This window comes from Bradyrhizobium genosp. L, from assembly GCF_015624485.1.
In the GTDB taxonomy this organism is placed as follows: Bacteria; Pseudomonadota; Alphaproteobacteria; order Rhizobiales; family Xanthobacteraceae; genus Bradyrhizobium.
Map to the genome: position 1 here is coordinate 6,277,794 of NZ_CP061378.1, position 109,936 is coordinate 6,387,729.

124 protein-coding genes and 9 pseudogenes (2 of these 133 only partly in view) are annotated in these 109,936 nt (G+C 60.0%); 70 read left to right on the top strand and 63 right to left on the bottom strand.

Going from position 1 to position 109,936, the window contains the following annotated elements; all coding sequences use genetic code 11:
- The 3 genes in view from nrfD to IC762_RS29915 are tightly spaced (at most 38 nt apart) and all read right to left on the bottom strand, a layout consistent with a single transcriptional unit that may run on beyond the window.
- Positions 1–372 carry the 5' end (the start) of an NrfD/PsrC family molybdoenzyme membrane anchor subunit gene (gene nrfD / locus IC762_RS29905; protein WP_195785726.1) on the bottom strand. It extends 984 nt beyond the left edge of the window, so only the first 372 of its 1,356 coding nucleotides appear in the window; its start codon is at positions 370–372; its stop codon lies off the left edge, out of view.
- Entirely contained in the window at positions 369–3,212 is a 2,844-nt protein-coding gene (locus IC762_RS29910; protein ID WP_246801311.1) for a TAT-variant-translocated molybdopterin oxidoreductase, read from the bottom strand. Before IC762_RS29910 ends, nrfD begins: the two co-directional genes overlap by 4 nt.
- 38 nt (positions 3,213–3,250) lie before the next feature.
- The gene (locus tag IC762_RS29915; RefSeq protein ID WP_195785728.1) at positions 3,251–3,907 is read right to left on the bottom strand and encodes a cytochrome c3 family protein; all 657 of its coding nucleotides are present in this window, start codon (positions 3,905–3,907) and stop codon (positions 3,251–3,253) included.
- A gap of 122 nt (positions 3,908–4,029) precedes the next feature.
- Between IC762_RS29915 and IC762_RS29920 the strand changes: the two genes are divergently transcribed.
- The 5 genes from IC762_RS29920 to IC762_RS29940 all read left to right on the top strand — a co-directional run bounded on the left by IC762_RS29920 (position 4,030) and on the right by IC762_RS29940 (position 7,864).
- Entirely contained in the window at positions 4,030–4,383 is a 354-nt protein-coding gene (locus IC762_RS29920; RefSeq protein WP_195785729.1) for a hypothetical protein, read from the top strand.
- 26 nt (positions 4,384–4,409) lie between these two features.
- The gene (gene coxB, locus IC762_RS29925; protein ID WP_195785730.1) at positions 4,410–5,351 is read left to right on the top strand and encodes a cytochrome c oxidase subunit II; all 942 of its coding nucleotides are present in this window, start codon (positions 4,410–4,412) and stop codon (positions 5,349–5,351) included.
- Positions 5,348–6,955, top strand: coding sequence for a cytochrome c oxidase subunit I (gene ctaD / locus IC762_RS29930; RefSeq protein ID WP_195785731.1), 1,608 nt, complete (start codon positions 5,348–5,350; stop codon positions 6,953–6,955). The genes coxB and ctaD overlap by 4 nt, the downstream gene beginning before the upstream one ends.
- 64 nt (positions 6,956–7,019) lie before the next feature.
- Entirely contained in the window at positions 7,020–7,592 is a 573-nt protein-coding gene (locus IC762_RS29935) for a cytochrome c oxidase subunit 3 (RefSeq protein ID WP_195785732.1), read from the top strand.
- On the top strand, positions 7,589–7,864 hold the full coding sequence (locus IC762_RS29940) for a cytochrome C oxidase subunit IV family protein (RefSeq protein WP_195785733.1): 276 nt from the start codon (positions 7,589–7,591) through the stop codon (positions 7,862–7,864). The genes IC762_RS29935 and IC762_RS29940 overlap by 4 nt, the downstream gene beginning before the upstream one ends.
- 15 nt (positions 7,865–7,879) lie before the next feature.
- Here IC762_RS29940 and IC762_RS29945 read toward each other — a convergent pair whose 3' ends face one another.
- The 5 genes from IC762_RS29945 to IC762_RS29965 all read right to left on the bottom strand — a co-directional run bounded on the left by IC762_RS29945 (position 7,880) and on the right by IC762_RS29965 (position 14,489).
- Positions 7,880–9,109, bottom strand: a complete 1,230-nt coding sequence (locus tag IC762_RS29945) for a c-type cytochrome (protein ID WP_195785734.1) — start codon at positions 9,107–9,109, stop codon at positions 7,880–7,882.
- A complete protein-coding gene (locus IC762_RS29950; RefSeq protein WP_195785735.1) occupies positions 9,102–10,880 on the bottom strand; it encodes a GMC family oxidoreductase in 1,779 nt (592 codons plus the stop codon). Before IC762_RS29950 ends, IC762_RS29945 begins: the two co-directional genes overlap by 8 nt.
- A gap of 9 nt (positions 10,881–10,889) precedes the next feature.
- The gene (locus IC762_RS29955) at positions 10,890–11,615 is read right to left on the bottom strand and encodes a gluconate 2-dehydrogenase subunit 3 family protein (RefSeq protein WP_195785736.1); all 726 of its coding nucleotides are present in this window, start codon (positions 11,613–11,615) and stop codon (positions 10,890–10,892) included.
- Positions 11,616–11,705: 90 nt separating this feature from the next.
- Positions 11,706–12,104 (bottom strand): PPC domain-containing DNA-binding protein, encoded by a 399-nt coding sequence (locus tag IC762_RS29960; protein WP_349629732.1) that lies wholly within the window; start codon positions 12,102–12,104, stop codon positions 11,706–11,708.
- A gap of 63 nt (positions 12,105–12,167) precedes the next feature.
- Positions 12,168–14,489: an FdhF/YdeP family oxidoreductase gene (locus tag IC762_RS29965; protein ID WP_195785737.1), complete on the bottom strand. Its 2,322-nt coding sequence runs from the start codon at positions 14,487–14,489 to the stop codon at positions 12,168–12,170.
- 117 nt (positions 14,490–14,606) lie between these two features.
- Between IC762_RS29965 and fdhD the strand changes: the two genes are divergently transcribed.
- Positions 14,607–15,434: a formate dehydrogenase accessory sulfurtransferase FdhD gene (gene fdhD, locus IC762_RS29970; protein WP_246801312.1), complete on the top strand. Its 828-nt coding sequence runs from the start codon at positions 14,607–14,609 to the stop codon at positions 15,432–15,434.
- Between the two features lie 484 nt (positions 15,435–15,918).
- Here fdhD and eda read toward each other — a convergent pair whose 3' ends face one another.
- Entirely contained in the window at positions 15,919–16,557 is a 639-nt protein-coding gene (gene eda / locus IC762_RS29975; protein WP_195785738.1) for a bifunctional 4-hydroxy-2-oxoglutarate aldolase/2-dehydro-3-deoxy-phosphogluconate aldolase, read from the bottom strand.
- A 399-nt stretch (positions 16,558–16,956) separates the two neighbouring features.
- On the opposite strand from eda, the gene ligD (IC762_RS29980) reads away from it, so the two are divergent.
- A complete protein-coding gene (gene ligD / locus IC762_RS29980; RefSeq protein ID WP_195785739.1) occupies positions 16,957–17,877 on the top strand; it encodes a non-homologous end-joining DNA ligase in 921 nt (306 codons plus the stop codon).
- Positions 17,878–18,247: 370 nt separating this feature from the next.
- Positions 18,248–18,610 (top strand): PRC-barrel domain-containing protein, encoded by a 363-nt coding sequence (locus IC762_RS29985; protein ID WP_195785740.1) that lies wholly within the window; start codon positions 18,248–18,250, stop codon positions 18,608–18,610.
- 554 nt (positions 18,611–19,164) lie between these two features.
- Here the strand turns inward: IC762_RS29985 and IC762_RS29990 are convergent.
- The 3 genes from IC762_RS29990 to IC762_RS30000 form a co-directional block, all read right to left on the bottom strand.
- Positions 19,165–19,884: an outer membrane protein gene (locus tag IC762_RS29990; RefSeq protein WP_195785741.1), complete on the bottom strand. Its 720-nt coding sequence runs from the start codon at positions 19,882–19,884 to the stop codon at positions 19,165–19,167.
- A gap of 926 nt (positions 19,885–20,810) precedes the next feature.
- Entirely contained in the window at positions 20,811–20,975 is a 165-nt protein-coding gene (locus IC762_RS29995) for a hypothetical protein (RefSeq protein WP_195785742.1), read from the bottom strand.
- Between the two features lie 41 nt (positions 20,976–21,016).
- A complete protein-coding gene (locus IC762_RS30000; protein WP_195785743.1) occupies positions 21,017–21,241 on the bottom strand; it encodes a hypothetical protein in 225 nt (74 codons plus the stop codon).
- Positions 21,242–21,569: 328 nt separating this feature from the next.
- Here IC762_RS30000 and hspD point away from each other — a divergent pair, with 328 nt between their 5' ends.
- Entirely contained in the window at positions 21,570–22,028 is a 459-nt protein-coding gene (hspD, locus tag IC762_RS30005) for a small heat shock protein HspD (RefSeq protein ID WP_195790350.1), read from the top strand.
- A gap of 74 nt (positions 22,029–22,102) precedes the next feature.
- The gene (locus IC762_RS30010; RefSeq protein WP_195785744.1) at positions 22,103–22,426 is read left to right on the top strand and encodes a hypothetical protein; all 324 of its coding nucleotides are present in this window, start codon (positions 22,103–22,105) and stop codon (positions 22,424–22,426) included.
- Between the two features lie 286 nt (positions 22,427–22,712).
- Here IC762_RS30010 and IC762_RS30015 read toward each other — a convergent pair whose 3' ends face one another.
- Both IC762_RS30015 and IC762_RS35450 read right to left on the bottom strand, forming a co-directional pair.
- On the bottom strand, positions 22,713–23,036 hold the full coding sequence (locus IC762_RS30015) for an HAD hydrolase-like protein (protein WP_246801313.1): 324 nt from the start codon (positions 23,034–23,036) through the stop codon (positions 22,713–22,715).
- Between the two features lie 726 nt (positions 23,037–23,762).
- Positions 23,763–24,137, bottom strand: a complete 375-nt coding sequence (locus tag IC762_RS35450) for a hypothetical protein (protein ID WP_246801314.1) — start codon at positions 24,135–24,137, stop codon at positions 23,763–23,765.
- 398 nt (positions 24,138–24,535) lie between these two features.
- Here IC762_RS35450 and IC762_RS35845 point away from each other — a divergent pair.
- Both IC762_RS35845 and IC762_RS35460 read left to right on the top strand, forming a co-directional pair.
- Positions 24,536–25,104: pseudogene (locus tag IC762_RS35845) on the top strand (alpha/beta fold hydrolase); the annotation flags it as partial.
- A 31-nt stretch (positions 25,105–25,135) separates the two neighbouring features.
- Complete coding sequence (locus tag IC762_RS35460; RefSeq protein WP_246801315.1) at positions 25,136–25,603, top strand: hypothetical protein; 468 nt, start codon at positions 25,136–25,138, stop codon at positions 25,601–25,603.
- 12 nt (positions 25,604–25,615) lie between these two features.
- On the opposite strand, the gene IC762_RS30035 is transcribed toward IC762_RS35460, so the two are convergent.
- Together IC762_RS30035 and IC762_RS30040 are read right to left on the bottom strand one after the other, a co-directional pair.
- Positions 25,616–25,849: a hypothetical protein gene (locus IC762_RS30035; protein ID WP_195785746.1), complete on the bottom strand. Its 234-nt coding sequence runs from the start codon at positions 25,847–25,849 to the stop codon at positions 25,616–25,618.
- A 42-nt stretch (positions 25,850–25,891) separates the two neighbouring features.
- Entirely contained in the window at positions 25,892–26,095 is a 204-nt protein-coding gene (locus tag IC762_RS30040; RefSeq protein ID WP_195785747.1) for a hypothetical protein, read from the bottom strand.
- 1,019 nt (positions 26,096–27,114) lie between these two features.
- Between IC762_RS30040 and IC762_RS30045 the strand changes: the two genes are divergently transcribed.
- From IC762_RS30045 to IC762_RS30055, 3 genes are all read left to right on the top strand, one after another.
- Positions 27,115–27,570 (top strand): Hsp20 family protein, encoded by a 456-nt coding sequence (locus tag IC762_RS30045; protein WP_195785748.1) that lies wholly within the window; start codon positions 27,115–27,117, stop codon positions 27,568–27,570.
- Positions 27,571–27,983: 413 nt separating this feature from the next.
- Positions 27,984–28,301, top strand: coding sequence for a hypothetical protein (locus IC762_RS30050; RefSeq protein ID WP_349629733.1), 318 nt, complete (start codon positions 27,984–27,986; stop codon positions 28,299–28,301).
- Positions 28,298–28,471: a hypothetical protein gene (locus IC762_RS30055; protein ID WP_195785749.1), complete on the top strand. Its 174-nt coding sequence runs from the start codon at positions 28,298–28,300 to the stop codon at positions 28,469–28,471. Before IC762_RS30050 ends, IC762_RS30055 begins: the two co-directional genes overlap by 4 nt.
- A gap of 854 nt (positions 28,472–29,325) precedes the next feature.
- Here IC762_RS30055 and IC762_RS30060 read toward each other — a convergent pair.
- From IC762_RS30060 to IC762_RS30070, 3 genes and pseudogenes are all read right to left on the bottom strand, one after another.
- Positions 29,326–30,246, bottom strand: a pseudogene (locus tag IC762_RS30060) (DUF892 family protein); the annotation flags it as partial.
- A gap of 180 nt (positions 30,247–30,426) precedes the next feature.
- Positions 30,427–30,921 carry a ferritin-like domain-containing protein gene (locus IC762_RS30065; RefSeq protein WP_195785750.1) on the bottom strand — a complete coding sequence of 165 codons (495 nt, stop codon included), beginning with the start codon at positions 30,919–30,921 and terminating at the stop codon, positions 30,427–30,429.
- 692 nt (positions 30,922–31,613) lie between these two features.
- A complete protein-coding gene (locus tag IC762_RS30070; protein WP_195785751.1) occupies positions 31,614–32,330 on the bottom strand; it encodes a Crp/Fnr family transcriptional regulator in 717 nt (238 codons plus the stop codon).
- Between the two features lie 85 nt (positions 32,331–32,415).
- On the opposite strand from IC762_RS30070, the gene IC762_RS30075 reads away from it, so the two are divergent.
- From IC762_RS30075 to IC762_RS30085, 5 genes are all read left to right on the top strand, one after another.
- On the top strand, positions 32,416–32,667 hold the full coding sequence (locus tag IC762_RS30075; RefSeq protein WP_246801317.1) for a DUF6894 family protein: 252 nt from the start codon (positions 32,416–32,418) through the stop codon (positions 32,665–32,667).
- Between the two features lie 440 nt (positions 32,668–33,107).
- Positions 33,108–33,371 (top strand): hypothetical protein, encoded by a 264-nt coding sequence (locus tag IC762_RS35720; protein ID WP_349629759.1) that lies wholly within the window; start codon positions 33,108–33,110, stop codon positions 33,369–33,371.
- A complete protein-coding gene (locus IC762_RS35725) occupies positions 33,268–33,555 on the top strand; it encodes a hypothetical protein (protein ID WP_349629734.1) in 288 nt (95 codons plus the stop codon). The genes IC762_RS35720 and IC762_RS35725 overlap by 104 nt, the downstream gene beginning before the upstream one ends.
- Positions 33,556–33,582: 27 nt before the next feature.
- Positions 33,583–33,909, top strand: a complete 327-nt coding sequence (locus tag IC762_RS35730) for a hypothetical protein (protein ID WP_349629735.1) — start codon at positions 33,583–33,585, stop codon at positions 33,907–33,909.
- Between the two features lie 260 nt (positions 33,910–34,169).
- Positions 34,170–34,325, top strand: coding sequence for a hypothetical protein (locus IC762_RS30085; RefSeq protein ID WP_195785752.1), 156 nt, complete (start codon positions 34,170–34,172; stop codon positions 34,323–34,325).
- A 199-nt stretch (positions 34,326–34,524) separates the two neighbouring features.
- Here the strand turns inward: IC762_RS30085 and IC762_RS30090 are convergent, their stop codons facing one another.
- The 4 genes from IC762_RS30090 to IC762_RS30110 all read right to left on the bottom strand — a co-directional run bounded on the left by IC762_RS30090 (position 34,525) and on the right by IC762_RS30110 (position 37,081).
- Entirely contained in the window at positions 34,525–34,944 is a 420-nt protein-coding gene (locus tag IC762_RS30090; protein ID WP_246801318.1) for a hypothetical protein, read from the bottom strand.
- A 353-nt stretch (positions 34,945–35,297) separates the two neighbouring features.
- The gene (locus tag IC762_RS30100) at positions 35,298–35,519 is read right to left on the bottom strand and encodes a DUF6894 family protein (protein ID WP_195785754.1); all 222 of its coding nucleotides are present in this window, start codon (positions 35,517–35,519) and stop codon (positions 35,298–35,300) included.
- Between the two features lie 115 nt (positions 35,520–35,634).
- Positions 35,635–36,294 (bottom strand): hypothetical protein, encoded by a 660-nt coding sequence (locus tag IC762_RS30105; RefSeq protein WP_195785755.1) that lies wholly within the window; start codon positions 36,292–36,294, stop codon positions 35,635–35,637.
- A 133-nt stretch (positions 36,295–36,427) separates the two neighbouring features.
- Complete coding sequence (locus tag IC762_RS30110; protein ID WP_195785756.1) at positions 36,428–37,081, bottom strand: hypothetical protein; 654 nt, start codon at positions 37,079–37,081, stop codon at positions 36,428–36,430.
- A gap of 166 nt (positions 37,082–37,247) precedes the next feature.
- Here IC762_RS30110 and IC762_RS30115 point away from each other — a divergent pair, with 166 nt between their 5' ends.
- Positions 37,248–37,418, top strand: a complete 171-nt coding sequence (locus IC762_RS30115; RefSeq protein ID WP_195785757.1) for a hypothetical protein — start codon at positions 37,248–37,250, stop codon at positions 37,416–37,418.
- 163 nt (positions 37,419–37,581) lie between these two features.
- Here the strand turns inward: IC762_RS30115 and IC762_RS30120 are convergent, their stop codons facing one another.
- Positions 37,582–37,743 (bottom strand): DUF2934 domain-containing protein, encoded by a 162-nt coding sequence (locus IC762_RS30120; RefSeq protein WP_195785758.1) that lies wholly within the window; start codon positions 37,741–37,743, stop codon positions 37,582–37,584.
- A gap of 214 nt (positions 37,744–37,957) precedes the next feature.
- Here IC762_RS30120 and IC762_RS30125 point away from each other — a divergent pair, with 214 nt between their 5' ends.
- The 3 genes from IC762_RS30125 (at position 37,958) to IC762_RS35735 (ending at position 41,235) form a co-directional block, all read left to right on the top strand.
- Positions 37,958–38,155, top strand: coding sequence for a hypothetical protein (locus IC762_RS30125; protein ID WP_195785759.1), 198 nt, complete (start codon positions 37,958–37,960; stop codon positions 38,153–38,155).
- 1,993 nt (positions 38,156–40,148) lie between these two features.
- Positions 40,149–40,343 (top strand): hypothetical protein, encoded by a 195-nt coding sequence (locus tag IC762_RS30130; protein WP_195785760.1) that lies wholly within the window; start codon positions 40,149–40,151, stop codon positions 40,341–40,343.
- A 727-nt stretch (positions 40,344–41,070) separates the two neighbouring features.
- The gene (locus IC762_RS35735) at positions 41,071–41,235 is read left to right on the top strand and encodes a hypothetical protein (protein ID WP_349629736.1); all 165 of its coding nucleotides are present in this window, start codon (positions 41,071–41,073) and stop codon (positions 41,233–41,235) included.
- A 682-nt stretch (positions 41,236–41,917) separates the two neighbouring features.
- Here the strand turns inward: IC762_RS35735 and IC762_RS30140 are convergent.
- Positions 41,918–42,778: an SDR family oxidoreductase gene (locus IC762_RS30140; RefSeq protein ID WP_195785761.1), complete on the bottom strand. Its 861-nt coding sequence runs from the start codon at positions 42,776–42,778 to the stop codon at positions 41,918–41,920.
- Between the two features lie 231 nt (positions 42,779–43,009).
- Between IC762_RS30140 and IC762_RS30145 the strand changes: the two genes are divergently transcribed.
- Positions 43,010–43,525 carry a ferritin-like domain-containing protein gene (locus tag IC762_RS30145; RefSeq protein WP_195785762.1) on the top strand — a complete coding sequence of 172 codons (516 nt, stop codon included), beginning with the start codon at positions 43,010–43,012 and terminating at the stop codon, positions 43,523–43,525.
- Here IC762_RS30145 and IC762_RS35475 read toward each other — a convergent pair.
- The 4 genes and pseudogenes from IC762_RS35475 to IC762_RS30160 all read right to left on the bottom strand — a co-directional run bounded on the left by IC762_RS35475 (position 43,497) and on the right by IC762_RS30160 (position 45,399).
- Positions 43,497–44,020 (bottom strand): annotated as a pseudogene (locus IC762_RS35475) (DUF3147 family protein). The gene IC762_RS30145 and the pseudogene IC762_RS35475 sit on opposite strands and share 29 nt — an antisense overlap.
- Complete coding sequence (locus IC762_RS30150; protein WP_195785763.1) at positions 44,017–44,364, bottom strand: DUF3147 family protein; 348 nt, start codon at positions 44,362–44,364, stop codon at positions 44,017–44,019. The pseudogene IC762_RS35475 and the gene IC762_RS30150 overlap by 4 nt, the downstream one beginning before the upstream one ends.
- On the bottom strand, positions 44,361–44,966 hold the full coding sequence (locus tag IC762_RS30155) for a cupin domain-containing protein (RefSeq protein ID WP_195785764.1): 606 nt from the start codon (positions 44,964–44,966) through the stop codon (positions 44,361–44,363). The genes IC762_RS30150 and IC762_RS30155 overlap by 4 nt, the downstream gene beginning before the upstream one ends.
- Positions 44,953–45,399 carry a phosphatase PAP2 family protein gene (locus tag IC762_RS30160; RefSeq protein ID WP_433995858.1) on the bottom strand — a complete coding sequence of 149 codons (447 nt, stop codon included), beginning with the start codon at positions 45,397–45,399 and terminating at the stop codon, positions 44,953–44,955. Before IC762_RS30160 ends, IC762_RS30155 begins: the two co-directional genes overlap by 14 nt.
- A 357-nt stretch (positions 45,400–45,756) precedes the next feature.
- Here IC762_RS30160 and IC762_RS30165 point away from each other — a divergent pair, with 357 nt between their 5' ends.
- On the top strand, positions 45,757–45,981 hold the full coding sequence (locus IC762_RS30165; protein ID WP_195785766.1) for a hypothetical protein: 225 nt from the start codon (positions 45,757–45,759) through the stop codon (positions 45,979–45,981).
- Positions 45,982–46,007: 26 nt separating this feature from the next.
- Positions 46,008–46,553: an MOSC domain-containing protein gene (locus IC762_RS30170; protein ID WP_195785767.1), complete on the top strand. Its 546-nt coding sequence runs from the start codon at positions 46,008–46,010 to the stop codon at positions 46,551–46,553.
- Between the two features lie 14 nt (positions 46,554–46,567).
- On the opposite strand, the pseudogene ligD (IC762_RS30175) reads toward IC762_RS30170, so the two are convergent.
- From ligD (IC762_RS30175) to IC762_RS30185, 3 genes and pseudogenes are all read right to left on the bottom strand, one after another.
- Positions 46,568–47,514: pseudogene (gene ligD / locus IC762_RS30175) on the bottom strand (non-homologous end-joining DNA ligase).
- Between the two features lie 272 nt (positions 47,515–47,786).
- A complete protein-coding gene (locus IC762_RS35480) occupies positions 47,787–48,080 on the bottom strand; it encodes a hypothetical protein (RefSeq protein WP_246801320.1) in 294 nt (97 codons plus the stop codon).
- Positions 48,081–48,470: 390 nt separating this feature from the next.
- The gene (locus tag IC762_RS30185) at positions 48,471–48,923 is read right to left on the bottom strand and encodes a hypothetical protein (protein WP_195785768.1); all 453 of its coding nucleotides are present in this window, start codon (positions 48,921–48,923) and stop codon (positions 48,471–48,473) included.
- A gap of 492 nt (positions 48,924–49,415) precedes the next feature.
- On the opposite strand from IC762_RS30185, the gene IC762_RS30190 reads away from it, so the two are divergent.
- Positions 49,416–49,574, top strand: a complete 159-nt coding sequence (locus IC762_RS30190; protein ID WP_195785769.1) for a hypothetical protein — start codon at positions 49,416–49,418, stop codon at positions 49,572–49,574.
- A 12-nt stretch (positions 49,575–49,586) separates the two neighbouring features.
- On the opposite strand, the gene IC762_RS30195 is transcribed toward IC762_RS30190, so the two are convergent.
- Together IC762_RS30195 and IC762_RS30200 are read right to left on the bottom strand one after the other, a co-directional pair.
- A complete protein-coding gene (locus tag IC762_RS30195) occupies positions 49,587–49,808 on the bottom strand; it encodes a hypothetical protein (RefSeq protein ID WP_195785770.1) in 222 nt (73 codons plus the stop codon).
- 77 nt (positions 49,809–49,885) lie between these two features.
- On the bottom strand, positions 49,886–50,077 hold the full coding sequence (locus IC762_RS30200; protein ID WP_195785771.1) for a hypothetical protein: 192 nt from the start codon (positions 50,075–50,077) through the stop codon (positions 49,886–49,888).
- Positions 50,078–50,885: 808 nt separating this feature from the next.
- Between IC762_RS30200 and IC762_RS30205 the strand changes: the two are divergent.
- The 9 genes and pseudogenes from IC762_RS30205 to IC762_RS30245 form a co-directional block, all read left to right on the top strand.
- A pseudogene (locus tag IC762_RS30205) lies at positions 50,886–51,448 on the top strand (hypothetical protein); the annotation flags it as partial.
- A gap of 17 nt (positions 51,449–51,465) precedes the next feature.
- On the top strand, positions 51,466–51,684 hold the full coding sequence (locus tag IC762_RS30210; RefSeq protein WP_195785772.1) for a hypothetical protein: 219 nt from the start codon (positions 51,466–51,468) through the stop codon (positions 51,682–51,684).
- A 149-nt stretch (positions 51,685–51,833) separates the two neighbouring features.
- Positions 51,834–51,923, top strand: coding sequence for an AAA family ATPase (locus IC762_RS30215; protein WP_433995859.1), 90 nt, complete (start codon positions 51,834–51,836; stop codon positions 51,921–51,923).
- A gap of 789 nt (positions 51,924–52,712) precedes the next feature.
- On the top strand, positions 52,713–53,384 hold the full coding sequence (locus IC762_RS30220) for a helix-turn-helix transcriptional regulator (RefSeq protein WP_195785773.1): 672 nt from the start codon (positions 52,713–52,715) through the stop codon (positions 53,382–53,384).
- A 168-nt stretch (positions 53,385–53,552) separates the two neighbouring features.
- Positions 53,553–53,843: a circadian clock KaiB family protein gene (locus tag IC762_RS30225; protein WP_210338399.1), complete on the top strand. Its 291-nt coding sequence runs from the start codon at positions 53,553–53,555 to the stop codon at positions 53,841–53,843.
- Positions 53,840–55,321, top strand: a complete 1,482-nt coding sequence (kaiC, locus tag IC762_RS30230; protein ID WP_195785775.1) for a circadian clock protein KaiC — start codon at positions 53,840–53,842, stop codon at positions 55,319–55,321. The genes IC762_RS30225 and kaiC overlap by 4 nt, the downstream gene beginning before the upstream one ends.
- Before the next feature lie 28 nt (positions 55,322–55,349).
- Positions 55,350–57,254 carry a response regulator gene (locus IC762_RS30235; RefSeq protein WP_195785776.1) on the top strand — a complete coding sequence of 635 codons (1,905 nt, stop codon included), beginning with the start codon at positions 55,350–55,352 and terminating at the stop codon, positions 57,252–57,254.
- Positions 57,255–57,319: 65 nt separating this feature from the next.
- A complete protein-coding gene (locus IC762_RS30240; protein WP_195785777.1) occupies positions 57,320–57,844 on the top strand; it encodes a hypothetical protein in 525 nt (174 codons plus the stop codon).
- 311 nt (positions 57,845–58,155) lie between these two features.
- Positions 58,156–59,367: a sensor histidine kinase gene (locus IC762_RS30245; protein WP_195785778.1), complete on the top strand. Its 1,212-nt coding sequence runs from the start codon at positions 58,156–58,158 to the stop codon at positions 59,365–59,367.
- A gap of 681 nt (positions 59,368–60,048) precedes the next feature.
- On the opposite strand, the gene IC762_RS30250 is transcribed toward IC762_RS30245, so the two are convergent.
- Positions 60,049–60,780: a transporter substrate-binding domain-containing protein gene (locus IC762_RS30250; protein WP_195785779.1), complete on the bottom strand. Its 732-nt coding sequence runs from the start codon at positions 60,778–60,780 to the stop codon at positions 60,049–60,051.
- Between the two features lie 37 nt (positions 60,781–60,817).
- A complete protein-coding gene (locus IC762_RS30255) occupies positions 60,818–62,008 on the bottom strand; it encodes a pyridoxal phosphate-dependent aminotransferase (RefSeq protein ID WP_195785780.1) in 1,191 nt (396 codons plus the stop codon).
- 125 nt (positions 62,009–62,133) lie between these two features.
- Here IC762_RS30255 and IC762_RS30260 point away from each other — a divergent pair, with 125 nt between their 5' ends.
- The 5 genes and pseudogenes from IC762_RS30260 to IC762_RS30285 all read left to right on the top strand — a co-directional run bounded on the left by IC762_RS30260 (position 62,134) and on the right by IC762_RS30285 (position 66,817).
- Positions 62,134–63,567: a PLP-dependent aminotransferase family protein gene (locus IC762_RS30260; RefSeq protein ID WP_195785781.1), complete on the top strand. Its 1,434-nt coding sequence runs from the start codon at positions 62,134–62,136 to the stop codon at positions 63,565–63,567.
- 710 nt (positions 63,568–64,277) lie between these two features.
- Positions 64,278–64,613 carry a helix-turn-helix domain-containing protein gene (locus IC762_RS30265; RefSeq protein ID WP_195785782.1) on the top strand — a complete coding sequence of 112 codons (336 nt, stop codon included), beginning with the start codon at positions 64,278–64,280 and terminating at the stop codon, positions 64,611–64,613.
- The gene (locus IC762_RS30270; RefSeq protein WP_195785783.1) at positions 64,606–65,853 is read left to right on the top strand and encodes a type II toxin-antitoxin system HipA family toxin; all 1,248 of its coding nucleotides are present in this window, start codon (positions 64,606–64,608) and stop codon (positions 65,851–65,853) included. The genes IC762_RS30265 and IC762_RS30270 overlap by 8 nt, the downstream gene beginning before the upstream one ends.
- Positions 65,854–66,084: 231 nt before the next feature.
- Positions 66,085–66,494, top strand: a pseudogene (locus IC762_RS30280) (sigma factor); the annotation flags it as partial.
- Positions 66,485–66,817, top strand: a complete 333-nt coding sequence (locus IC762_RS30285) for a Crp/Fnr family transcriptional regulator (protein ID WP_195790356.1) — start codon at positions 66,485–66,487, stop codon at positions 66,815–66,817. The pseudogene IC762_RS30280 and the gene IC762_RS30285, both read left to right, overlap by 10 nt.
- Here IC762_RS30285 and IC762_RS30290 read toward each other — a convergent pair.
- From IC762_RS30290 to IC762_RS30310, 5 genes are all read right to left on the bottom strand, one after another.
- A complete protein-coding gene (locus tag IC762_RS30290) occupies positions 66,786–67,013 on the bottom strand; it encodes a DUF6894 family protein (RefSeq protein ID WP_195785784.1) in 228 nt (75 codons plus the stop codon). The two genes, IC762_RS30285 and IC762_RS30290, sit on opposite strands and share 32 nt — an antisense overlap.
- A 488-nt stretch (positions 67,014–67,501) precedes the next feature.
- Positions 67,502–67,726 carry a DUF3606 domain-containing protein gene (locus IC762_RS30295; protein ID WP_195785785.1) on the bottom strand — a complete coding sequence of 75 codons (225 nt, stop codon included), beginning with the start codon at positions 67,724–67,726 and terminating at the stop codon, positions 67,502–67,504.
- 343 nt (positions 67,727–68,069) lie between these two features.
- The gene (locus IC762_RS30300) at positions 68,070–68,378 is read right to left on the bottom strand and encodes a hypothetical protein (RefSeq protein WP_195785786.1); all 309 of its coding nucleotides are present in this window, start codon (positions 68,376–68,378) and stop codon (positions 68,070–68,072) included.
- Between the two features lie 693 nt (positions 68,379–69,071).
- Positions 69,072–69,641, bottom strand: a complete 570-nt coding sequence (locus IC762_RS30305; protein WP_195785787.1) for a peptidase S14 — start codon at positions 69,639–69,641, stop codon at positions 69,072–69,074.
- A 57-nt stretch (positions 69,642–69,698) separates the two neighbouring features.
- Positions 69,699–70,061, bottom strand: coding sequence for a hypothetical protein (locus IC762_RS30310; protein ID WP_195785788.1), 363 nt, complete (start codon positions 70,059–70,061; stop codon positions 69,699–69,701).
- Between the two features lie 239 nt (positions 70,062–70,300).
- Here IC762_RS30310 and IC762_RS30315 point away from each other — a divergent pair, with 239 nt between their 5' ends.
- Genes IC762_RS30315 through IC762_RS30325 form a run of 3 tightly spaced genes read left to right on the top strand, consistent with a single transcriptional unit; the run spans position 70,301 to position 71,881 of the window.
- Positions 70,301–70,714 carry a hypothetical protein gene (locus IC762_RS30315; RefSeq protein WP_195785789.1) on the top strand — a complete coding sequence of 138 codons (414 nt, stop codon included), beginning with the start codon at positions 70,301–70,303 and terminating at the stop codon, positions 70,712–70,714.
- Positions 70,715–70,731: 17 nt separating this feature from the next.
- Positions 70,732–71,211 carry a hypothetical protein gene (locus IC762_RS30320; protein ID WP_195785790.1) on the top strand — a complete coding sequence of 160 codons (480 nt, stop codon included), beginning with the start codon at positions 70,732–70,734 and terminating at the stop codon, positions 71,209–71,211.
- Between the two features lie 7 nt (positions 71,212–71,218).
- Complete coding sequence (locus tag IC762_RS30325) at positions 71,219–71,881, top strand: SOS response-associated peptidase (protein ID WP_195785791.1); 663 nt, start codon at positions 71,219–71,221, stop codon at positions 71,879–71,881.
- 1,382 nt (positions 71,882–73,263) lie between these two features.
- Here IC762_RS30325 and IC762_RS30330 read toward each other — a convergent pair.
- Together IC762_RS30330 and IC762_RS30335 are read right to left on the bottom strand one after the other, a co-directional pair.
- Positions 73,264–73,479: a hypothetical protein gene (locus tag IC762_RS30330; RefSeq protein ID WP_246801323.1), complete on the bottom strand. Its 216-nt coding sequence runs from the start codon at positions 73,477–73,479 to the stop codon at positions 73,264–73,266.
- A gap of 227 nt (positions 73,480–73,706) precedes the next feature.
- Complete coding sequence (locus IC762_RS30335; protein ID WP_195785792.1) at positions 73,707–73,862, bottom strand: hypothetical protein; 156 nt, start codon at positions 73,860–73,862, stop codon at positions 73,707–73,709.
- A 120-nt stretch (positions 73,863–73,982) separates the two neighbouring features.
- Here IC762_RS30335 and IC762_RS30340 point away from each other — a divergent pair, with 120 nt between their 5' ends.
- The 8 genes from IC762_RS30340 to IC762_RS30375 all read left to right on the top strand — a co-directional run bounded on the left by IC762_RS30340 (position 73,983) and on the right by IC762_RS30375 (position 81,129).
- Positions 73,983–74,303 carry a hypothetical protein gene (locus IC762_RS30340; RefSeq protein ID WP_195785793.1) on the top strand — a complete coding sequence of 107 codons (321 nt, stop codon included), beginning with the start codon at positions 73,983–73,985 and terminating at the stop codon, positions 74,301–74,303.
- A 19-nt stretch (positions 74,304–74,322) separates the two neighbouring features.
- Entirely contained in the window at positions 74,323–75,315 is a 993-nt protein-coding gene (gene ligD, locus IC762_RS30345; RefSeq protein ID WP_195785794.1) for a non-homologous end-joining DNA ligase, read from the top strand.
- An 876-nt stretch (positions 75,316–76,191) separates the two neighbouring features.
- A complete protein-coding gene (locus IC762_RS30350; RefSeq protein ID WP_195785795.1) occupies positions 76,192–76,842 on the top strand; it encodes a hypothetical protein in 651 nt (216 codons plus the stop codon).
- Between the two features lie 38 nt (positions 76,843–76,880).
- Positions 76,881–77,417, top strand: a complete 537-nt coding sequence (locus tag IC762_RS30355) for a hypothetical protein (RefSeq protein ID WP_195785796.1) — start codon at positions 76,881–76,883, stop codon at positions 77,415–77,417.
- A 440-nt stretch (positions 77,418–77,857) separates the two neighbouring features.
- Positions 77,858–78,490, top strand: a complete 633-nt coding sequence (locus tag IC762_RS30360) for an SGNH/GDSL hydrolase family protein (RefSeq protein WP_195785797.1) — start codon at positions 77,858–77,860, stop codon at positions 78,488–78,490.
- Positions 78,491–78,632: 142 nt separating this feature from the next.
- Positions 78,633–80,390, top strand: coding sequence for a recombinase family protein (locus IC762_RS30365; protein WP_195785798.1), 1,758 nt, complete (start codon positions 78,633–78,635; stop codon positions 80,388–80,390).
- A 174-nt stretch (positions 80,391–80,564) separates the two neighbouring features.
- Positions 80,565–80,780 (top strand): hypothetical protein, encoded by a 216-nt coding sequence (locus IC762_RS30370; protein WP_195785799.1) that lies wholly within the window; start codon positions 80,565–80,567, stop codon positions 80,778–80,780.
- A gap of 178 nt (positions 80,781–80,958) precedes the next feature.
- Positions 80,959–81,129, top strand: a complete 171-nt coding sequence (locus IC762_RS30375) for a hypothetical protein (protein WP_195785800.1) — start codon at positions 80,959–80,961, stop codon at positions 81,127–81,129.
- A 47-nt stretch (positions 81,130–81,176) separates the two neighbouring features.
- Here the strand turns inward: IC762_RS30375 and IC762_RS30380 are convergent, their stop codons facing one another.
- On the bottom strand, positions 81,177–81,371 hold the full coding sequence (locus tag IC762_RS30380; protein WP_195785801.1) for a hypothetical protein: 195 nt from the start codon (positions 81,369–81,371) through the stop codon (positions 81,177–81,179).
- Between the two features lie 222 nt (positions 81,372–81,593).
- Entirely contained in the window at positions 81,594–81,899 is a 306-nt protein-coding gene (locus IC762_RS35495) for a hypothetical protein (RefSeq protein ID WP_246801325.1), read from the bottom strand.
- A gap of 115 nt (positions 81,900–82,014) precedes the next feature.
- On the opposite strand from IC762_RS35495, the gene IC762_RS30390 reads away from it, so the two are divergent.
- Entirely contained in the window at positions 82,015–82,395 is a 381-nt protein-coding gene (locus IC762_RS30390) for a hypothetical protein (RefSeq protein WP_195785802.1), read from the top strand.
- Positions 82,392–83,339, top strand: coding sequence for a non-homologous end-joining DNA ligase (gene ligD / locus IC762_RS30395; RefSeq protein WP_195785803.1), 948 nt, complete (start codon positions 82,392–82,394; stop codon positions 83,337–83,339). Before IC762_RS30390 ends, ligD (IC762_RS30395) begins: the two co-directional genes overlap by 4 nt.
- Positions 83,340–83,363: 24 nt before the next feature.
- Here the strand turns inward: ligD (IC762_RS30395) and IC762_RS30400 are convergent, their stop codons facing one another.
- Entirely contained in the window at positions 83,364–84,191 is an 828-nt protein-coding gene (locus tag IC762_RS30400) for a ribonuclease HII (RefSeq protein WP_195790357.1), read from the bottom strand.
- Positions 84,192–84,270: 79 nt separating this feature from the next.
- A complete protein-coding gene (locus IC762_RS30405) occupies positions 84,271–85,326 on the bottom strand; it encodes an ATP-dependent DNA ligase (RefSeq protein WP_195790358.1) in 1,056 nt (351 codons plus the stop codon).
- 218 nt (positions 85,327–85,544) lie between these two features.
- Here IC762_RS30405 and IC762_RS30410 point away from each other — a divergent pair, with 218 nt between their 5' ends.
- Together IC762_RS30410 and IC762_RS30415 are read left to right on the top strand one after the other, a co-directional pair.
- Complete coding sequence (locus tag IC762_RS30410) at positions 85,545–86,294, top strand: DNA polymerase ligase N-terminal domain-containing protein (protein WP_195785804.1); 750 nt, start codon at positions 85,545–85,547, stop codon at positions 86,292–86,294.
- Positions 86,295–86,296: 2 nt separating this feature from the next.
- A complete protein-coding gene (locus tag IC762_RS30415; RefSeq protein WP_195785805.1) occupies positions 86,297–87,397 on the top strand; it encodes a DNA topoisomerase IB in 1,101 nt (366 codons plus the stop codon).
- 24 nt (positions 87,398–87,421) lie between these two features.
- On the opposite strand, the pseudogene IC762_RS35850 reads toward IC762_RS30415, so the two are convergent.
- Positions 87,422–87,745 (bottom strand): annotated as a pseudogene (locus tag IC762_RS35850) (hypothetical protein).
- 17 nt (positions 87,746–87,762) lie between these two features.
- Here IC762_RS35850 and IC762_RS30420 point away from each other — a divergent pair.
- On the top strand, positions 87,763–88,110 hold the full coding sequence (locus IC762_RS30420; RefSeq protein WP_195785806.1) for a hypothetical protein: 348 nt from the start codon (positions 87,763–87,765) through the stop codon (positions 88,108–88,110).
- 17 nt (positions 88,111–88,127) lie between these two features.
- Positions 88,128–89,399 (top strand): DUF892 family protein, encoded by a 1,272-nt coding sequence (locus IC762_RS30425; protein WP_195785807.1) that lies wholly within the window; start codon positions 88,128–88,130, stop codon positions 89,397–89,399.
- Between the two features lie 850 nt (positions 89,400–90,249).
- On the opposite strand, the gene IC762_RS30430 is transcribed toward IC762_RS30425, so the two are convergent.
- The gene (locus tag IC762_RS30430) at positions 90,250–90,444 is read right to left on the bottom strand and encodes a hypothetical protein (protein WP_195785808.1); all 195 of its coding nucleotides are present in this window, start codon (positions 90,442–90,444) and stop codon (positions 90,250–90,252) included.
- Positions 90,445–90,507: 63 nt separating this feature from the next.
- On the bottom strand, positions 90,508–90,759 hold the full coding sequence (locus tag IC762_RS30435) for a helix-turn-helix domain-containing protein (protein ID WP_195785809.1): 252 nt from the start codon (positions 90,757–90,759) through the stop codon (positions 90,508–90,510).
- A gap of 78 nt (positions 90,760–90,837) precedes the next feature.
- Between IC762_RS30435 and IC762_RS30440 the strand changes: the two genes are divergently transcribed.
- Entirely contained in the window at positions 90,838–91,095 is a 258-nt protein-coding gene (locus IC762_RS30440; RefSeq protein WP_195785810.1) for a hypothetical protein, read from the top strand.
- Positions 91,096–91,155: 60 nt separating this feature from the next.
- Positions 91,156–91,749: a hypothetical protein gene (locus tag IC762_RS30445; protein ID WP_195785811.1), complete on the top strand. Its 594-nt coding sequence runs from the start codon at positions 91,156–91,158 to the stop codon at positions 91,747–91,749.
- Between the two features lie 659 nt (positions 91,750–92,408).
- On the opposite strand, the gene IC762_RS30450 is transcribed toward IC762_RS30445, so the two are convergent.
- Positions 92,409–93,320 carry a nucleoid-associated protein gene (locus tag IC762_RS30450; RefSeq protein WP_195785812.1) on the bottom strand — a complete coding sequence of 304 codons (912 nt, stop codon included), beginning with the start codon at positions 93,318–93,320 and terminating at the stop codon, positions 92,409–92,411.
- A gap of 37 nt (positions 93,321–93,357) precedes the next feature.
- A complete protein-coding gene (locus IC762_RS35740) occupies positions 93,358–93,504 on the bottom strand; it encodes a hypothetical protein (protein ID WP_195790359.1) in 147 nt (48 codons plus the stop codon).
- Between the two features lie 592 nt (positions 93,505–94,096).
- Here IC762_RS35740 and IC762_RS30460 point away from each other — a divergent pair.
- Together IC762_RS30460 and IC762_RS30465 are read left to right on the top strand one after the other, a co-directional pair.
- A complete protein-coding gene (locus IC762_RS30460) occupies positions 94,097–94,303 on the top strand; it encodes a hypothetical protein (protein ID WP_349629737.1) in 207 nt (68 codons plus the stop codon).
- 43 nt (positions 94,304–94,346) lie between these two features.
- Complete coding sequence (locus IC762_RS30465) at positions 94,347–94,580, top strand: hypothetical protein (RefSeq protein ID WP_195785813.1); 234 nt, start codon at positions 94,347–94,349, stop codon at positions 94,578–94,580.
- Positions 94,581–94,717: 137 nt separating this feature from the next.
- Here the strand turns inward: IC762_RS30465 and IC762_RS30470 are convergent, their stop codons facing one another.
- A complete protein-coding gene (locus tag IC762_RS30470) occupies positions 94,718–94,966 on the bottom strand; it encodes a hypothetical protein (protein ID WP_195785814.1) in 249 nt (82 codons plus the stop codon).
- Between the two features lie 271 nt (positions 94,967–95,237).
- Positions 95,238–95,543 (bottom strand): sigma factor-like helix-turn-helix DNA-binding protein, encoded by a 306-nt coding sequence (locus tag IC762_RS30475; RefSeq protein WP_195790442.1) that lies wholly within the window; start codon positions 95,541–95,543, stop codon positions 95,238–95,240.
- A gap of 41 nt (positions 95,544–95,584) precedes the next feature.
- On the opposite strand from IC762_RS30475, the gene IC762_RS30480 reads away from it, so the two are divergent.
- From IC762_RS30480 to IC762_RS30490, 3 genes are all read left to right on the top strand, one after another.
- Complete coding sequence (locus tag IC762_RS30480) at positions 95,585–95,893, top strand: helix-turn-helix domain-containing protein (RefSeq protein WP_433995860.1); 309 nt, start codon at positions 95,585–95,587, stop codon at positions 95,891–95,893.
- A gap of 989 nt (positions 95,894–96,882) precedes the next feature.
- Positions 96,883–97,137, top strand: a complete 255-nt coding sequence (locus tag IC762_RS30485) for a hypothetical protein (protein ID WP_195785815.1) — start codon at positions 96,883–96,885, stop codon at positions 97,135–97,137.
- A 352-nt stretch (positions 97,138–97,489) separates the two neighbouring features.
- Positions 97,490–97,981 carry a hypothetical protein gene (locus IC762_RS30490; protein ID WP_195785816.1) on the top strand — a complete coding sequence of 164 codons (492 nt, stop codon included), beginning with the start codon at positions 97,490–97,492 and terminating at the stop codon, positions 97,979–97,981.
- 407 nt (positions 97,982–98,388) lie between these two features.
- On the opposite strand, the gene IC762_RS30495 is transcribed toward IC762_RS30490, so the two are convergent.
- Both IC762_RS30495 and IC762_RS30500 read right to left on the bottom strand, forming a co-directional pair.
- A complete protein-coding gene (locus IC762_RS30495) occupies positions 98,389–99,492 on the bottom strand; it encodes a hypothetical protein (RefSeq protein ID WP_195785817.1) in 1,104 nt (367 codons plus the stop codon).
- Positions 99,489–100,568 (bottom strand): hypothetical protein, encoded by a 1,080-nt coding sequence (locus IC762_RS30500; protein WP_195785818.1) that lies wholly within the window; start codon positions 100,566–100,568, stop codon positions 99,489–99,491. The genes IC762_RS30495 and IC762_RS30500 overlap by 4 nt, the downstream gene beginning before the upstream one ends.
- A gap of 97 nt (positions 100,569–100,665) precedes the next feature.
- Between IC762_RS30500 and IC762_RS30505 the strand changes: the two genes are divergently transcribed.
- Positions 100,666–100,842, top strand: a complete 177-nt coding sequence (locus IC762_RS30505) for a hypothetical protein (RefSeq protein WP_195785819.1) — start codon at positions 100,666–100,668, stop codon at positions 100,840–100,842.
- A gap of 117 nt (positions 100,843–100,959) precedes the next feature.
- Here the strand turns inward: IC762_RS30505 and IC762_RS30510 are convergent, their stop codons facing one another.
- The 3 genes from IC762_RS30510 to IC762_RS35855 form a co-directional block, all read right to left on the bottom strand.
- Entirely contained in the window at positions 100,960–101,403 is a 444-nt protein-coding gene (locus IC762_RS30510) for a hypothetical protein (protein ID WP_195785820.1), read from the bottom strand.
- Between the two features lie 119 nt (positions 101,404–101,522).
- Entirely contained in the window at positions 101,523–101,870 is a 348-nt protein-coding gene (locus IC762_RS30515) for a hypothetical protein (RefSeq protein ID WP_246801326.1), read from the bottom strand.
- 120 nt (positions 101,871–101,990) lie between these two features.
- A complete protein-coding gene (locus tag IC762_RS35855) occupies positions 101,991–102,485 on the bottom strand; it encodes an HK97 family phage prohead protease (protein WP_433995861.1) in 495 nt (164 codons plus the stop codon).
- 6 nt (positions 102,486–102,491) lie between these two features.
- On the opposite strand from IC762_RS35855, the gene IC762_RS30525 reads away from it, so the two are divergent.
- Complete coding sequence (locus IC762_RS30525) at positions 102,492–102,887, top strand: hypothetical protein (protein WP_195785823.1); 396 nt, start codon at positions 102,492–102,494, stop codon at positions 102,885–102,887.
- 251 nt (positions 102,888–103,138) lie between these two features.
- Here the strand turns inward: IC762_RS30525 and IC762_RS35750 are convergent.
- The 4 genes and pseudogenes from IC762_RS35750 to IC762_RS30545 all read right to left on the bottom strand — a co-directional run bounded on the left by IC762_RS35750 (position 103,139) and on the right by IC762_RS30545 (position 108,008).
- Positions 103,139–104,691, bottom strand: a pseudogene (locus IC762_RS35750) (amidohydrolase).
- 245 nt (positions 104,692–104,936) lie between these two features.
- Positions 104,937–105,654 (bottom strand): annotated as a pseudogene (locus tag IC762_RS30535) (SDR family oxidoreductase).
- 35 nt (positions 105,655–105,689) lie between these two features.
- Positions 105,690–107,414, bottom strand: coding sequence for a DUF6537 domain-containing protein (locus IC762_RS30540; RefSeq protein WP_195785824.1), 1,725 nt, complete (start codon positions 107,412–107,414; stop codon positions 105,690–105,692).
- The gene (locus IC762_RS30545) at positions 107,415–108,008 is read right to left on the bottom strand and encodes a thiamine pyrophosphate-dependent enzyme (protein ID WP_195785825.1); all 594 of its coding nucleotides are present in this window, start codon (positions 108,006–108,008) and stop codon (positions 107,415–107,417) included.
- Positions 108,009–108,665: 657 nt separating this feature from the next.
- Between IC762_RS30545 and IC762_RS35505 the strand changes: the two genes are divergently transcribed.
- Both IC762_RS35505 and IC762_RS35510 read left to right on the top strand, forming a co-directional pair.
- Positions 108,666–109,418: a hypothetical protein gene (locus IC762_RS35505; RefSeq protein ID WP_246801327.1), complete on the top strand. Its 753-nt coding sequence runs from the start codon at positions 108,666–108,668 to the stop codon at positions 109,416–109,418.
- A gap of 8 nt (positions 109,419–109,426) precedes the next feature.
- Positions 109,427–109,936: the 5' portion of a hypothetical protein gene (locus tag IC762_RS35510; RefSeq protein WP_246801328.1), read on the top strand. 156 nt of this gene lie beyond the right edge of the window; only the first 510 of its 666 coding nucleotides appear in the window; its start codon is at positions 109,427–109,429; its stop codon lies beyond the right edge, outside the window.

Sequence of the window (109,936 nt, forward strand, 5' to 3'; positions counted from 1 at the left end):
ATAGATGCCGGCGCACACCACGGCGAACAGCGTCATGGTCTCGGCGAAGCGATTGAGCGAGTTGCGCCACTCGCTGCCGGTGAGCAGCAGCAACGCCGAGATCAGCGTGCCGGCATGACCGATGCCGAGCCACCAGACGTAATTGTGGATCGCGAACGCCCAGTTGACGGGGATGTTGATGCCCCAGATGCCGACGCCGCGGGTAAACAGCTCGGCCACCGAGACCATCAGCAGGAGCAGCAGCGCGCTCGCAACCGACATCGCGATCACCCAGCGCCGGTCCGCCGGAAAATGCAGGGGGATGCCGGTGAGCTGGTCCGCGATGCCGCCCATGCTCTGGCGCGTCGGCAGGACGTCCGATTGCTCGCTCATCCCTGCCTCGATTCCCCATCATCCTCGCGCCAGCGCGCCAGATAGGTTGTGCGCGGCCGCGTCCCCAGCTCCTCGAGCAGGACGTAGTGGCGGCCGTCGCGCTTTAGACGCGACACCTCCGAGTTCGGATCGTTGACGTCGCCGAACACGATCGCCTTGGTCGGACAGACCTGCTGACACGCCGTCACCACCTCGCCATCGCGTATCGGACGGTTCTCCTTGTCTGCTGCGACATGCGCCGCCTCGATTCGCTGGGTGCAATAGGTGCACTTCTCCATGACGCCGCGCGAGCGCACCGTCACGTCGGGGTTATGGGCAGCGTGCTCAGGTGAATCCGCGGGCGCCCGATAGTCGTAAAAGTTGAAACGCCGCACCTTATAGGGACAATAGCTGGAGCAGGTCCGCGTCCCGATGCAGCGATTGTACACCATCTGGTTTATGCCTTCGGGGCTGTGCGTCGTCGCATGCACCGGGCAACCCATCTCGCACGGCGCGTCCTCGCAATGCATGCAGGGCACCGGCTCGAAGAAGCTGCGTGGATCAGTGATGTCGCCGGTGTAGTAGCGCGCGATCCGCAGCCAGTGCATCTCGCGGCCGGCCCTGACCTGATCCGCGCCGACCACCGGCACGTTGTTCTCGGCCGTGCAGGCGGTCACGCAGGCATTGCAGCCGATGCAGCTGTCGAGATCGATCACCATGCCCCAGGCGTTCTTCGCCGACGGCCAGGAGGCATAAAGACTGGCCTGCTCAGGCTTTGCCTTCTCGACCTGCCCCGGGCTGAACTCGCGGGCGAGATCGAATCCGTCGAGGCGATGATGCAGCTGCGTCACCGCCAGATCTTCACTTGTGTCGAGCTTACGCAAGCTTCCCTGCGTTAGCCACGGCTCGGCTGAAGGCCGCAGCTGATAGGCATCGTAGCCGAGATTGTCGCCCACCTGCCCGGCCCGGGTCCGGCCATAGCCGAGATAGAGCGCGACCGTGTTGTCGGCCTGGCCCGGCATGATCCAGAGCGGCCCCTTGACGTGACGCTCACCGACCGTCACCTCGACATGATCGCTGTTGGTGGCGCTGAAGCGCTTCGCCAGGGCCGGGCTGACCGCGATCACATTGCTCCAGGTCACGGTCGTCAGCGTCTTCGGAAGCTCCTGAAGCCAGCCGATATTGGCAAACTGGCCGTCCCAGACCGTCGGGTCCGGCTGGAACACGATGTCGAGACCGCCGGCCGAGTTTGGCGGCGCCATCGTATTGCTCACAGGCGACGCGGTGACGAACGGCGCCGCCCCCGCGATGAAGCCATCATGCAGCGCCTGCTTCCATCGCGCGTCGAACGCGTCGCCGAAGCTCGCCTGCCAGGTCTCGCGGATTGCGGCATCGGGTGTCGGATCGACCTCGCCCAGCAGCTTCGCGAGGACATAATGCACCGATCTGACGTCGTAGAACGGCGAGATCACCGGCTGAAGGATGGTCACGGTGCCGTCGACCGCGCGCGCATCGCTCCAGCTCTCCAGAGGATGCGCAAGGGGAAGCTGCCATTCGCAGAGCGCGCCGGTCTCGTCGCGGTGCAGGCCGAGATGAATTGAGGCGTGAACACGCTTGATGGCGTCGCCGACATTGAGCTCAGCGGCTGCGCTGTAGACGGGATTACAATCGATCACGAGCAGCGAGGTGACGCACTCCGCGTTGATATCTGACACCAGATCGGCCAGCGCGGCTGCATCAGCCGGCCCAGAGATCGGGACCGTCAGCTTCAGCGTTTGGCCGGCATTGCCGAACTGCTGGTTGATCCGCGCAATCCAGATCGCCGCGGCGGCGCCGCCGCTCAGTCCCGAGACGAACAGCGAGCGTCCTGCCCGATCCTTGCAAGCCGCAACCACGTGCGCAATCCAAGCTGCTTCAGCGTCCGTCACATCAGGCTTCGATGCGTCGGCGACACCAAGCGCGTTTGCCAGTGCCTCCGCGAGCACGGGCATCCGCCTCGCATCGGCAATCAGCCGGTGCGCCGCCAGGGCGCCCGTTGCCGTCGGCACGCTCTCGGCCATCAACAGCCGGTTGCCGGGCCGATCATGCGACCGCCGACGCGCTTGCGCCCAACCCAATGCGTTGCGCACCTGATCGGGGCCAGGTCCTAGAAAATCATCGTCGAGGCCGACCACGACGTCGCAGTCCGCGAGCACATAATGAAGATCGACGGGCTGGCCGTAGACCGCGGTAGTGATCTGCCGCCTCGCGCCATGTCCCGCGGCGGCATGGACATGAACGCGCGCTTTAGCAAACTGCTTCCGAAAGGCGTCGATCTGCCGCAACAATGTCGGCGACGTCGTCGGCCCGAGCAGCAGCCGCACGCCCTCGCCCTGATCGGCGCGCCAGTTCTCGCGCATGGTACCGATTGCCGATTCCACATCGGCCCAGCTCACGGCCTCGCCGTGGCGGCTCGGCGCGGCTGCACGATCGGGATCATAGAGCTGCAGCACCGCGCTCTGCATGAAGATGTCGCTGCGGCCTTGCGTGACCGGATGGCCCGGATTGCCATCGAGCTTGGTCGGTCGACCCGCATGCGCCGTAGCGATCACCGGTTGGGCGTAGCCGTCGAGCAGCACCGCGGTCGCATAATAGCGCGGCAATCCTATCGTCTCGCTCGGCGGCTGGTCGACATAGGGCAACGCGGTGATGAACGAGCTTTTCTCACAGCCCGTCAGCCCCGCCAGCGCAAAGGACGCGCCCATCAGCTTCAGAAAATCGCGGCGCGCTGTCTTGGAGAATTCGTGGACAACAGGATATTCCGCGTCAATGAAGGCCTGAAACCGCGGATCGTCAGACAGCTCCTCGATGCCTGCCCACATGCGCGGTCCGTCCGCTGGCTGATGGTCGGTACGGCGCTTCATCGGTGGCACACATAGCAATGCGTGAGCTCGCCGAAGCGGATGCCCTCATGGGCGGCGATCGTCTCACCCTCCTTACGCGCGTCCGCCGGCGGCGTCCACGCCATGTCCGTGATGTGATCCTCGGGGCGCAGATGCGGTGCGGGATCACGGTGGCAATCGATGCAGAACTGCATCGTGAACGCCTTGGCACGATAGGTCAGCGCCATCTGATCGATACGGCCGTGGCAGCTTTCGCAGCCGACGCCCTTGGCGATATGGATGTCGTGACGGAAGAACACGTAGTCAGGCAGCTTTGCGACACGCGTCCATGGGATCGGCGTGTTGTCTGCAAAGCTCTTCCGCACCGGTTCCAGCATCGATGCATTGGTCCATATCTGCGAGTGACACGTCATGCAGGTCTCGGTCGGTGGGAGGCCGGCCTGCGGCCCTGCCTCGACATTGCCGTGGCAATAGCGGCAGTCGATGCCGAGTTCCCCTGCATGATGGCGGTGACTGAACGGCACCGGCTGATGCGGGCGGATGTCGGTCTCGGTCATGTAGGCCGAATGCGCCAACCCGACAGCGGCCACGATGCTGCCGCCGGCAAGCGACAGGCCGCCGATCAGAAACAGGCGAATCCAGGTGTCCGCCACGGGTGAGAATATTTGCACCATTCTCGCTGCGAGCCGATGGCGAGCTGTCCGGTCGACAATCTGGCCCCCGGACATTGGTTCCTAATGTAGGAACACAATCCCCGAACATGCATTGTCCCGCCGCGATCGAGGACAGCACACTCATGACGGGCACCACCCACGTCGACTACGAGCGGTCGGACGTCGGACTCCGCCTTGTCGGCTGGCTGGCAGCGGGCCTTGCGACTTTCGTCGTCATCACACCGCTCGTGCTGCCCTTCCTGTTCCCGCTTTCCACCAAGCACATCACGCCCGCGAGCCGCCCGGCGATGAGCTTCAATGCGCCACCGCTCGAGGTCATTCCACAAGCCACGTTGCAGGCAACACGACAGGGGGAAGCGCAGATCGAGCACGGTTACGGCTGGGCCGATCGCAGCCGAGGACAAGTCCGCATCCCGATCGATCGCGCAGTCGAAATCCTCCTGCGCAAGGGATTGCCGGGATGGCCGTCTCCATGAGCTCCTTCCGACCAGGGTTTTCCTAGATGTGGCGACAGTGGATTCCGTTCTGGCATCCCGGGCTCTCGCCGCACAGCGGCGACGTCGATCTGCTGTTCGCGGGTCTTCTGATCGCAAGTGCACTGGTGCTCGCATTGCTGTTCTTTCTGCTGGCGCTGTTTTGCGCGCGCTACCGCGCAGGCAATCAGACCGACCGAAACCATCGCATCGAGAAGAGTTGGCATTGGGAGGTGAGCTGGACAGCCGCCTCGTTCGTCTGCTTCCTCGGCCTGTTCGTCTGGGGCGCAAGCGTCTATTTCCAGATCTATCGCACTTCTGCGGACGAGCACGACATCTTCGTCGTGGCCAAGCAATGGATGTGGAAGACGCAGCATCCCGGCGGCCAGTCGGAGATCGACGCGCTGCACATTCCGGTCAAACGTCCTGTCCGCCTGGTGATGGCCTCGCAGGATGTCATTCACAGCTTCTTCATCCCGGCGCTCCGCCTCAAACACGATGTGGTTCCGGGTCGCTACCAGGACCTCGACATCGAAGTCGACAGGCCCGGTCACTATCACCTGTTCTGTGCTGAATATTGCGGTACCGACCATTCCGGCATGATCGGCGAGATCGTTGCGATGGAACCGGCCGACTTCTCCAACTGGCTCACGCAGCAGGCGCCATCGAGCCCGCTCGCGCGCGAAGGCAGCCAGCTGTTCCGTGAGCTGGGTTGCAGCGGCTGCCACGGCGGTGGCGGAACGATCCGTGCGCCGCCGCTCGAAGGCGTCTACGGCAAGCCGGTGCCGCTCGCAGACGGCACCACCGTGATCGCCGACGACAAGTACATCCGCGACTCCATCCTGCTGCCACGTAGCCAGGTGGTTGCAAGCTATCAGCCGTTGATGCCTTCGTTCGAGGGCAAGGTCAGCGAGGACCAGCTGTTGCGGCTCGTGATCTACATCAAATCGCTCGCGAGGCACCCATCATGAGCGAGAGAAGCTATCTCACCACTGACTACACGCTGCGATCATGGTTCCTGACGACGGACCACAAGCGGATCGCGATCCTGTATTTCGCGAGCCTGATCTTCTTTTTCTTCATCGGCGGCGCGGCCGCCACCGCGATCCGGATCGAGCTGGCGACGCCGCAGGCCGATCTTGTCAGCTCGGACGTCTATAATCGCCTGTTCACCATGCATGGCATTATCATGGTGTGGTTCTTCCTGATCCCATCGATTCCCAACACGCTCGGCAACTTCATTGTGCCGCTGATGATCGGTGCGCGCGATCTCGCCTTCCCCCGGCTGAACCTGATGAGCTGGTACATCTTCATGCTGGGCGGTTGCACCACGCTGTTTGCGATTCTGGCGGGCGGCGTCGATACCGGCTGGACGTTCTACACACCATTCTCGACGCTCTATTCCAACAGCTATGTGATCGTCGCGGCTGCCGGCGTCTTCATCGCCGGCTTCTCGTCGATCCTGACCGGGCTCAATTTCATCGTCACCATCCACCGCCTCCGTGCCCCGGGATTGACTTGGTATCGGCTGCCGCTTTTCCTGTGGTCGCTCTACGCGACCTCAGTCATCCTGGTCCTGGCAACACCGGTGCTCGCGATCACGCTGCTGCTGATGGCGACCGAACGCTTCTTCGGCGTCGGCATCTTCGATCCCAGGATCGGTGGCGATCCGCTGCTGTTCCAGCATCTGTTCTGGTTCTACTCGCATCCCGCGGTCTACATCATGATCCTGCCGGGCATGGGAGTGATCAACGAGCTGATTTCCTGCTTCTCGCGCAAGCAGGTGTTCGGCTACAAGTTCGTGGCGTGGTGCAGCCTCGCCATCGCCGCGGTCGGCTTCCTGGTCTGGGGCCACCACATGTTCGTCAGCGGCCAGTCGCTGGTTGCAAGCCTCGTGTTCTCCTTCATGAGCTTCATCGTCGCGGTGCCCTCAGCGATAAAGGTGTTCAACTGGACCGCGACGCTACATAAGGGCTCGATCCATTTCGACGCGCCCATGCTCTATGCGCTGGCCTTCATCGGCCTGTTCACGATCGGAGGTCTCACTGGCCTGTTCCTCGCCTGCCTCGCCTTCGACGTGCACGCGACCGACACCTATTTTGTCGTCGCGCATTTCCACTACATCATGGTCGGCGGCATGGTGACGGCCTATTTCGGCGGCCTGCATTATTGGTGGCCGAAGATCACCGGGCGGCTCTATTCGGAATATTGGGCGCGCACGGCGGCGGTGCTGATCTTCTTCGGCTTCAATCTGACCTTCTTTCCGCAATTCATTCTCGGGGCAGAGGGCATGCCGCGGCGCTATCACGTCTATCCCCCGGAATTTCAAGTCTGGAACGTGCTGTCCTCCGGGGGCGCCACCATCCTCGCCGTCGCCTATCTGATGCCGCTGTTCTACCTCGGCTATTCCGCATTCTTCGGCAAACGCGCGCCGGCGAATCCCTGGAACGCGCCCGGCCTCGAATGGCAGACGTCCTCGCCGCCGCCGGAGTTCAACTTTGAGACACAGCCGGTGGTGACGCGCGAGCCGTATCAATACAACGAGCGTTTCGAGGCGGAGCCGCAAAATGCCTGAGAGCTCCGCCTTCGCCCCGCAATATGCATCGATCCCACACCGCGACCACACCGCGGAACTCGGCATGTGGGTGTTCATCGCAACGGAAGTGCTGCTGTTCGGCGGCCTGATCCTCGCCTATTTCGTCTACCGGCACGCTTTCCCACAAGGCTTCGCCGCAGGCAGCCGGCACACCGAGATCGTGATCGGCACCACTAACACGGCCGTCCTGTTGACGTCGAGCTTTCTGGTGGCGTGGGCCGTCGAGATCTTTTCGCCGGCCACCACTGGGATCGTCACATGGCTGCTGATCGGTGCGGCGTGTCTCGGCCTTGTCTTCATCGTGCTCAAAGGCATCGAGTACCGCGGGGAATATGACGAACATCTGGTGCCCGGGATCGACTTCCAGTTCGCTGGCTCAAAAGCCAATGGGGCCCAGCTGTTCTTTGTCTTCTACTTCATCGCCACCGCAATCCACGCCCTGCACATGCTGATCGGGATCTGCCTGCTGGTCACGCTCACGATCATCTGCCGGAAGGCGCCGACGACGCGCCATCGCGCGGCCCTGCACAGCGCGGCGCTGTACTGGCATTTCGTCGACGTAGTCTGGATCTTCCTGTTCGCGCTGATCTACCTGCCCGGAAGGTCTGCGTCATGACGGACTGGCGACCACCGATTGCTCTTGTTGGAGCCTGGCTCGCCCTGCTGGCCTTGCTGGCGCTGACGGTGACTCTGGCTTACGTGCCGCTCGGAGCCGGCAATGGCGTCGTGGCCCTGACCATCGGCACGATCAAGGCAGGCCTTGTCGCGGCCATCTTCATGGAGCTGCGACATCGCGGCGGTCTCACGCTCGTCTTCGCCGGCGCGGGACTGTTCTGGTTTGGAATCCTGCTATGGCTTGGATCAATGGATTTCCTGACGCGGACGTGAGGTTCAGTTCGTCCTTCAGTTCGTCCTGGCGTCGAGCGCCGCGCGCTCTTTCCTGGCCTCGTCCTCACTGACCGGTGGGGCCTTGCCCCAGTGGTTGCGGACGTAAGTCGCAACCGCCGCAACCTGCGCATCGTTCAATTGCCAGCCGAACGCGGGCATGGCGGGGCCAGTCGGCTCCTTGTCGGTCGCGACGCTCTGCGCGCCCTGGAAGATCACGCGCAGCACCGTCGTAGGGTCGCCCGTGTTAACGGTCGCCGCGTGTGCGAGGTTCGGGATGAGATCGGGAACGCCTGATCCATCCGACTTGTGACAGGCCGAGCAGAGGTCCTGATAGATCGCACCGCCCGCGGCCATCACATGCGCGTCCGCCGAGCTGTCCGCTGCGGGCTTCGGCCCCGAAACGTCTTTCAGATAGGTCGCCATCGCCTTGATGTCGTCCTCGCTGAGCTTCGACGTCGAGAGCTCGACAACTTCGCCCATCAGGCCAGCCGCTGCCGCAAACCGGTTGTGGCCGGTCTTGAGATATTGCGCGAGATCGTCGGCCGACCAGTCCGCAAGCGGTCCCTGCCCGCTGGTGATATCAGGCGCGACCCATCCCTGGAGCGTGTAGCCCTGCAGCTTTTTGTCGGACTTGTCGCCGCCCAACACCGTCTTCGGCGTATGGCAGGCGCCGCAGTGACCGGGGCCTTCGACGAGATAGGCGCCGCGATTCCACTGCTTCGACTTGTCCTGCTGCTCCAAGAACTGGCCCGGTCTGAAATAGAGCCTGTCCCAGACCGTCATCGCCATGCGCTGGTTCAGCGGGAACGGCAGCCTGTTAGCGGCCACCGGATTATGAACCGGTTCGACCGTCGACAGATAAGCGCGAATGTCCTTGATGTCCTCTTGCGTCATACGCGCGAAGTAAGGAAACGGCATGGCCGGATAGAGCCGCTTGCCGTCGCGGCGCATACCTTTCCGCACGGCCGCGTCAAACTCCTCGTCGCTCCAGGCGCCGATCCCGGTCTCCTGATCCGGCGTGATGTTGGGCGCGACCAGCACGCCGAACGGCGTTTCAATGGGGCGGCCGCCGCTAAGGGGATGATCGCTACCCGGGACCGTATGGCAGCTGCCGCAATCGGCCGCAACAGCCAGATAGCGTCCGCGCTCGACGGCGGCGAAATCCTGCACGCCCGCCCCCATAGCGCCGCAAATTCCGGAAGCGAGCGCGAGCGCAGCGAGAGCGAGTTGTGCAACTCTACGCATTGATCAGCTGCCCAGGTTTCTTGAGATATTGGGCGCGGATCGCATCGGCCGCCCAATAGGCGAGCGCAGCGACAGTACCGGTCGGGTTGTAGCCGGCGTTCTGCGGAAACGCGCTGGCGCCAAGTACGAACAGGTTTGGCACGTCCCAACTCTGGAGGTAGCGGTTCAGCGCGCTCGTGTTGGGATCCACTCCCATGATCGCGCCGCCGCACAGATGCGTGGTCTGGTATTTGGTGATGTCGTAGGGCGCCTTGCGATACTCCTTGTGGACCTGCTTTGCGCCCATCGCCTGAAATATCTCGGCGAGCTTGTCGGTCAGGAATGTGTTCTGCTTGATCTCGTTGTCGTGGAAATCCATGGTGATCCGCACCAGCGGCCGGTTGAAGCGGTCCTTGTAGGTGGGGTCAAGATCGACATAAACGTCGCGGTAGCTGTACATGCTGCCGTGGACGCCGGTCCCGGGCTTGATGGCGCTCTGATAGTTCTCCTTGACGGCCTTCTTCCACGCCGCGCCCCAAAGCGGCGTGCCCGGCGGCACCGGCGTGGTTTCGATCGGCCGGCCATTGGTTTGCACATTCCCCATGTAACCGCCGCCGACGAAGCCGTGCGGACCGTGATCGAAATTGTCGCCGTTGAATTCGTCGATGCACATTCCGATCGCGCCTGACGCGATGAAGGGATTGAAGACAAATTTCACCGGATCGAAGAAGCTGACGACGTCGGAGATGGTCTGGTGGGTGAAGTTGCGGCCGATCACGCCGGTATTGGCCGCCGGGTCATAGGCCTTGCCGATACCCGACAGCAGGAGGAGCTGGACGTTGAAGATCGTGTAGGCCGAGAGCACGACGAGGTCGGCCGGCTGCTCCCATTCGTCGCCCGCGCTGTCGACAAAGGTCACGCCGGCGGCGCGCTTGCCGGAGCCGTCGACATTAATCCGCGTGACCTCGCTGTTGTCACGGGCCATGAAGTTGGGCTTGCGGATCAGTGCCGGCAGGATCGTGGTCTGCGGCGAGGCCTTTGAATAGTTGCCGCAGCCGAACCACTCGCAGAAGCCGCAATAGGTGCAGGGCCCGAGGCGAACACCGAGGGGATTTTGGTACGGTCGCGACATGTTGCCGGAGGGCTGCGGGAACGGCTTGTAGCCGAGCTCGCGCGCCGCCTTGCCGAACAGCGTGTGACCGAACGGCTGCTCCTGCGGCGGATTGGGATAGGCGCGCGAACGCGGTCCCTCGAACTGGTTGCCGCCGTCCATGATTTTGCCCTTGATGTTGCCGGCCTGGCCGGACGTGCCGCAGAGATATTCGAACCGGTCGTAATGCGGCTCGAGCTCGTCATAGGTCACGCCCCAATCCTGGATGGTCATGTCGTCGGGCAGAAAACCGGCGCCATAGCGCTCGGTCAGATGCGTCTTCAAGACGAAGTCCGAGGGCAGGAAGCGCCAGGTCTCGGCATTCCAGTGCACCCCTCCTCCGCCGACGCCGTTCGGCGGCATGAAGGCGCCCCAGCTTCGGATCGGTAGCGCTGCCTCGCTCATCTTGTTGCGGAAAGTGAAAGTGGTCTGGCCCGGCCTCAGGAACAGCTCGTGCCTGATGCGGTAGCGCAATTCGTCAGCCGCATAGCCCGGCGGGTAGTCGGTTGCGGTATTGCGCCACGGGCCACGCTCAATTGCGATGACGTCGAGCCCGGCGTCGGCGAGCTCATGGGCCATGATCGAGCCGGTCCAGCCGAGCCCGATGATGATGACGTCCTTCCGCGGGAGCTTACGGGCCATGTGTGACGCTCACGATTTTGCCGGGGTCCAGTCCGCGCGCCCCGCGATGCTGACGGGCGGATGCGGATAACGTTCGTTGTGACGACCGACCCAATCGCGATAATCGTAGCGAATGCCCGGAAAGCCGATCATCTTCCAGCCGACCATGTCGATATTGCCGCCGTGAATGGGATCGGCAAAGAAGCCTTCGGGTACGTCCTTCAGCAGCGCCGAGAAGAATCCGAGGGCATCGACCCCATCGAACTTGACCTCGCCTGACTCAATTTTCCGCAACACATCATCCTGCGCGGTAGCATCGAGCTCCGCGAAGGATTTTCCGCCCTGGGTCGATTTGCAGTGCTTGTCGAGCGCGGCCAGCGCCTTGCGATAAAGCTCGGCATGGGTCATCGCCGATTGCGGCCCCTGCTCTTTGCTCCCTCTGGTGTATGGCCCTAGCATGTAGAGGCCCTGGTTCGAGCCGTAGGGCCCTTTGAGCTGACGATCGATGAAGACCGCGCAGCCGGCGATCTTGCCGCCGGGCGTCTCCGGATCGGGCGGGATGATGCGATCGACGATCGCTTCCAACGCGCGGGCTTCATCGAGGGTGAAGAACTGCCAGGGACCTGGGCGCACCATCTCTGGCGGCGAGTTCGGATGGGGCGCCCACGGCACGTGATTGCGGATCACCGTCGCGCGCGTGAGGGATGTCGTCCCGACAAACCAGGCCGCGAGTGTCAAAAAGGTTCTGCGCTGCATGGAACATCCATCAGGCCCGTGTCGCCAACGTGAGCCGAATTTGGAGGTTCCTATGCGCAGGTTAGCCTTTGGTAGGAGCGCATCTCCACGCTAGATGCTGAGCAGCGCGATACCGAGCTCCAGCCGCTTCTTGCGGCGCAGATGAACCACGGTCTCCGTGATCGTCACTTCCAGCGTCGGCTGGACCGATCCCGACAACAGATGGCCGCCGCGCAGCGTGCCGTCCTGCAAGCCGAGCACGGCGTGAAGATGCAGGTTGGCGTTGCCTTCGTCGCCTTGCGCAACATCGCCGAGCAGGCTCAGCACCTCGCATTGCTCGTTCACCTCGATCGGCTTGTAGGTCTTGGCCGCGAAGTCGAACCAACCGAAATTCGCATGCGCGAAGGCGCCGATCGCCGCGACCGAGGCGCCCGTGATGTTCTCCCGATTGGCAAATTCGGTGATGGATTTGAGGGCCTCCTCGCCCTGTTCCAAAATCAGGACAAACACGCGCTCGGCGCCGTCATTGATCGTCTACGATTTCATCCGACATTCCTACTGCTATGAGGTCTGTTACGCCGCCGAGATCGGCACCTCGCCGCCCTCGATGATCTCGGGCGGGACGTCCTTGAACAGCCGCACCGGCACCGACTTCGCCGCCGGCACCTTGCTGCCTTCGGCATAGTGCCAGAGGGGGATCAGCCCGTTGCATTCGGGGTAGTAGCCGGCGATGCTCCGGCGCGGGATATCATAGGGCACGACCTGAAGCTCGCTCAAGCTGCGCTCGACACCATCATTGGCCTCGGTCACCAGCGTGACCGTGTCTCCCGACTTCAGCCCGTCCGCCTCCATGTCAACCGGATTCATCAGCACGACGTAGCGGCTGCCCTGGATGCCGCGGAAGCGATCATCCTCGGTGTAGATCGTGGTGTTGAACTGCCCGTCGGCGCGCATGGTCATCAGCTCATACACGCCGTCACTCTCCTGCGGCGGAGCGAAGGCCGCCTCGGGCACGGTGAAATTGGCCTTGCCGTTCGGCGTCTTCCATTTGCGCTCGCGCGCCGCCAGCGGCCGCGGAAAGCCGCCGGGCTCGAACATGCGCTTGTTGAAGTCCTTGAACTGATCGGGATAGGTCTGCTCAATGGCATCCCTGACGCGCGAATAGTCCGCGATCCAGCCGTCCCAATCGACCTTGGAGTTCGCCTTGAGGGTAGCCTTGGCGAGACCGGCGATGATCGCGGGCTCAGACAAGGCATGTTCAGCGACCGGCTTGCGCTGACCGCGCGAGCCATGAATGCAAGCGGTGGAATCCTCCATCGATACGGCCTGCGAGCCGCTGGCCTGCTCGTCGATCTCGATGCGGCCGAGACATGGCAGGAGGTAGGTGACTTCGCCCGGAACGATGTGGCTGCGATTGAGTTTCGTTGCGATCTGCACCGACAGACGCAGGCCCGACCAGGCCGGCTCCATCAGCGAGCGCTCGGGGATTGCGCGCACGAAATTGCCGCCGAGACTGACGAAGCCGCGAACGTCGCCCTTCAAAATGCCTTGGCAGGCGTCCACGGTGGAGAGACCGTCCCACCGCGGCGGCTCGAATCCGTAGAGGTCAGCAAGCTTGTCGAGCGGCACCAGCTTCGTCTTCTCGGAGATGCCGACCGTGCGCTGACCTTGGACGTTGGAATGCCCGCGGATCGGCGAGATGCCGGCGCCCGGCTTGCCGATATTGCCGCGCAGCAGCAGCAGATTGACAATCATCTTGGCGGTCTCGACGCCGTGCTTGTGCTGGGTGACGCCCATCCCATAATTGGCGATCACGGCGTTGGCAGCCATATAGACGTTGGCGGCATCGATCGTCGCGGCGCGCGTGAGACCGGAGGCTCGCTCGATTGCGTCCCAGTCTTGCGCGCGGCAGAACGCGGCAAACTCGTCGAAGCCCGACGTATGCTGCGCGATAAAGTCGACGTCCACGATGCGCGGCGATCCGTTCGCTCGTGCCAGATCATCCGATTCGATCACACATTTGCAGATGCCGACAATCGCCGCAGCGTCGCCGCCGACGCGGACCTGATGATATTGCGTGCTGATGCGCGTGCCGCCCGCGATCATCTGCAGCGGGTTTTGCGGATTGACGAAGCGCTCGAGGCCCCGCTCCCGGAGCGGATTGAAGGTCACGATGGGCACGCCGCGCTGGGCTGCCTCCTGGAGCGGATGCAGCATCCGCGGTGCATTGGTCGTGGTGTTATGACCGAAGAAGAAAATGCAGTCGGTGTCGGCGAAATCCTTCAGCTGCACCGTGCCGACGGGAACTCCGATGACCTGAGGCAACGCCACGGAGGTCGTCTCGTGGCACATGTTGGAGCTGTCGGGGAAATTGTTCGTTCCATACATCCGGCCGAACAGCTGGTACATGTAGCTGGCCTCGAGCGAGGCGCGGCCGGACGTGTACATGATGACCGAACGGGGATCGAGCCTATTGAGTTCGCTGCCGATCTCGCGGAACGTCTCGCTCCAGTCGACCGCCACGTATTTGTCACTGACCGGATCATAGCGCATTGGATGGGTCAACCGGCCCTGCTCCTCCAATTGATGATCGGACCAGCACCGCAGCTCGGTGAGCGTATGCTGAGCGAAAAACTCCGGCGTGACCGTCTTGCCGGTTATCTCCCAGGCGGTCGCCTTGGCGCCGTTCTCGCAGAATTCGAACGGATGCGGATTTGCCGGCTTGGCCCAGGAGCAGCTCACGCACATGTAACCGCCGGGCTTGTTCTGCTTCAGCAGAATTTCGCTACCGAGGATCGCGACCTCTTCCTGCGTGAGAATGTGAACGACGGCGTTGAGCGAGCCCCAACCACCGGCGGGAGCATCATAATTTTCGACTTTGGCTTTCTGCCGCATGGCGGGCCCTTCAGCTACAAGCCCCGATCGGAAAACGGAAGGCGGCATCGCTGGTTCCTACGCATTCGGAACATTGCGCGCGCTGGCGCGTCGATATTTCGTCGCAGGACGAACATCATGCACGGCTTCCGCTCCACCAGACACGATCGCATTCCGACGCCGACAGCGTCGATCAGGATGCCTCGGCTGACCTCGCACGGGACGCAGGACCAGCGCGTCGTGGCCGAGGAGTGTCCCGTGGCGCTCGTGTTCGACGGCACGACGATGGCTGTTCTCATGGCCACCCCGTCCGATCTCACCGACCTCGCTCTCGGCTTCTGCCTGACCGAAGGATTGGTCGAGGACGCCGGCGAGATCGAGGAAGTGTCGGTCGTTCCTGGTGCCGACGGCATCGAGCTACGAACCTGGCTGCGGCCACGCGCCGGACGCCTGCTGAAGGATCGGCGCCGGCGACTGGTTGGTCCGACCGGCTGCGGCTTGTGCGGCATCGAGAGCCTCGCCGAAGCCAATCGGATGAAGCGCACCGTTGTGCGGCGGATCAGTCTCACCCCGGATCAGATCCGCATCTCGATCGAGCGCCTCGGCGCGGCGCAAATCCTCAACCATGCGACGCGCGCGACGCACGCCGCCGGCTTCTTTCGGCCCGGCCAGGATGACATGATCCTGCGTGAGGATGTCGGACGCCACAATGCGCTCGACAAGCTCGCCGGCGCGCTGGCCTCGCAAGGAGTGTTGGGCCACACCGGCGCCGTCGCCCTCACGAGCAGAATCTCGGTCGAGCTGGTGCAGAAGGCGGCCGCGATCGGCGTCGGCATCGTCGTCGCCGTCTCCGCGCCGACCGCGCTCGCGATTCGCACCGCCGAGGCCAGCGGACTGACGTTGATCGGCATCGCACGCGGCAGCGACTTCGAGATCTTCAGTCATCCCGCCGGCGTTTGCCGTTGAGCGAAGGAGACGGCCTCAGCAAAAGGCGGACTTACGCCACGACCATCCCAAGCATGCGACGGCTGCTATCGGGTGTTTGCCTTTATGTCACTGATAGTCGCACTAGGGATTGGCCGAGCTCGGTTCCAGGTCGGATCGTGAGGCGCCGCAGCCCATTCATCCTGCCTCTCGCAAGATTTTCCTTGATCTCTCCGTGCACACGTCGCACACACGGCGCTACCTAACTAACTGAAAAACCTGAACTCTCGCTCCAATCCATCATGGGCAAGTTTGAGCTATTTTCAGCAATCAACGTCCAACGAGATCATGTTGGGCACGAGTGCCCCCCTGTGTGAATAGCGCGGCTCGACCGGCCCCCGTCATCGAGGGAATTTGCAACGGGCGACCGCCAGCGATGAGGGTCCTCGGCTATCCCCGACGTGCACAGCTCTCGCATTGGTCGAACCAAATGCTCAGTCTTGCCGCTTTGAAAGCGCCGCAGCTCTCACCGCTTCAGCACTCGCGATCCTAATCTCGTTCCAATTTCGCTCGGCGACGAGCGCGCGGGGAGCCATATACATGGCTCCCACCGCAAATACATTTGGCTGGCTGAGATATCGTTGGAGTTCGTATCCGAGATGCCGCCGGTTGGGCAGAAGCTCACATCCGGGAAAAGTGGGAATAAGTGCTGGAGCCAACGAATGCCACCATTGAGGTCGCTGGGAATGAACTTCAACTCTTGAAATCCAGACTGGCGCGCTTGGAGCACTTCAGTCGGGGTCGTCGCTCCGGGAAGGAATGGCAAGCGCACGCGCTCCGCCGCCTCGGCTAAGTGGTGAGAAAGCGCAGGGCTCACCAAGAACTGGGCACCCGCCTCTCTCGCCTCCGGAAACTGGCTCGGCTTCGTGAGAGTCCCCGCTCCGACGAGCGCCTTCTTTGCCTTGCGGCTCATCGTCTCTATGACTTTAAGGGCGGCCGGCGTACGTAAGGTCACCTCGATCAAACCGATACCGCCAGCCTCGAGAGCTTCGAGAAGAGGCACCGCATCATCGGAATTCTCGACGTACAAAATAGAGATCATCCGAGAGCGACCGCCGAAACGGTCGTTCAGCGTTGATGAAGCATCGCCGCGATCAAGCTGCATGAGACAGTCCCTGCTATGTAGAAGGCCCTCTTCTCTCCGCCGAACTGAATCCACTTGGCGCCGTCGGCAAAGCGGATCGTCAATCCAAGCCCTTCATAGAATCTGGCTAACGATTCCCGGCTCCAGGGCGGTAAGATAGACGTGCTTGAGCTTCATCTCTGGCTTCCAATTTCCGGGCACAGAATCTGTCGTGTCTCTTCTCGCGCCACGATTGTTCCATGATACTTGCGCAGTCCGCTCGGCATTAACGTTCGAAGTCTTCAACGCGCGCATTGCCATCGCATGTGAAATTCAGCGCCGTTGTGACCTTCAGCTCACCGACGTTCCTTCTCATTTGCAGGCCTTCAATCGGCACGTTGGCCGCGGTCGCCGCCAGCTGAGCTTACGATTGGTCAAGCGATGCCTTTCCAGCGCAAGAAGCCGCTCGCGATCGGCAACAAGGCGCTGTTCTCCGGCTTCATTGCTCCGGCATTGGCTTCGCCGATCGAGAAAGTGCCGGGTGAAACGCGTTGGCTGCACGAAATCAAGTTCGACGGATATCGCGTCCAGGTTCATCTCGCCAACGAGACCGTTTCCGTTTTCACGCGGCGCGGCAACGACTGGACCAAGCGCTTCAAAAAGATCGCCGACGATGCCTGGCAGATCTCGGCGGCATCCGCGATCATCGACGGTGAAATCGTTGTGCCCGGCCCTGACGGTACGACCGACTTTTCTATCCTGCAAAACGAATTGAAAGGCACGTCAAAGCGCATTGTGCTCGTCGCGTTCGACCTGCTTTATCTCAACGGCCGCGACGTTCGTAAGCTGCCGCTTTTCGACCGCAAGGCTGCGTTGAAGAAGATGGTCGACGGCACAAATATTCAGTTCAGCGAGAGCTTCGAAGCAGACGGACCGGACACGTTCGCGCATGCGTGCAAAATTGGCTTGGAAGGCGTTGTGTCAAAGGTGCGCGACAGCGCCTATCCAGCTGGGCGCAGCCGGGACTGGGTCAAGAAGACCTGTGCGCAACGAGAGACGTTAGCCATCGCGGGCTTCGCACTGAAAGACGGCAAGTGGGACGGCATCTATGTGGGCCGGCGCAAAGGCGCCGACTTGATCTATGCGGGCAAGGTCGACCATGGATTTGAGAAGGCTTCCGCCGCGCATCTTCAAACACTGCTGAAGCCGTTGATCCGGAGAACGCAGCCCTACACAGAGCGCATCGCCCATAAGGCGATTTGGGTCGAACCAGAAGTGTTGGCCGAAATCGAGTACCGCGCGAAATCTGGCGATGGTAAAGTCCGCCACCCGTTTTCCCGTGGCGTGCGAGACGACCTATGACGGCGCCGCGAACCGTTCGCCGGCGTTAAAAAAGGGACGGCGCCGACCATCAATCAAAAGCGAACTGGAATGAACGGAATATTCGTTGTGTCATCTCGCCTTCGATCCCTTTGGCATGATCGTGCCAATCCGCGGTCGTCGTTGTTTCGCACGGCGGCGGATCACCCCTTTTCACCGCGTCGGCATCAGCCGCTATCGCCCGATGAACGGCGTCGCGTATTATCTGCAGGGCTTTGTCAATCGTGTCCGGAGCTGACGACAACTTCCCAGCGCTTTTCTACGCTTGATTGTGCGACATTGAAGCCCATCGGTCATAGGAACGTTCCATCGTCACGACGATTGCTTCTAAAATAACCAAGGGAGGACCACCATGGCTTTAGAGGCAAACGAGGCCGGCAACCTGATCGGTAGCGACAAGGTTGAAGGCACCGCCGTCTACGGAGCGGACAGCAAGAAAATCGGCAGTATTGAACGAGTGATGATCGACAAGACAAGCGGCAAGGTGTCCTACGCCGTGCTCAGTTTTGGCGGCTTCCTCGGCATCGGCGACGATCACTATCCGCTGCCGTGGCAATCGCTGAAGTATGACACCAACCTTGGCGGCTACGTCGCAGGCATCACGGAGAGCCAGCTTCAAGGCGCCCCGAAATATCGCGACGACGCCGGTTGGAATTGGAATGACCCGGCGGCCGGCCGATCGGTCAACGACTACTACGGCATTCCTTACGGTTAAGCGGCGGCGACGACGATCGCCGATTATCGTCAGCTCGATCATTGGCCATGCCGGCCACCGCCCGGCGTGGCCGTGGTCTGTATTTCCGCCCAAAATGTCAGTTCCGATTTGCGTATACTTTGCATGTCCCAGCTGTGGAATGGTCTATGTCGCGACTCAAGATCGCGGCATTGCGCCGCTCCGCCGCACTGGCCTTTTTAAATGCGAAGGCTGCGGGAAGACGGTCCATCACTGGGCTGGGCTTTATGATTTCTCTGATTGGATGGCTGTAAACTTGAGAGCCGATTGAAGTTCATTGGTTTCCCCTTAACTGCTGTCCAAATGCCGTCGCGATCGCCATCCGGACGCGACCCGGGCTGCTTGACCACCTGCCCGCTGCGAGGATGCATCGTTTGATGGGCCACGCGTAGAACAGAGGCCAGGCGTGCGGTGAACTCGGATTGGTACGATAGCTCTGTGGGCGGCGACAGAAACAAAGGGGTTTTTGTCGATAAGCGTCCCAAAGTTAGCCCCGACAAGCGGGACTAAAGTTGCTGGAACGGTAACGCGATGGATCAATATCTTGCGACCACCGGACCGCCGAAGTGATAGTTGATGCCACCCTTAATGGTGTGGATGCTTGCGCCAATGTCGACGCCAGGCGGAATGACACCAGCTCCGTAATTCTCCTTGCCGAAGTCGGCGTACATGTACTCGGCCTTCGCCGACCAGTTCGGGGCGAACATCCACTCAACGCCCCCGCCAACCGTCCAGCCCGAATGAATGTGGCTTTCGGAAGCAGTAATTCCGAAAGCAGTTGCCGAGAGTTTGTTGTCGGCCCATGCATAGCCGCCCTTGGCGTACAGCAGCGTGGCACCAGCCGCGTAGCCGAGGCGACCGGTGACGCTACCAAACGCGTCGATCTTGTCGGTGCCGGTCACGCCGAGGACAGTGGTCGAATACTTGATGTCTGAGCCGGCTGCATCGACTTCAATGCCGAAAACGAACGGGCTTCCGCCACTCTGCCAGTTGTAGCCGATCGTAGCGCCGCCGAAGCCGCCGTTCAGATCGCTGGTGCTGATCGAGGCCGACCCGAAGCCCGCAACGCTCGCGCGAACACGATCAGACCAACCGTAGCCACCAAACCCGCCGATGTAGAAACCCGACCAATTGGTACCCGGATCGATGACCGGCGGCGGTGCCTTGGTGTAGGGGCGAGCGGCCAAATCCGCGGCATCCGCATTAGCGAAGCCAAAGACAGCCAGAGCGGTCGTCGCAAAGAATAATTTCTTCATCGCCAGAATCCTCTTCATCGCAGAAAATAAAACTATGCCATCGGATTCGCGAGGCAGCTGTAGCATGCAAGCAACAGTTGACCGGGATAGGCGCAGGATGAAAAGGCGGGCCGAGCACCATGCGCGTTGCGCGGCATAGACGTGCAGGGCATGGACGAGATTCGAGGCGGTAGGGGCTAAGCGTGGGCGCCGCATCGACAGCCCGTCACCGACGGTGACTGCTGAGAAGAGAAGGCGGTTTCTCGCTGCTAGCCCGCCTGGCGCGATTGCGCGATTGGTTGCGGCGCCTGCAGGTTGGGTGCCTTCAACCACTGGCTCATCTGCGCGGCGGTCTCAGCTGCCGAGCCCATTTTAACAGCATTTCTTTCTCGGTACCGGGCGGCATTGCCTTTGCTCGGCCACGAAACTCTTTAGCCCGCTCTTCGAGTCGCTCTTCGAGCGTCTTGACCTGCTTAACTCGCCGTCGTCTTTGGACCATGCGAACCTCCCTCGCTGTCCTGCCAAAGCGACGATTTCAAATCGAAAAGAAGGAAAAAGTTCCGATTCTGAGGAGGCATTTTTCGTCACCCGCTCGGCCAGAACCGAGTCAATGCGGGCCGGAACATTTTGGCTTGCGTGCAGTTCAAAGGCGGTGCCGCGGTCTATTGCCCTCGAGGCATACGGTTTCCAATGCGGCCTCAGGTCCCCTCGGAACCGGGTCGCTGGGGCGACTCCGGATCTCCACCCCAAGGCCCCGGAGTCGCCCTTTACGCTTATTGGTCGCTTCGAGTGACGAAGATCTGACCGCATTCACACTGGAATGTCAGAAGATATCCGCTTGATCCGGTCTTGACCCTTCTCTTTGCCTACAAGCTTCATGTTTCGCGAACAGGATGGACACGCAAGCGCGCTCATCTCCCACTGCCGATCTTCCTGGTCGCGCGCGGTCAACGTGCATTGCCCATCGATTCGGGGTGCAGCTCGCGTTTTTTAGCCTGAAGGTCGGCCGGGAAATTTGTGATGGCGTTCAACGCGCGCTGATCCGCAATCCCCCCCGGAAGCTGCGTGTAGTGAGCAATCTTCTTATCCAGTTCAGTGCACAGCTCGCACATGCTACCCGCTCCAGCCCGCCCGCAGAAGCAATTAACACATGTTACTCCTTGTTCCTGTCGTCTTCCTGAAGCAGGGAGCTGGATCGATCCTTCAACAGGCGGTTGATAAGCATTTCAGCGCGGCGCTTCGCGAGCTCTGGCAATCTAGTCCGCACCGTAGCATGTCGAATCTCGCCATCGATCGAGATGGTGATTTCGAACTTGTCGTCATAGCCGGCGCGGGTCACGGTGAACGTGACGCCCCGGTAACCATAGGTTTCTGGCATGCGCGCGCAGTAGCAACCTGCGCACGCCCGTTGTACCGGGCTGATACGGGCTACGGTCCTATTCTAGGAGCACGTCCATGCGTGGGGCGTAGATCGCGTCTTACAACGAGAGCAGCGGATCTCATCGGGACGCTGCGAGACATGACCGGGATGGTATGAGGCCCGGTCGAAATTTTTTGCGTCCCCCCTTGAAACCAAAACCGGTTTTGCTAATTTTTTTGGCGTCACCTGAGGGTGACGACCGAGGCGCCCTCCGGGGCCTCGGATTGAGACGGGCACCGGTCGTGTCCGGTGCCTCATACCATCTTGCTCTTTGGAGGATTTGGCTATGCGCACTTATGACTTCTCGCCCCTGTTCCGGTCGACGATCGGCTTTGATCGTCTGTTCGACCTCGCCGAGACGGCTCAACGGGCTGCCGAGGAAAGCTATCCCCCCTACAACATCGAACGGCTGGCCGAAGATCGTTACCAGATCACGCTGGCTGTGGCGGGCTTCTCGCCCGACGAGGTTTCGATCACGGCCGAGCAGAACGTCGTCACGATCGAAGGCGGCAAGACCGAGAAGACCGAGCGGGAATTCCTGTATCGGGGCATCTCGACCCGACATTTCAAGCGTCAGTTCAACTTGGCGGACTACGTCCAGGTCAAGGGCGCGGCCTTCGACAACGGGCTGCTGAAGATCGAACTGGTCCGAGAAATCCCGGAGGCCATGAAGCCGCGGCGCATCGCCATCGCCGGCGCATCGGCTTCTGGCAACGTCCACCAGATCGAGGCCAAGGCGGCCTGATCCATTGCTCTCCGACAATGCCGCGCGTCTTCCGACGCGCGGCTACTGGCTTCGTCTAAAGAATGGAGGACACTATGCGGCCGACGACCGCTTCCAAAGACAACGTGATCGACTTCAACGCGCTCCTGCATCCCGGGACGGTGTTCGAACATCCCAGGGACGTGCTGGCGCACCCTTCGCTCTCGACCTCCGAGAAACGCGCTATCCTGGCATCTTGGGCGTCCGACGCATCGGCCATCGCCTCCTGCCCGTCATTGAGGGCGCCAGTGGGGCTAAAGGCGCCGGTCACCATCGACGAGATCCTGGAAGCGCTGTGCGAGCTTGATGGTGGTCCACGCAATCCCCCAGGTGGCCGACCGAACCGTCTCTGCTCGACATCTCGGGTCCTGGCTGCCTGAGGAGGAGAGTTCGATGACGCAGATGGGATTGCCCCAAGACGTGCTGAACCGCATCGAACGTCGATGGATGGCCAAGTTCGCGCAAACTCCCCAAGCCCGGCCTCGCGCAACCCGTTGCGACGATCCACTGCGGTCGCCGCAAGTCCGTCGACTTCTGGATGGATCTTTAAAGCCTCCGAAGTGTGATAGAGCCATCGAGTCCGACTGCGCCTGAAGGTCGGGCGCCTGCCGATCACCAGCACCTCCGGATAGCCCCGCGTTCCGGAGGTCGCACCCTAGTGTCGGTCTACTTGGTGAGCCGAGAGTCGTGATATCGAGCAAAAAGCGTTGCCGGCCCGGGATAGACTCGGAAGCATCCAGGATACCGCAGTGAGTTTTCCGTGAATCCACCACAACGCACGCCGATTGTCGCGATTTTCGCCTTTCCAGCCGCGATGGCATCGTAAGGCGTGTCGCCGATCGCGACCGCGTCTGAAGCTTCGATCCCGAGCCTTTTCAGCGCAACATCGAAGACGTTCGGCGCGAGCTTGGATTTTTCCACGTCGTCGAGCCGGAAGGTACAAATCAAGACCGCAGACGCCGCCACCGACGCCCACGTGGTGCGCTGCAATTTTTGCAGCTTTTTAGGAAACTAGCTCCGACAAGGGTGTTGTGCGCTTGCGACTACCTCAAGGAGGCGCTCATGAAAACATACGTTCTAGTGCTCGCGGCGACCGTCATTACATCGGCTCCAGCGGTGGTTCAGTCAGCAATCGCTCAAAACCAGCAAAGTGAAGCCGATAAGGGCCTCGGGTCCGATAACCATAATCAAAGCGTCCAACAACAGGATCCTTCGAACGTTCAAGGCATGCCGGGAAATAAAAGTGGGCCACCTGTAAAGCGCCGATGATTGTAGCGGGTGTCTGTACCGGCCAGAAGTTGGACTGGAATCGTCGACCAGCCGTAAGAACTAGGCGGCCCGGCCGCGTCCCCGACGTCGCGAAGGCGAGATTTTGTTTGAACCATTCACTCACCGATCAGACCGACGTGAGCTGGGGGATTTCAGGGCCCCGTAGTTAAGCCAGCGTCGCGCGACGAACATACTCCGTCTCCGCGACGCTGTTGCTTTTTAAATGTTCAACCATAAGGTTGATTACAAGCAGTTGGCGGCTAGCCCTGATCCCCGGCCCGCCGACTGGGGAGACCCCGCTCAGGCGGGGCTTTCTACTCTGTTCGCCTGGCGACTGTGGCGTGCTCTTGGCAGTGTCCTCGCCAACTTTTGCGCACACTCTCTCGTCGGCCGCTCCCGCCCTCTTTTGCCGTGCCGATGATTCGCAATATGGGACAAAGCCGCAGATTAGGATCGTTTCTCGGGCGCTGCAATTGAGGGGGCCAACTTTCTCTTAAGCAAGTTTCTGCGATGGAATCCAGCCGCGCTGATGTCATCACGTATCCGATCACTGACAGAACGCACCGAGCGTTTCTTCCGCCACGCACCGCGTTCCTTTTCTGGAACTGGCCCACCTCGCGCGACGATCAGAAGATTGTTCCGGTCATCGATATACACGTCGAACATCATCAAGAGCCTCCCCGACCGAACATAGTGGGAGCCGAAAGGTGGATGGTGATGCAAACGCAACAACTGCAGGAATAGCAAAGTCAGGCCGGTTAATAGCGCCCGATCTTTCGTATGGCCTACTGCGCCGCGCTCCGCGGCACCCAGATGGTTCATCAATTCTCGTTTGGCGGATCCCGCCGGCCTCGAGCCCACCGGCTTGCAAGCGCGCCACCCAACCCGCCAAAATGATAGCCCGCGTACAAGCCGGACAAGGCCGTGACATGAGAGTCCTGATAGCGGTCGCAACGACCGAACAACGCCGTAGCTGCCAAGCGCGACCCGTTGGCTTTCCCTACGCACCGCTCTCGATAGTCCGCGCCCTGCCTGATGCCGTTCAACGCATTGTCCGGTCACCTACGCGCCAACATCACACCGATTAAGAATCGCGACCATCAGAGATTGGGTTGGAGCTTCGCGCGGGTGGCCCTGGAGAGGTGGTCGAGCCAAGTCGGCATTGTGTCATTGTCGACGAGTTCGCCCGATAAGGCCCCAAGCGTTACAGCGGCTTCCGATTGTGGCGGCTTCGCCACGACATCGTCGGTCGTCATCCCAACTACTACCGAGAGGCCGGTCCGGCAAACGCGCCCGTGATCCTGCCGCTGCATGGCTTCCCGAGTTCGGGCCACATGCATCGCGACCTGATCCCCTTGCTCGCCGACCGTTACCGTGTGATCGCACCTGATCTGCCGGCTTCAGGGAAACCAAGGCACCGTCGCAGGGCAGTTCAATTACAGCCTCGACGCGCTCGCGAACGCCGCCGAGGGCGTTGTCGACGCGATCAGGCTAACGCGCTACGCCATATATATCTTCGACTACGGGGCGCCAACCGGATTGCGTCTGGCGCTGGCCCGCCCCGAACGCATTACCGCGATCATCTCGCAGAACGGGAATGCGTATGTCGAGGGTCTGCGAGGGCTGGAACTACTGGAAGGACCCGTCGCACGCCAACCGCGATGCGTTGCGGGACTTCCTCAAGCCCGAGGCGGTGCGCGACCAGTATGTCCATGGTGCGCCCAATCCGACACTCGTCTCGCTCGACGGGTCGAACCTCGATTCCTTCTTCCTCGCCGTCCCGAGAGCGCGGCCGGGTTCGATACGTTGATGATGAAGGTATGTTTCTGGCTCATCGTGAGGTTAAGAGCAACATTGACACCAGGACGGCCGAAAAAGCGAACAGCCCAAATATGGCGATCTGCAACAATCGCTCGGCCTTCATTGCGCCCCCTCCGCAAATCGATCCGGCCCCAAAACGCGCAAGGGGCTCAGACAGTTCCAATCTATCAGGAGGCGCTTCCACAATTGATATCAGGATGACTCCGGATCAGCAGGGAAAGACTATGAGCTCGAAGGCGCGAGAATTTATCGACTTCTGGATTGAAAACAGCGTGCACTCCGTCGAACAGTATCGGACTGTCGGCGCGTTGCAGGATGTAGCTGAGCTCAGTCGGCGCCTCGTTGGGGCTGCCAAGGGGCTGGGTATTGCGGAAGCCGACTTGCGGGCCGAGATTGGGGAAATCTCCGGACTACACCGGCTTAAGGCAGCGAACAACGCTGAGCGCGAGCGGCGCAAGCCAGCCTAGGCGCTACGGCGTCTACTTATCCAACCGACGAACATCCCCCGGCTCTAGGCGGAGCTCCTCGAACATTTTTTGTTGCTTGGCCGTCAACGCGATATCCAACACTTCCGCAGTCCAACCTTCCGGCGCGGCGGCGAGGACCAGCGTCAGTGCTTGGCTCGGTTTGGCCAGCGCAATCCAGAGCTGGGTTTGGCTACCGTCCCCCGTCACTTCAACGACGGTGAATCTATTGCCGTAGGACTCTCCCATGATAGCCAATTCGACATCGAAATTTCGGTCTCTATCGGTCGATCAATCCGGTGGCTTGAGGCCGGGGGACCGTAGCCACTCACTCATGTGCGCAGCGGTATCGTTCTGCCGGGCCTTCTTTAGCAGGCTCTCTGTCTCTATGCCCGGGCGAAGATTCTTCGCTTCCTCGCGCAAGCTCTTTGCCTCTTCGGCCAGACGCTCTTCAAGTGTCTGAGTTTGCTTAAAGCGCCGTCCTTTAATTGCCATGCTGCGGGTTCCCTCATCGGTCTCTGCCCAGATGGGAGAATCAAGCGAGAGGGCTTGTTTAGTTCCTAGGCCGATTAAGCCCAGCGGGCCATTTGCTTCCCGGCCGCAGCGAGCCGGCCAATCAGCTACCGGAGCGCCCGCCTCAAGCGGAAACACGCGACCGCCGTCGGCTGGTGGGGGCCGGTCCATAAGAGCGGGACATTCACCCGGATGGCACAGGCTGGAAAAGACCTGTTCGCCTACCCGCCTTGGCGCTCTCGCTCGATTTACGCATCGTAATGATGACCGATCGAGCGTTTACCGCAGCCTCAGATCGGCCGCGCGCTGCTTTTTGCTCGATCCCGCCGCGAGCGCTCAGCGCCACAAATCTTGATCTTCGAGCAGAAATGCCCCCGCGAGCTCCCAAAAGAAGCGGCCCCAGCACCCTTGGAGGTTGATGCTGAGGCCGTCTTCCCGCGCCGCTGAGTCGAAAGGGGCCACCTCACGCAAGTGGCCCCTCACCGGGAAATTGTCCAAAAACGCGTTACGGCATGAAATGCTCGGGCCCCGGCAAGAGTTTGTTTACACTTATCCACAGATCTTGGGGATTCCGTAAGAGCACGGTGTTCCGCAGCGGAACCGACCCACGCGCCGGCTCGCCAACGTCGATGAGTTCAACTTCGTCCCGATCTGCTTCTCCCTCTATCGCCGCGCTGAGCTACAGATCTGGCAGCCTTCTTCCGAACCGGCGTCACCACACAGATAAGGTAGGCTACTAGCCGACCTCAATCTCTGCATCGCCACAATCTAAGGGCGCAGGCCTCCAGTAGGGTCGCGCGGGCTCGCGTTGGGACACAACGACGGAAGGCGGCAATTTTTCGCTCCGGACCCTCTTGACACCAGGATCACGTTTTCTAATTTTTTCTCGTCGCCTCGGCTGTGCCAAGGCGACGTCGGGGCGCCAATCGGGCCCAGGCAAAACGGGCACCGGTCGTGTCCGGTGCCGTTCGTAACCATCTTGCTCCACGGAGGATTTGGCTATGCGCACTTATGACTTCTCACCTCTCTTCCGGTCGACCATCGGCTTCGACCGCCTGTTTGACCTCGCCGAAACGGCTCAGCGAGGCGGTGAAGATAACTACCCGCCCTACAACATCGAGCGTCTTGCCGAAGACCGCTACCAGATTTCGCTGGCGGTCGCGGGATTTGCGCCGGACGAGATTTCGGTGACGGCCGAGCAGAACGTCCTCACCGTCGAGGGCAACAAGGTCGAAAAGGCCGAGCGAGAGTACCTCTACCAGGGCATCTCTACCCGGCGATTCAAACGGCAATTCAGCCTAGCCGATTACGTCCAAGTGAAGGGCGCCGCTTTCGATAATGGTCTTCTCAGCGTCGAGCTCGCCCGTGAGATCCCCGAGGCCATGAAGCCCCGGCGGATCGCGATCAACGCAGCGCCTGCGCGGACGACGCGGCAGCTTGAAAGTGCTGCGGCCTGATCTGCCCACTGGGAGCCGCGTGCGGGACGTCTGTGCGCGGCTCGACAACCATCACGTTCGTCTTTTGAACGGAGGCAACCATGCGGCCGACGACCGCGCATTCCAAAAACGTCTTTGCGTTGCGCCCGACGATGAGGCGCGGAGACGCATTCGAGCATCCCCTTGACGTTCTCAGGGACAACTTTCTCACGACGGCGGAAAAGCGAGCGATCCTAGCCTCCTGGGCGTCGGACGCCGCAGCCGTCACCTCAAACCCCGCTCTGCGTGCTCCGGCGGGTCTGAAACCCCCGGCCACCGTCGACGAAATCCGGGCTGCGTTGCGCGTCCTCGATGAAGGGCCAAAGCATCCACCTGGCGGCAAACCAGCGCGGCTTCGCTCAACCGTTCGTCCTCTTGCGGCATAGGAGGTATCGATGAGTGATTTCAGGCTTCCCAAGCATGTCATGGACAAGGCCGACGCCCGGTGGTGGTCCAAATACAGCGCTGAGGGAAGACAGCTTTCCATCGCTGTTGATCAGCGACTTGAGCAGCTTCGCGCCCATCGCAACAATATCCAGCGCTACCGCCGGCTGCTGACGAACAAACTCTCTGAGCTAGAGCGGCAATTTATCGAGAGACGCCTCGCCGAGGAGACGGATGCTGCGCGGCTTTTGGCTGACAACATTCTGCCGATCAGTCGCCAAACGCCTCAGGTGGTCAACAATATCAGCAGCTCGGGACGGGTACTGTGACGCTGCAGTTCCTCATTCAGGGCAGCGAGAAAGTTATTGGCCATTATCAGCGTCTGCTTGATACGGCAGCGTCGGAAGAGGAACGGGCCCGTTATCGAGATCGCATTGAGGAAGAACAGCACCGGCTGGGTCGACTGCAGCGATCGTCGCAGGCACGACATGCAGCGTGATGCTACTCGCCATCATCGCCTTGCGTGCGGGTTGTATAACCAGCCCGAGCATTGCTACTCGCTTCGGCCCGCCCGCGACTGTTGCCGACCTTCGCCGCCTTCCTGGATGAACGACTTGCCGATCCAAATGATGCAATCCTAGCGGGGAGCAACATGGCTATAGACTCACTATCTCAGACCAAAATGGGCACGGAGGGTTTAGCTCTTTGTATCGCGGGAGTCTTGTGTGAACGCGATCCTTCGCTTCTCCCTGCGTTCCAAGAAAGTATAGACGCGCTTTGTCGTGTCCTTAATGACCGGGGAGATCATGAAGCTGCCGCGATGGTGGGGGCGTTCGGGAGAGCCCTTGTCAATCCGCAATCAAACGTTCCCCTCATGAGCTGAGTGCGCACCCGGGACGAAAAAGATATAGATGCTCGTGTGCTGTTTGATCTCGGCGTTCACGACGCTCGCGAAGCCGCCTCGCCCGCTCAGCGGGCTGCGGCAGCGGGGGCACCAGCGCATCGACCTTTTCGGCCGGCACTGTCTCCATCGCCTGATCAGCCCCGGAGCGCGCTTCCATGGATTCCAGGATGAGGGCCCCTTGGGTGTGATCTGCCAACCCCCTCTTGGCGCTCGACGAGCCCCTCCGAAAAGATGTGAAGGTCCGGCGCGCGCAGCCAACCGCATGGTGTGGTCGCACATAAGACAGGGCCCGAGGCGGCACGACAGTCTTCGAGATAAATGTCTTTCGTTGTGCTGAGGGACGATTGACGCCATCAGCAACTCCTCCGATACGCAGCAAGCCACGGCGACTGACGCAGAAGCAAAGCTGCGGCAGTTACCGTGGCATGGCCGGGATCACCCTCATCTGCTCACTGCCCGGTCTGTTCGATGGCGGCGGGCATCTTGGCGACTGACATCAGGGACCGTGCGACCTGGTTGAGCAATTGGTCGGCGTTTTCTTCTTCCGCCAGCGATTTCGACAGGAGGCTGACGATGGCGCTATGGCGTAGCTGCTGGGCGAGGTTGCGCGCCGTCGTATAGCCGGCAATCTCGTAATGCCCGACCCGCTGCGCCGCACCGATCAGGGCGAGGTCGGCCGCGGCATCTTCCTTCTCTTCGCCTTCGGCCATGACTTCCTGACCCTCTTCGACAAGACCCATCATGCCCTTGCAGGGCTTGGCGCGTGCGGACTTGCCGAGCAGTTCAAAGCATCCATTGATGCGTTCGATCTGGGTTTCGGTCTCGCCGAGATGCTGTTCGAACAGCTTGCGCAACTGGTCGAAACGCGCGGCTTCCGCCATCTTGGGAAGCGCTTTCGTCAACTGTTTCTCGGCGTGCAGAATATCGCGGAGCTCGTCGATGAGCAGATCGCCAAGACCCGCCTCGTCGACCGGCGGTGAGCTCCCGGTGACGATAGTCGACGCGGGACCGGGTTCCCGGGCCTGGAGTGCCGGCGATTCCGTGAAGACCCATTCGCCGCCCTCGTTCCAGGGCCCGCGGGCGTCGATCTCACCATGATCGCCGGTGCCCGTGGAGTCGTTGAAGAACTGATCAACGAGGCCCGGCGTCGGCGCAAGGCGGCCAATGCTGAAGGCCGGCTTGCTCATACTCTCGAGGGCCAGCGAGAATGCCTTCATGTGGGTGATTTCGCGGGTCATGAGGAACTGCAAGGCGTCCTTGGTGCCGGCGTCGTCCGTAAAATTGATCAGGCGTTCGTAGACGATCTTGGCCCGCGCCTCGGCTGCAATGTTGCTTCGCAGGTCAACATCGAGTTCACCATGAACTAGCAGCATTCGCCGTTTTTTGGAGGATAGGTAATGGCCGCGCAGCAGTCAGCGATCCGCGCATATTCGCGGCTTAAGCTTACCTCCGGCGGTGATCGCGTAGAGTTAAAGCGGCTTCGCGAGGATCGCACAAAGCAAAAGGCCCCCGGCTAGCCGGGGACCTCGCCAAGAGAGGTACATTCGTCCTTAGCCGCTCGCGGTCTGATTGACCGCCGGCGCGAGCTTGGAAAGCGCAGCGTCAGTTTTCTTTTCCTCCTCGAGCGTCTGGCTCAAAAGAGCGGCGGCGTCCTTCATTCCCAGCTGGGTTGCCCAGGCGATCAGAGTGCCGTACCGCGCCATCTCGTAATGCTCGACGGCTTGGGCGCCTGCCAGCAGGCCCGCGTCGAGCGCCGACGAGTCCTCGAAGTCTTCCATGACCTCGTCCGCCTCTTCGGTCAGACCGAGGATGGCGGGACAGGTTTTGCCCTTTGCGGGCTTCTTGAGCATCTTGAACACCTGCTGAATGCGGTCCAGCTGACCTTCGGTTTCGGCCAGGTGCTTCTCGAAGGCAGCCTTCAACTCCTCGGAGTTCGCGGCCTTCGCCATCTTCGGCAGTGCGACGAGTATTTTACGCTCCGCGTAATAGATGTCCTTGAGGTTCTCTTCAAACAGGTCTTCCAGGGTCTTTGATTGGCCAGCCATCCTTTGCTCCTTTACAAGGAATAAGCCAAATAACGAGGAGCGATCGTGATGGTTTCTAACGAGGAACCGGCTGAGGCCCTCATCCCGTTACGAATAAACCAGGCCATCATGGCAGTCGATCGGTCGGTGGCAAACGCTAAGAGGTGATATCTGCAGCAACAACAGCTCAACCCACGTGGTCTTGGGTTTTGAGTGACTTACCCAAATTCCTCTTTGGCGAAGTGACGGTGTCGAGCGCCTCCCTAACCTTGCTCGACGTCGTGCGGGTCGAGAAGAAGGTGGCAAAAAGAAGAAGCGAAAAAGCGAGCACGGTAGGAACGGCCTTACCGAGATCCGCATTTGATCCCCGTGGTAGTCATGCGACCACAATGCAGAGGGCCTTAGCACCCCCACTACCCTCTAGGGGAGCTAAGGCCTCGCGTTGCTGAGCGGCGGCTAGCATTTTTCGGCGCGAGATCTAGACATAGTAAAGGTCAAAAATCCCGGCGAACCGGTTTCGGACGGGGAAGTTGCGCAACAAACGCTTAGGAATGAAGACGCGGAGCGCCGCTGACTCGCCTGGAAAACGGTCTGCGAAACAGTCCGACAGCAATTGAGCCACACGGAAGGCTACCGAACACGTCAGCCACAGCGCTCCCCATTTGCCCGCTGAAAATGCGCACTTCGGTGTGGGCGGTCTGTTCGACGAAACTCTATGCTGCGCTGGTATCGTCCTCGAGGTCGTCAAACCCGCCGAGCTCGACGATTTTCTCAATATCCTTTAGCGTGACGACCCTCCGCTTCAGGTCGAGAATCTCTTGCGTTCGGAACGACTGGAGGACCCGATTGACATGGACGACGCTTAGCCCGAGTGCATCGGCCAGCTTTGATTGAGTAATCGGAAAGTCAAACTGCTCGTTGATGACCAATCCCATGGCGGCCAATCGTTGCCGCAATTCCCCAATCAGATACGCCATGCGGCCGGAGGCCGATCGCGTTCCGAGATTCACAATCCATTGGCGGAACAAGGCGGCGTCAACCAGTGTCTCGCGCCAGAGTGCTCGTGCCAGCGCCGGCCGCGTTTCAAGGATGCGTTCAAGCGCATCGTGATTTATGAAACCAACCCGCGCTTCCGAAAGCGTTGTCAGGTCATGATCCATGCGCTTTAGCGGCAGGCCCTGGAGGTCGGGTATGTCGCCAGCGATGTGGAACGACAAGATCTGTCGTTTGCCGTTTTCCGAGACTTTGGAGCGGTAGGCGAAGCCACTCAGCATTACGCAGCACTGGGTGCTGAGGTCTCCTTCGCGAACGATAATGAAATCTTCCGGCAAATCCTTTACGGGAGCCATGATCGACCGCAGAGCCTCGACGTTCTCATCGGGCAGCTCAGAGTGCAGCCGCAGCTTGCGGATCATCATGTCGATAGGCATCTGAGGGTTCCTTGAGAAGGCTCCGGACCGCTACGACCATACGCTTGGAACGAGGGCGGATGTAACCCATTATTCCGCCTGTGCAATGATCCTGGTCAGGCTGCCTGAAATGCCCCGGTATTTTTTTCACATCCAGCATGGGGAACGTCATGCCGACGAGACCGGGGTGGAGCTCCCCGGCAAAGACGCCGCCTGGAAGGAGGCCACCTTCACGGCCGGGCAACTCCTTCGGGACCTCGATGGAGCGTTGAAGCCCGGGCAGGAATGGCGACTGGAAGTGACCGATGAAGCGGCAAACCCGGTCTGCGTACTGCATGTGCTGGCGGAAAGATACTGAACGCCTCGAGCCTGATGGATTGACTCCACGTTCTCTTTTTGTTCTTATAGTGGGAGAATCCGCCCGAATTCATCAAGGCGCTGGCGGAGGTGCGGTCGCTCTGCACGAAGGAAGGCTGGTGCTATTTCCATGTCCAGGCCATCCAGGTCGCCATTGACCAGTATGCTGAAGCAGCGTTGGGCAACCGCGGCTTCTTCCTGAATAGACCGCACAATAACGGCCCGATCAGGAGGGGCGACGTCCCATAGGAACGGGTTCAATTCAAGGCCGTTATCGACAGCGGAAGTACACTGGCTAAACTGCCCGCCGTTGCCCCCTCAACGGCGGGTTTTTGCGAGTTGCGTTTTTGAGGCGTACCAAAATCGAGATGCCGGGGTTCATTAAACCCCAGCTCGCGACCCTGCGGAGCAACCCTCCGTCGGGCCCAGTGGATTCACGAGATCAAATACGACGGCTACCGCGTCCAGCTCCATCTCGACGACGGCAAAGCCAAGGCATTCACTCGCAACGGCCTGAACTGGGTAAAGCGTTTCTCGACCATTGCCGGCGCCTTCGACATCCTCGGCCAGGCCGTCGTCGACGGCGAGGTCGTTGTGGTCCATGAAGGGGACGAACTTCTCCGAACTGCGGGCAGAGCTCGCCAGAGGCGACCAGGATCGTTTGTTGTACTACGCCTTCGATCTTTTGTGGCTCGACGGGCATGATCTGCGCAAAACGCCGCTGATCGAGCGCAAGGCAATGCTGCAGGGCCTGTTCGATACCTACCGGCTCGAACCGCCACTCCTATTCAGCGAGCACATCCCGGGTGACGGGCAGCAGCTCTTCGAGCACGCGGCCAAGCTTAATTACGAGGGCATCATTTCAAAGCGGGCCGACGCTCCGTACTGAGCGGACCGCGGCGAAGCCTGGCTGAAGGTGAAGACGGTCCAGCGCGAGAAATTCCCGGTCGTCGGCTTCGTCAAAGACCCTACTGGCGTCGCCGCGCTACATCTCGGCAAGCTGGACGGCGACAAGCTGCTTTACATGGGAAAAGTCGGCACCGGCTGGTCCCGGACCACCTCGGCGCACATCCGCAGGAAGCTCGATGCCGTGGTCAGCCCGAAGTCCAAGCTGACAAAGCCGACGCGGATGCCGAAGGCCACCTGGGTCGAACCACAGTTCTATGCCGAAGTCGAACACCGCGACATCACGTCTGAGGGCTTACTTCGCGCCAGCTCGTTCAAGGGGCTGTCCCGGAAATAGCCTGGGACTTTCTACCCACGCCCGGGTCTCAGCCTTCGGCTCCAAGCCGTCACAGGATATGCATCGCAGGTCGGTGCGCTGGTCGAGCGACATGACCGCCCTCAGCGGCTTGCCGCAGTGCTGGCATCTGGTCAGGTCCATGGTCGTTCCCCGTTTGCGGCCATAACCGTGTCGAGGAACGAAGTTCCTGCGCGGCGTTGGGGGGTTTTTTAGGAGGATTGGATGGAGACGGTGGTTGAGCGTGTTGTTGGACCTACGGCATGATGGTCACGCTAGCGCCGGAGGAAGAGGAAGAGGTCCGGCAGCTGGTTTTGAAATTCGTCGAAGAGCAGACAGGCGATGACAACACCATCGCCGTCGAGGCCATTAAATTTCTCAGAGGACCGAAGCCCTCCCGAAAGCGCCGGCCGAAGTGATAAATCCTCACTGTCCGATCTGCCACGGCCTGGGCTGGGTGTGCGAGAACCATCCGCACCTGGCGTGGACGAATGAACCGGGTGGTTGCGAGTGCGGCCCCGGGACGCGCTGCGAGTGCCAGCGATCCGATGACGTCGACGCCGGCCTTGAAGAGCCGGACGTGAGCGGGGTGCTCGATGAGACCCCGCCCAACCAGCACTAACGTCGCGCTGACTTTTCCCGGCGGTTATACGGCGAGCGGTTGATGGGCTTCAAAGAGATGCCTTCACGCTGCGCCTTGCCGGAGATCGAGGCCGGCGGCCGCTCCATCTTGAGGCTGATGACGCCAGTCGGCGTGTTCGCCTTGGCCAATCCGCGAAGCTGCTTCACCTCCTTGTCCGTCCACGGCTGACGGGAATGCCTTTTGTATTTCGGGTTGGCTTTGCGCGGCCCTTCTGCCGATCGGCGAGCCGGGCCGTTTCCATGCTGCTTGTGCCATGTAGTCCTCCTTATGATCTTGAACAAGCGAATCACGGTCTTTGTTCCGGAACGGGAGATCACGCCGAGAGTTACGCTGGCATGGGAGACGTCCGTCAAAGCATCCAGCACACCCTGTCGGTCGACGAGCGACTGGCGCAATGGGCGCGGGAAGCAAGAGAGCAGGCGCGGCCGCTCCCCGATAGTATGCTGCGGGACGCGCTCCTCGAGAAGGCGCGCCGGTACGAGACGCAGATATCCATGCACGTCAGTGTGATCTCGGGCGAGGCCGAGGCCCGGCGAGCCGGAAGGGCAGAATGATTTACCCGAGGCTCAGCACGTAGAAGTACATCGCGACGATGATCGCGATGCTGAGCAGGATGATGACGATAAAAAATCGACCCATAGGCATCAAGGGGTAAGGCGACGTGGCGTTCCTTTCAGGAGGAGCCAGCGGCATGCGGCACTTTAGCTCATCCCGCTATTTGGTCCGGCTGCTGCCGGTCTCATTGCTCTCAGGCGCTGGCCGAGGCCAGCGGAATCTGAAACAGCTCGGCGTCACTTTCGTCCCGCACTGAGATGAAGTTGCCTTCTCTAACCATTTCCGGTTTCTCGGTCCCGATGCGATGCGCGATAAAGTCAGCATGCGACTTCGCCTCGTCCGCATCTTGCAGATCCTGGCCAAGAACGTCATGCGCGGCAATGTCGCCCGCGAGGTGAAAGAAATACCTGGGCATGCACGGCAACCACGCCGGCCCACACTCGTTCCTGAGAGCGAAAATATTGGGGCGTGATGGCTGGGGGTCGGCTGCCACTTCAATTCATCCCGGCGAGGGCTATGGCAGGCACCGTTTACGCCGGGAGGAGAGATGCGCGACGACATCGAGCGAGTGGCCCAGCGCTACATCTAGGTCGGCACATTTCCAGCTGCTTGGTGATCGGATTGGCGCGGAAGGTGTACCAGTGCGCCGCATCACAGGGTTCGCTACCAGTATTGTCAAGCGCGAGCGTGCCGCTCACGCGCACCGCGCCGGATGAGACGTCGGCCACCGCGTTGATGCTGCCGCTGACGACACGGTCGGTCGTTGCGCCACTGCCCGTGATGCTGACACCGTTGACCACCAGGTTGGTGGCGCTGATGGTGCCGGAGACTTCGAGGGCATTGGTGGGCGAGACATAGTTGATGCCTACGACTCCCGCGCCGCCTGGCCCATTACCGGAAATACGCATTCTTTCGACACCGGCGGTAGAAAATGCAATCGGGTAAGCACCGTTGCTCGGCGCCGAAAGCATGACGCTATTCGGGTCGGTAGGGTAGCTGCTGCCGTTGAGTTGAAGAATGGCATAGGTGCTCGAAGTATTCGCCAGAATTAAGCGTGAGCGTACACTACTGCCCGTGTTGGTACTGGTCAGGCGAATATAGTTGGTACCATTGTTGGGGGCGACAATATCCAGAGTCGTGCTCGGTGTATTAGTTCCGATACCTATATTACCGGAGCTATCAATCATCATCCGGTTGTCGATGCTATTGGTGCGGACGGACAGGGTATTGTCGCCAGCAGCACTGTTGATATCAGCGCCCGTGGCGCTGACGTAAAGCCGGTAGCCAGAGCGTAGCTGCTGCTGCGCACGACGCCGTTGACGTCTAGTTTGTAAGCGGGGGTGCTGGTGCCGATGCCGACGTAACCGCTGCTGACAATGCGCATGGCTTCGGTGCCGGAGGTGATAAAGGATAAATACTGATTGCCTGCATCCCCAAAAATTTCGTTATTGGCGCCATTCCAGCGAATACTCCCCGAGCATTATTTACATAGAAGCCGTTCCCGGCATAAGTGGCGTCGTTCACAAAGATATTCCCACTCGCAAAGAGATTCGTGCCGCTTATGGTGCCGGCGCTGCTCACACCGATCGTCACGAGGCCCCGCGACGGATCGAACCAGCCGGCGTTGGTGCCAGCCCGGGTAAGGCTGATATAGCCGGTGCCGCTGATGGCCAGCATGGAAGTGGTGCCGCTGGTGATGCGGTCGGTGCCGGCGGCGCCGACATTGGTGAGGCCCGATCCATCGCCGATCAACTTCGCGGCTGACAGATTGCCGCTGACACTCACGTCACCCGCCGTGGTCAAGCTCGGCGCCCAGGTCGGACATCCAATATCGCCCGGCCGCGAATGGTCACCGATGCAGAGCCGATTGGTGTTGTTGCCCAGTGTCGACGAAATCGTCGCCATGTTGCCCCAGTCCTGCGCCACGGCGGCGCCGGCCATCAAGGCCAACGGCGCAGCGAGCAACACAGAGCGCATGTCGCATTATAAGGGTCAACCCGCTGAACTGTATCGTCGGCTGTACGGTTTTACGTCAGGTGTGTGGCTGGTTCCTTCTACAAGCTCGCACCGTGCCCGACCGAGGCCGAGCCGAGGAGCAATATCGCTGCTTCTTACTTTCTCAGTGAATTATCGGAGGAATGACATGGCACGGGCAGCGTGGAAGCGGCCGGGCAAGCCGGTGAACCGCTCGCCCTATAACCGAAGAGCGGCGAAAGAAGTCGAAGAGGCGTTAGTGGGTCGGCTTTTCATTGCGATGGTGATTTCGAGCGTCGGCATTTTGCTGGCAATCTACCTTCACGTCGTCATGCTGTAGAACCTTGATGACGTCGGGTTCATCAATTCCATCGACCGCGCCCTGACATTCACACGGCATCCCTGCCCCGCACTGACAGCCCGATGGCCACCTGTCTAGGAAAGGCGCGGATGGTTCTCGCACACCCATCCCAGACCGTAGCAGATCGGACAGTTGGGGTTGATCACAGCGTGTCCGGTGTCCGCAACGGTGAGCCCTTATCCTCGTTCAGCAGCTCCTGCTCGGCTAACTGCCAGAACTCCTCGTCTCGTCCTTCCGGCTTGCCGGCCTTCTCCCAAAGCTGATAAGCACGCGCCGCCACGGCCTCATCAATTCGTTTATTCATTGGTCTTCTCCCAACCCGTAAACGGATATGAACTTCCTCCGTTCCTGCTGCTTGGTGAGGCCCTTGAACGAGCTTGCCCTGAGCAAACCTTCCGAGATGATGCCACTCCACTGCAGCGGCACGCACGCTAGGTTGGGCACGCTTAACCATACGCAAATTCAAAACTAACTTATGTAAACGATCACCAGTATAATCGGGATTATATGGTAATCCCATGCTTGACGACGAATTTAACCGACAACGCTCGATCTTGATCCGTAACCTGGCCGATAAAGCCGACGACCCCTTCATCAAGCGGCGTCTGCTCGACCTCATCTCGCGCTACGAACAGCGACCGGTCAAAGCCAAGCCATTGTCGGTGGTGCCACTGGGCTGGCCCGACTCCTCGCCTCCGGATGGCGAGGCAGGCTAACTCCTCCATAGCGGTCAAAGTCATTCACGTTGAGGCCGTCGGTCGTTGCCAGCTCAACGCGCCGCCGAGCGGTTGCTCCAGTTCCAACCCGACTTTAGAGCATCGCACGCGCACTATCTCTTTCCAGTACGGTCCTTGGCCGTCCGCGACATCATCCAGGCAGCGCTCCAGGACGCCGGCATCCCCGACTAGTTGATCGGTTATTGCAGGTCCGGGTTTGGCCCATCGCTTCACTCCGTGCGATGCAGCGGCATGTCCGGAGTTCTGGGTAGACCGGAAGTGACTGGCAGAGGCCAAACCGACGCGATTAGCCCCCAATGGACATCGCCGTTTGCTATCGAGTTTTTCCTACATAGTACGTGGATCGGCGGCGCGAGGAGACCTTTGAAGTGGACCCCGTATCGGAGCTCCTTATTCCCTTCTACCGGTCTTGTCGGGACTGGAACAGGAGTTGGGAGAAGAGACTATCCTGATGTGACCCACGGATGTGACCCAAGGAGCCGCAGAGAGCGCGGCGTCAACAAGCTACGCAATGTCCAAGCCCTATCGTCCACGCCCAGCACCTTCGCTGGCGTCGTGCGGAGGGCTTCTTGAGCGCGGTACAGGTTAGTGGCAGACAGGGCAATAGCAGCAACGTGGTTGTCCAGCTTTTTTGAGAAGCCGTTTCGTCACCCGGGTGAAGCGGCCCGACGAATCTGCGCAGGGACAGGTCTGCCGCTCGAGATAGCTGTTTGAAACATACTGATCCGGTTCGCCGCTCATAGCCAATTCAAACCAGGAGTTATGTAGCGCTTTTCGATTCAGGCCTGCTCTGTGTACACCCTGGTAGGGTGTCAGCGGCTTGATTTTCTGTGACGAGCAGTCAACGACCCCTCTGATCTTCTTCGCTCGTCCCCGAACCCGGGCTGCCGATGGGCACGCCGTTCGTCGAGTGCCCAACGCCAGCGTTTCTATCGGCTTGAGCTGCGGCTGGGCTCGTTGCGTTCGCTGTCGGTCGTTGGACGTTCGGATTGTTTTGGCTATTGTTGGTGTTCGCGTTGGCCCCCGTGGTGCTGCCTTGCGTCCCCATGCCAGACGGAGCGGATGGTCCGGAGTTCGCACTGCTCGGCGCGGTCCCTGTACCCGCGCCTGCGCTGGCAGCGGATCCAGCGGACGCCCCACCCGAACCACCGCTCGCCCCTTGCGCTAAAGTGGGTGAGGAAAGTGCGACGCACGCAACTGCCGCAAGCAAAGTTTTGCAAATCATTGAAAATCTCCATTTCGATCGAAAAGCGTGGCTATGACAGTTTGTTCCTTGCCCGCGATCACCGCCCGTAAGGCGGCAAGACGTCGAGGTGTTGGCCGGCGAGTTTTCGGGCGCGCCGGCCGGACGTCGCTACACTCGGTGGCGTCGGTGATGCCTGTGGTGGCGGGAGGATTTCATGCGCATGCCGCCCTTGTCCGAAGGGTCATTGGCAGTCGCTCCCGGATTGGCAAACGATGGGCTGCTGGCCGCGCCCTGGCCGCTCTTAGCAGCCGGCGAATTGCCTTGGCCGCCGCCGCCACCGCCGCCTCCACCCCCGCCTCCCTGGGCGGCTGCTGCTGCGATCGACCCAAAAACAAATGCTGTAGCTAACAGGACTTTTGCTGCTCTCATGTAGGTTTCCTCCGATTTCAGCCCCAATGGCAAACCGGCGGAAATTCCACACGTTCCAAACATGAGACCTCGGTGGTCCGCCAACCATAGCGCTGTTCCTTCCAGCGCGAGAAAGAGCGGGAGCCGGTGACCGATCAATGGTGCAAGTGCTCTTCGCGTTGATGAAAGAATTGAAGGCCAGAGTCGCCCGTTGGCTCCGAAGGTTTTCCACACCCACGAAACGCGGTAGCTCGCCGCTGTTCCGATCCACCAGCTATCGATAAGTTGCACTGGGATTATTTTCCTACTGCAGTGGGGAATGACCAAAGCAGAGAACCGAGCGGCAGCGCGCGCATACCAGCAACAGAAACAGCGTGATTGGACGCAGCCATTCGTACCGACCGCATCAAGGAGGATCTGCTCCAGCTGGAGCGGCTGCGGACCTACATCGTCCGCCAACGGAGGGTTCTTGTGCCGAGCGACGCGTTGCTCTTAGCGATCGACGACTATGTGGAGCAGCTGACCGGAGATCGCACCGCGCTCCATATGAAGGGGCACAGCATCGGGTCGTGACCGTATTTTGACGGTGTGGGACGGATCTGCATTGCTTGTGTCAGTCGCCGCACTAGCCTTCTGGAATCGCCGACTGTAGGGCAACACGCTGATGCCGAGCACCTATTGGACAGACGGGGAAGATATTGGGCTTTTGGCCCTGTGCGCTGCCCGATTTCACCTGCGTGAAGTCGCCGACGCGCTCGGCCGATCCGAGGCAGCAATCTCTCTTCGTTCGGCAATGCTCGTCAATCGGCTCTTCAGCGCGCCCGACGATGAAGAAGGCCTCGGCGACCTTGGGGGGCCGGAGTGCCGAGGCCTTCTTCCTGCCGCCGGGGGACGGGCCCCGCGGGGCCCCACTGCAAGCCGGCAGAGCTCGGAAGGTTCCGAATCTCCGGCGTAGATTCGCAAAGACGGCCCCGCACGACTTTCCGGCCATGCCAATGCGGAGAGGACCCTCGAGATCCCACCAGAAAGCCCGAGGCTGCGCGCGCCGCCTTCGAGGAGAGGCCTGGCAGGTTCTTTTGTGCGAACTGGTAGAGGCCAATTTTCAGGAATGGCGCGACCAACGCGACTGGACCAAGCGCAAATACGCCATGTGGGCCCGAGGCGAAAAGCTGCCTTCTCAACAACCATCGTCGATAATGGGCTGTCCTTGCGGCGCGCGCTTCGATAGCCACGTGCTGGCCGAGAATCTGATTCTTCTGCCATACATCTATGCGGCACGGCAGCGTGACGGAATTTGCCGATGAAGATGATCGAACCGCGACCCTACGCCATACCGGAGATCGCGGCGCGCCGGCTGGTGGAGCACGCACGCGCCTTCGAGCCGGTGTTCGACGGGCCGAATCTACATCGAGAAGATCAACGGACCGTTCCTGTACGGCGACAAGGCAACGCCGGCGGAATATAGCGCCGGGCTCAAATACGTGATCGCGCAGGGCTGGCTGGAACTCCACGAAAGCGGGACCTTCATGAAGATGCTTCAGCCCGGCAAGGACCTGTTCGCCTGACGGTCGGTCGGAGAACCGGGGATGCGGGCGGCAACCTCAAGCCGGGCCGAGAATGGCGTATGGAAGTGACGGACGAATTTCGAAACGTTCTTTTCACCCTGCATATCAATGCGGACACCGCGGCTTGAGCGCGCTCGCGCCCATGACCGTAACTCCACGGGGTTGCGCACCTAAAGGTTCGAATTCCGTCCCGGCCTCATCTGCACCTCCGGCCTCGCCCGGCGCTCCATTCATTAATTTCGAGCCGGTCGTTCCCTGCGTCTCACACCGGCGTACCAGTCGGCATATGGAGTGTTCTTTTCCATGTGTCGATTGAAGTCCGGTGCCCCATCGTCCCACCATACGGGCCCACGTTCCCCCAGCGCCTGCTTTGTGGTGTCGACAGTGCGATGGGCACTTGCTTCCGCGGCAGGGTCGCCGCTCGCTTTTGCGTCCTTGACAGCTCGTCGTGCACGCATCAGGTCTTCAACGAGTCTGGACTTCGTCTCTTGGTCCAGGTGGGGGTTTGACATCCGCCACAACCTTCCCCGCACGACAAAGTATCTGCCATCCGGCGTCACCGGATGTTTGAGGCAAGCCATGTCAGATGAATGGCTTGCCGCCAGTCACCGCGATCGTCGTCCCCGACGTGTAGCTCGAGAGCGGGTCTGCCAGCATCACGTAGGCCGTGGCAAGTTCGGCCGGCTGACCGGCCCGCTTCATCGGGACTTGTTTGCCGAAGTTCTTGACGGCGTCCTCGGGCATGGTCGAAGGGATCAAAGGCGTCCAGATCGGCCCTGGAGCGACCGCATTCGCGCGAATGCCCTTCTCAGCCAGCATCTGAGCCAGACCGCCGGTGAAATTCTGGATGGCGCCTTTGGTCGTGGCATAAGCCAGCAGCATCGGATTCGGCATGTCTGAATTCACGGATGCCGTATTGATGATCGCACTGCCCGGCTTCATGTGCGGGACCGCCGCCTTCGCGAGGAAGAACATCGCATGGATGTTCACCTTGAACGTCTTCTCCCATTCCTCGTCGCTGATGTCGCCGATGTCCTTGAAGGTTGCCTGGTGAGCCGCGTTGTTCACCAGAAGGTCGATCCCGCCGAGATCCTTGACGGTACGCTCGACCAAGGCCCGGCAGTGTTCGGGGCTCTGGATGTCGCCCGCGACAACAACCGCCTTACGGCCTTCCTTCTCAACAAGCGCCTGGACCTCCTTGGCGTCGTCATGTTCGTCCAGATAGGCGATCAAGAGATCGGCGCCCTCCCTGGCGAAGGCAATCGCAACGGCGCGCCCAATGCCGCTGTCGCCTCCCGTGATGAGAGCCTTGAGGCCCTTCAGCCGGCCCGATCCCTTGTAACTGTCCTCGCCGTGATCGGGGCGCGGATCCATCTTCCCGGTCAAGCCCGGCATCGGTTGACGTTGCGTGGGAAATGGAGGCTTCGGGTAATCGATTGGCATGTCGCTGTCCTTGGGATTTTGACATGTAAATCCCGAAAAGCATTCGAGGTTCCAGAATGGGGCTGTCTGGGAGCCGACCGGCCGCTCCGTCGACGCACCGCGTCACCGGCTCTCGGATCGCCGGCTTGACCACCTAATAAACTTGCTCGCCATCGACCGGCGTCATCATCGCAGGAACAGCAGGATGATTTTGGCGTTCCTTGTTCCTCATTTTGAAAGGAGACGTGGAATATGGGCTTTTTCACCAAGGACATCAAAACAATGGAAGACCTGCTGATCCATGGTCTGCAGGATATCTATTACGCCGAGCAGCAAATTCTGAAATCGCTTCCGAAGATGATCGAGAAGGCGACCAACCGCGACCTCGTCACGAGCCTCAAAGGCCACCTCGAGGAGACCAACAAGCAGGTCGAGCGGCTTCAGAAGGTGTTCGAAAAGCTCGGCAAAGAGCCCAGCGGGACGCAATGCCCAGCGATCGACGGCATCATCAAGGAGGCCGACGAGACCGCGGGCGAGATCGAAGACAAGTCCGTCCTGGACGCTGCTATCGTCGCGAACGCGCAGGCTGTCGAGCACTATGAAATGTGCCGCTACGGAACGCTGATCGCGTGGGCTGAAGAGCTGGGACACGACGACATCGTCCGCTTCCTCACAACCAACCTGAACGAGGAGAAGGCGGCCAACACCAAGCTCAACACGGTCGCGCTGCGCAAGGGCGTCAATGCAAAGGCGTCGACCGCCGTGTAACCATCGGTCGGGGTGAGAGCGGCTTCGCGAGACCGCGAGGCCGCTCGTCTGCCGAAGCCTTACGCCGCGTGGCTGACCGCATTCCGCGCCGCAGGTACCAGGCAACGATAGACACGACGAGCCAGGCGATAGAGGCTGCTCCGAAGGCGACCACCGTATTTCGGGTCACGACCAAAGAAAAAACGGCCGCGAATGCCAGCAGTCCAACGGCGCCGAGAGCGGCGCCTGAGGCGTCCAGAGCGGCCGCCTTGCGCCCTCTCTTGTCGCCGTCGAGGCCGACTTCGCGCTTCCGACGAATTTCGTGTTTCTCGATGAGTGTCGCACTGGCACAGAATATGGCGGGAAGGGCAAGGAAAAGTCCGCCAGTCGAGGCGCCAAAATAGCTTCCAATGAGCCCTGTCGCGACGGTCGCCGCACCGCCCAGCGCAAATCGGATCAGATACTCATACCAGCGACCTCCCGCAACGATGACGGCGAAATGCTGATCGGGGTCACGCCTGGCCTCCCACGAACGTCAGCAAGCTGAACGCCACTGCCAACCAGACGATAAGCGAGAGCACTGTCGCCGGCATCGCGCTCAACTTCGCGCGTACCAGAAGCTGGCAGACGACGACACTGTACACAGCAAGCGCGATCGCACCAGCGATCATGGCACGGCTTTGCGCGGCTGCATAAGCCGGACCGTGTTGATAAACGACGATGCCAAGGGTGGCGAGCGCAACCGATGGCGCGGCTCCGAACAGCCCCGCAAAGCTTTTTGGGCGCAGGAGATCCCCCAAAACAGCAAAGGCGGACACGACTACGCCGCCGATGAGGAAGCGGAGAAGATACTCACTCATTTCGCCTTTTTCCAAAGCGTCGAGAGCGCGCCACCGCTGCCATCCAGCGGATCCTTCGGCGGCAACGGGACCTTAGGAATTGTTTTCAGGTCACGGGGGCGGTCTTCGACGCTCGTGCATTCGTCGTACGTACCGGCCTTCGGATAGGCGCCGACGACCAGGAAGTCGTCATGGGCAGAGAGGCACTGGTGTCCTGTGCCGGCCGGCAGGATGGCGACGTCACCCGCCTTCAGGGTGAGAATGCGCCCTTTCTTGCCTCCGAAACGAACACGGCCCCTGCCACGCGCGATGCCCAACACTTCGTGAATTCGCGAGTGATAGTGCACGTAATCGTAGATGCCGTCCCGCCACGTATCCCCCCAGCCATTGGCCTCGAACAAGTCTTCAAACACTGCTGCGGGGTCGTGGTGTCGATCGAGGATTACCGCGCCGCGATAGATGATCAGAGGCCATTTCGGATGGTTCGGCACCAGACCATCGTCTTCGAACCGGATGGTCCGCGGTTTTCGTTGTCGTGCGAATTCGGGTGCCTTGTTCTTACCGGGCCGTCGTAGCCCTGTTGCGCGCTCGATGGACTCCTTCATGCTTTCAAGTATCGGCATCGTCGCTCTCGTTCCGTGTCGAGTAGCCAGTCCATAAGCGAAGGGAGCGCTCCAGGACCGCTCCGAGGGCAAAGCCCGCAATGACACCGCTGGCCCAGTGCGCGAGGACCACGATCCTGGTCAGGGAGAGCCCAACGGCTACAGTCCGGACTAAGCGGCGGGGACCCGACGGCAAGGTGCCGGCAGCGGATGCCAGCGCCCCCATGTGCAAAGCGTGGCCGGAAGGGAAAGCGTCTTCTTGCTTGCCAGAGAACGGGACGCCATGAATGTGTCCGAGCACCGTTAAGCGATCGGGACGGGTCTGGTCGAACAGCAACTTCAATCCATGAGGCAGCAACGAAGCCGCAACCGTCACGAGGAGGGCATGGTCGCCCCCCTGCCGAAGCGGTTCGCTCGCCCTGCGAGAGGCTAACCAGCCCACGGCCGCAAGCATGAGAAGCACCTTTTCATCGGCCCCCCAAGTCAGAGCCTCCGCGAGCTCCTCGGGGGCCGACTCGGTGTGGCGCGCGATCCCGCGTGCGATGGTAACGTCCGACCCTGTGGGTCTGACGGCACGGGAAAAATATGGCTCCTGCCAACAGAAGTGCTTCGAACCGGCATCGGCGAAGGGGCCCGGAAATGAGGTACTCCTTTTCAACGCACCAATCCGGCCGAGGTTCACAAATCTGTCACAAACTTCCGCGGGGTGGGTGCGAGAGAGCCTGGCAGCCAGGATTGTGAAACTGCCTCTCGCGTCCGTTTCTGAACATTTCGCCGGCTCGTGGATTGGGCATCGATTGGAGGCGCGCCAATGTCGAACTTTATGGCCCTTGTCGTTGAAGACAACACCTTGCAGCGCGAGGCACTCGCCGAACTTCTGAGAGACCAAGATGTGGAGGTCGTCGAATGCACCACGGCGGAGGCCGCCGAGCTAGTCGTGGCTAACAGCGGGACGGAGCTCCTTGCGCTTGTGACCGACAATTCGCTTGCCGGCAAAATGACCGGCGTCGAGCTTGCCGAATATACCCTGCAGTGACAGGATCCAGGAAGGTTTAAGGGCCGATGCGATTGGCAGGTACCGTTGTTGCGGTGTCATCAAGCCCGACGCACGGCTTCTCCAAAGCGGCCAAAGATCGGATCGTCCTCGTCGCGGGCTCAGGGGTTGAAGGCGACGCCCATGCTGGGTCGTACGTCCGGCACCGCTACCACGCGAGAAGGTCGCCTCGGCTTCCCAATCTGCGTCAGGTTCACCTCATCGCCTCCGAATTGCTCGAAGAACTGAGGGCTATAGAATACGACGTCCATCCGGGAAACCTCGGAGAAAACGTGATGACAGCGGGGATCAACCTCACGCGCCTGCCTTCGGGAACACTGATCCGGTTGGGAGAAACCGCCATCGTCGAGTTGACCGGCCTCCGGACGCCTTGTGTCTTGATCGACCGCTTTCGGAAGGGATTGAAGAAAGAGATGATATCGGATCGCGCTGGAGAACCGAAATTCCACTGCGGCGTGTTGGGCGTGGTCAGGAACGGCGGGAGCGTCGCGGCCGGCGATAAGGCAACGGTGGAGTTGCCGACACTGCCATGGTCGCTCCTGCCTGCACTGTAAGGGCGCCCGGTGACCTAGCTTCGGCTCTTTTCCCGCTCGCGGACAACGTCCTCCGCCTTTTTGTCCTCGCGAAGCCCGAGATAGGCGGGATGCCGTATCTCTCCCGACGACGTCCACTCCGTGAACTTCACTCCAGCCACCAGTTTCGGCTTGACCCAGGTCGTTACGGCCTCGTCCTTTACCTTGGCCGGGAACGGAGATTTTGCAGTCTTCAGCTTTATGAGTTTGCCGTGAAGCTGTTCAAGAACCTCGTGGCTGAAGCCCGTACCGACGTGCCCGATATACCGCCAGGCCCTGCCCTCTCGCAGTGCAAGCGTCAGCGCGCCAAAGAACGGCCGCGTCCGCCTGGGCGCCGTGAATCCGACAATCACAACCTCCTGTCGTTTCGAGGTCTTGATCTTCAGCCAGTTGTCGGTCCGGCGGCCCGAGAGGTAGAGGCTGTCGGCCCGCTTGGCCATGATCCCCTCCAGGCCCGCCTTCTCGGCTTCACGGAAGAACTTCGTTCCTGTGGTTTTTCGATGCCGGCTGAAAGCGATCAGTCGGTGACGTGGCAAGATCGCCTTGAGCCGCGCCTTCCGCTCGAGCAGCGGCAGCTATCGCAAATCCTCGCCCTCATGAAACATCAGATCGAAAGCGCAGTATTGCAGCTTGGCCTGGTGCCGCAGTGCGTTCCGCAGCAGCTGGAAGTGCGAAATGCCGTCCTTGTCGAGCGCGACAAGCTCTCCGTCGATGACCGCGTCGCCCTTACGTCTTCGAGCGCTTTCGCGACGTCGACATAGCTGTGGCTGATGATCTTGCCGTTGCGGCTGTAGAGAGTGACCTTGCCACCTTCGATCGTCGCGACCATGCGGAAGCCGTCGTATTTGTCCTCGAACACCCACCCCGCATTGTCGAACGGCCCGTCGATCAACGTAGCGAGCATCGGCTTAAGGCATTTCGGCAAGGTCGAGGTCCGCGGCATGGTCAGACGTTCCGTTCGAGCAGGTTGCGGAAGGTGATCGAATAGCGAAGGCTGTCGACGCAGGCAATGCTGTGTTCCCACTCGCTGCGCGACGGACCGTGAAGCAGATGGACGGAGCGCGGATCGGCGGTGAGAGTTTTTGCGCTCCCAGGCCTTGCCTGTCTTGCGGCGCAGCCTGAACACGCAGCCCGAAAGAAGCGAGATCCCAACGACGTTGCCGACGACGGCCCTGTCCCTGTGCCAGCCGATGCCCGCTCTCGGTGTATATTCGGTCACGAGAGCCTGTTCGAACTCCCCTTGGGGATCGCCGCGAAGGTCTCAGTTCGTGCCCGAATGTTCGAAAGGAAGTCCGGAATGGTGTTCATGTTGCTCAGGCCGCCACCATTGAAATCATAACGCCAGCCGAACGATGCGACGCGCCGCTTTCCGGTGAAGTCTTGTTTCAACTCCTTAAACGGAAGAACCTCGAGACTACGCTGCAAGGCCTGCTCTTCACCCGAGCTGAGAAAGTCCGGCTGAAACCGCAAACCTTTCGGCGGCAGGTCTTCTCTAAACAGGTCGAGCATAGGATTAACCACGCTGATGCCTCATTGCCCGCGCCGTCACTGAACCTCGCCTCTAACTGCGGCATGACAGCCGGGTTCACAAGTCGCCGAATCCGCTTCTCCATCAGCATGGGTGAAGCCACGCCGAGCATATCAATCTTTGAAAGGAACTCTCCCGCCGCACGCTCGTTTGCCGCAACACCGTGGGGATAGGAACGAAACCGACCCTCGCGGTTGATTCCCATCTTGGCAGGGCCGCTGAGGGGAATCGATAGCATGGCTAACAAGAGAAGACGCTTTAAACAAACTCGAAACAAACTCGATCTCTAGAAGAGCGCTTGGCGGACGAAGCAGTACGCTTGCGCGCGACAGCAAAGGAACTGCCCCTAGGGGGTGACAGAGAAGCGCTATTCAAGAAGGCGCGCCAAGCCGAAACGGCCGCTCGTATGAGCGAATGGCTTCGATCGCCGGACCGGCACGACGTGACCGAATAGCAAATCTCATGCCTAGTTGGTTGTTATGGGAGAGTCCTACGGCAACAGATTCACCGTCGTTGAACTGACGACTGACGATACGAAAACCCAGATTTGGGTTGCGCTCGCCAAGCCAACCCCGGCGCTGACGCTCGTTCTTGCCGCCGCTCCTGAGGGCTGCACCGCTCAAGTATTGGATATTACGCTGACGGCCGAGCAGCAGCTGAAGTTCGAAGAGCTTAACCTCAAACCCGGGGATGTTCACAGGTTGGACGGTCGAGCAATGCCTGCCGGATGAACCGCCGCCGTCATGATCGTCTTCCATCTCGCGACGGATGGTCACAGATACAGCTGACAACAGGCACCAAAATTTGCAGATCAATTGTGGCAACCTCGAAACTTGTTGCCACCTGAAGAAACGCTCTCGTTGATCACATACGAGCTGATGGCGGGATTCTTTTTAGAGCGGCGTCGGGCTGGCGAAGGGACGTCGATAGCCGGCTCCAGCGGTTGCCTTCCAGACTGTTCCCGTTTTTCCAACGAGCTTGTGTGGAGTTCACCGATACAGGACATGGAGCCCGCGAGTAGATGGCCGACCGAGCTAGACGTCGATTCCGTAGGCCATCAACGCCCAAATCGCGAAGCATAGAATGCAAGGGGGCGAAGGGAATTCGGCCCACGAATGCGCAGGTTATGGTCATAGCGACAGCGACTACGCAACTGACCAAAATACACCCCGTTCTCGAGTTCTCACTCGGAACTTGGATTGTGGTCACTGATGGCGGCGGCCGGGAGCTTGCGCAGGATATTCTAGATCGATGAAGGAACCGGTTAAAGCAGTATTAGTTGGCGTCTATTCCCTTGAGCCCGCTGGAGGTGCGCTATGGCGAAGACTTCCGATCACGGCATCACCATTGATGAAAAAGGGCAGGAACAGCCGAAGGATAAAGACCGCGCGCAGAAGGCGACCAAGACCGAGCCCGGCCACATGCCGCCGCGGCTTACTCGGAAGGAAGAAGAGCCCAAGAAAGACGAGAGCTAAAGGTGGCTCATCCTACCTCAGTCCCATCCGGGCCACCGCCTTTTCGGCGATCTCGCGGGAATCGTTAGTGCCAGTTGTGCCGATGGCAATAACATCGCGAGCCACCATTTTACAAAGCGGGTCGTCACGATCGAGCACGCCCAACAAGCCTAGGGCGTGGTCAAACGCTTTATCGAGAAGCTCAATTTCCTCGGGTGAGTACTTGCTACTCTTCAGCAGCTGACTAATTGGCATTGGGTTGCCTTTAGCAGTTCGCCCGTATGTTGGCGCTGAGTTCCGATTGTAAAAACTTAGGTCGCCAGGGGGTCCCGTCAGACTTCATCTATTCCAGCCGCTGTTAAAATCGGCCTTTCGCCCTGAATCCAAACGTAGCCCATGCGCATCAGCGTCTCGAGATCGGCCGGATCGACGGGGCTTAGCGTGAAGCGAGCCGCTCGGATGTCCCGCAACACCCAGCGGAGCCGAATTGCCTCATCGAGGGTAACCTTTTTCAATTCGTTCATTGGTTGGATCGCCTAGAGGGTGGAGGGTTGGACGCTCAGAAGGGCGGCTTGCTCTTCATGGAGATGGCGCTCTATGAATTGCCGCTCTATTTCCGATAATCGGGTCTGGAGAAGACGGCGATAGCGAGAAACATTATTCGTGTGCGAACGCAGGCGAGCCAATTGTTCGTCAATCATCATCGTTACCCTGACGGTCTAAATAGTCCTTCGATAAGGGCGAGCCCGGTCGGGAAATAGGGAAACATTTTGCGTCGTCAAGATGCAGGTCGATCGCTGGTGGCGGCTGCGCATCTGTCAGGCGGAGTGCGACCGGGCGAGCCCAAAACTACAATCCAGCAGGACCAAGCCGGAGTTTAGCGATGGCCAAGGCCCTCGCCATGTCAGGAACGGCGAGTCAAGCTCACGCGTGCGACGCAGGGCTTGAGCTTGAGGCGGCCGACCTGCTGAGGCCAAAGCCAAAGTGAAAAAGGAGTATGGCCCGCAGCGCAGCGAGGACCATTCTCCGGCCCTGAGCGGCGGACACGCCAAAGCGAACCACGGTCTTCCAAAAGGAGAGCCTGGCAGTTCGCCAAGAGTTTGAGCGCGGCGGCGAAGCGTTGACGGAATTCCGCCTATTCACGGAAGCCAATCGTCTGGTCAATTACGAGCTGGGTTTCGGCCAGCGTTTCGACTGCCCGGATGAACTGGTCCTTGCTCCGGTTCGGCCTGCGGCTTCGGTTCGCGAAGCACGATCTTCCCCGATACCGCCACGCCCGGCGCTACCACAGTGTTGTAGCCCTCGCCATCCTCATCGGGCCACGCTGCGCCGATTCGGGTCGAAGAGAGCTTGAAATTTCGAGCGGGCCAGGCTGACAAAGGCGACCGCCTGGCGATGCAGTCGAGCTGGTGCAAGGGTGGCCGGGCGCGCGAGATCCCGGTCGCGCATCCCGTCAGCGGGCGCTGCTCGACAAATTGCGCGAGGCCTGCGGCGATGGCTCGCTGATTCCGCAAGGCCAGCGCTACATCCATTACCGCAAGGAAGTCGAGCACATGACCTGGGGCGCCGGCATCCGCAATATGCACGGGCATCGGCACCGGTACGCCCAATGGCGCTATGAATCACTGACCGGCCACCCCTGCCCTGCGGCCGGTGGCTCCACCTATGAACGCATGAGCCGGGCCGAGAAAGCGGCCGACTTCCGCACCCGGATGCAGATATCCAACGAGCTTGGACACCGCCGCCTCGGTGTAACTGACACCTACCTTGGCGGCCGCTTCGCAAAGGCGCAGAATCGCACGCATGACCATGAAGGCGCCCGTAAAGAAGCTGTTGCCCGAGTTGCAGCAGGAATCACTGCAGGCCCCGCGAGGCGCGGGCCACGATCGAGCTAAATCCGCAGAACATCCGCATGATGATTTTCGACGCTGCAGAACAGGGCCATACGTCACGACGGGTGGGAATGCCGAGTAATCTTGATGAGCGTTGTACAGGTGCGGCATCGGTGCTGGAGAAGTGGTGCAAGAATGAGGGACTTTCGCTGATCCGGGAGAAGCGAACCGTTGACTCGGAGGACGGTCGACGCATTGAAGTGTCTGAGCCGGAAATTTCCTGGCAGCCAAAAGCGTAGGTGCCACTCCTCGGAAGGCGCAAAATCGTGTTGCCGTAAAATCGTGAATGCAATTTTGCGGCGAACGTGCCACAGGGCTAGCGTACTTAGGCCGGGTCACGTCAAGATCGTGCAATCGTATTTGTGATGAATCGTAAAGACGTGACGTAATGATTATTGGCGTGCTCAACCAGAAGGGTGAGGTCGGTAAGACCACCATCGCCATCAACTTGGCGGCGGCCTATGCCAAGGCCGGGTAGCGCGTGCTGTTCGTCGAAGGGTGTAGCCGCGGCTCGCGCGCGACCATGATTTCGTCACGCAACGAGCAGCGCCATCTCACATGGCCGGTCTTTTTATCGGCGGCGTGATAATCCTCAGGGCGTCGTCTGGCAATCGCTTCGCCTCATCTCAAGGCCCACACATCCGCTCGTCCCCTCTCCGGGGTCGTCAGGATCACCGGCACGGCCTTGGGGTGGATGAGCTCAACGATGACGTTCGGCGTGGTAGTCAGAAAGCCGTAAGGACGAGAGGCTCGGGGATTGGTGTGACGTCTGTGATCGCCGGCAAAGCGGCGGGGCGCTCAGGCAAATGAACTCCAGCCGCATAGCCTGAGCCTGCTGGCGCAGCTGTAACGCTGCGAGCCGCCGCGCAACGGCCAAGCCATCGTCACAACCACCCTGCACGATGTCGCACGCGAATTCCATTCGGATCGGGGCCCACGGCGGCTCCAAGGACTGCCCCTTCTTCTAGTCCACAATCTAATACGCAGGGCGCGGACGGACTGGAGGCTGCGGTAGATCAAGCCATCGGGGGCGTGGCCGCGACATGCCGTCGCCAATCCGAAGAGCGAATCGGTGAACGCTCTTTCTGACGCCTGTCCACCGTTTGCTCGACGACAGTGGCACGGCGAGCGATCCCTTCTCCGTGCCTTTAAGCCGAAATAGTTCAGATCTACTAGGGAGTTAGTAGGCCGGAACCAGTTTAGCCTCGCAACGTTATCTCCGCACAATTCAATTCTTGCTTGTCATTAAGCAACACAGGGGGCCTTCATGGACCAGGTGACGAAGGATTCTGCGCGAGATGATGAAGAGTTGAAGCCAATCGCTTCTGCCCTCGGGGATGGTGCCATTCTCGTAGATGCGACAGGACAAATCGTCTGGATCGACGACAACTTGCGTCGTCGGCTTAACGGTGGCCTCCACCAGCTTAAGTTGCCGATTCGCAGGTCTGAGCGCCCGGCGTCGGATTGCTTTATTACGACCGCCGACGTCTGGATTGATAACGAGCTACGCCCGGTATGCGTTATTCAACAGTCCAAGGATCAAAAGGAGTCGTGGCAGTTCATCTCCGCGATTGAGGCCATCATGGCCGACAGCTCCTGGCTCACCCGGATGATCGTCGAGAGATTCAGCGCACTGCGCCAAGGCACGCGGTCGCCCCCGCGATCGTCCGACATTGATATCTTGACAGGTCGGGAACGCGAAGTGCTGTGGCTTATTTGCGAAGGGCGAAGCGATTCCGAGATGAGCCAGACGCTCCATCTTTCCCAAAACACGGTTCGAAATCATATTGCGTCCCTGTACCGCAAAATTGGCGTAAACCGCCGTAGTGCGGCTGTCATCTGGGCGCGCGAGCGTGCGGTTACGAGTGACGACGCGTCGAGCCCGCGACGGTCATCCAGACGCTCGGGCCAAATGCCCCGAGGCGATGGCCTCTACTAGTAGGGTTGGTATTTCTCTCTCTCTTGTCTGAAACCGGCGCACCGTGTTTCCTAAGACGACTCATGGGGCACTCGGATGCGCCGCCATGGTTCGCACGCGGGGTGCGAGGTCAGCTGCGGCTTCGTCGGCGATGCCCGATGTTTTCAGCGCCAAGAAGGCGATTGCGACGTGACCAACCTCTTGCTTCGACTCTACATCGCCGGACCGTCAGCGACCTCTCGTCGGGCAGAGCAAAATCTGCGCCGCCTGCAAGACGTCGCGCAGGCGCACATCGGACTGGAAGTCGAAATAATCGACGTAATCAAGAATCCCGAGCTGGCCGAACAAGCTGCGATTATCGCTACGCCGACACTCGCGTTTGAACACCCTGTTCGCCCGCGACGGATAGTCGGTGATCTCAGCGACGTGGAGAGGGTTCTTGATTTTCTCGGTATCGACTCTGAAGGAAAGAAAACATGATCACAGAGGATGTCGACGTTGCCGCCGTGCTGGATCGGGTGCAGACCGGCGTTCAGGCCTTCGATGAACTGGTCATGGGTGGGTTGCCTCGCGCCCGAACCACCGTGGTCGGCGGCACACCCGGAAGCGGCAAGACAGTCTTCGCCACGCAATTTCTCGCTCACGGAATTACGACTTTCGGTGAGAATGGCGTACTTGTAACGTTCGAGGAGCCACCGGCGGATATTGAAGCCAACATGCTGGGATTTGGCTGGGAACTGGCGAAATGGCGTAAGGACGGCCGCTTGGGGTTTGTGGACGCCAGCCCACCAGCAAGCGATGAACTGATTATCGGCGATTTCGATCTAGTAGGCTTGCTCTCGCGTATTCAGCACGCAGTCAAGACGGTCAATGCGAAGCGCGTCGTTCTCGATTCGCTTACTCAACTTTTTGACCACTTTATCGGCGACCCGAAGATCCTGCGCCGCGAGCTATTTCATATTAGCAGCGCCCTCAAAAAGAGCGGCCTCACCGTGCTTATGACGGCGGAACGCAACAGTGAATATGGAGAGATCACGCGACATCGCTTGGAAGAATTCGTCGCCGATAACGTCGTCATCCTGCGCAACGTGCTTCATCGCGAAAAGCGTCGCCGTACCATCGAAGTCCTCAAGATGCGCGGCAGCCACCACGCCGAAGGTGAAGCACCCTTTACCCTGCTGGCGAACCAAGGCGTCGTCGCGGTGCCGCTTTCCTCGCTTCGGCTAGAACAGCAATCAAGCACGGTGCGCGTCACAAGTGGCAATTCTGAAATCGACCAAATGTGCGGAGGTGGTTTCTTTCGCGACAGCGTAACGCTCGTGAGCGGCGCTACCGGCACCGGCAAAACCCTGCTCGTCACCAACTTTCTCGCCGGCGGCGTAGCGGCCGGAGAGAAAGCCATCCTGTTTGGATATGAGGAAAGCAAAGGCCAGCTCTTCCGCAACGCGAACGGCTGGGGCGCCGATTTCGCTCAGATGGAAGCCGCGGGAAAGCTAAAAATCGTCTGTCTCTATCCCGAAGCGCAAGGTCTGCCGGATCATCTGCTTACGATCCAGAGCCTGGTCGACGAATTCCAGCCGAACCGGATCGCAGTGGACAGCCTGTCGGCACTAGAGCGGATCGCCCCGGACACCGGGTTCCGCGAATTTCTGATCAGCCTTACCTCCTTTATCAAGAAGCGGGAAATTGCCGGGCTTTGTACCGCCACCAGCAAATCCCTTATCGGTGGCGAAAGCGTCAGCGAGCAACACATCTCGACGTTGACCGATTCCATTATCTTGCTGCGCTACATCCAGGAGCAGAACACCATGAATCGAGGGCTTATGGTGCTGAAGATGCGTGGCAGCGAGCATGCCAAGGAAATTCGGAAGTTCACAATCGACAGCGGCGGTATGCACTTTGGCGATTCCTTCAAAACCGCGCCAAACGTGTTCACCGGTGATGATATTGCACAATAAGCGGTGAACACGCGGCAAGGTCGATACCATGAATAGCGCGGATGCCAAGTCTCACAGCGGCATCGATCAAGCCGAGATCAGATTCCTCGTCGAGAAGAATGCCGATGGGATTATTGTCATCGACGAGGGCGGGACTGTCTTATTTGCCAACCCCGCGGCCGAAGAGATTTTCGGACGGCAGGCCGAGCTTTTGGTCGGGCGTCCGATCGGAATACCGTTTATCGCAGGAGACACAGCCGAAATAGCTATTCACAAGCCGGACGGCGATCAAATTGACGCTGAAATTCGTATTGTCGAAACGACCTGGGACCGTCAGCCTGCCCGCCTTGCAAGCCTTCGAGATGTCTCGGCCCGCAAGGCAGCCGAGGAACGTCTGAGGCACACGGCAAAAATGGAGGCGGTCGGACTGCTGACGGCGGGGATAGCACACGACTTCAACAATCTCCTCACGGTCGTCCTCGGCAATCTAGAAAGCGCTCAACGCCGATTTGCAATCACCGATCCCGCTTTGTTGCGTGCACTAGAAAATGCTACCCGCGGCGCACGGCAAGCCGCGAAGCTCACCGAGAAATTGCTGGCGTTTGCACGGCGGAAGCCCCTTGAACCCCAAGTGCTTGATGTCAACGTACTTGTTTCCGGGATGTCCGATCTACTTCAGCGCACGCTGGGCGAGCAGATAGTGGTGCGGACCAGATTGATCAAAGACCCTTGGAGCGTTGAAATTGATCCCACGGAACTCGAAGCGGCGGTTATAAACCTTGCCGTCAACGCGCGGGATGCAATGCCATCGGGCGGGCAACTTGTGATCGAGACGGACAATGCCGAGATTGCGGCCGTCTCCGCAATGACCGATATCGACGTTGTTGCTGGATCTTATGTTCTCATCACGGTTACAGACACGGGAACGGGCATGACACCCGATGTGCTTCAGCAGGTCTTTGAGCCGTTTTTCACGACAAAGACCGATGGACGTGGAACAGGTTTGGGGCTGAGCCAGGTCTACGGGTTCGTCAAACAGAGCGGTGGCCACGTGAGGCTCTACAGCGAACCCGGCATCGGTACCTCGGCCAAACTTTATCTACCCAAGGTCCTGGCTGCGGCTGCTCCCACATGGGCCCCCGTCGCGGAGCCCATAGCGGCTGCCGGTGCGCCGCATGGCAAACAAGGCGAGATGGTCCTCGTCGTTGAAGACGAGGCGGACGTTCGACGCTATACGGTTGATAGCCTGCGGGAGCTGGGTTATCGGGTTTTCGAAGCGATCGACGGCGCGTCCGCGCTGGATATCCTGGCGCGTGAGAACGATATTTGCCTGTTGTTTACCGACCTTGGACTGCCGGGCGGTATGGATGGACGGGTCCTGGCGGAACGCGCTCGGGCAATCCGCGCCTCCATTCAAGTATTAATGACGACCGCCTATGCCGCCGGCGCTTTGGTTCACGAGGGCAGGCTCGATGCCGAGATCGAATTACTCAATAAGCCCTTCTCATATTCCGAGCTCGCAACGCGAATTCGGGGATTGCTGGATCGTCAGAAGGAGCAGCGAGAAATTCGTATTCTGGTGGTTGAGGATGAGTTCCTGCTGCAAATGTTTGTCGCAGACACTCTCGCTGACGCCGGATGCGTTTCAATCGAAGCCGCCAGCGCCTCAGAGGGGTGGGTGAAATTTCGCGCTGAGCAGCACGGCCTTTCCGGCGCTATTATCGATCTCGGATTACCCGATCGGCGTGGCGATGAATTGATCGCAGATATTCGCGTGGTCCAGCCTGATTTGCCCATTGTCCTTGCGACCGGCTACGCCGACGCGAGCGTTCGTGCTCGGTTTGCACAGGATGATCGATTGGCGGTTCTGTCAAAGCCATTTAATCCCGAGGAACTCTTGGCCGCGCTTCAAAGATTTGGCATTCGGTTAGGGTCAAAACAACGAGGTTGCTAGAAAGCCTTTTACCGTCGCTTCGACGAACGGCGAAGATCGAGTACTCCTAAATGGAGGGTAAGCCCATGCGAACGCTGCTAGCACTTTCACTCCTGGTAGTTTCTATCTGTCCAACTTCGTCGTCCGTCGCGCAATCCCAGAACAGCCAGACCGTGACCGTCGGCTTTTGGGAAATTGCGACGAGCTACAAGGCCGACAAGTTCGATTCTTGCGTCATGAATCGTTCAGTAGGCGGCCTCGGCATCAGCTTTACGCGGACTCAAGACGGGCTTCTGCTTTTTCTAGATTCTCCGAAATGGAAGCTCGATCGGGGTAAAGCCTACCCCGTCCGCCTGGTTGCGGGTTCGCAGTCCGTTGAAGCCAAAGCCCTCGCTGAAACGAGGGGTGTGACGGTCGCGCTTGCCGATCGTCCGTTTAACGCAAAGCTTCGATCAGCTAACGTTCTTGATGTTCGCGGAGACGGCGCTACGCTGCGTATCCCGCTGGATGGTAGTTCCGCGGCGTTTGAGCGCCTCGAAGCTTGTTTCGAGAAAAATAGCCGAGAGGGTGCAGAGACCAATCCGTTCGTGGCACCCGACCGGAAGCCTTAAACAATCGGCGCGAAGTGCGAGCCGTCGTTGTCGTGCCGTTCTTCTATTCGGCCACAACGGCCGGCCCGCTATGCAAGAGCCTAACCCGAAGACACGGCGTAAGCCGCCTGGGGCGTCCGGCGCTTGACAATTTTGCTTCTGGATTGGGGTTTGCGGGTCTCCCACGATTCGAGGTTGTTTTTCTAGCGCTAACGAACCCTGGCAGCGGCTTGCAACGCTCCCAACCGGATTTCTATATCCGCCAAACCGGGGCATGCTAGGGTGCCAGGCGCTCGACCTCGTTCGAGATCGGCAATAAGGACTGGCAAATCATGCCAATCTCACCGGGAAAGGAGTCGGTATCGTCGCCAGCGGCATCGACCGCGAGGTCGAGAGAGGAGCTTCCGTACCGTTTGCGGCAGCAGTCCCTGCTGGGCGAATTCGGACGTTCGGCCCTGCAGACCCGCGACATCACGCAGATCCTCCAGCGTGCCACCGAACTGTGCGCGCAAGGTCTCGATGCTCCGTTTGCGAAGGTACTGGAATATATGCCAGGCGAGAAGCGGCTGCTGGTGCGTGCAGGCGTCGGGTGGGCACCGGAAACGATTGGCAACGTCTCTCTTGGGATCGATATGGAATCGCCAGCGGGGTACGCGTTCCATACCGGGCAAATCGTCATCTCGAACCACCTTCAGGAAGAAACCCGGTTCCGAACGCCGAGATTATTGGCGGACCATGGCGTCAAACGGGCTATTAACGTCCTAATCGCGCGCGGCGGAGAAGGCCATCTGCCATTTGGCGTACTCGAAGTGGACAGTCCTGACGCGGGCCAGTTCGACCTTGCCGATGCGGATTTCCTTGCGGGTTTCGCCGGATTGCTCGGTATCGCTATCGAGCGGCAACACGCGGACGCCCAGCTTCGCGATTCCCTCGAACACCAGGCCATGCTGACGCGCGAGATGAGCCATCGCGTCAAGAACAGCCTGGCATCCGTCGTCGGGCTGTTGCGCGTGCAAGGCCGCAGCGCGCAGTCTAAGGATGTTCAGGACGCGCTCAAGGACGCTGCATCGCGCATCACGACGATAGCGCAGGTGCATGACCATCTATGGCGAAGCAACCAGATCGGCTTTGTTGATATCGCCGACTTCGCCGGCGAGCTCTGCCACAAGCTGCAGGAAACCTCGCCAGGGCCCACCGTAAGCTGCAAGTTCGGCCATCTGATGATGTCAGCTGACAAGGCGATACCGCTCGGACTCCTTATCAACGAGCTTGTGACCAACGCTGCCAAGCATGCCTACCCTGCGGGTTCGGGCGAGATCCGCGTCTCCGGGGAACACCGCGGCCAAGACCTTCATGTCGAGATATCCGATCAAGGCATTGGACTCCCGAAAGATTTCGACCTCGATCAGCCTCGCGCGAGCCTTGGCTTCAAGGTCATCAAGAGCCTCGTCGGCCAGTTGGACGCGCGCATCATTGTGTCCGCGACCGAACCAAAGGGCGCTACAATTAAACTCGACGTGCCACTAGACACCCCTCCCTCATAACGAGCGATCTGCCAATTCAGGCGGGCTTCCGCCTTCTACGTAACGTTTGCTCTGGATGATCCAAGCGAGGGTACCGCGCTCGAAAATGCGGATAACATTCTGGATTGGGTTCGCAGTATCGCATCCATGAACGGCGAAGCGCTGTGGTACGACGAATCGCGGCGTTTCCTTTTGGCAACGAGTTGCCGCTTCGCAGGGTCTTGTCCTCATGGGTTTGATGGAAGCAAGGCCGACCGGTTGCGACCGCCGCCAACTCCGTGCGGCAGAGGCTCCGACAACGCACAGTATGAAACAACGTTTCGCAACCGCGTTACCATCGACGATCGGGTTGAATGACTTCGGCATCGCCCTCGCCTTGTTCGACCTCCACCTATAAGCCGAGTCGCAACCGTGCCGCGCCGAGGTTATTTCTCTGCAAATTAGGAGACCGTTTACGACGCAGGAAACCGTCAACGAAGGGCGCAAAATTAGTGATCTCCCCGAATCGAATGTCTGAGCCGGCAAGACCGTTCGGTCAGCACTCTGCTCAGAGTCGGCCGCTTATGGACGAGCAATCCGAGTATTCGGCCAAGACGGAGATTCTGATACGAAATTGGTCGGCAGAATCGACATCCCTATTCGGTCGGCTCGATTGGTCCGCACAAATACAGCACGTCGAAGAGACCAGCCGGCTGTGAATGACTATGCTTCCGGGGCCATCTTCGCGATCACGCCATCGATCTCCGCCGGCGTAAATCCGTACTTCGCGACACGTGCCCGATGATCCGGGGTACCAAGATAGCGGCGGAGTTCCGCGTTGACTGCTTGGAGCAGACCGGGATTGCCTTTGCTGAACGAGAAGCCGCCGATCAGTTCGGCCGCTGACTTGCCGACATCGACATCCACCGAGTCCAGCGCGGGATTGGCGCTGGCCGCGGTACGGTTCCCGAGCGCGGTGCCGGCAAAGGCATCGATCCTTCCCACCAGCATCGCGGCAATCGCCTCGGGCTGATCCTTGAACAGCACGATCTGATCGTCCCGGACGCCTGCGGCCTTCGCGGAATCGACCTGCACCTGAGCCGCGATGAGCCCCAGGCGTACATCGCCGCGCGCTGCCACGGCCCCGTAGCTCGTCAACGCTTTCGGATTGCCCGACCGGACGAGGAATCCGTCACCGATTGTCCAGACCGGTACGCTGAAATCCACCTGCCGGCCTCGTTCCGCCGTGATGAAAATAGGCACATTCATGTCCCAGCGTGCTTCCTGCACACCAGGCAGGAACTCCGCAAACGAGGTCCGATGATATTCGATGTCGGATGCGCCGATCGCGCGCATCACCACCTTCGCCAGTTCGATATCGGCGCCGGTCGGACGTCCATCGTCCCCAGTCCAGTAGAATGGCGGCTCTTCGATATAGGCAATTCTGACTTTCATGGGCTTTGCTCGTTATTGGGTGTTGAATGATCAGGCGTCAGGCAGCGGGGGCGCCGAGCGCTGAAGAGAGTGCGGACAGCGCCGGCCCGAGACGGTCCGGCGGTAGATAGCCGAAGCCCAGCCGAAAGACCCGGTCGCTCTCGCCAAACCAGGTTCCGGAGGCGAGTTGCAGGTCATGGCGAGGCAACAGCCGCCAGAAGCGCGAAACCGCGGCATCGTCGAAGGCACCCGCGCGAAGACGCAGGCAGCACAATGCGCCGGCATCGGGCCGCACCCAATCGATGCGGTCGCGCTCGGCCTCGCACCAGTTTGCCAGTTCCGCCATGGCGCCGGCCAGCAGCTTACGTCTCGGCGCCAGCACTTGCTCCCGATTTCGCAGCAATGCTACCGCTAAGGCCTCGTCCAGCACCGAGCCCGAAATCACCGTGTTCATCTTGGCGACGGTCAATCGCGCACGGAGATCAGCGTCGGCGACCGTAAGCCAGCCCGTCCGCAGTCCTGGTGCGCCAAGCGCCTTCGAAATCGACGCGCCGGTGACGATACGCGGATCGAGACCGGCGAAGCTGTCGACCATCCGTGTGTCGCCATAGGTCGCCTCCCGGTAGGTCTCGTCGATGAATAGCAGCGATTGCGGTGACTGCTCCTCCATCAATGCCAGCAGCTTTTCGACAATCCCGCGAGGTGTCTGGATCCCGGTTGGGTTCTGCGGCGACGCGATGCTGACCAGCTTCGTCTTCGACGACAGATTCGCCTCCATCCGATCAAGATCGAGCCGATAGCCGTCTTCGAACGACAGAGCGACTTCGCGGACCATCGCGCCGGCGCCGACGAGGCTGGGCGGAAAACAGGGCGTCACAAGAACGGCTTCATCATCGGCCCGGCAGAGTTCGAGCGCGAGGAGGAAGATGCCGAGCGCGGTGCCCTGCGTCGTGATGATGTGCTCCGCCGAAGCACCGCAGGCGTCGGCGATGGTTTCGCGCAGATCGGGAGCACCGGCGGACTTCCCATAGCCGAGCCTCAACTCGCGGAGTGAATCGAGGCCGGCGAGGTCGAGGACCTCGCCAACGGTGAGATCCTGCGACGTGCTCTCCGCGAGGTTGTGCGGACGGTCCACGTCGAGCAGCGTGATGATCTCGTTGTAGGGAAAACGCCCGCGCCATACCGCGGGGGTTTCTTCCCCAAAGCCGGATTTTTGCGGATTGCTGGAGCCTTTGCGGAACGCGGTCATACGCGCATTGTACGGCCGAGGCTTTGACCATAACAGATACAGTCATCTGCATAATGTACCATAACAGTTTGTTGGAGAGCCGGACCCGCTGAGCTATGGTGCCTGAAACTCATTCGCGAGCTTCCATGGACGCGCCCACGTCATACAGATACGAGCAACTGGCCGACCTCATCACCGCCATGATCCAGAATGGCACGCTCGCACCGGGTGTCCGTGTGCCCTCGGTTCGGGCGCTGAGCCAGCAACACGGCGTCAGCATCTCAACGGCTTTGCTGACATATCGGACGCTTGAGGATCGCGGCGTTCTGGTCGCTCGGCCGCAGTCGGGATTCTACGTCGCTTCGGCGCGGCGCGGCCCTTTCGCGCTGCCGTCGACCTCGCGCCGCCGTGCGAAGGCATCAACTGTCTCGATCAGCGGCGCGGTCGCGGCGTTGCTTGAGCATTCATCGAACCGCGCGTTCATGCCGTTCGGCTGCGCCGTGCCCGATGGAGAATTGCTGGAATCGAAGCGGCTCGATCTGATGCTCGCGCGAGAGGCGCGCCAGCGCGGCACACGATACAATGTCTACGGTCCACCGCAGGGGGAAGTTAGCCTCCGTAGCCAGATCGCGAAACGAGCAATGCGCGTCGGGCATATGCTGTCGCCCGACGACATCGTGATCACGAGCGGCTGCACCGAGGCGCTGACGCTTGCTCTCTCGGCGGTGGCCAAGCCGGGAGACACGATCGCCGTGGAATCTCCTACCTATATGGGTCTGCTCCACACGCTCGAAGTGCTCGGACTGAAGGCGCTGGAACTGCCAGTCGATCCTATCCACGGGATCGACATCGAGGCGATCGCGCAATTGCTCGACACAGAACGGGTCGCCGCCTTCGCGCTATCCTCATGCTTCAACAATCCGCTCGGCTCAATGATGGCCGAAGCGGACAAGCGGGCGCTCCTTGCCGTGCTTGCGCGGCATGATGTCCCGCTCATCGAGGACGATGTCTATGGCGACCTGCATTTCGGGCGCGAGCGGCCGAAGCCGTTCATCGCGCTCGATGGCGGCGCCAACACGATCTGTTGCAGTTCCTTCTCGAAAAGCCTGGCCCCCGGCTACCGGGTCGGCTGGGTCGCGGCCGGCGCCCGGACGCGGCGCGTAGTCGAACGCAAGCTTGCCTTCAGCCTCTGTGGCGCCATCCTGCCCCAGGTCGCACTCGCGGAGTTCCTGGCCAGCGGCGCCTATGACGGCCATCTGAGGAGCGTCCGTCGGCTCTTTCAGCAGAACCTCGTCCACATGTCGCGCGCGATCGAGGCGAGCTTCCCGCCGGAGACGAAGATGAGCCGCCCGACTGGCGGCTTCGTGCTCTGGCTCGAATTGCCGAAGCGCCTTGACTCACGCGCGCTCTTCGATGCGGCGCTTGAGGAAGGCATCTGCTTCGCGCCCGGCGACGTCTTCTCGGCCAGCCGGCGCTTTCGTAATTGCTTGCGCCTCAGCGCCGGGCACGGCTGGAACGATCAGATAGAAGATGGAGTGCGCCGCTTGGGTCTACTCTCGCGGGACCTTCTGGCGCGCTGATCGGCGCTTTGTCAGCTTGCGCTGACATTGGCTGTGATGAGATTTTTCTTGATCTCCCGGTGTGACACTCCGCGCACACACTGCCTTCCAACCAGTTGAGAAACCTAAGCTCTCGGCCCAATGCATCATGGGCCAGTTTTGGCTATCACGGCCAAGCACGACGCTGCCAAGCAAATTTGGGCCCCTTTGCGCAGAAACCTGCCGGTGCTCGAGGCTAAGCTTCGGCTCGCAGCCCTTCTGCACGATCTAACGCGCCGCGAGCTCCATTAGTGAAGATCCAATGGATTTGGGACCTCTGGCCAAATAAGCCAAGCTCACTACTTTGCTCAGAAGTCTGAACGCGAAGGCGAGATCCGCCAAGACAAATCAGATTGGTTTGGCGTCAGTGCGAAAACATCTCCAGTCCGTCTGCCGTGAATCAGGAATTGTTCGCGAACAGACTACGCGACCTGGACGCCTTGTCTGCTATCGTTCAAACGAGCTTCGATAATTGCAACTGTAGATCAACGCTTGCCTTAGCAGTCCTCTCTACTCGTGATATTGGCGCACCGAATTGAAAGCCACCGTCGCCGCGGTTGCCGATATCCTAGTTTCCCGGGCCCCTTACGTGGCGACGGTAAAATTAAAGCTCCACGGCATACCTTTAAGGTCTGGAAAACTGTAAGCTACGTGCTACATATTCGGTCAATCTGTAGCGCGAAGGTGTCAAAATGCCTACCCCACACACCCCTCCTGTTGCCGTGCGGCGCGCCTTGCGCAAGCTCGGCGCGGACATCCACGATGCCCGTCGGCGCCGACGGCTGCCGATGGCGGTCGTGGCCGAGCGCGCCTTCACGTCCCGGTCGACATTGCAAAGGGTTGAAGCCGGAGACACTAGTGTCAGCATCGGCATTTACGCCGGCGTCCTGCAGGCGCTCGGCCTGCTCGACGGCTTGAGCCGGGTTGCCGACATCAGCAACGATAGCGTCGGCCAGGCGCTCGCCAGCGCTGAACTCCCCAAGCGTGTCCACCTCAAGCGATCAACCGGATCATCCAACAATGGCTGACTTCGAGGTTCATATCGATCTGAAAGGCCGCACGCGCACGCTAGGACTGGCGAGGTGCAATCGGGTCCGGGGCACAGAGACTATCCTCTTTGAATACGATAGTGCATGGCTTGAGGATCCAGACCGTTTCTCACTGGAGCCAGCACTTGCATTGACGCGCGGCTCCTTCGTTCCGCTTGCCGGACTGGCGACCTTCGGCTCCATCGGTGACTCGGCGCCAGATACCTGGGGTCGTCGCCTCATGCAGCGCGCCGAGCGCCGTCTTGCCGAACGCGAAGGTTGTGCCGTTCGCACTCTCGTGGAGAGCGATTATTTGCTCGGCGTCGCCGACGAGACCCGGCTTGGTGCGCTCCGTTTCCGCCGGGTTGGCGACGAAGTTTTCCAGGCACCGATCCGCGCCGGCGTTCCTGCCCTGATCGAACTTGGTCGGCTGCTCCAGATCACCGAGCGGGTTCTCCGGGACGAGGAAACCGATGAAGACCTGCAACTTATCTTTGCCCCCGGCTCTTCCCTCGGCGGTGCGCGTCCGAAGGCGTCCGTCATCGACCAACATGGTCACCTCTCCATCGCGAAATTCCCGAAAGAGAACGACGACTACAGCATGGAGACCTGGGAAGAGATCGCGTTACGGCTGGCCAGCAAGGCAGGTATCGCCACCCCCCGGCACGAGTTGATCGACATCGCCGGCAAGGCGGTCATGCTGTCGCGACGCTTCGATCGCGACGGCGCGATCCGCGTCCCGTTCCTTTCGGCGATGGCGATGATGGGGGCGAAGGACGGGGAGCGCGGCAGCTATCCGGAGATCGTCGATGCCCTTGCTCAACACGGCGCTCAGGGGAAGACGGATGCCCATGCTCTCTACCGGCGCGTGGTCTTCAACGTCCTGATCTCCAATGTCGACGACCATCTCCGAAATCACGGCTTTCTGTGGCTCGGAAAAGCGGGCTGGTCTCTCTCCCCGGCATACGACCTCAACCCCGTTCCAACTGATCTCAAAGCGCGAGTGCTGACGACGAACATCGATCTCGATGAAGGCACCTGCTCGCTCGACCTGCTCGAGGCAGCGTCGGAATACTTCGGGCTAACGCTGGCGCAGGCTCGCGGGATCGTCAAGGAGGTCGCGGCCGTGACCGCAACCTGGCGCGATACGGCCAAGGCTGTCGGCGCCCGCTCGGCCGAGATCAACCGTATGGCCAGCGCGTTCGAACATGACGATCTCAAGCGAGCACTGGCGTTGTGACGAGAACCTTCCTTCACAGCTTTGACCCTGCCAGCGCCAGCCCCGTCACCGGCGCCACTGTCGATCTGGAAGTTTCAGAGATTGAGGGCGCAGGAATTCGGGAAGTTCTGCAGCCGCCGGGCGCGCGGCCTACGGTGCCTGGTCGATCCTCGATGCATTACTCGCACCAACCGGCACTGGAACGCCATTCATCTTCAAAGAGCCGCTCGGACAAAGTCGCCTTCTCAGGTGATTGCGCTGAAATATCGACGCTACGGATTGCCGATCTCCGACCTCATTTCGGAAGCCAATGTCGGATTGATGTTGGCGGTCAGACGGTTCGATCCCGAGAAGGGATTTCGCCTGTCGACCTATGCCGCCTGGTGGATCAAGGCATCCGTGCAGGAATTCGTTTTGCGATCATGGTCACTGGTCAGCTCGGCGCGACCGCCGCGCAGAAGAAGCTGTTCTTCAACCTTCGAAAATTGAAGAAACGCCTCGGTGCACCGGACAACAGCGAGCTATCGCCGGACCAGGTGAAGCAGATCTCCGAACACCTTCAAGTCAAGACAGCCGACGTCGTTGAAATGAACGGTCGGATACGCGGCGACATGACGCTGAATGTGCAGCTCAGCGACGAAGAAGGCGAACAATGGCAAGATCGGCCAACGGCCGCTTCCGTCTTCCCTTCACCCAACAAGACCTCGCGGATGCCTGCGGCCTCTCAAAGGTTCATATCAATCGCACAATACAGGAGCTCAGGAAATCGGGGCTGCTCGAATGGCGCGAACACACCGTGTCTGTGCTTCGGCGCGAAGAGCTCGAGACCGTCTCCGAATTCAGCACTGAGTATCTTCATGGGCTTGAAGTGCCGAGCGGGCAAGGCGCCACAACCAACGATCTGAAGTTGAACGGGCGGCCCAAGCTTGCTGACATGGCCAATAACGGGATTATCACACGGGTTCCGCGGCGATCACCAGCCTGAAGATCGGATTATTGAATTCGTCTGCGACTTCCAACTGCCAATCGTGACCGGGTCTCAGTTTGCCGTCGAGATCCTGCAACATTGCGCCGGCCATGATGGTGGCCTCCTTCCAGGCCGCGTGACGATCCGGCAGTTCTTCGCCGTCGTGGTCGGGCTTATATTCGTCGTGCCGGATGTGGAAATAGTATCGAGGCATTGTGGACGCTCACTCAAACGCATTGATATCGAGGTCCCAGCTCGGGAGGCATCCGGGACCTCGATCGCGAAAGCCGCTCCTTTGCGAGCGGCTTTGTTGAACTTCAGATCGAACTTCCCGTTCCTAGCGGCTCGGCGGACCTAGGCGACGACTCCGCAGGCCTCAGCGATGGCGAGGATCGTCCTGCCTGAGCAGGTTCTTCACCCGTCTCCGCTCTTCCGGGATGGTTGGTAGAGACACGCCGAGACTGCGGGCGCGTTGGACAACGGACTGCAGCGGTCGCTTTAACGCGACTGCGACGCGGTTGGCGCTCGTTCCTGCCGCGACCATAGTCTTCAGACGTTCGATCTCGTCGGGCGTCCACCTTCGATAACGCATCGGTCTCCCCACTGCTTATCCAAGACGCGCAGGCAACAGGCCGCTGACCAGCCTGCGGCGAGGGCTTGGCATGGGCCGCAAGACAGCATTCGCGCTACCGTGGCCCGACATCACTTGGCAGGCCGCCTTCCCAAAGACTTCTTTATCGCTGATCCGAGGCGGCGCTCAACGCGCTTGCGGCTATTGCCGACCTTCCTGACGGCCTTCTTCACCGACCCGGCCGACTTGCCGGTCTTCTTCGCCTCGTAGCGCACCTCGTAGTCCTCGCCACCGGCGACACGCGCCCGATCTTGCTTGCGACCGCGCGCCGTCTGCTTCTTTGCCTTCTTTGCCATTGACTGGATCCCTAACATCTAACGCTAAGAAAAAGTGCTTGCCCACCCGGAGGTTCCAGGATTCCTGGATCCTTCACTTTTGCCTAAATTGGAATCGCGTGTTTGTTGCGTGGAGTTGCTGATGCGTCGGACCGGCTGGATTCCCTCGATCGTTCCATGAAGCCGGCGCTCGGCCGGTTCGGCTGAGGTCTGTTTCGATCCGGCAAGCACCCAAAAAATAAGTCCCAGCGCCCCGGGGAAGGCAGCGCTGGGACTGATAGCGGAAGCGCTTTGGGGGCAATGGGGCCGCGCATCCGCCGATTGCACAATTTTCCCGCCCCGGTTTCGTTCCTCCCGAAGTGGCCTATTTTGATTTCGCGAGTGGCCTTCTCTCTCTGCCAAAAAGGACAGCCAGGAGCTGAAGGCCGACGGCGATCGGCCATACAATACCGACGAGCCCATTCTGCCATCCTCGAAAGCCCTCGTACTCGGAGAGGGTATGCTCTTTGCGTTGCTTGCCGCAGTAGGTCTCGATCCCAACACCACATTTGCGAAGCGGTGCATCAGGATCCATCCATGCCCCGTAGGCCAGCGCCGCTACCACCGCCACGCAGACCGCGATCATAAGCTTCCGCCAGCCGGGACGAAGTCCTGTTGGTTTGATGATGCTCATCCTGTGAATATGGCCGCGAACACTGCCGTTTCCATCCCAGAAAGTCCGCAACGGATCAAAGGCCGCCGATCATGTTCGCATTCGTGACTTCTGCTTTGGATGGAAGACGGCATTTGTGCGCACATTCCCTCTGACACACTGACCCCACCCAGCCGTATATGCCTGGCTAGAGATCCGCTGCTCCCGCTGCAAGAGGCCGCGCTCGGTCGACCTCGACGCCCTGCCCCCATGTCGCGACAACCCATTTGCACGACCTTGCTGGCCGGTTGCGTTGCGAAAAGTGCCGCAAGGTCCGCCCGAAATGGTACACTCTTTTTGCCTACGAGCGCGGTTACTTCAACGGTTGCCGGACCATCGCCATAGCTGCCCGCAAAACCGCAAGAAACCTCACTGCCGCCGGAGAGAAAGTTCACGCCGATTGCATCTGTACGTTGGCCGGTCGTTAATTCGCGGCGCCACTTTCCGTTCTTGAACGTGTAGGAGGCTGAGTAGTAGAAGTCACCACTGAGGATTCGGCCGTCGAGAAGAACTACAACGCCGCTAGCATGCGTTCGCCCCCTCGTCCATCGCGATCCGGGTCGAATATAAGACATCCTTGACGTCTGACATCCGCGCGCCCTCTACCGCGTTCGAAAATAGCGCCGTCTAACGATTGAGGTGATGGCTACCATCGTCGCAGCCGCCTGCGGCGAGCTACAGAACCGTCTCGATCAGCCCCAACGACTTCGCTTCTTGGGCCTCCAGATACCAGTTCGAGGGCGCCTTCTGTAAGACCTCATCCATTGTAACGCTTGCCCCCATGATGAGATTTTGAAAGCCCTCGTTCTGCATGGCGATTGAGCATTCGATTTCGTTAAGCGTCGCCCGCACAACCGCGATGCATGTCGTCAAAGGGCCATCGATAACCAAGTTTTTTGAGAGCTTTCGTTCGTGGATCATCAGCCGCGTCCCACGCGTGAGATAGCGGTTTGGTCGGGCGAAGAAGCTCATGAACGTTACGCCCGCTGAGTAGATCACGGCCTTGCCAAGGAATACGAACCGCCTTTGCGGCTCCATCTCGCTAGCGAACCTGACGTCCTCTCCCATCATCCGCGCGACCTCGGGGTCGCCGCCCAACGTCGACAGTTCGATAACGACAAGGTCTTTATCCGCCGCGCTGTCGAATTGCGTTCGAAACGCGGTGTACATGTTGTAGTCGACGACACCCGAGAGGCTGATCGCCGGTGTCTTGAAGGCGGTTGTCGGTAACGTTTGGAGTTCCATCGGGGCAATCCTTTGGCAGGGCGGTCCTCCAACATGCAGATGCCATGCCGAAGGGGATCAGCCCTCCCGGCCACCCTCCACACGCACACGGTCACTTCGGGTGACTAAGCGCCAGATCCCGGCAATCGTTGAGAGCCCGATCCGGAGGATGAGGACGAGCAGGGTAATTTGCAGCCAAATCAGGCCGCCGATCTCCCGGAAGACGAATTCGATGCGAGGTCCCCAAGGGGGCGGAATGGCGTCGCCGACGGCCTCAATACCGCGCTGGATAGAGCGCTGCGCGCCGGTCAGCAGCTCGGGCTTCTCGTAGAAGGCGACGACGATCAGAACCCAAGCCAAGATCACGGTAATGGTGCGAAACGAGTGCACCCTCAGGTGATAGCTTAATCCGGGTCGATCGTTACCGCGAGCGCTGGCCATTCGACGTCCTTAGACACGGGCCTGCGTGCCTCGTTGACAGTCCGAAGCGGAACGTTTGGAGGCAGAAGACAGTTCCTTCGCTCTCATTGGGTGCGGTTGCGCCCCCTGGTATGTTTTTGCACGTGAGACCGCGCGTCATCCAATCATCCACACCCACGAGCCACGGTAGCTTAACGACGCCGAAATCCCCCATATCTCGATGATTTGCCAGCCAGCAAGCGACCGGCTTTTATAGCCGAATGGGAAGCAAATCGCGTGAACGCATCTACGGAGGAGCCGTTCGGGCAACCGCCGAACGCGCGGCGGAAGCGCGCAAAGCCGCCGATCGTCTGGCGTGCGAGGCGTGGACCGCCCGCATGCTCGCGTTTCAAGGGCCGGCGCAGCCGTCCCCTGCTCTAGGCGATGCGATCAACGCCGGTTACCGCTGTCTTGAAGTGAAATGCTCAGGTTGCGACACTCATCAGACGGTAGCGCTCGACATCGTGCGGCGGCCGAAGTCAACGCCGATCCATGAGTTAGAGCGCTACATGCGTTGCAGGCTATGTTCCGAACAGCGCGGATATCCGTTCAGGCGCAGCCATCTGATCGCGTTGCGAACGACGAAGATTTCAGCAAACGATCCGCGGTCAACGTGGTGGCCGGGTGAACGATGAAGCATCGAATATACGCGTTGGCGACTCTTGCGAACCTAGGACTTTCCCTTCTCGCCAACATTTATCCTCGCGCCGCCGATGCGGCCGAGAACTCTGCTAGGACGGCAGAATGCAAGGAGATCACCGCTCGCATCATCGAGCAGACCGGCACTCACTTCGATCACTTTTCACCTTCTGGCGGGAGCGTCTTCTTCAAGAACCCGGACATAGTACTGATCTGCGATCCAGGCTTCGTCACTTACGTGTCGCTCAATTGGGATGCGAGCGGGTTTCCTCCGCACGATTGGTTTACTTTGCTTGCGGCTGCCGGCAATGCCGTAACTGGGGCGGACCAAAAGCAGATTGAAGCAGCTGCTCACCGTTGCCACCGGACCGCGTTGAAGGGTAAGAGCGAACTCGTTGATACTGATCTAAAAGATGCGAAGGTGGAATGCCAAGCGTTCGTGAGGGATGGTCGTGGGGTCATTATCGATGTAGCCAAGCCGGACAAAAAGTAGCGTCCCGATGTGCAACCTTTACAGCATCACCACGAACCAAGCCGCAATCGCCGTCCTCTTCCGCGTCGTCAATCGTTACGTCGGCAATCTGCCGCCGATGCCGGGCGTCTTTCCGGATTATCCGGCGCCGGTTGTCCGCAACACTGACGCAGGCACCGAACTCGTGTTGATGCGCTGGGGAATGCCGCCGCCGCCTCGAACAAGCGGGCCGCCGGTAACGAACATTCGGAATACATCGTCGCCGCATTGGCGAGGCTGGCTAAAGCCTGAGAACCGTTGCCTCGTACCGATCAACAGCTTCGCCGAATACGCCCCTGAGCCGAACCCGGCGACAAAGAAGAAGGACGTCGTTTGGTTCGCGTTGAACGACGACCGGCCGCTAACGACCTTCGCCGGTATCTGGACCGTTTTCAAGGGTGACCGCGGCACGAAGTCGAAACCGATCGCCGGCCCTCACGACGTCTACGGCTTCCTGACGACGGCGCCAAACGCCGTCGTCGCGCCGATCCATCCAAAGGCGATGCCGGTCATTCTGACAACCAATGAAGAGCACGACGTCTGGATGCGCGCGCCGTGGGATGAAGCGAAGGCGTTGCAACGACCGCTGGCAGATCGTGCCCTCAAGATCGTGATGAGAGGGCCGGACAAGGAAGACCGCGGCGCGGGATGAAAGGCATCACATTGCGATCCCGCGTCGCATCCTGCCGATCGAGCCTTTAGGAACGGTCCCGATCTGCACCGGTTGCTGTCCTGTGTAAAAACAGGAGGATACCCATGAGAGTAGCATCAGCGGCATTGGCCGCGGCGTTCATATTCGGCTCGATTGCAGGAGCGTCAGCACAAGGCGGCGGCGGTGGAGGCGCAGGCGGTGGGGGTGCTGGCGGTGCAGGTGGCGGCGGCGGCAATTCGCCCGCAGCGGCTACCGGGCAAGGTGCGTCAAGCAGCCCAAGCTCAGCCAACCCGAGCGCGACGATGAACGATCCGAAGTCGAAGGAAGGCGCCGGCGCGATGTCCAAGGATCACATGAAGAAGTAGTTCGCAGGGAGAACAACGTCGCTGTAATTGCCGGCATCATGTGCCGATCGTTTCTGCAAACGATCGGCACATGTCGTTCGACGGACTTCCTTACTCGCCGAGCGGCTTCGCCTCAAACGTTACAGCCGCCCCTAGTTCCTCGTTGGTGCCGGAACGACTGCGACCTCCATCAGATGTTCGTCGCGGATGCGACCGGAACGGCCGGTCGCGTCCGCTAGTCTTTGAGCCATGCGAAGGGCGTCGTCCTCGTCTTCGAGATCAACCACAATGACCGTGCGGCGCCCAGATGCCCTTGGAACGCCGCTATTCATTGCGGCGCCCTCAATCCGGGCCTCGCAGCCAATCGCTTATCTGCGAGGCCGTTTTCGTCTTGACGAGCCCTGCGCAGCAACTTTTCACGCTCGGCACCAGGCGGAAGCCGGCGGGCCTCAGCCCGCAATCGCATGGCTTCGCGCGCTAAACGTTCTTCAAGACTTTGGATTTGTTTGAAACGACGGCGCATGCGCTATCCTTTCCTGCTGAGAGGAAGGCGGGAGCGCAAATCGGCGTTCTCATCACCGATGAGGGCCAAGGGCGGTGCGGTGACGAGATATAACTAGTATACCGAGCGGCAGGTTTCTAAGACGTACATTAACCTTTTGGATGGGCCGTCCGGCGCTGGCTAGATCCATGGCAGTCGAAATTGATTAGGAACTTTGGGACATTCGGTTGGGACATTCGGTCATGCGCGGCCGTAAACTCAGGTGGTATCGAGGGCCGGCTGGCGCGAACCGCCGATTATGGTTGGCCTCCGCTCAGCGACCAATTAGGTCGCTCGAATGGAGCACCGCGGCGACGCCTGGCTCTTCGATGCCTGATCAACATCATCCGACCGTTGGCATTCGCATGGCATCCCAGCCCCGCACTGACATCCAGAAGGGTCATCGGTCCACGCTAGGCGCGGATGGTTCTCGCACACCCAGGCCGTGGCAGATCGGACAATTTGGGTTGATCATAATCTACCGACGCGCAGTTTTCTTAGCTTTCTTTTTCGCAGCCTTCTTCTCGATGTGCACGCCCTTGAATTTTTTGGCGGCCTGCTTGGCCTTGCGCGGACGCTTTAGCGCCATGAACTCGCCAGACGACTTGCTGCGCTTGGTCCAGGCGGACGCTCCCCCGAGTTTCGTTTTTTTTGTGATCGCTTTTCACTGCGCCTTTTCGCGCATTATCGCCTATCGGCTTATTGACCGCCATCCTTGCTCTCCTATCCTGAGACGGCTGCGCCGGTTGCGGTGTCCCGGCTCGGCGCCGTAACCCGGACCTCGTGGCCCTGACAAAGCGCCAGCGACGCAGCGGTCACCGCGGCCTCAAATGCCGCTTCGATCGTTTCATAGACATTGTCGGCTTTTCCATCGTGACTTACTCGCCACTCGCCGTCGCTGCCAATGATCTCATAAGATGCTAATCCCATCTGGCATCACCTAATGCGTATTGGTCCTGTGCCATTTTTCAAGGTCGATATCGGCCTCGTTGCGCTGCTCCTTCTCCGGATTGCCCTTCCAGGGCTCGTCCGTTTGCCGATGGATGGCCTTATCGACCTGTTGCCGAGGATCGTCTTTTGGGGTTTCCTTGCTCATGCGTCACGCTCCCGTGTAGGGAAGAAAAGCGTCGACCGCGCAGGATGTTCCTCGACCAGCGCGGAACGATTTCGCCCACGTCGGCTTGAATCCCGGTTATGTGTTGCGTGGAGTTGCGTTATGCGTTGGACGCCATCGATCGTCCCGAGCGACGTTGATCAGACGGTCTATCTAGTTGCGGATGACTTCGGCCCGATTGGACGGGCTTGGCGCGAGGCCGATCTTGAGACGGCCGACCTCGAAACCGTCATTCAGGATCTGATAGCCGGCGAGTATGCAAACCCGATCAGGGTTTCCGCCTTCAACACGTCGGAGCGTTGGTCGGAAGACGTCTCCGAAGACATCGCATTCAGCGCCGTTGTGACCTTCAGCTCACCGACGTTCCTTCTCATTTGCAGGCCTTTATCGATCGGCACGTTGGCCGCGGTCGCCGCCAGCTGAGCTTACGATTGGTCAAGCGATGCCTCTCCAGCGCAAGAAGCCGCTCGCGATCGGCAACAAGGCGCTGTTCTCCGGCTTCATTGCTCCGGCATTGGCTTCGCCGATCGAGAAAGTGCCGGGTGGGGCGCGTTGGCTGCACGAAATCAAGTTCGACGGATATCGCGTCCAGGTTCATCTCGCCAACGAGACCGTTTCCGTTTTCACGCGGCGCGGCAACGACTGGACCAAGCGCTTCAAAAAGATCGCCGACGATGCCTGGCAGATCTCGGCGGCATCCGCGATCATCGACGGTGAAATCGTTGTGCCCGGCCCTGACGGTACGACCGACTTTTCTATCCTGCAAAACGAATTGAAAGGCACGTCAAAGCGCATTGTGCTCGTCGCGTTCGACCTGCTTTATCTCAACGGCCGCGACGTTCGTAAGCTGCCGCTTTTCGACCGCAAGGCTGCGTTGAAGAAGATGGTCGACGGCACAAATATTCAGTTCAGCGAGAGCTTCGAAGCAGACGGACCGGACACGTTCGCGCATGCGTGCAAAATTGGCTTGGAAGGCGTTGTGTCAAAGGTGCGCGACAGCGCCTATCCAGCTGGGCGCAGCCGGGACTGGGTCAAGAAGACCTGTGCGCAACGAGAGACGTTAGCCATCGCGGGCTTCGCACTGAAAGACGGCAAGTGGGACGGCATCTATGTGGGCCGGCGCAAAGGCGCCGACTTGATCTATGCGGGCAAGGTCGACCATGGATTTGAGAAGGCTTCCGCCGCGCATCTTCAAACACTGCTGAAGCCGTTGATCCGGAGAACGCAGCCCTACACAGAGCGCATCGCCCATAAGGCGATTTGGGTCGAACCAGAAGTGTTGGCCGAAATCGAGTACCGCGCGAAATCTGGTGATGGTAAAGTCCGCCCCCCGTTTTTCCGTGGCGTGCGAGACGACCTAAGATGGCGCCGCGAACCGTTCGTCGGCGTTAAAAAGGGACGGCGCCGACCATCAATCAAAAGCGAACTGGAATGAACGGAATATCCGTTGTGTCATCTCGCCTTCGATCCCTTTGGCATGATCGTGCCAATCCGCGGTCTTCTTTGTTTCGCACGGCGGCGGATCACCCCTTTTCACCGCGTCGGCATCAGCCGCTATCGCCCGATGAACGGCGTCGTGCATCATCTGTAAGGCTTTATCGCTGAAATTCGAATAATTGATCGACCCGTCTCCTTCCAACAATCGTGTCCGGAGCTAACGACAGCTTCCCAGCGCCGGCCGGCCGATCGGTCAACGACTACTACGGCATTTAAGCGTCGGCGACGACCGCCGATTATCGTCAGCTCGATCATTGGGCCATGCCGGCCACCGCCCGGCGTGGCCGTGATCTGTATTTAAGCCCAGAATGTCAGTTCCGATTTGCGTATACTTTGCATGTCCCAGCTGTGGAATGGTTTATGTCGCGACCCAAGATCGCGGCATTGCGCCACTCCGTCGCACTGGCCTTTTCAAATGCGAAGGCTGCGGGAAGACGGTCCATCACTGGGCTGGGCTTTATGATTTCTCTGATTGGATGGCTGTAAACTTGAGAGCCGATTGAAGTTCGTTGGTTTCCCCTTAACTGCTGTCCAAATGCCGTCGCGATCGCCATCCGGACGCGACCCGGGCTGCTTGACCACCTGCCCGCTGCGAGGATGCAGGTCGGTCCGCGAGAACCACCAGGATTGCGCTTAGACCGGACCGCACCTGAGCGGTACCGGTGCGCTCCGCCCGCGCTGCAACCGTATCTGGGCGAACTGCCCTACGCGGCACGACCGAGAAATATTGTGTTCCCGACCAAAGGCTTGGGTCGGAATCGATTGCTCAACAGCTCGATTCTTCTGTAAGTTGTCAGTCGGGGGACCTACAAGGATGATTGACGTTCGTCGTTCGACGGCGTCAGAGAAGCCGTCGAACGGCTCCTGCGCCGAACAATCGTTTCTACCTAACCTGCCCGGCCGTCTGGCCGACAGCATCAGGCGCCACTATTGGAGCTGGCTGTTCGCGGCGGCGCCGATTTATTTCATCGTCGCGAGCTGGTTGTCTGTCGCCTGCCAACCGACGTTTATCGAGCCTGGCGCTTCTGGCGAGCGGCACGTTTTGATGCGGCCCTTCATCCCGTTTCAGTCTTCCAAATTCGCGATGACCAGCATCGATCCTTGGTTCGGCGATCTGGCCGACGATGGCAGTCAGACGGATTCCTTATCGCCGATCATGATCTACGAAGACGACAAGCCGCTCGGACCCGCACATTCGACGCCGCACCAACAGATATCCACGCTAGGCCGCGGCCGCTTCTCACATTGGAAGGGCAACTTCTCTGTGTTCGTGTTCTCGTCCAGCGACAACACCGACCCCCGCACAAACGGTCGCACTTATTGGGCGGTCAGACCAGCTATCCCGAAAGGCTCCGGAATTGCGCCCGACGTGCCGGGCGAAAAACACCTCCTCAAGCGCCCGTTCAGACCTTTCGGGACGTCGCCCTTCGCGGTCAGCACCAGAGATAAATGGTTTGCCGTGTAGCCGACGTCGCCGGACAGTTCGACTCCAGCTCGCCGATCATGATCTACGAGGATGGCAAGCCGCTGGGGCCAGCGCACTCAACGCCGCACGACACGATCGCGACGCTGGGCCATGGTCGTTTCTCGCATTGGATGGGCAACTATCCCGTGTTCGTGTTCTCATCGAGCGACAACACTAATCCGGAGACGAACGGCCGCGACTACTGGGCCGTGCTGCCCCCGCCGCCGCACGGATCTGGCATCCCTCCCGACGTGAAGGGTGAGAAGCACCTCCTAGTCCGCCCCTTCGCCCGCTATCCGGGCTCGACCTTCGGCGCGATCGCCAAGGACAAATGGTTTGCCGACGTCGCAGACATTCCTGGCAAGCTCGACACTAGATCTCCGATCGTGATTTACGAGAACGGCAAACCTCTCGGGCCGGCCCATTCAACGCCGCATGACACCATCGCTACGCTGGGCCACGGCCGATTCTCGCACTGGAAAGCGCCCGGCTCATCGATCGTCGTTTTCTCCTCGAGCGACAATACCGACCCCGAATCCAACGGCCGGGACTACTGGGCCATCAAGCCGGAGTAGGTCATGTTGAGATTGTTCGAGAGGATCGCTCAGCGGCCCCGCGCCATGCGCAGTGCACCGCGCGACGGCAGGCGTATCGAAGGCTTATTCGCAAACGAGGTCTGGCAGGAAGTTTACTGGGATCCATTCGCGCGAGAGGGCGCATCGGCCATCCGTTGAAGTTCACGGTAATCGAGGAGCCGCAGGCGTGGCGACCGATCCGCCGTTCCGTCATGGTCTCTCGATGAAGCGGAATCGGATTACTTCGCGCGTCGCGGACGGGAAGCGGCGTCGACTAGGATCTAGTGCTACAGCGACCTAGCTATACTCCCTAATGCAAGGCAACAATTATCATCTCATCGACCCGCATTTGCAGTCAGCACCTCAGCGACGGAGTGGCGCAGGCAATCAAACTCGCCAGCCGTTGCCCTCATTCCGCAGAACATAGTAACTGAATCGCCATGCGCCGAGCGTTCCCCTGGATTTTGACCGCCATCTTTTTCGTCGCCTTTGTCGCTTCCTACTCGGAACTCCAGAGAGTACGAAAGCGGTTCGGCGAGGTTACCCAGCATAGTTTTCACGACCATGCTGAGGTCCGGGAGTTTATGATCCGGGCCGCCCTCGCAGACGCACCAAATCCGATCGTCGTACTCGGTGACAGCATCACCGAAATGGCTCCCCTTCCTCGGCAGCTTTGTGGCCATCCAGTCGTCAACGCCGGCGTTGGCGGCCAAACCATTCAGGAGGCCAGGCGGCTTACCCAGCGTTTAGTTAATGCTCATGGAGCGTATTTGATCGCGCTCACCATCGGCGCCAATGATGTCGGCTCGCGGACTGTGCAGCGCGATTTTGCCGATCTCATCGAAACCGCCCGACCGCTTTCGGCGCGCCCGCTGGTTGCTGTCGCTGTGGCGCCCGATACTCAGACAAACCGAAAAATAGGCGAGGCAGCGACTGCAGCGGGGCTCCAATTCGTCGTCCCTCAGTTGCCCTTGGGATCGAAAATGCCGGACGGCATTCACTTTACCGCAGAGGCCTACAAAGTTTGGATTCCGGCAATTGAAGCAGCAATCTCTAAGCAATGTGCGACATGATCGCAGATATTAGGCCCGTGTGGGTGACATCTACCAACGCGGCGAGGAACCATGTAGTACGGTTGGCGTTCCCAACCTGCAGCGGTTGCATAGTTGCATGGACAGGTCTTCGACGGTGCCTGGGCCACGATCATCATCTTCGGTGAAGGTCAGCGAGCGTGCCACCGTGCCGCACGAGCGAAAAACTACAGAGACCACCACCGCGAAACCCGATCAGAAATCGCCCGCGATGCCTCGTGCCGCACAGTACGTGCGCATGTCGACCGATCCTCAAGAATACTCTATCGACCTTCAAGTGGCCGTCATCGCTGTCTATGCAGCGCGCCGAGGCATAGAGATCGTCCGCACCTATTCTGATCCAGGACGCAGTGGTCTCACCATTGCCCGTCGTATAGGCTTGCAACAACTCATCGATGACGTTGAGAGTGGGAAGCCAGACTTTGATTGTGTTCTCGTCTCCGACGTGAGCCGTTGGGGTCGCTTTCAAGACGCCGACGAAAGCGCCTACTATGAGTTCATCTGCAAAAGAGCAGGAATATCGGTTCACTATTGTTCCGAAGAGTTCGAGAACGATGGCAGCTTGTCATCAGTTATCCTCAAGAACTTGAAGCGCGCTGGAGCCGCCGGCTTCAGCAAAGACCTGTCGCGGAACGTATTTTTGGGCCAGTCCAATATCGTCAAACGAGGATACTGGCGAGGCGGAGCAGCACCCTACGGACTGCGTCGGATGCTTGTCGACGCCAACGGTAAGCGCAAGGGACTGCTACAGCGTGGCCAACACAAGAACTTGAAATCGGAACGCATCATTCTCGTCCAAGGGCCTTCCTCAGAGGTCAGGATCGTCCGCCGCATATTTTCGTCGTTCGTAATGCAAAAGAAGAACAGGACTCAAATTGCGAACGAGTTGAACGCCGAAGGCACGTTGAGTCCGGGAGGGAAACAATGGACGGCGCTGACTCTCAGTAACCTCCTCGCGAACGAAATTTATTTAGGTCATATCATTTTCAATCGTCATTCAATGAAGCTCGCTGGGCGCCGCACCGACAACCCGCCTGAAATGTGGATACGCCACGACAATGCTTTCAAAGGGATCATAAATCCGCGTCTCTTCGCCCGGGCGCGACAGCGACTCGCGCAAGTTGCGAACAACAAGAAAGAAACTGATCAGCAATTACTGGATGCACTAGCGGCTCTCCTAAGACGAAAGGGACGATTGTCAGTCCACATCATCCAAGCAGCCAAGGGCGTGCGTCATCCCACCGTTTACACCAACAGATTTGGGTCTCTGATGAGAGCCTACGAACTTGTCGGCTTCAGACCCCAAGCTCGGTATCGCTTCTTGGAGGTTGCGGTCGAAATTGATCGCACGATCTGCTCTGTCGTCGATGACATCATCATCGATCTCAGGGGCCACGGCGTGAACGCCTCGTTTTTGCACGAGCTGTACCTTCTTACAATTTCTGGCGGACTGACTGTATCTGTAGCGGTCGCGCGCGCCGTCTCGGACGGCGGCACCAAGTCGCGCCGGTGGGAGATCCGGAGGCTTAAGTACCAAAAGGCTGAACTAACGCTCTTGATTCGAATGGACAGTGGCAACAGCCGCATTAGCGACTATTTTCTTCTTCCAACCGTTGCCCTCCCGTTGACGAAAGACAGAAAGAAGCTGCGCGTGTCGGATCGTCTCTTCGCTCGAATGCGGCTCGATAGCCTTGAAGCCGTCATGGGAGCACTCTATGGCCGGCTGCGTGTGTCGCGAGAAGAGCGCCGCATGACTCGCGTTCTTCCCCTGCCCGATCAACGTCGCTCGTTGGCGAAATTGGGCCAACCGATGCCGACGCGATCGAAACGCCGCGTTGTGAAATGCGACCACCGGCCGGCACCGATCGAAAAGCGCAGATAGGACTACACAACTCTCATAGTTCAATTCCCAAGGCCGCCTCGGGCGACTACGCCAAATGGTGACTGAAAATATCACTTGCGCCGTCGGGCAACTCAGTGGTTCAATGCTGACATCCCGAAATTCAACAATCAAACTGCCCGGCGTTCACTCGCGCGGGCGGCCGGAGCTGTGCGCATGTTGGAAAAATTCAAGGAAAATAGCCTGGTCGAGGTCGTAAAACGCAATGGAGACTTTCGGAAGCATTACGGAATATTTGTTGGTGCACTGCTGTATCTTAGGTCGGTGGGTGCCGCATCCAGTCAGTCACTTTTCTGGAACGCAGCAGTTGCCGTCATCACCGCTGTTGTAGCCGCTGCCCTACAGAAATATGGATGGCGCTTAGGGCTTTGACAGAGCAGCACACAATCTTCGCACCCCCCGAGCATGTCCGCCGGATCCGAGATCAGCCCCTTCGCAGACTGATGCGCGGACCCGGGTCGAGAAGACTGCGCCTCTTCTTCAAATAGGAACATTCGCACCGCGCGGCGCTTGATCGTAGTCGCGAGATTGGCTGCAAAGGAGATCGCGCATGTCAAGAAACAAAGCCGGCCAAGGGATCGTCACAGACGATAAGGGTCAGGAGCAGCCAAGCGACAAGGATCGCGCCCAGACCGCCGGCAAAGGCGAGCTAGATCGCGTGCCCAAGGAGTCTGATAAAGACGATGAAATGCAGCCGACCCGCGAAAAGAGCGGCTTCTGATCCTCGGGCTTTTCTCGAGCGTATCACCGAAGACCAGTTCGGACTGATCACTTCGGCCGCCGGGTGCGGGAAGGCTTGGGGCCTCTCAGAAACTTAATCGCCTCGACGGCGATGGCGTTTTCATCGCCCGATTTTCCTTCGACAAATTTGAGAACCCGCTGCCGGACGGCATCCTCTTCTTCCGGACTAAGCGTCATCATCATTCCAAAAGTACGAACGACGCGCTCAACGACCATTTCCATCCAATCCTCCTGAAAAATCCCCCAACGCCGCGCAGGAACTTCGTTCCTCGACACGGTTATGGCCGCAAACGGGGAACGACCATGGACCTGACCAGATGCCAGCACTGCGGCAAGCCGCTGAGGGCGGTCATGTCGCTCGACCAGCGCACCGACCTGCGATGCATATCCTGTGACGGCTTGGAGCCGAAGGCTGAGACCCGGGCGTGGGTAGAAAGTCCCAGGCTATTTCCGGGACAGCCCCTTGAACGAGCTGGCGCGAAGTAAGCCCTCAGACGTGATGTCGCGGTGTTCGACTTCGGCATAGAACTGTGGTTCGACCCAGGTGGCCTTCGGCATCCGCGTCGGCTTTGTCAGCTTGGACTTCGGGCTGACCACCGTATCAAGCCTGCGCGCGCTTCGGAAACGGACCACAGGGATGTCGCCAGCGATCGACCGCGTCCTGCCCGCGCGCCGGCGTTGCCATGCAGCGGCTTCTGCCTTGAAGCTCAGGGATCGGCCTTTTTCGCTTCGATCCTCGGTCACGCGCATCCCGTCCCTTTTGATTTGTCCGCTCCCAAAACCGGCCGGCCTGCTCAATGTTCCCGCGTCCGGAACACGCACCCGCCGGCGCGGTTAGTCTGCAAGGGAGGCTCGGAGACTTCGCATGAGCTTAAGACGCTCGATCGAAAGGCTGGCGCCATATCCATCGCTCTTCCTGCTGGCGGTCCCGACCGCGACCGTCGAGCCTCTGAAGCTCGCCGCCGTGGCGTTAGCGGGCAAAGGACACTGGACGACCGGCGCGGCAATGATCGCGGTCTGCTACGCGTTCAGTCTTCTGCTCGTGGAAAAGCTTTTCATCATCGTGAAGCCGAAGGTCTTGCAAATTCCCTGGTTCGCAAGGCTTTGGAACGGCTTCGTTTCGATCCGGACAGCCGCATGGACGAGGCTGAAGCGCTGCGTCGGCCTCCGGCTCGCGCCTTCTGCTCGGCTTAGCCGCGCTCCCGACCGCCGTAAACTCCCCAATCACCCGCCGATCCGGAGATGAGCCGCAAGTCTTCATTGCCGAAGCGTCTCCAGCCCATGCTGGCCACGCTCACGGGCGCGCCCTTCGACGATCCGGACTGGATCTTCGAGGACAAATACGACGGCTTTCGAATGATTGCGGAAGTCCGCTGCGGCAAGGTCGCGCTTTACAGCCGCAACGGCAAGATCATCAGCCGGTCCTACGTCGAGGTCGCCAAGGCGCTGGAAGGCGTGAAAGGCGACGCGGTGGTCGACGGAGAGCTCGTCGCCATCGGCAAGGACGGCGCGTCTCACTTCCAGTTGCTTCAGAACGCGCTGCGTCACGAAGCCAAGCTTCTGTACTGCGCGTTCGACCTGATGTTCGCCGATGGCGACGACCTGCGGAAACTTCCGTTGTTCGAGCGCAAGCGGAGGCTCAAGGCCATCCTGCCGCGCCACAAACTCATCGCCTTCAGCGAACATCGCAAAGCCAGCGGAAGGAAGTTCTTCGCAGAAGCTGAGCGCAAGCACCTCGAAGGCATCATGGCCAAGCGCGTCGACAGCCCTTACGCCTCCGGCAGCCGAACCGGCGACTGGCTGAAGGTGAAGACCGCGCAGCGGCAGGAGGTCGTGATCGCGGGTTTCACCGCGCCTCGCCGTTCGCGACCGTTCTTTGGCTCGCTCGTTCTCGCCGTGCGGGAAAATGGCGCTTGGAGGTATATCGGGCATGTCGGCACAGGCTTCAGCCACCAGATGCTCAAAGAGCTACACGGCAAGCTCATGAAGCTGAAGGCGGTGAGGTCGCCCTTCCCCGCCAAGGTGAAGGACGAGGCCGTCACCACCTGGGTACGACCGACCCTGGTCGCAGAAGTGAAGTTCGCGGAGTGGACGAGCAAAGGTGAACTGCGCCAGCCAGTCTATCTGGGCCTTCGGAGCGACAAGAAGGCGAAGGACGTCGTCCGCGAACGCCAAAAGTCGCGAACATGACGCCGCCGGGACGGCGCATCCGACCTATGGTTCAGCCTCAGCGCGCTTTGCCGTAGGCCACGGCGGCAGAGGCGGCAGGCCGAGCGCCTTTCGCACCGGCCCGAACGATCGTCGATGCGCCGCGCACGCGCCGAGCCGCTCGAGGGCCGCATAATGTTCCTTTACGGGATAGCCCTTGTGGTCGGCGAAGCCGTAGCCGGGATGACGCGTGTCGAGCATCCGCATCACCGCGTCGCGCTCGACCTTCGCAAGGATGGACGCGGCGGCGATGCTAGCGGATTTGGCGTCGCCCTTGACGATCGGCTGCTGCGGAACGTCGATGGCCTTCAGCCGCTTCGCGTCGATCAGCAGATGCTGCGGCGTCGGCATCAAACCTTGGACTGCGCGCTCCATCGCCCGGATGCCCGCCCAATAAATATTGACGGCGTCGATTTCCTCGACCTCGACGAACGCGACGCACCAACTCGTAGCCTTCTGCTTGATCTCCTTGGCAAGCTCCTCGCGCGCCGCACGGTCGAGCTTCTTCGAATCGTCGACGCCAACGATCCGCGTTCCCGGCTTCAGGATCACGGCGGCGGCGGAGACCGGCCCGGCAAGCGGGCTCATCCCGGCCTCGTCCACGCCCGCTACGGCATGATGGCCGTTCTCCCACAGCGCCGTCTCGAAGCGCAGCATCTTGCGAAGGCGCTGCCCTTCGGACCGGTTGCCGGAACGCCGTTTGTCGATCGCGGCCAGGATGGCGCGCGCGCCGGCGCGTGGGTCGGCGCGCAAGGCCCGCTCGACGCCCGCCTCGAGGGGATGCTCCTCGACGACGTAGCGCCGGCGAATTGCATCGAGTGAATTTCGATTCAAGTTGGCCTCAGCGGGTGGAACTGGCTTGGCTTGATTTCTCGATGAACTTTGCGGCATTTGTCTGAACTCAGCCCCTTTCCTATCCGGAGCGGAAGTTTGATGATCTTCTGGCATCAGGCTTTCCGCCCAGTACATCGCGTACGAGGCCGTGGGCCAGCTTCTGCTCGACTTGGTCCATGGTGCATTGGGCAGGACGCTTGTCCGGACGCCATCTGAGAACGGAGGTGCCGTGACGGAACCGCCCTCCGGTGAAGTGATCGTAGGAGACTTCGACGACGTATTTCGGCTTAATCGGCGTCCACTCTGACGAGCGTTTCGTCGACCATCGGCTCGGACCGCCTGGTGCCTTGCCCGTGAAGCTTCGCTTGGCGAGGATCGCCTCAAGCTTATCGGTCAGCTCAGGCTTGTCCTTTGCCTTTATCGCGGACGAGAAGCCGACGTGGTGCAGCAGCCCCTCGGCGTCGTACAGCCCTAAGAGCATGGACCCAACCACCTTGCGACCAGCCTGCATCTTCTCTGTGTATCTGAAGCCGCCTATGACGCAGTCGGCGCTTCGGTACCGTTTTATCTTCTGCATGCCCTCTCGATTGCCAGCCTGATAGGACAAGTCGAGACGTTTGGCGATCACGCCGTCGCTCCCTCCGCCGGCGGACTGAAGCCAACGCTCCGCCTCCTTTAAGGCTCGGCTGGCCGGAGACAATCGCAAATGTGCGTTTCCCGCAAGATAACTCTCGTCGAAGTCCTCCAGCAGCGGACGCCGTTGGGCCAATGGCTTCGCCGCAACATTCTTCTTGCCTTCTTTCAGAAGGTCGAAAACCAGATAGAGCGCGGGCGTCTTTGCGGCCAGCGTCTTCACGCGGCTCGCAGCGGGATGGATCCTCTGGAGCAAATCGCCGAACGAGAACTCGCCTTCGATTGGCACGACGATCTCGCCGTCCAAAACGAACCTCTTCGCCTTGAGGCCGAGCGCGGCGCCGGCGATTTCCGGAAAGTAACGCTTCAGGTCCTCGCCGCTCTTGGAATGCATCGCGATGTCGTCGGCGTCTCGGGCCAGGATGCAGCGAAAGCCGTCCCACTTGGGTTCGTATTGCCATTCGGGGCCTTCCGGTATTTCGTCGACCGACCGAGCCTCCATGGCGGCGAGCAACGCTGACGACCTGCTCATACCGATCTCTACTCCAGACCGAGACTCTTGTGCGGCCATTCGGCCCACGTTGTCGGCGCAATCGGGCAAGTCACCAGATTGAGCTCCCACGATTTCTTAAAACAGACACCGGCGCCATTCCCGATCTCCACAAAGAGGAACTTTAACGGACGCGGGAACTTTCCGTTCCAGCACGTTCTGAGATGCAGATGGCGAAGAAATCACTCACGACATACCGGGCCAAACGGGATTTTTCACAGACCGCGGAGCCCAACGGCGACGCCAGGGTCAAGAAGGCGAAGCGATCGCGCTTCGTCATCCAGAAGCACGCGGCGTCGCACCTTCACTATGATCTGCGGCTGGAGCTCGACGGCGTCTTCAAGTCATGGGCCGTGACCAAGGGCCCCTCCCTCGATCCTCACGATAAACGACTTGCCGTCGAGGTCGAGGACCATCCGCTGGATTACGGCGACTTCGAGGGCACTATCTCGAAGGGGCAGTACGGAGGTGGCACGGTCATGGTTTGGGATCGCGGACATTGGGATTGCGAAGAGCCGCAAAAGTCCTACCGCAAAGGCAAGCTTGATTTCATTCTAGAGGGAGAGAAACTTCAGGGCGGCTGGATCCTCACGCGCATGCGCAGTCGAGAGGGAGAGAAGCGCACCAATTGGTTGCTCATCAAGCATCGCGATGCGTTCGCGCGCGAGGGAAAGAAGAACGCGGTTTTGAGCGAGGAGGCCTCCGTCGCCTCCGGCCGGTCCATGGATGACATCGCCGCAGGCAAAGGCCGAGGCCCAAAGGCGTTCATCACTGGAAGCAGGTCTCGGGCATCAGCCAAGGCCGAGTGGAGCTCGCATGAGTCCGCGTCGAGCGCTTCCGTCGCGAAGGGGAGGTCTCGGCCGGTAGCGCCGCGGTCGAAGCCGTCATCGAGGAAAAAGGTCGTCGGGAAAAAGGCCTAAAGATGCTGAAGGAAGCCGAAAACGAACGGCTTGGGGACAGGGCGACCGAAGTCGCCGCTGCGATAGCGGAAGAAGGCCTGCGATACGTCAGCGATTCCTCTCCCGGCTTTCGTCGGAAGCGCTCCGGCACGTCGTTCACATATTACGACAAGGAAGGAAAGCGCATCACCGACACGGCGGTAGTCCGCCACATCAAATCTATCGGCATACCGCCGGCCTACGAGTCGGTCTGGATCTGCCCCTCGCCCAACGGTCACATTCAGGCGACGGGCCTCGATGCTCGCGGCCGCAAGCAGTATCGCTACCATCCGAAATGGCGCGAGCTGCGCGACCAGAACAAGTTCGAACACGTCATGCTGTTCGCGACGGCCCTGCCTGAACTGCGCGCTCACGTCGCGACTGACATGAAGCTCGACGGCCTTCCGCGCGAGAAGGTGCTCGCCACGATCATCAGTCTCCTGGAGAAGACGCTTATTCGGGTCGGCAACGCCGAATACGCTGCGACGAACAAGTCGTACGGCCTCACCACGATGCGACGGAAGCACGTCGAGATCGGGCGCGGCGTGCTGCGCTTCGACTTCACGGGTAAGTCCGGCAAGCAATGGAAGCTTCAGGTCGAAGACAAGCGGATAGCCGCGATCGCCCGGCGCTGCGCCGAGATTCCTGGGCATGAACTGTTCAAGTACCTCGACGACGACGGCGAGCCGCGCACAGTCGATTCCGGGGACGTGAACGCTTACATCAAGGGGATCACTCAGCAGGACTTTACCGCCAAGGACTTCCGGACCTGGGCCGGCACGGTGCTTGCCGCGCTCGCGTTGTCGGAGTTCAAGAAGTACGATAGCCAGGCCGAGGCGAAGCGCAACGTCGTCGGGGCCATCGAGCGGGTCGCGAAGCAGCTGGGCAACACGCCGGCGATCTGCAGGAAGAGCTACGTTCATCCGGAAGTGTTGACGGCCTACATGTCCGGCGACTTGGCGAAGATGCTCGACGCAAAGATCGCGCAAAAGTTTAGGCAGCAGTACGCCAAGCTGACATCGGACGAGATCATGGTGCTCGCCTTCTTGCACAAGCGGCTGAAGTCGCTCAAATCTGCCGTGTAATCCTGTCCGTCTGATAGGGCGAGGTCACCGCCGCTTCGATTTCGAATACCACTTAGCGTACGGCGTATTCTTCACGGCGTGCCGGTTGAAATTGGTGCGCCGTCCCTCCACCAGACGGGCCCGCGTTCTCCCAGAGCGCGCTTGGCTTCATCCACCCGTCTGTGAGCTTCGACTTCGCCACCATGGGTTTCTGCGGCTTTGGCTTCCTTAACAGCGCGCGCCCATTAGCCTCTTCACGAGTTGCGCTCTCTCGCTCGGCTCTATGTACGGATTGCTCAGGCGCCAAACCTTCCCCTTCACGATGAAGTAGCGCCCATCCGGCGTGACCGGATGCCGGATTCCACTCATGCTATCAGATGAAAGGCTTGCTGCCGGTCACCGCGACGATCGTGCCTAAAGTACAGCTGGATCTGGGTTCGGCGATCGCGCTTGCCCCGGGATCGGCCCGACCCAAAATCCTGAACGACGCGCTCGACAGCGAGCCCGGCCGAATGGCGGATGCCGAACTCTCCGATAACGATATTCTCCAAAACAAATCTCCCGACATCTCATCATCCGCGGACAATCATTGTGGCGACTGGACGGTTCCAAAACTCACCCTCGGGCGCTGGCGGCAAGCGCTGCCTGACGTCTCGGCCAAGAGCGCGAGGTGGCCTGTCCCGCATAGGAACGGGCGCGCCTTTGCAAGCTTGATCGTCGGCAACAGGTTGTGAGCCGTAGGAGACGAAAAATGTATCACCACGTCAAAAAACTCATGTTTACCGTCCGCGTCGACGAGCCCGATGTCCGCTTCGGCAACATGCTGCTCGAGCAGTTCGGCGGCGCCAACGGCGAGCTCGCCGCCGCGATGCAGTATTCGATCCAAGGCCTCAACTGCGAGGATCCCGACCGCAAGGATCTGCTCATGGACATCGGCACCGAGGAACTCAGCCATCTCGAGATCGTCGGCACTCTGGCGCGGATGCATCTCAAGCCGTCGAAATTCGATCGGGAAGCGGCGGAGGCCGATCCCCTGATCGCCATCGCCGGCGGTGGCGGCGTCAATCTGTTCAATTCGCAGGGTAACGCCTGGACGGCCGACTACCTCAAGATTACCGGGGAGCTCGATGTCGATCTGCGCAGCAACATTGCCGCCGAGGCCCGTGCGAAGATCGTCTACGAACGCCTCATCAATTTCTGTGACGATGCCGGCACCAGGGACGCGCTGCAGTTTCTGATGACGCGCGAAATCACCCACATGAAGGCGTTCTCTCTCGCGCTGGAAAGTCTAGGCAAGCCGTCGCTCAGCATCGGCCGCGTCGCGCCCACGCCCGGACTGGTCGATCAATACTTCAACGACTCGACCGGATCGGGAGACCACGGCGAGATCGACGCCCGTGGTCCCTGGAACGAAGGAGGCGACTGGGTCTTCACGGAATCGCCCGCGATCCAGGCGGGCGACATTTCCGCAGACAGGGCCATCGTTACCGAAAGTTCGCCGGCCGCGGACGAGGCCGGGCTCAGTGACCTCCTGGTCAACGAACTGCGCGACATCTTGCACGCTGAAAAGCAATTGACCAAGGCGCTTCCCAAGATGGCAAAGGCGGCCCGATTCGATCAGTTGCGCGAACTCTTCGAACAACACCTGACCGAAACCGAAGCGCAGGTCGAACGTCTGAACGAATGCTTCGAATTGTTGGGTTCGTCCGCACGCGCCAAACCTTGCAAGGGCATGATGGGACTGGTCGAGGAAGGGGAAGAAGTCATCGCCGAGGGATGCAAAAAGGAGAATGCAGCTGCCGATCTCGCGCTGATCGGCGCAGCCCAGCGCGTCGAACACTACGAGATCGCCGGATACAGCACGGCCCGCAACCTCGCGAGCCAGCTTCGTCACAGCGCAATCGTCGCACTCCTGTCGAAATCACTAGCCGAAGAGGAAAATGCTGACCAATTGCTCAATCAGGTCGCCCGCTCCTTGATGTCGGTCGCTAGGATGCCGACAGCGCTCGAGCAGTCCGAATAAGCTTCGCTCCGTTGAGGTCGTTCTAGTACACGTAAGCCGACCTCGCGGGTCGAATGTCGAAAAACCTCGACTTCGTCGCCCAAACCTCGTGCGGAGATCATCGCTCGGAAGAAGTGCGTTGCAACCGAGCGCACCGCGTCTCAGGGCCGACGCGGCAGGAACGCTGCCGTCCCTCGCCCGTTGCCTAGCCTCGAACAAGGGAGCTTCGAATGACAGATCGGGTACGGCGCGGAATACTGAGGGGCGTAGCAGCGGCTGGCGCATTCGCCGCGGCAGCTGCAACCGCGCAGGTACGCTCCAACAGCGGTCCGAAGCAGCTCGACGCAAGCCGGTGCCCGAGGCGCCGCCCGAGCGCAGCGCCGGTCCGATTCGACCCGGCCGGGGCTCCATGCCCCGGGACAAAGTCGTCGTCGTGACGGCGCGGCGCGCGGAATCGGCCGGGCGATCGCCGTTGAGATGGCGGCTAACGGCGCCGTCGTGGTGGCCGTCGACATCGCCGGCAAGGTGTCGGCGCGCCAGGCTGCCGGAGCATCGGCGGCTGTTTCGACGGACGAACCCGCTCTACGGGAACGCGCCCGGCCATTGCGTTTCTCAGCCTCGGTCACCCAATGATCTTTAGCCCGCAGCCACGAGTCTATGAGATCGGTGACCAATCCTTGCCTGCGATGAGAATGCCATTGACGATTGTCTCCCCCTCCCGAACTTCTTCTCTATCCACGCCGTCCAGCAATGCCGGATGCCAGAACCGCTTAGCAATGCCAAGCGCGGGCCGCTGGAATGGCCCCCACGCACCGCTCTCGATATTCGCGCCCTGTGCCATCCTGATGTAGTTCGCCGGCGCATTGTCCGGTCACCTTCGCGCCAACATCACGCCGATCAAGAACGCGACCATCAGAGATTGGATTGGAGCTTCGCGGGTGGCCCTGGAGAGGCGGTCGAGCCAGGTCGGCATTGTGTCATTGTCGACGAGTGGGCTCGAGAAGGCCCGAAGCGTTACAGCGGCTTCCGATTGTGGCGGATCCGCCACGACGTCGTCGGTCGTCATCCCAGGTGCTCCCACAATGCAGGTTGGGAACGCGGGATGCGCCACGCGGTTCCTAGAGCGGTCTTACCGGGCCTTCCCTCGCTTCCTCATCCTCACCCCCGCTCCGCCGCCGTTCTCAGGGATGAACTCGACGCCAGCTTTCTCGAGGGCGATTCGGACAGCCTCTCGAACGTCTTCTGAAACGGACGGCCCGTCGTCGCCCTCCCTTTCGAGACGTTTGATTGTTGGCAACGAGCGCTTTGCTGCTTCCGCTAGTTCGGTCTGAGACCATCCCAGCAGACCGCGGGCTGCTCTTATCTGTTCGATGGAAATCATGGTAATTGTCGATTGACACTTTTTGGATCAGGGATATGATCCATTTTGTATCAAGACTGATCGTCAAAGGCAATCCCAATGACCAAACCCACCGTTTCAGCGGCCGGCGGAGCTATGCCTTCTCGCATCCTCAGCCGTCACAACCTGATCGACGAGGCGACCGGTGAGGTGAACCTGTGGGTCCTGAAGGGCCTCGCCCGCCGTGAGGCTCTGGCAACATATGGCGCCATTACGCCGCGGTCCCTCCGCTCCGCTCTCCGCGAGCATGCCGGCCCGATCCCGCAGCTCCAGACGGCTTGGCGCGAGCGCCACGGCTGCCCGTCGAATACGTCCTAATCACCGCTTTTGGTCCCGCCCGCGATGGCGTGCGCCGCTCGGCCTTCTGAGGAGACTCCCATGCTGGCCCCCTCCAACCCTCGCGCGCTCCAAGTCCCAGCCCGCCATCTCCGCCGTGGTGATGTCACTGGCTCCGGCGAAACCGTCCTATCGGTGAGCATCGGCGCTCGGACGCCGCGCGGCAAAGTCGAGGTCGCGCTTCAAAAGGGAGACCGGAAGCGCAGCGCTCACTGGAACGCCAGCACCATGATCGGCGTGCGTCGGGATATGCCGGCTACTCCCATTCCGGCGCCGGCTGAAATCCCCCTCTCCGATCGGCTGTCTACCTTCAAAGAGTTGGCGACATTCGATGCCGCCGCGGCTTGGGACAAGCTGGCACCGGTACAGCAACGCGAGATTGGCACGCTGGCGCTGAGGTTTGGGACCGTCGGCCAGTGCGGCGGCTTCTTCCATGAGACGCTGGACGGCGTCCGGAAGGGCTTTGAGACCGGCCACTGGTCACCGGAAGCTCAGGCAACCGCCATCTGGCCCTCCCTGCATATCCAGCTCGTCGAGAGCGCGGCGCAGACCGCGTTCCAGGCTCTCTGCGACCACTTCGATCCGCTCTGGCCGCAACTGTTCGGCTGGTTGCGGGAATCGACCACGCAGCGCTGAGCACAACTCAGGTCAACGCAACAATCCAAGGAGATCGACCATGATGGACGCCAGTATCAGCAATGTCATCCAATTCCAGCAACCAGGGGCGCGTCGAGCGCGTCCCTATCTGCCAAGCCGCCTGTCTGAATGGTTTTCGACCGAAGATCTTCCGACCGGAACGGCCAAAAACCGGAGGCTTCGAAGCCAACGCCGAGCGGCATGGTTCAAGGCCGAAGCCCTCGTTCGTTATTGGACGGTGCGCAAGGACCTTCACAGCGCAATTTCGTACGCCCAGAGCCATGGACTTTCGGAAGGATACATGCCCGTCTTTGTGCCCCAAGGATTGCGTTGGGAACTGCATGATCGTCGGGACATGCCCGGAAGGCGGTCGACGAATACGTTGCTGCATCGTGACAGAAACTCCAGAATAGCCGCGGGTCAATGGTCCGCATCACGCCGGAACATGACTTGCAGAAGCTGATGCGCGGCTTGACTGTAGCGGCCCTTAAAAAACGTTGCCTACGCTCCGACTGCAACCTTCAAGCTGGCCACGTCTCATCGTCCGGCTCTCAAGAAAACAAGATCGAGCCTCCCGCGGTGCCGCTCGGCTACGCGCTCGCCCCATTTCTCGTAGATAGGACGTTCTTGGTTCCAACGCGCTAAGAACTCTTCTTCGGTCATGACTGATCGCGGATGTGATCGCGCACTGTGATCCCCGTCCATTGCTGCGACGTACCGTCACTCGCTTTGCCATCGATGGTCTCAACAGTGACCATCTCCTTGAAAGCCTCAGGTGGAGCAGTGAATTTGATGCTGTTCGAGAATACCATTTTGCGAGGGCGCAGTTGACTATGAAGATCCGCGATATCCTTCTGTATTGCGGTCATTGGAAACTTCTTGGCCTTCATAAACGTCTGGAAGTCGTCCGCGGTTTCGTCTTTGAAGAAAGTCTTCGCGAACGAGTTCACGCTGAGCGTGGGCGCCTGGTCGATCTTTAGGTAGGTGTACAGGCCTGTCATCAAGACTGCCCGCTTCTCTTGCGGGACATCCAAGGACTTGATGAATGCCTTAGTGTGATCGAAGAAGGCTTTGGTTAAAAAAGCGCTGTTCTGAGGGATGACGCAGCAAAGAAATGCTTCGTAGAAATACTGGGCGGCGCCGTCGCGGTTCGCGCTGCTCATGTGGCTGTCGAAGACGAAAGCCTTCCACCCATCCGGAAACTTCTTAACGTCCGCTGCTGGGTCGACGTGGACGAACATACCAATCTTGTAGAGCTTGGCGGCAGGCGTAAGGAACAAGTCCTTCAAGTAGGCAGCGTCCAACGCGCCTCTCTTCACCTCGCGCAGAAATCCCGATTGCGTTTCAGCTTTGATGATGCCGAGAAAGGGGCGCGCAGGGCTCCCAACTGTCCCAGAGAACACTACGACGATGCCGCCGGGCAATGTGCGCGCAATTTGCTTGGCCGTGAGTTGATCGGCGATAGCCTGTGACTGTTGAGCAAACTGCGTATCGTTCGCTTTGATGAGTTTTGCTGCGATCTTCGCACCTGGTGAGCAACGTGCGAATGCGCCGTCTCTTAGGCGGATCACCGAGTTCCTGGTTGGTCGCCGGCCCGGCGCGACAAGATCAAAGTTGAAGCGGCGTAACCGTCGACCCTAATCGGCGAGGCTTCGGGAAGCTCGGATCGTCGAGCCTGACGAAATGATATTCCTGATCGCCGTCGTGGGGAGTTCTTCTTCCGGTCGCGCCGAACTCGGTCGCACCGCCGAAGATGCGGAAGCTTTCGCTTGCGGCACGGGTACCTGTTCAGATCACTGTGGCGGAGTTCGCCAACGTTCGCCGACGCTTATTCAACGGATATTCGACAACTTGCCCGAAACGAACCTAAGTCATTGAAATTTATGGCGCTCCCTAGGGGAATCGAACGACGAGGGCTGACAATATTTCTATTGAAATTACAATGGCTTATTATGGGCGTCTTTTCACGTGTATCTACGCAATGTATCTACGTTGCAAGCCGTTCTTTTGTCCCCAACAAATAGGAAGCGGCCTTTTACCTCGCCGGCCGCGCGGCCAGAACGAATGCCGCACAAACCGTAATTTCAACCGTAACAATCCGTTACTGGAGCGACCCGCTCACTACGGAGGGTAGCAGCCGCTCGCATTGTCTTGAGCAAGCTAAATGAGTAGTTCGCGCACCTTGAGTAATTCTCAAAATAAATCAGTGGCTTAACATAGGTTAGCGAAACCAAATTGCCCGCCGGTTAATTGTAATTCGTCGCCGCACGGCCCTTGGCATTTAAATCGGTGATGGAACGCCGTCACCGCGATTTCGCCTCCTCACGGAATGGAAAAGGGAAAGCGCATGACGATCAAGCGTCGTAAACGAATCAAACAAATTGAAACTCTGGAAGAGCGGCTTGCCCATCAAGCCGATGAGCTTCGGGAGAGAGCCAAAGCAATGCCGGCCGGCGTCGAGAAGGAGGCGCTGCTCAAGCGCGCTCGCCAAGCGGAGACCGGCGCGCACTTGAGCGAATGGCTGAGATCGCCCGGTCTGCGGCCACCGGATTGATAGGCCGAATAGAAACCGCATTGTCGGTGCCGAATTGGCTGTCATGGGCGAGTCCTACGGCACCAGATTCACCGTCGTTGAGCTGACGGCTGACGACACTAAAACGCAGATTTGGGTTGCGCTCGCCAAGCCAAGTCAGGCGCTGACGCTGGTGCTGGCCGAGGCTCCGGAGGGCGCCACCGCTCAAGTCTTGGACCTGGCGCTAACGGACGAGCAGCAAAAACTGTTCGAAGAGCTTAGGCTGGAGCCGGGGGATGTTCACAGGATAGATAAGTAGGCGCCCATATATCTTTGAACCTTTCCTCGGCCCGACAAGACGGATCAATATCTGGGATTTTGTTCGTACCCTCTCGGGGCTAGACGGCCGCGCCGCCTGTAAGATTTTCAAACGGGCGGCGTAGCTTTGTGAGCCGCCTACGCAGGCCTGCGCCGATCGGCCTCTGCCCTATTCGCAGCCTTAAGCTGGCCATCAATGTACTCAGCCACGTCACCCACTTCCTCGCGCAGTGCCTCCTCAGTGATGCCCTGCCCCTTGGCGGCCTCGACAATGCGCCGCGTGAGTTCGGCCACGTCCTGAGATGCGCCGGCTGTTCGATATTGCTCCACAGCGTGCACGCTATTCTCAACCCAGAAATCGATAAACTCTCGTGCCTTTGCGCTCATGATTTCTGTCCCTGACCGTCTCCCTGATATCGGATACGTTCAGAAAATATCAATCAGGTGCGCTATCTCGGAACTAATAGCGCTCTTCCGCGTTACGCGCACGCCGAACAGATTTGCGGGGGAGCGCAAATGCGAGCAGAGCGACTATTACAGTTCGCCATCGTGGGGTTGTTTGTTTTTTCGGCCGTCTTGACGACTATGCTGGTCTTGGGCGGCCCGTGATGACCCGGAAGCAGCAGTGCTCGACGCGGGTCGTCTTGCGCTCGCAACCTTAGTCTTTCTCTGCCGTTCGCTTCCGCAAAACGGTCAACCGGCCGCTGACTGCGGCCTCGGTGCGCCCCAGCTTCTGGGCGATCTCGCGCAGCGTCAAACCCGTCTCGCGAATCAACTGTAAAAGCCTTTGTTCTTCTTCTGCGGACCATAGCTTAGTTGGCAAAACCATCCACCTTGAGTGAGCCTCGTCCCCGTCCTTATGCACGAGCGAGTGCAGAATATCCGCCGCGCTCTTCAGATTCGAAATTTTCACCTGAGTATCCGAAAGATCAACCAAGTGGTCGTTCATTTCCGCCGACACCATTGCAATTTCCCCAGTAGCGGAATCGCTACACTGTAGCCATAATGTCAGTTGTTGCTACGTCAAGTCGTTTTCGCTACGAAGTAGCGGATACGAACACGACCTTTGGGGCATTAATGATTTCCGCTTCGCAATCTCGCATGGCTCGCGCCGCCCTAAATCTCGGAGTCCGCGAGGTCGCAGAGGCCGCCAGCGTATCGACCAATACCATCACCAGGCTAGAGCGCGGCGAGGAGCTGCTGCCCAGAACTGTGGCTGATATCCGCGCCGCATTCGAGGCGGCAGGAGTTGTCTTCCTCGAAGACGGCGAGTTGATTGATGGCGGCGCCGGTGTGAGGCTTGCGCGAAAGTAGAGTTGCGATAGGCCTGTGTTGCGCAGTGAGGAGACCTGCGGGTTGTTGTAGAATGGGGCAAACGGACAAGCCATGAAGCTACCATCGTAACCAGCGGCATGTGGAGATCATATGCGAGATCATGGTGGTGGTGGCGATCCTCATTACGGTTATGGGCTGGCATATTTGAGGTACCCCACCCCGAGTTGGGGCTGAAGGCAAAAAATAGTGGATTTCATAAAGGCCGCGATAGGATCGTTGCAACTGCCGCACTGGCTCATTGCGGCGGGCGCGCTGCTGTTGGTTGCCGGCCTGATTGGGCGTGGGATCAATCGCAGGCAGTTGGATAAAGCCGATCGAGACAGCGCGCCGAGCGCTGAGCCTCGTCCACCAGCACCGCCGCTGCCAGATCTACTCGACTCTAGGCCGCGGAAGGATCGGCGCCAAAATCCCAGGTAACCACGTCCGAGAGCGCCGCCAAGAAGTAGGAGTTGCCCCCGCAACTCCCCTCGATCTAGGGTAGCGGGCACGCGGGCTATGTTGCCGCGCGGCGCATCACAGTTGATATCAAGCCGAGAAAGAGTGGCTCGGACGACAGCGGCGAAACGGCGATGGGTCTAAATGAATCACCAAACGAATGCCCAAGGCAGGAATGCAGTCACGCCGGCCTGCCACGATTGCTCCGGCCAAGTATCGTTCAGCGCGCGAGCCTGCCCGCACTGCGGCTCGACAGAGCCCTTCGGTCCGCATCGACTGACCGTGAGAGAGGCACGCCGTCATAGGATTGAGGAACGCAATGACAGGCTGCTGATTCTAATGACGGTCGGATTTGCCATAGTTGGTGGGCTCTACGGTATAGAAACAAGTTCAAGCGCGCTTGGTGCCATCATCTCAGCACCGTTCTACGGTCTCCTTGGCGCTGCGATCGCCGCGCCACTCGCCTTCGCAATCAACGTTACACGCAGTTGGCGGTAGGGCCTCAGCAAAAACTCACAGTGCTTGGAAACACGATGACACTTACAAGCATTGCCCTTGGATTATTGTCGGGTTTTATCGGCTGGATACTCACCGAGTTTGTCGCAAAGCCGTTCCGTCGCGGCCTAGACTTGGTAATCGAAGTTCGAACAATGGCGATCATCTTCGATAACGTCCCAACGCGCTATCGAACACAATCAACGGACGGCTACGGCCCTTTCTTCGGCACAGAAGCAACAAAAGAAGACCTTGATCGCTTGCGCGCTGCCGAAGAAGGCTACCGCGAATAGGTGCAAAGCTTCAGGCGTTCGCTAAGACAGAGCCGCTGGCAACCTGGGCGCTTCGTTTATTGGGCATCAAGGTTTCGGAAGCAGGAGTGGCACTGTTATCCGTGTCGAATACCATTGGCGTTTATGGACAAGAGCGGCGAGATTCAAAAGCGCGGCTTGAGGCTGCAATACGAATTCATTCCCTGCGTTAGCGGCCGCGGTCGTCTGGCGGTAATAGCTTGAGGTGGATGGTCATTCCCTGCTCCGATAATAACGCTAGCGCTGGGAGTCATCGGCCTCAAATGCAACTAAAGGCTTAGTTGCCGCCCAACGCCCACTCGATCTAAAATTGCGGATTGTCTGGGGGATTATTATGAAAATTATTGTTGCGCTTGGCGGCGCCCTTTTGCTCGCCGGTTGCGTTGCTCAAGCTGAAACCGTGCCCGAAGATCCGCTTGTTTGGGGACGCGTCGATTGCCAGCGATTGGCGGACAATCCCGTTCTTCAGGTCGACTTTGAACAAGCAAGGACCATTTGCTCCTCGCGCGGACAGGCTGCCTCGATCGCGACAACCGCAAATATGCCGGATGGGCACGGCCTTGCCGGTGCTCTTGTCGCAGGCATGAACAAGGGTGTCGTCGGCAGCCAAATCGGCAACGCAACTGTTGCTGGATGCATGGGAGAAATGGGCTATCTCATGAAAACGAGGAGCGAACACCTCGCGATGTGTGAAGCCGTGTTAGAGCATAGGAAGAGGACCGCTTCAGTTCCGGCAGCTCCCAAGAGCACGAAACCAGCGCCGAAATTGCCAAGCCTGGCCGCGATCGTTAACGCTCCGACAAACGCTACGTCAGGACCGAAGTGAAGCCTCGGCCCCGCAGCGCTGCAGTGACACCCGCCGCCTGCCACGGCTGCGGCGATGGCGTATCCTCAGTGCTGCATCTTGTCCGCGCTGCGGCTCGACCGAGCAGAAAGCTCCAACAATCCGCTTCTAAGACCGACTGGACCCGTCTCGCCCAGCAACGCGTCAATTTGACGGAACCTGTTAAGCATACGATCTAGCTTGGCGATCCTTGCCTCGATCTGCAACTTGTCACTGCAATGTCGTGTGCGTGGCATGATCTGACGCCGCATTTAACCTCGCTCCGAATAAATAGAATAAAACAAGGCCTAGTTTACAGATTTCCACAAGCTTGTTGATACCGATCAACTACGGTCCGCATTGCTGACGTAACCATCCAATTCATTCGCCCCGACCAGCCCCCCAACCCTTCAAGCCAGCACCCGCCTCGCCTTGGCATCCCTGACCGTCGAAACAATGCGGCCGGGCAATGTAGCGTCATGCTGCGCCAGCGCGGCTTTGATAAGCGCCACCGTCTTATCGCTGGCGTCGCCCTGAATGACCACCGTGCTGCCAGCGTTGACATTAACCCCACCGCCTCCGCCATTCCTAAGAATGTCGTTCGGGATAACCTGCGCGCCCTTGGGGATGTTCAAAATCTCAGGACCGTTCTCGCCAACGAGCGACATGCCGCCCGGCGCGTTGTCTGTGCCTGAAGCGAACCCCGGCCCGTAGAATGCGCCGCCCGTCCCACTCGCCAGTGTGGCATTGGAGGCGTTAATCGCGGAAGTGTTCGACGCGGGACTACCACCAACACCCAACAGCCCAAGCAGACCACCACCCGACGTGCCACCAAACGCCGATGACCACAGATTATCGGCCGCCATCTGCGCGAGTTTGTCAGCAATCTTGCCGAGAGCACTGACGCCGGCAGTCTTAAGCGCATCCATCGCAGAAGCGCCGTTGCGGATCTGGGGTTCAAAGTCGACCAGGAATCCGCTGTTGACCTGCTGGCCTAACTGGCCGAGTTGCTGGATTGTACTGTTGAAGCGCAGCGACGCCGCTTCGCTTGATCTTAGCGCAGCCGGGATGTCATCGCCGTAGATGCCCTTAAGCTGATTGGCAATGGCAAGGTCTTGCGGAGTCAGCAATGCGGTCTGCTGGCCACGCGAGATGTCAGACGCCACTTTAGCCTTGGCGAGCGCGTCGGCTGCCTCAGCAGCGTCCTGCGCCAGATCTTGCATCTGGTCCAAGACTTTTTGCGTGACCGGAATCCCGGCTTGCTGGGCTGCAGTCAGAAGCTGGGCGTTCGCTTTAGCTTCCTCGGTGGCAGCCGCGCCCTGCCCTTGCGCGTTGGCCTCAGCCGTTAGGCGCGCCGTGTACTTTTCGAGCGACTCCTTGGCTCGGTCGTAGGAGTCGGCGGCATCGCCGCCGGTTTTCCTGGCAGGAATCTTCGTCTTTATATCGTCAGCGTCTTGTTCTGCGTCAGACGCCGCGTCCGCGGCAGCCCACTGCTTTTTGAAAGCAGCATTCATCTGCTCTTCAGATGGATATATCGATATATCGGCTCGACAATCTGACTAGCTGCATAGCCGGATATCGTTTTCGCCGCCTCTTCTGGCGACTGTATCTTTACGCTTGCTGCGAATGCCGCACCAAGAGCGGTCCAGGTGCTTACCGAAAACGCTGGTGAATTCTCAAACTCTTGAATCGCGTTGTGAAGATTGTCGGTGTCGATCTTGATAACGCGCGTATCTGACACACCCGTTGGTTCTGCCAGCCCCTTCAACGCAGCATCGCTGCTGGCCTGGATATCCGAGCGACCCGGAAGGTTTTTTAAAAGCTTGGCACCCTTCTCAATCAGATTGTCGAAGAGCGGAACCAGGTCAACGAGCGCAGATCGCAGATACGTAGAAAAGGACTCCGAACTGTTCTTCCATTTCTTATCGAAATCAGCCGCACGCTCAACAATATCGCTATCGATTACTGATCCTGCGTCCTGAGCGGCGCCCTCTAGCTTGTTGAGGCCGGCGGATCCCTGATCCAGCAGCGGAACCCAATCCTTTGCGAGGCCAAGCATGCCGGCGATGACCGACTTGTCCGCCGGAGTGTTCGAGTTCCTTATGAGGTCAGCGCCAGCCGAAAGAAGCTGGTTGATCGTAATAAGTTGACCGGCCTGGTTCTTATACTGAACACCGTTTGCGTCGAGCAGCTTTGTCAGCGAGTTCTCGTTGACCAGTGCATCATTGAGCAGCTTGCCGGCATTCTGGAGCCCCGCCAAAGAATCAGAATTGCCGATGCCAACGGTCGATGCGGCATACTGAAGTTTCTGGACCTGGTCTGTCGTTGTACTAAGATACCTGGCAGCATCCGCAACGCTCGCCAATTGGCTGTTGACGCTGATCAGCGCAGCCACAAGGCCGGTAACGGCTCCTGCTGCGCCGGTAGCTGCGGCGCCGAGCGCGGCAAAGCCGCCAAAGTCTGGATTCAGACTCGCAAACGACTGCTCGATCCGACTAATAGCGCTATCCGCCATGTCACCGGCCGTATTCATATCGGCCGCGAACGCGTCGAGCTTGGCTCCGAGTTGGACTACTAGATCTGTGGACATTAATACTTCCTAGAGTTGAACGTTGCAGAACGCGCACAGGTTTGAGTTCCCGGTGCCACGTGCTAAAGCGCGCTCCTAACAATGAAGGAGCGCCGAGTTGGCCAAAAAGAAAAAGACAATCCGTCGCTGGACGAAGGATGATGTTCGCAACCTAAAGACGTTAGCCAAGCAGCGGGCCGGCGTCGCAAAAATTGCAAAAGCACTGAAGCGAACTCCGGCCGCTACGATGGTAAAAGCGTCGTTGTTGGGCGTCTCGCTCGACACGCGGAGTTGAAGCGCCCGCTTGGGGCGCGGCGCGTAGTCCGGGCTAAGGGGTTGGGATAACCGAGGCCGCAACGACAGCCGCGTGAGGCGACGCCGAACTAAGTTCGAGCAAGGTTCGCGGCTAAATTCAGGGCCGCTCCCGCCGATGCTTCGTTCCTTGCGGAGCTGGAGCGGTCTGCGGTGCCGGCGCCGAGGTTTCTGCCCTTGCCGATTCCAACGAATTGACCCGCGCACTTAATGCGCCGAGCTGGTCGGACAACAACTTCTGTTCGCCCTGTTGTGCTGAAGTCTTCTGTTGAGCGTCGCCGACCTGAGCAGCCAGCTTCTGTTGGTCAGCCTGGATCCCTTGCACCGCCTGCTGTAGAGACGCCAAGGTCTGCTTAATCTGATCAATGGCAGGGTCCGCAGGAGGAGCTACCGCAGCATGTTCTTGCGAAGCGGCAAGTTTCGTAGTGTTGCTGTAGCTCATCCAAAGTGCACCGCCAGCGACGACGAGGGCGACGAGCGCGACGAGCAACGGCAGCACCGATCGCGGCCGTGCATCGGCAGACGGTAAAGGGTCGTCGGTCATGAGGATTTCCCCGATTGTGGACGATGTTTAACCATCCAAATCCAGGTTGGTTCCATGTAGCGGCGCGCATTGCTTCGGGAAAGCGTCATTCTGATGAACAAGCCAGTGCTCGCCGTCGTTTAGTCCAACAAATCATCCGGCTCTTCTTCCGGCGACGCCCAAGCCACCTTGCTCGCGTCTGCAGGCGTTGCGCCCATGCTGGCGAGGCACGACCTCAACAGCGCGAGCGTTTTGGTGCCGACCTCTTGGCCCGCCTGGAGACGAGCACGCATTGTGCAGGCAATTTCCACCAACGCTCGGTGCGACCGGTTCAACCAAGGCAGTTCGCCAGCGAATTCGCGCCATGCCGTCCGCTGTGGATCCGTTAGCCACGCTGGAGGATCTCCGATTGCGTCGGCGGTCGGCTCGTTGCGTTTGCAGCGCTGTGGATTTTTGATGTGACGGCCTTCAATCTTCGCCATGGTCATGGGGGCGCGTAGTCTGGGCATTTTCACCCTGGGGGTCTGAATTGTGGAAGCGCGTGAAAACCGGAGCGGCCGGTTTTTTAAAAACCATTACTTTAGAAAGTTGCCATACCCCTCCCCGTGTCACGACAGGATGGAACGAAGCATCTTTACGCCGATACGGCGCCTGGCAGCTTGGTCGTTTGTGACTGCAATGGACCGAAACTTCATTTCCATTTCAGCGCGCCTAGCCGCCACGGTTTTAGCAGCACGCACGACTGCTCTGTCTGCCACCGGAGCGGCGTAGTTCGCACTTGTTCGCACGTAAGCTGGCCAGGTGACCAACGAAAGCTGCCGCAGATCTGCCTTCGTGATCGTACGCAGCGGCGTCTCGTCGTTTGCCCACGACCAGGTCTCTTCGTCGGGGTAAAATGAAATTGAGACCTGGTGTACCAAACCAGATCGCACAGATGAAATTGCTTCCTGTCCGTCTGGCGATGTCGGATCTGGCATGAGCGTGTACCAAAGCGCGACTGCATCGGGCTTAACACGAAGCGTTCTATTGCTCATCCGACCTAGTGGACGGTCAGGCGAACACACAGCAAAATCAACGAAGGCGATCGATAGTCCGCCGCTCATAACGGCTTGGTTGCAGGCATCCGCTGGCCGATCCTCATTGCAAGTCAGGAATGTGCCTGCAGGCAATCGGACCCTGCCGTCTTACAAGTAGGCATGATGCTGTCCCGTCTCCGGGCGAAGGAACTGCTGCGCGTCGCCATCGTGTCCGACACTGCCAAACACTTCTTTTTATACGACCCGTTGGCCAGCCGGTTGCCCGGCGGAACTCGGAGCTTTAGTTGCACATCACTTATTGGTCTCAATCGCCTGCAGCACAGCAATATGGCACGTCGGGAAATAACACCCATCAATCATTTGGGACGACGTTTCGTCGTTGATCTGCAAGCACAATTCCTCGAGCTTGACGGACAAACCCCGACAGCATATCCGCCGCAATTTTTTGGTCTTGAATTCACAGAATAATTTTGGACCTCACAAGCACCAGCGGTTCCGCCAACTATCGGAGTGTATCGACCGGATGGCGCGCCCCGCGCGCAAGCAACACTGACAGTGCTAGCACTGATACAGATCCTCAAATACCGTCAGATGTCAGGAACACACCTCCGGTCTCCGGAGCAGCTCTCCGCACTGCCGTGCTTCGGCCCAAGCGTCCGGCGTCGGCGGATGCTGGCGGCTTCGACATTACGCGCCTTGGCGTCAGTCTCCTCCATGAGTCAGCGTTGAAAGACGACTTTTCCTCCGACGAGCGTGATGTCCGCTTTGATGTCTTTGATCTGCTCTTCCGGGATGGCCATGTAGTCCGCGGAAAGGACCGTGAGGTCAGCAAGCTTGCCCGGCTGGATCGTCCCCTTGTGTGCTTCGTCGAACGTGTAGCGCGAAGCTGCCGACGTGTAGAGGCGGAGCGCCTGTTCGCGACTGATAGCTTCCGCCGCGCCGTAAACGCTTCCATTGGGATCTTTTCGGGTCACCATGATGTACATGTTGAGGAACGGGTTGATCGGGTTGACGGGGAAGTCGGTTCCGGCGCCGAGGCTCTCTAGCCCCATTCTTTCGATCAAGGTCTTGGTCGGCACGGCGCGATCGGCGGTCGGCCGTCCCAGGAAGCGCTCGACAGTCGCGGCCTTGTCCCACATGAAGACGTTCTGGAAATCGACCCTGACCCCCAGCTTGTGGGCCCGCTCCATCTGCTCCGACCTGATCAGACTGCGTGAATGAGAACGAAACGCCGGTCCTTGATAGATCTCTCCTTGTCGGCAACTTCGAAAGCATCGAGCACCTGGTCGATACCGAGATCGCCGACGACGTGTACGCCGACACGCCAACCGTAGCGATTGCAGATCGACACGAGTTGCTTTAGCCGCTCAGGCGTCTGCTGGGCGATGCCGTGGTAGTTGTCGTGCGAGTCCGGATAGACGTCGCGCATCAGCGCCGTCTTCAGCGTCATGCCGCCGTCGTAGAAAATCTTGATACCGGCAAACCTGACCCAGTCGTCGCCGAAGCCGGACGAAGCGCCATTACCCGACATGATCGCTTCCCAGGCGCTCAGATCGGCGGGCGGCTCGGGTCTGTACATCAATCCCGTCCGCAGCGTCGCTTGTCCGGACGCGGCGAGCTTCTGCAGCGTACGGACGTCGCGCGCTTCCGTGGCGCCTTCGACCGCGCTTGTGATCCCAAAACTGTTCAGCGCGCCTTCCGCAAGCGTGTACTGCCTGATTTCATCCTCTTCGGTCCACGGCGGAACGGCTTTCTCGACCCGGTCGATCGCGGTCTCGACGAGGACGCCGGTCAGTTCGCCGGCCGCGTCGCGCTCGAAAGAGCCACCGTCTGGCTTTGCGGTGGTCTTGTCGACGCCTGCCTTCTGCAAAGCCATCGTATTCGCCATCGAGAAATGCCCGACGGTGCGCAAGTAGACCGGATTGTTCGGAGCGACGCTGTCGATCTCCTGCCTCGTCAGGTAGCGCTTCTCGGCGAGTTGTGACGGAGGGTGCCACGCTCCGCCAACGATCCACTCGCCCGGCTTCTTTTTGGCGACGAAGGCCTTGATGGCCTGAAGCGCTTCCGCGACCGTCTTGGCCCGGCCCATGACGACGACATAGTCGCCAAGTCCAGCCGCCTTGAAGTGGGCATGGGTGTCGATCAGGCCGGGGATCACAGTCTTGCCGGACACGTCGAGCACGCGTGTGCGCGCTCCGGCGAGTGCCCGGATGGACGCGCTGCTGCCGGTCGCGAGAATCTTTCCGTCCCGAACGGCGATCGCCTCGGTCACGCTGGACTGCTCGTCGAGGGTCAGGACCTTTCCGTTGACGAGGACAAGATCAGGCGAAGTAACATCCGCCTGCGGGCTACGGCGGGCGCTGCGCCCGCGAACAGAATTCCCGCACCGGGAATCGCGAGCGCCGTCGACCTGCAGACCATTTCAACCTCCCGATTATTGTGTTCAATAGACGAACATCTGCTCTTTCTTCGATGATAGCCGCGCGTGTCGAAGCGGTCCAACGATCGGGAAGCCGCTCACGCCGCGATGGTGGCACCCCCATCGACGACGACGGTCGAACCGGTCGCGAACGGATTGCACGCGAGAAAGAGGACCGCGCTCGCGATGTTCGATGCCTCTCCGATACGACGCAGCGGCAAGCGTTCCGTCGCACCGGCGAACATCTTTTCGCGCTCGGCTTCGGCCATGCCGGACCACATTGGCGTCGCGACCAGGCCGGGCGAAACCGCGTTGACGCGGACCGGAGCCAACTCGAGCGCGAGGCCACGCGTCAACGCCTCGAGCGCCGCGTTTACGGCTCCCTGCAACACAGTGTTTGCGGAGGGGCGCGCTCCTGAAGCCGGAGATGAAGCAGAGCGAGCCTCCATCCCGGATCTTCGCCGCCCGGGCAACGTGATAGGCGCCCCAGAACTTGCTTTCCATGGTGGCGCGTGCGTCTTTCAGTTCGGCTTTCCGGAGCGGACCACTCGTCGTCTGCGCCGCCGACACCACGATGTGATCCCATTCCAGTTCGCCGGCGAAGAACGTCTCTATGGAGGGATAGTCGGCGGTATCCATCCGCGTCGCCTTTGCGGTTCGCGGAAGTCCGGAGAGCGCGGCGTCGAGTTTGGTGACGGAACGGGACGCTATGGTGACCAACGCGCCGGCCTCGCACCCCTGCTGCGCGACCGCCAATCCGATGCCCGAACTGCCGCCCACGACCAATACTCGTTGTCCCTGCAGACTTCCGTACATGCAAACTCCTGACGACGATGCGTTTTAGCCCACGTTCACGCGGCCGAGGTGAGATGGCTACGCACCCCTTCGGCGAAACGGGATCTGAGTTCCTTTGCCTTCGGTTCGACGCGCGCAATCGAGGCTTCCTTGACGGGTCCGTAGCCTCGGATCTCCTGCGGGTACGACGCGAGGGCGATCGCGGCATCGAGATTCGAACCGTCGAGCGCGTCGGCGATCTCCTGCACGGTTCCGAGATATTCGTCGCGCAGCCGGCGCTCCGACTTCCGCTCGCGTGTCCAGCCGAACGGATCGAACGCTGTCCTACGCAACCACTTGAAGCGCATCAGCAGCCGCAGCGCCGGCACAAGCAAGGTGGCCGAGAACGCCATCTTGCGCGGACGCCGGCTGGCTGGATCGCGGCCGGAGAGCATCGGCGGCGCGAGGTGAAGCTTGAGCGAGCCACCGTCGAACCGCCGCCGAACCCCGCTCCAGAAGGTAGCGTCTGTCAACAGCCGCGCAACTTCGTATTCGTCCTTGTAAGCCATCAGGCGAAACGCGTTCGTCGCCACCGCCTCGATCAGGCGGCAGGAGCCTGGCGACGCCCTCTCCTCGGCCTCCTGCACGCGCTCCACCAGGGAGCGGAAACGCTCGGCGTACGCGGTGTCTTGGTAGGCGCGCAGCGCGTCGACACGGACGCTGATGCGCTCCTGCAGGGTCCGGACCGGTGCGGGCGCCGTGGCCACCTGAGGTTCGTCCGCTTCGAGGAGCGCCTCCGCGGCCTGCGGATCGGCGAAATACAGCCGGCCCAGGCGGAATGCGCGCAGCGTACCGTCCACGTCCGCGCCGTTAATCCGGATCGCCTGCTCCATCGAGCGCCAATCGACCAGCAGCATCCCCATCTGGAACGCGTAGCCGAGCATGATCATGTTCGCTGCGATGGGATCGCCGAACGCCCGGCGCGCAAGTTCGTTCGCCGGGATGCGCACGGCCTTGTGGCCAGCGCGCTGCTCAAGGCGGCGAACGAGACGTTCGGCGTCGAGATCGACGTTTCCGTTCTCATGAAACGCCTGGGTAGCCATCACCTGTCCGTCGAGCAGAATCTCGGTCGCGGCTCGGACGGTCTTCAGCGAGTCGAGTTGGGTGGCGGCGACCGCATCCGAAGCAATCAAGAGATCGGCGTCGTCGAGACCGAGCCGCATCGGAGCGACGCCGGACGGCGACGGGAAGATGCGTAGATGGCTGTAGACGGCGCCTCCCTTCTGCGCGAGCCCGGTCATGTCGTAAATTCCGACGCCCCGTCCCTCCAGATGCGCCGCCATGCCGACAATGGCCGAGGCGGTGACGACGCCGGTGCCGCCGATGCCGGCGAGCAGAATGCCGAAGGCTTCGGGCCCGGACTTGCGCGCGGCCGGCGCGGGCAGCTTTCCGGCGGCCGCTTCGATGTCGATGGGAGCGGGCCTCTTCACCTCCCCGTGCTCGATGGTCACGAACGACGGGCAGAAGCCTTCGAGACAGGTCATGTCGCTGTTGCAACTGGCCTGGTCGATGCGTCGCTTGCGGCCGAACTCCGTTTCGAGGGGCTGCACCGACATGCAGTTCGACGCGGACGAGCAGTCACCGCATCCTTCGCAGACCGCGGGGTTGATGACCACGCGTTTTGCGGCGGCGGGTGCCTTGCCGCGCTTGCGCCGCTTGCGCTTCTCGGTGGCGCAGATCTGGACGTAGACGATTACGGTTGTCCCGGGAATCTCCCGAAGTTCACGCTGCACGTTCTCCATCTACGTGCGGTGGACGAGTTCGACCTGCGGCGGCAGCGATTGGCTGGATCGGACGGCTTCCGGGTCTTCCGCCACGACGACGACGCGCTTGGCCCCTTCGAGCAGGACCTGGCGGACCATGGCGCCGACCGACAGACCGCTCTCGACCCTCTGTCCTCCCGTCATGGCGACGACGTCGTTCGCCAGGATCTTGAACGTCACGTTCGCGTTTGAAGCCGCCGCCGCACGGATCGCCAGCGATCCCGAATGCGAGAACGTGCCGTCTCCGAGATTGACGAAGACGTGCTTCGTCTCGGTGAAATGCGACAGTCCGATCCAGTTCACTCCCTCCGCTCCCATGTGCGTGCATGGAAGCGGATTGCGGTCCATGAACTGCACAAGGCCGTGGCAGCCGATGCCAGCCACGCCGAACGAACCGTCCGGCAGTTTGGTCGAACGGTTGTGGACATCCGGAGCAGAACACGGGACGGCGCGCCAGCGGTGCGACATCGAGTCGACCGGACGACGCGACACGCAGCGCGGCGATGTCGGGCCGCTCGGCTGAGCCGGTGGCGAGAATGCGACGCCCGATAGCGACAGCAGCCGTCGCGGCATCCAGCGGCTCGTCGGCCGGCAGCAGTGCTTCGCTCTCCGGCGTCGCCTTTCCGGAAATGTTCGGCCGCCTGTCGGAGTGGTACAGGAGAGCCGCCGCCTGAAGCTCCATGTGCGCGCGCTTCTCTTCGACGAAGAGGAGCTCCGGCACGGCCCGGGCGAACGCGTTCAGCGGCTCGGGATCGAGCGGATAGATCAGGCCAACCTTCAGTACGCCGATGCCTAGCCGGCGCGCGATGGCATCGTCGATGCCGAGCAGTCTCAATCCATCGATCACGTCCTGAAATGCCTTGCCGGCCGTCACGATGCCGAGCCGGGTTGGACTGTCGGAGCCGAACGCGACGAGGTCGATCGCGTTGCGCCGCGTGAAGGCGCGCACCCGCGGAAGCTTGTTGCGGACCATACGCCGGTCCTGTGCGGTCACCGCGAGCATTTCGACGCGGATGCTGACCTCGTCACGCGCTGGAGGGACGGCGTCCAGCACCGGAGCGAGTTCGTCGAGCGAGATCATAGTGCCGAACGAGAGGACCGTGTGCGGACGTACTATGCATCGACCGGTCGGGCAATCAGCCAGAAGATTGACAATGGCGCTGTTGACGAAACCGGAGACGATGCCCGTTTCCAACTCGATTTTGGCTTGTTGCACGCCGGAGCTTGATCATGGCACCCGCAAAGAAGTCCTCTTCCAAAAGCAAGGGAAAAAAGGCAAAAGCCTCCGTCAAGAAGAGCGATAAAAATCTCGAAGTGCCGGAGCCCGGCAAGAAGGCACATTCGTCCGACGGCGACGCTCCTTCCGGCGAAAGCGCCAAAGGATTACGGGTGCGGATGTATCGTGTTGGCTTTGGAGACTTCTTTCTCCTGAGCGTGCCAGCCCGTGGCGGGGGAAGCGAGCATATTCTTATTGATTGCGGCGTTCATTCTCAGGATCTCGGGAGCATCCGGGATGCAGTGGGGCAAATGGCCGAAGAATGTGGATCCAGGCTGGCCCTCATCATCATGACTCACCGGCACGCCGACCACATTTCAGGCTTCGCGAGCTGCAGCGACATATTCAGCAAGTTCACGGTCGATCGTGTCTGGATGCCGTGGTTTGAAGATCCCAAAAACAGTACGGCGATGGCTTTCCAGGCGAGCCTCACTGCAATGGCCAGTCAACTTTCAATGAGACTGGCTGCGCGGGCCGACGACAGCTCATTGATGCTCAAGGATATGGTCGACAACATCACAGGCGGATTTGCTGCTGCCGGCGGGGTATCAAAAAACCAGAAGGCTCTCGACGTCCTGCACGGCGGGTTCAAGAACCAGGCGGACCATGATTATTACAAGGCCGGCGACCAGCCGGTCCTTCCCAAGGTTCTTTCCGATGCCGGCCTGTCGGCCACGATCCTGGGCCCCCGATCGACCCCAAATTGATTTCGCAAATGACCAAGAAAAGCCAGCAATATTTGATGGAGGAGAATGAGACGGACGACGAACCCGTGCGGCCATTTGCCCGGGCTTTTTATACCGACAAGAGCAGCTATCCCGCCGACGCATTCAGGATCTACGACGATCAGGCGATCGTACGACTTGTGAACGGCGCCCAACCCAATCTGCTGGCGGCCCGCGCCAAGACCGCAGACAACACGTTGAACAACCAAAGTCTCGTGGTCCTGTTCAGCTTTCGTGGAAGACATCTGCTTTTCGCCGGTGATGCCCAATGGGGTAACTGGGAAAACTTCCTGTATGGTGGTGCGTACGGCACCCCAGGACATACGGATCTAACGGAGCAAGCGAAGTCGATCCTGAACAAGATCGATTTCTACAAGGTTGGCCATCACGGCAGTGCCAATGCCACGCCCAAGGATGCCGTCGCTGCCATGCGAATGGGGTGCGTTGGAATGTGCTCTACCCAGATCCACGCCTACAACGAAGTTCCGAGAGAACCCTTG

Coding starts and splice junctions, on each gene's coding strand:
- IC762_RS29910 (WP_246801311.1), bottom strand. CDS start 3,212: ATGTGGGCAGGCATCGAGGAGCTGTCTGACGATCCGCGGTTTCAGGCC.
- IC762_RS29915 (WP_195785728.1), bottom strand. CDS start 3,907: ATGGTGCAAATATTCTCACCCGTGGCGGACACCTGGATTCGCCTGTTT.
- IC762_RS29920 (WP_195785729.1), top strand. CDS start 4,030: ATGACGGGCACCACCCACGTCGACTACGAGCGGTCGGACGTCGGACTC.
- coxB (WP_195785730.1), top strand. CDS start 4,410: ATGTGGCGACAGTGGATTCCGTTCTGGCATCCCGGGCTCTCGCCGCAC.
- ctaD (WP_195785731.1), top strand. CDS start 5,348: ATGAGCGAGAGAAGCTATCTCACCACTGACTACACGCTGCGATCATGG.
- IC762_RS29935 (WP_195785732.1), top strand. CDS start 7,020: ATGTGGGTGTTCATCGCAACGGAAGTGCTGCTGTTCGGCGGCCTGATC.
- IC762_RS29940 (WP_195785733.1), top strand. CDS start 7,589: ATGACGGACTGGCGACCACCGATTGCTCTTGTTGGAGCCTGGCTCGCC.
- IC762_RS29945 (WP_195785734.1), bottom strand. CDS start 9,109: ATGCGTAGAGTTGCACAACTCGCTCTCGCTGCGCTCGCGCTCGCTTCC.
- IC762_RS29950 (WP_195785735.1), bottom strand. CDS start 10,880: ATGGCCCGTAAGCTCCCGCGGAAGGACGTCATCATCATCGGGCTCGGC.
- IC762_RS29955 (WP_195785736.1), bottom strand. CDS start 11,615: ATGCAGCGCAGAACCTTTTTGACACTCGCGGCCTGGTTTGTCGGGACG.
- IC762_RS29965 (WP_195785737.1), bottom strand. CDS start 14,489: ATGCGGCAGAAAGCCAAAGTCGAAAATTATGATGCTCCCGCCGGTGGT.
- fdhD (WP_246801312.1), top strand. CDS start 14,607: ATGCACGGCTTCCGCTCCACCAGACACGATCGCATTCCGACGCCGACA.
- eda (WP_195785738.1), bottom strand. CDS start 16,557: ATGCAGCTTGATCGCGGCGATGCTTCATCAACGCTGAACGACCGTTTC.
- ligD (WP_195785739.1), top strand. CDS start 16,957: ATGCCTTTCCAGCGCAAGAAGCCGCTCGCGATCGGCAACAAGGCGCTG.
- IC762_RS29985 (WP_195785740.1), top strand. CDS start 18,248: ATGGCTTTAGAGGCAAACGAGGCCGGCAACCTGATCGGTAGCGACAAG.
- IC762_RS29990 (WP_195785741.1), bottom strand. CDS start 19,884: ATGAAGAAATTATTCTTTGCGACGACCGCTCTGGCTGTCTTTGGCTTC.
- IC762_RS29995 (WP_195785742.1), bottom strand. CDS start 20,975: ATGTGCGAGCTGTGCACTGAACTGGATAAGAAGATTGCTCACTACACG.
- IC762_RS30000 (WP_195785743.1), bottom strand. CDS start 21,241: ATGCCAGAAACCTATGGTTACCGGGGCGTCACGTTCACCGTGACCCGC.
- hspD (WP_195790350.1), top strand. CDS start 21,570: ATGCGCACTTATGACTTCTCGCCCCTGTTCCGGTCGACGATCGGCTTT.
- IC762_RS30010 (WP_195785744.1), top strand. CDS start 22,103: ATGCGGCCGACGACCGCTTCCAAAGACAACGTGATCGACTTCAACGCG.
- IC762_RS35450 (WP_246801314.1), bottom strand. CDS start 24,137: ATGAACCATCTGGGTGCCGCGGAGCGCGGCGCAGTAGGCCATACGAAA.
- IC762_RS35460 (WP_246801315.1), top strand. CDS start 25,136: ATGTTTCTGGCTCATCGTGAGGTTAAGAGCAACATTGACACCAGGACG.
- IC762_RS30035 (WP_195785746.1), bottom strand. CDS start 25,849: ATGGGAGAGTCCTACGGCAATAGATTCACCGTCGTTGAAGTGACGGGG.
- IC762_RS30040 (WP_195785747.1), bottom strand. CDS start 26,095: ATGGCAATTAAAGGACGGCGCTTTAAGCAAACTCAGACACTTGAAGAG.
- IC762_RS30045 (WP_195785748.1), top strand. CDS start 27,115: ATGCGCACTTATGACTTCTCACCTCTCTTCCGGTCGACCATCGGCTTC.
- IC762_RS30050 (WP_349629733.1), top strand. CDS start 27,984: ATGAGTGATTTCAGGCTTCCCAAGCATGTCATGGACAAGGCCGACGCC.
- IC762_RS30065 (WP_195785750.1), bottom strand. CDS start 30,921: ATGGCTGGCCAATCAAAGACCCTGGAAGACCTGTTTGAAGAGAACCTC.
- IC762_RS30070 (WP_195785751.1), bottom strand. CDS start 32,330: ATGCCTATCGACATGATGATCCGCAAGCTGCGGCTGCACTCTGAGCTG.
- IC762_RS30075 (WP_246801317.1), top strand. CDS start 32,416: ATGATCCTGGTCAGGCTGCCTGAAATGCCCCGGTATTTTTTTCACATC.
- IC762_RS35725 (WP_349629734.1), top strand. CDS start 33,268: ATGAAGGGGACGAACTTCTCCGAACTGCGGGCAGAGCTCGCCAGAGGC.
- IC762_RS30085 (WP_195785752.1), top strand. CDS start 34,170: ATGATGGTCACGCTAGCGCCGGAGGAAGAGGAAGAGGTCCGGCAGCTG.
- IC762_RS30100 (WP_195785754.1), bottom strand. CDS start 35,519: ATGCCCAGGTATTTCTTTCACCTCGCGGGCGACATTGCCGCGCATGAC.
- IC762_RS30105 (WP_195785755.1), bottom strand. CDS start 36,294: ATGATGATTGATAGCTCCGGTAATATAGGTATCGGAACTAATACACCG.
- IC762_RS30110 (WP_195785756.1), bottom strand. CDS start 37,081: ATGCGCTCTGTGTTGCTCGCTGCGCCGTTGGCCTTGATGGCCGGCGCC.
- IC762_RS30115 (WP_195785757.1), top strand. CDS start 37,248: ATGGCACGGGCAGCGTGGAAGCGGCCGGGCAAGCCGGTGAACCGCTCG.
- IC762_RS30120 (WP_195785758.1), bottom strand. CDS start 37,743: ATGAATAAACGAATTGATGAGGCCGTGGCGGCGCGTGCTTATCAGCTT.
- IC762_RS30125 (WP_195785759.1), top strand. CDS start 37,958: ATGCTTGACGACGAATTTAACCGACAACGCTCGATCTTGATCCGTAAC.
- IC762_RS35735 (WP_349629736.1), top strand. CDS start 41,071: ATGAAGATGATCGAACCGCGACCCTACGCCATACCGGAGATCGCGGCG.
- IC762_RS30140 (WP_195785761.1), bottom strand. CDS start 42,778: ATGCCAATCGATTACCCGAAGCCTCCATTTCCCACGCAACGTCAACCG.
- IC762_RS30145 (WP_195785762.1), top strand. CDS start 43,010: ATGGGCTTTTTCACCAAGGACATCAAAACAATGGAAGACCTGCTGATC.
- IC762_RS30150 (WP_195785763.1), bottom strand. CDS start 44,364: ATGAGTGAGTATCTTCTCCGCTTCCTCATCGGCGGCGTAGTCGTGTCC.
- IC762_RS30155 (WP_195785764.1), bottom strand. CDS start 44,966: ATGCCGATACTTGAAAGCATGAAGGAGTCCATCGAGCGCGCAACAGGG.
- IC762_RS30160 (WP_433995858.1), bottom strand. CDS start 45,399: ATGCTTGCGGCCGTGGGCTGGTTAGCCTCTCGCAGGGCGAGCGAACCG.
- IC762_RS30165 (WP_195785766.1), top strand. CDS start 45,757: ATGTCGAACTTTATGGCCCTTGTCGTTGAAGACAACACCTTGCAGCGC.
- IC762_RS30170 (WP_195785767.1), top strand. CDS start 46,008: ATGCGATTGGCAGGTACCGTTGTTGCGGTGTCATCAAGCCCGACGCAC.
- IC762_RS35480 (WP_246801320.1), bottom strand. CDS start 48,080: ATGCTCGACCTGTTTAGAGAAGACCTGCCGCCGAAAGGTTTGCGGTTT.
- IC762_RS30190 (WP_195785769.1), top strand. CDS start 49,416: ATGGCGAAGACTTCCGATCACGGCATCACCATTGATGAAAAAGGGCAG.
- IC762_RS30195 (WP_195785770.1), bottom strand. CDS start 49,808: ATGCCAATTAGTCAGCTGCTGAAGAGTAGCAAGTACTCACCCGAGGAA.
- IC762_RS30200 (WP_195785771.1), bottom strand. CDS start 50,077: ATGAACGAATTGAAAAAGGTTACCCTCGATGAGGCAATTCGGCTCCGC.
- IC762_RS30210 (WP_195785772.1), top strand. CDS start 51,466: ATGATGATTTTCGACGCTGCAGAACAGGGCCATACGTCACGACGGGTG.
- IC762_RS30215 (WP_433995859.1), top strand. CDS start 51,834: ATGATTATTGGCGTGCTCAACCAGAAGGGTGAGGTCGGTAAGACCACC.
- IC762_RS30220 (WP_195785773.1), top strand. CDS start 52,713: ATGGACCAGGTGACGAAGGATTCTGCGCGAGATGATGAAGAGTTGAAG.
- kaiC (WP_195785775.1), top strand. CDS start 53,840: ATGATCACAGAGGATGTCGACGTTGCCGCCGTGCTGGATCGGGTGCAG.
- IC762_RS30235 (WP_195785776.1), top strand. CDS start 55,350: ATGAATAGCGCGGATGCCAAGTCTCACAGCGGCATCGATCAAGCCGAG.
- IC762_RS30240 (WP_195785777.1), top strand. CDS start 57,320: ATGCGAACGCTGCTAGCACTTTCACTCCTGGTAGTTTCTATCTGTCCA.
- IC762_RS30245 (WP_195785778.1), top strand. CDS start 58,156: ATGCCAATCTCACCGGGAAAGGAGTCGGTATCGTCGCCAGCGGCATCG.
- IC762_RS30250 (WP_195785779.1), bottom strand. CDS start 60,780: ATGAAAGTCAGAATTGCCTATATCGAAGAGCCGCCATTCTACTGGACT.
- IC762_RS30255 (WP_195785780.1), bottom strand. CDS start 62,008: ATGACCGCGTTCCGCAAAGGCTCCAGCAATCCGCAAAAATCCGGCTTT.
- IC762_RS30260 (WP_195785781.1), top strand. CDS start 62,134: ATGGACGCGCCCACGTCATACAGATACGAGCAACTGGCCGACCTCATC.
- IC762_RS30265 (WP_195785782.1), top strand. CDS start 64,278: ATGCCTACCCCACACACCCCTCCTGTTGCCGTGCGGCGCGCCTTGCGC.
- IC762_RS30270 (WP_195785783.1), top strand. CDS start 64,606: ATGGCTGACTTCGAGGTTCATATCGATCTGAAAGGCCGCACGCGCACG.
- IC762_RS30285 (WP_195790356.1), top strand. CDS start 66,485: ATGGCAAGATCGGCCAACGGCCGCTTCCGTCTTCCCTTCACCCAACAA.
- IC762_RS30290 (WP_195785784.1), bottom strand. CDS start 67,013: ATGCCTCGATACTATTTCCACATCCGGCACGACGAATATAAGCCCGAC.
- IC762_RS30295 (WP_195785785.1), bottom strand. CDS start 67,726: ATGGCAAAGAAGGCAAAGAAGCAGACGGCGCGCGGTCGCAAGCAAGAT.
- IC762_RS30300 (WP_195785786.1), bottom strand. CDS start 68,378: ATGAGCATCATCAAACCAACAGGACTTCGTCCCGGCTGGCGGAAGCTT.
- IC762_RS30305 (WP_195785787.1), bottom strand. CDS start 69,641: ATGGAACTCCAAACGTTACCGACAACCGCCTTCAAGACACCGGCGATC.
- IC762_RS30310 (WP_195785788.1), bottom strand. CDS start 70,061: ATGGCCAGCGCTCGCGGTAACGATCGACCCGGATTAAGCTATCACCTG.
- IC762_RS30315 (WP_195785789.1), top strand. CDS start 70,301: ATGGGAAGCAAATCGCGTGAACGCATCTACGGAGGAGCCGTTCGGGCA.
- IC762_RS30325 (WP_195785791.1), top strand. CDS start 71,219: ATGTGCAACCTTTACAGCATCACCACGAACCAAGCCGCAATCGCCGTC.
- IC762_RS30330 (WP_246801323.1), bottom strand. CDS start 73,479: ATGGCGGTCAATAAGCCGATAGGCGATAATGCGCGAAAAGGCGCAGTG.
- IC762_RS30335 (WP_195785792.1), bottom strand. CDS start 73,862: ATGAGCAAGGAAACCCCAAAAGACGATCCTCGGCAACAGGTCGATAAG.
- IC762_RS30340 (WP_195785793.1), top strand. CDS start 73,983: ATGCGTTGGACGCCATCGATCGTCCCGAGCGACGTTGATCAGACGGTC.
- ligD (WP_195785794.1), top strand. CDS start 74,323: ATGCCTCTCCAGCGCAAGAAGCCGCTCGCGATCGGCAACAAGGCGCTG.
- IC762_RS30350 (WP_195785795.1), top strand. CDS start 76,192: ATGATTGACGTTCGTCGTTCGACGGCGTCAGAGAAGCCGTCGAACGGC.
- IC762_RS30355 (WP_195785796.1), top strand. CDS start 76,881: ATGATCTACGAGGATGGCAAGCCGCTGGGGCCAGCGCACTCAACGCCG.
- IC762_RS30360 (WP_195785797.1), top strand. CDS start 77,858: ATGCGCCGAGCGTTCCCCTGGATTTTGACCGCCATCTTTTTCGTCGCC.
- IC762_RS30370 (WP_195785799.1), top strand. CDS start 80,565: ATGTTGGAAAAATTCAAGGAAAATAGCCTGGTCGAGGTCGTAAAACGC.
- IC762_RS30375 (WP_195785800.1), top strand. CDS start 80,959: ATGTCAAGAAACAAAGCCGGCCAAGGGATCGTCACAGACGATAAGGGT.
- IC762_RS30380 (WP_195785801.1), bottom strand. CDS start 81,371: ATGGAAATGGTCGTTGAGCGCGTCGTTCGTACTTTTGGAATGATGATG.
- IC762_RS35495 (WP_246801325.1), bottom strand. CDS start 81,899: ATGCGCGTGACCGAGGATCGAAGCGAAAAAGGCCGATCCCTGAGCTTC.
- IC762_RS30390 (WP_195785802.1), top strand. CDS start 82,015: ATGAGCTTAAGACGCTCGATCGAAAGGCTGGCGCCATATCCATCGCTC.
- ligD (WP_195785803.1), top strand. CDS start 82,392: ATGAGCCGCAAGTCTTCATTGCCGAAGCGTCTCCAGCCCATGCTGGCC.
- IC762_RS30405 (WP_195790358.1), bottom strand. CDS start 85,326: ATGGAGGCTCGGTCGGTCGACGAAATACCGGAAGGCCCCGAATGGCAA.
- IC762_RS30410 (WP_195785804.1), top strand. CDS start 85,545: ATGGCGAAGAAATCACTCACGACATACCGGGCCAAACGGGATTTTTCA.
- IC762_RS30415 (WP_195785805.1), top strand. CDS start 86,297: ATGCTGAAGGAAGCCGAAAACGAACGGCTTGGGGACAGGGCGACCGAA.
- IC762_RS30425 (WP_195785807.1), top strand. CDS start 88,128: ATGTATCACCACGTCAAAAAACTCATGTTTACCGTCCGCGTCGACGAG.
- IC762_RS30430 (WP_195785808.1), bottom strand. CDS start 90,444: ATGACGACCGACGACGTCGTGGCGGATCCGCCACAATCGGAAGCCGCT.
- IC762_RS30435 (WP_195785809.1), bottom strand. CDS start 90,759: ATGATTTCCATCGAACAGATAAGAGCAGCCCGCGGTCTGCTGGGATGG.
- IC762_RS30440 (WP_195785810.1), top strand. CDS start 90,838: ATGACCAAACCCACCGTTTCAGCGGCCGGCGGAGCTATGCCTTCTCGC.
- IC762_RS30445 (WP_195785811.1), top strand. CDS start 91,156: ATGCTGGCCCCCTCCAACCCTCGCGCGCTCCAAGTCCCAGCCCGCCAT.
- IC762_RS30460 (WP_349629737.1), top strand. CDS start 94,097: ATGACGATCAAGCGTCGTAAACGAATCAAACAAATTGAAACTCTGGAA.
- IC762_RS30465 (WP_195785813.1), top strand. CDS start 94,347: ATGGGCGAGTCCTACGGCACCAGATTCACCGTCGTTGAGCTGACGGCT.
- IC762_RS30470 (WP_195785814.1), bottom strand. CDS start 94,966: ATGAGCGCAAAGGCACGAGAGTTTATCGATTTCTGGGTTGAGAATAGC.
- IC762_RS30475 (WP_195790442.1), bottom strand. CDS start 95,543: ATGGTGTCGGCGGAAATGAACGACCACTTGGTTGATCTTTCGGATACT.
- IC762_RS30480 (WP_433995860.1), top strand. CDS start 95,585: ATGTCAGTTGTTGCTACGTCAAGTCGTTTTCGCTACGAAGTAGCGGAT.
- IC762_RS30485 (WP_195785815.1), top strand. CDS start 96,883: ATGACACTTACAAGCATTGCCCTTGGATTATTGTCGGGTTTTATCGGC.
- IC762_RS30490 (WP_195785816.1), top strand. CDS start 97,490: ATGAAAATTATTGTTGCGCTTGGCGGCGCCCTTTTGCTCGCCGGTTGC.
- IC762_RS30495 (WP_195785817.1), bottom strand. CDS start 99,492: ATGAATGCTGCTTTCAAAAAGCAGTGGGCTGCCGCGGACGCGGCGTCT.
- IC762_RS30500 (WP_195785818.1), bottom strand. CDS start 100,568: ATGTCCACAGATCTAGTAGTCCAACTCGGAGCCAAGCTCGACGCGTTC.
- IC762_RS30510 (WP_195785820.1), bottom strand. CDS start 101,403: ATGACCGACGACCCTTTACCGTCTGCCGATGCACGGCCGCGATCGGTG.
- IC762_RS30515 (WP_246801326.1), bottom strand. CDS start 101,870: ATGACCATGGCGAAGATTGAAGGCCGTCACATCAAAAATCCACAGCGC.
- IC762_RS35855 (WP_433995861.1), bottom strand. CDS start 102,485: ATGAGCGGCGGACTATCGATCGCCTTCGTTGATTTTGCTGTGTGTTCG.
- IC762_RS30540 (WP_195785824.1), bottom strand. CDS start 107,414: ATGGAGAACGTGCAGCGTGAACTTCGGGAGATTCCCGGGACAACCGTA.
- IC762_RS30545 (WP_195785825.1), bottom strand. CDS start 108,008: ATGCCGCGACGGCTGCTGTCGCTATCGGGCGTCGCATTCTCGCCACCG.
- IC762_RS35505 (WP_246801327.1), top strand. CDS start 108,666: ATGGCACCCGCAAAGAAGTCCTCTTCCAAAAGCAAGGGAAAAAAGGCA.